99 protein-coding genes, 1 tRNA gene and 1 pseudogene (1 of these 101 cut by a window edge) are annotated in these 113,980 nt (G+C 64.5%); 54 read left to right on the top strand and 47 right to left on the bottom strand.

All coding sequences use genetic code 11. From position 1 onward, the window contains the following. Positions 1-233: 233 nt before the first annotated feature. Genes ispG through IVA81_RS07410 form a run of 3 tightly spaced genes read right to left on the bottom strand, consistent with a single transcriptional unit; the run spans position 234 to position 3,014 of the window. Positions 234-1,517 carry a flavodoxin-dependent (E)-4-hydroxy-3-methylbut-2-enyl-diphosphate synthase gene (gene ispG, locus IVA81_RS07400; RefSeq protein ID WP_247314243.1) on the bottom strand — a complete coding sequence of 428 codons (1,284 nt, stop codon included), beginning with the start codon at positions 1,515-1,517 and terminating at the stop codon, positions 234-236. Between the two features lie 12 nt (positions 1,518-1,529). Further along, positions 1,530-2,483: a DMT family transporter gene (locus IVA81_RS07405; RefSeq protein WP_247314245.1), complete on the bottom strand. Its 954-nt coding sequence runs from the start codon at positions 2,481-2,483 to the stop codon at positions 1,530-1,532. Positions 2,484-2,519: 36 nt separating this feature from the next. Beyond that, positions 2,520-3,014: a transcriptional repressor gene (locus tag IVA81_RS07410; protein ID WP_247314246.1), complete on the bottom strand. Its 495-nt coding sequence runs from the start codon at positions 3,012-3,014 to the stop codon at positions 2,520-2,522. Positions 3,015-3,171: 157 nt separating this feature from the next. Here IVA81_RS07410 and IVA81_RS07415 point away from each other — a divergent pair, with 157 nt between their 5' ends. From IVA81_RS07415 to IVA81_RS07425, 3 genes are read left to right on the top strand one after another with little or no spacing between them, the layout of a single operon-like run. Beyond that, positions 3,172-3,654, top strand: a complete 483-nt coding sequence (locus IVA81_RS07415; protein ID WP_247314248.1) for a MarR family transcriptional regulator — start codon at positions 3,172-3,174, stop codon at positions 3,652-3,654. Further along, on the top strand, positions 3,647-4,810 hold the full coding sequence (locus IVA81_RS07420) for an HlyD family secretion protein (RefSeq protein ID WP_247314250.1): 1,164 nt from the start codon (positions 3,647-3,649) through the stop codon (positions 4,808-4,810). Before IVA81_RS07415 ends, IVA81_RS07420 begins: the two co-directional genes overlap by 8 nt. Positions 4,811-4,826: 16 nt before the next feature. Next, positions 4,827-6,383 carry an MDR family MFS transporter gene (locus IVA81_RS07425; RefSeq protein WP_247314252.1) on the top strand — a complete coding sequence of 519 codons (1,557 nt, stop codon included), beginning with the start codon at positions 4,827-4,829 and terminating at the stop codon, positions 6,381-6,383. Positions 6,384-6,518: 135 nt separating this feature from the next. Here the strand turns inward: IVA81_RS07425 and IVA81_RS07430 are convergent, their stop codons facing one another. The 6 genes from IVA81_RS07430 to pcaF form a co-directional block, all read right to left on the bottom strand. After that, positions 6,519-7,580 (bottom strand): ecdysteroid 22-kinase family protein, encoded by a 1,062-nt coding sequence (locus tag IVA81_RS07430; protein ID WP_247314255.1) that lies wholly within the window; start codon positions 7,578-7,580, stop codon positions 6,519-6,521. A gap of 76 nt (positions 7,581-7,656) precedes the next feature. Continuing rightward, positions 7,657-9,345 carry a methyl-accepting chemotaxis protein gene (locus IVA81_RS07435; protein ID WP_247314257.1) on the bottom strand — a complete coding sequence of 563 codons (1,689 nt, stop codon included), beginning with the start codon at positions 9,343-9,345 and terminating at the stop codon, positions 7,657-7,659. Positions 9,346-9,588: 243 nt separating this feature from the next. Then, on the bottom strand, positions 9,589-10,179 hold the full coding sequence (pcaG, locus tag IVA81_RS07440; protein WP_247314259.1) for a protocatechuate 3,4-dioxygenase subunit alpha: 591 nt from the start codon (positions 10,177-10,179) through the stop codon (positions 9,589-9,591). Beyond that, a complete protein-coding gene (gene pcaH, locus IVA81_RS07445; protein WP_247314260.1) occupies positions 10,180-10,881 on the bottom strand; it encodes a protocatechuate 3,4-dioxygenase subunit beta in 702 nt (233 codons plus the stop codon). It abuts the gene before it with no gap. A gap of 94 nt (positions 10,882-10,975) precedes the next feature. Further along, on the bottom strand, positions 10,976-11,869 hold the full coding sequence (locus IVA81_RS07450) for a dioxygenase (RefSeq protein ID WP_247314262.1): 894 nt from the start codon (positions 11,867-11,869) through the stop codon (positions 10,976-10,978). A 203-nt stretch (positions 11,870-12,072) separates the two neighbouring features. Next, entirely contained in the window at positions 12,073-13,281 is a 1,209-nt protein-coding gene (gene pcaF / locus IVA81_RS07455; protein ID WP_247314263.1) for a 3-oxoadipyl-CoA thiolase, read from the bottom strand. A 216-nt stretch (positions 13,282-13,497) separates the two neighbouring features. Between pcaF and mutS the strand changes: the two genes are divergently transcribed. Next, on the top strand, positions 13,498-16,233 hold the full coding sequence (mutS, locus tag IVA81_RS07460) for a DNA mismatch repair protein MutS (protein ID WP_247314265.1): 2,736 nt from the start codon (positions 13,498-13,500) through the stop codon (positions 16,231-16,233). A 112-nt stretch (positions 16,234-16,345) separates the two neighbouring features. Here mutS and IVA81_RS07465 read toward each other — a convergent pair whose 3' ends face one another. From IVA81_RS07465 to IVA81_RS07485, 5 genes are all read right to left on the bottom strand, one after another. Further along, a complete protein-coding gene (locus IVA81_RS07465) occupies positions 16,346-17,149 on the bottom strand; it encodes a hypothetical protein (RefSeq protein ID WP_247314268.1) in 804 nt (267 codons plus the stop codon). 182 nt (positions 17,150-17,331) lie between these two features. Next, the gene (locus IVA81_RS07470; protein ID WP_247314270.1) at positions 17,332-17,841 is read right to left on the bottom strand and encodes an OsmC family protein; all 510 of its coding nucleotides are present in this window, start codon (positions 17,839-17,841) and stop codon (positions 17,332-17,334) included. A 55-nt stretch (positions 17,842-17,896) separates the two neighbouring features. Next, complete coding sequence (locus IVA81_RS07475; RefSeq protein WP_247314272.1) at positions 17,897-18,682, bottom strand: ABC transporter ATP-binding protein; 786 nt, start codon at positions 18,680-18,682, stop codon at positions 17,897-17,899. Between the two features lie 5 nt (positions 18,683-18,687). Continuing rightward, a complete protein-coding gene (locus tag IVA81_RS07480) occupies positions 18,688-19,533 on the bottom strand; it encodes an ABC transporter permease (protein WP_247314274.1) in 846 nt (281 codons plus the stop codon). Positions 19,534-19,747: 214 nt separating this feature from the next. After that, the gene (locus IVA81_RS07485) at positions 19,748-20,719 is read right to left on the bottom strand and encodes an aliphatic sulfonate ABC transporter substrate-binding protein (RefSeq protein WP_247314276.1); all 972 of its coding nucleotides are present in this window, start codon (positions 20,717-20,719) and stop codon (positions 19,748-19,750) included. Positions 20,720-20,906: 187 nt separating this feature from the next. Between IVA81_RS07485 and IVA81_RS07490 the strand changes: the two genes are divergently transcribed. Continuing rightward, positions 20,907-23,699, top strand: a complete 2,793-nt coding sequence (locus IVA81_RS07490; protein WP_247314278.1) for a [protein-PII] uridylyltransferase — start codon at positions 20,907-20,909, stop codon at positions 23,697-23,699. A 91-nt stretch (positions 23,700-23,790) separates the two neighbouring features. Here IVA81_RS07490 and IVA81_RS07495 read toward each other — a convergent pair whose 3' ends face one another. Then, the gene (locus IVA81_RS07495) at positions 23,791-24,693 is read right to left on the bottom strand and encodes a LysR family transcriptional regulator (protein ID WP_247314280.1); all 903 of its coding nucleotides are present in this window, start codon (positions 24,691-24,693) and stop codon (positions 23,791-23,793) included. Between the two features lie 183 nt (positions 24,694-24,876). Between IVA81_RS07495 and IVA81_RS07500 the strand changes: the two genes are divergently transcribed. Beyond that, positions 24,877-25,245: a nuclear transport factor 2 family protein gene (locus tag IVA81_RS07500; RefSeq protein ID WP_247314281.1), complete on the top strand. Its 369-nt coding sequence runs from the start codon at positions 24,877-24,879 to the stop codon at positions 25,243-25,245. Positions 25,246-25,342: 97 nt separating this feature from the next. On the opposite strand, the gene IVA81_RS07505 is transcribed toward IVA81_RS07500, so the two are convergent. After that, a complete protein-coding gene (locus IVA81_RS07505; protein WP_247314284.1) occupies positions 25,343-25,885 on the bottom strand; it encodes a methylated-DNA--[protein]-cysteine S-methyltransferase in 543 nt (180 codons plus the stop codon). Between the two features lie 99 nt (positions 25,886-25,984). On the opposite strand from IVA81_RS07505, the gene IVA81_RS07510 reads away from it, so the two are divergent. The 3 genes from IVA81_RS07510 (at position 25,985) to IVA81_RS07520 (ending at position 29,189) form a co-directional block, all read left to right on the top strand. Next, the gene (locus IVA81_RS07510; RefSeq protein WP_247314604.1) at positions 25,985-26,341 is read left to right on the top strand and encodes a DUF1304 domain-containing protein; all 357 of its coding nucleotides are present in this window, start codon (positions 25,985-25,987) and stop codon (positions 26,339-26,341) included. A gap of 145 nt (positions 26,342-26,486) precedes the next feature. Beyond that, a complete protein-coding gene (locus tag IVA81_RS07515; protein WP_247314285.1) occupies positions 26,487-27,713 on the top strand; it encodes an ABC transporter substrate-binding protein in 1,227 nt (408 codons plus the stop codon). A gap of 249 nt (positions 27,714-27,962) precedes the next feature. Further along, positions 27,963-29,189, top strand: a complete 1,227-nt coding sequence (locus IVA81_RS07520; protein WP_247314287.1) for an ABC transporter substrate-binding protein — start codon at positions 27,963-27,965, stop codon at positions 29,187-29,189. A gap of 212 nt (positions 29,190-29,401) precedes the next feature. Here the strand turns inward: IVA81_RS07520 and IVA81_RS07525 are convergent, their stop codons facing one another. Continuing rightward, the gene (locus IVA81_RS07525) at positions 29,402-29,827 is read right to left on the bottom strand and encodes a DUF1330 domain-containing protein (protein WP_247314289.1); all 426 of its coding nucleotides are present in this window, start codon (positions 29,825-29,827) and stop codon (positions 29,402-29,404) included. 169 nt (positions 29,828-29,996) lie between these two features. Between IVA81_RS07525 and IVA81_RS07530 the strand changes: the two genes are divergently transcribed. Beyond that, positions 29,997-32,213, top strand: coding sequence for a penicillin-binding protein 1A (locus IVA81_RS07530; protein ID WP_247314291.1), 2,217 nt, complete (start codon positions 29,997-29,999; stop codon positions 32,211-32,213). Positions 32,214-32,538: 325 nt separating this feature from the next. Here the strand turns inward: IVA81_RS07530 and IVA81_RS07535 are convergent, their stop codons facing one another. The 4 genes from IVA81_RS07535 to IVA81_RS07550 all read right to left on the bottom strand — a co-directional run bounded on the left by IVA81_RS07535 (position 32,539) and on the right by IVA81_RS07550 (position 36,781). Then, positions 32,539-33,378: a SprT family zinc-dependent metalloprotease gene (locus IVA81_RS07535; RefSeq protein ID WP_247314292.1), complete on the bottom strand. Its 840-nt coding sequence runs from the start codon at positions 33,376-33,378 to the stop codon at positions 32,539-32,541. Positions 33,379-33,596: 218 nt separating this feature from the next. After that, positions 33,597-34,925: a polyhydroxyalkanoate depolymerase gene (phaZ, locus tag IVA81_RS07540; protein WP_247314294.1), complete on the bottom strand. Its 1,329-nt coding sequence runs from the start codon at positions 34,923-34,925 to the stop codon at positions 33,597-33,599. A gap of 121 nt (positions 34,926-35,046) precedes the next feature. Next, positions 35,047-35,865 (bottom strand): ABC transporter permease, encoded by an 819-nt coding sequence (locus IVA81_RS07545; protein ID WP_247314295.1) that lies wholly within the window; start codon positions 35,863-35,865, stop codon positions 35,047-35,049. 112 nt (positions 35,866-35,977) lie between these two features. Continuing rightward, complete coding sequence (locus IVA81_RS07550) at positions 35,978-36,781, bottom strand: ABC transporter ATP-binding protein (protein WP_247314297.1); 804 nt, start codon at positions 36,779-36,781, stop codon at positions 35,978-35,980. Between the two features lie 106 nt (positions 36,782-36,887). On the opposite strand from IVA81_RS07550, the gene IVA81_RS07555 reads away from it, so the two are divergent. Then, on the top strand, positions 36,888-38,210 hold the full coding sequence (locus tag IVA81_RS07555) for an ActS/PrrB/RegB family redox-sensitive histidine kinase (protein ID WP_247314607.1): 1,323 nt from the start codon (positions 36,888-36,890) through the stop codon (positions 38,208-38,210). Between the two features lie 102 nt (positions 38,211-38,312). Beyond that, on the top strand, positions 38,313-38,867 hold the full coding sequence (locus IVA81_RS07560) for an ActR/PrrA/RegA family redox response regulator transcription factor (protein ID WP_276578182.1): 555 nt from the start codon (positions 38,313-38,315) through the stop codon (positions 38,865-38,867). 92 nt (positions 38,868-38,959) lie between these two features. Here IVA81_RS07560 and IVA81_RS07565 read toward each other — a convergent pair whose 3' ends face one another. After that, complete coding sequence (locus IVA81_RS07565; RefSeq protein ID WP_247314301.1) at positions 38,960-39,484, bottom strand: MmcB family DNA repair protein; 525 nt, start codon at positions 39,482-39,484, stop codon at positions 38,960-38,962. 182 nt (positions 39,485-39,666) lie between these two features. Here IVA81_RS07565 and IVA81_RS07570 point away from each other — a divergent pair, with 182 nt between their 5' ends. Next, positions 39,667-41,367 carry an alpha-amylase family protein gene (locus IVA81_RS07570; protein ID WP_247314303.1) on the top strand — a complete coding sequence of 567 codons (1,701 nt, stop codon included), beginning with the start codon at positions 39,667-39,669 and terminating at the stop codon, positions 41,365-41,367. 75 nt (positions 41,368-41,442) lie between these two features. On the opposite strand, the gene IVA81_RS07575 is transcribed toward IVA81_RS07570, so the two are convergent. Then, on the bottom strand, positions 41,443-43,041 hold the full coding sequence (locus tag IVA81_RS07575) for an alpha-amylase family glycosyl hydrolase (RefSeq protein WP_247314305.1): 1,599 nt from the start codon (positions 43,039-43,041) through the stop codon (positions 41,443-41,445). A gap of 170 nt (positions 43,042-43,211) precedes the next feature. Between IVA81_RS07575 and IVA81_RS07580 the strand changes: the two genes are divergently transcribed. Next, positions 43,212-43,880 carry an MBL fold metallo-hydrolase gene (locus IVA81_RS07580; protein WP_247314307.1) on the top strand — a complete coding sequence of 223 codons (669 nt, stop codon included), beginning with the start codon at positions 43,212-43,214 and terminating at the stop codon, positions 43,878-43,880. Between the two features lie 3 nt (positions 43,881-43,883). Here IVA81_RS07580 and IVA81_RS07585 read toward each other — a convergent pair whose 3' ends face one another. After that, on the bottom strand, positions 43,884-44,252 hold the full coding sequence (locus IVA81_RS07585; protein WP_247314309.1) for a helix-turn-helix domain-containing protein: 369 nt from the start codon (positions 44,250-44,252) through the stop codon (positions 43,884-43,886). Positions 44,253-44,391: 139 nt separating this feature from the next. Here IVA81_RS07585 and IVA81_RS07590 point away from each other — a divergent pair, with 139 nt between their 5' ends. Beyond that, entirely contained in the window at positions 44,392-44,697 is a 306-nt protein-coding gene (locus IVA81_RS07590) for a hypothetical protein (protein WP_247314311.1), read from the top strand. Between the two features lie 181 nt (positions 44,698-44,878). Here IVA81_RS07590 and IVA81_RS07595 read toward each other — a convergent pair whose 3' ends face one another. Then, positions 44,879-46,072 carry a PHB depolymerase family esterase gene (locus IVA81_RS07595; protein WP_247314313.1) on the bottom strand — a complete coding sequence of 398 codons (1,194 nt, stop codon included), beginning with the start codon at positions 46,070-46,072 and terminating at the stop codon, positions 44,879-44,881. A gap of 143 nt (positions 46,073-46,215) precedes the next feature. After that, a complete protein-coding gene (locus IVA81_RS07600) occupies positions 46,216-47,628 on the bottom strand; it encodes an MFS transporter (RefSeq protein WP_247314315.1) in 1,413 nt (470 codons plus the stop codon). A gap of 212 nt (positions 47,629-47,840) precedes the next feature. Between IVA81_RS07600 and IVA81_RS07605 the strand changes: the two genes are divergently transcribed. After that, positions 47,841-49,076: an LLM class flavin-dependent oxidoreductase gene (locus IVA81_RS07605; RefSeq protein WP_247314317.1), complete on the top strand. Its 1,236-nt coding sequence runs from the start codon at positions 47,841-47,843 to the stop codon at positions 49,074-49,076. A gap of 134 nt (positions 49,077-49,210) precedes the next feature. Next, positions 49,211-50,590, top strand: a complete 1,380-nt coding sequence (locus IVA81_RS07610; protein WP_247314319.1) for a cytochrome P450 — start codon at positions 49,211-49,213, stop codon at positions 50,588-50,590. A gap of 265 nt (positions 50,591-50,855) precedes the next feature. Here IVA81_RS07610 and IVA81_RS07615 read toward each other — a convergent pair whose 3' ends face one another. Beyond that, positions 50,856-51,695, bottom strand: a complete 840-nt coding sequence (locus IVA81_RS07615; RefSeq protein ID WP_247314321.1) for a glucose 1-dehydrogenase — start codon at positions 51,693-51,695, stop codon at positions 50,856-50,858. Between the two features lie 179 nt (positions 51,696-51,874). On the opposite strand from IVA81_RS07615, the gene IVA81_RS07620 reads away from it, so the two are divergent. The 13 genes from IVA81_RS07620 (at position 51,875) to IVA81_RS07680 (ending at position 69,719) form a co-directional block, all read left to right on the top strand. Further along, positions 51,875-52,840 carry a sensor histidine kinase gene (locus IVA81_RS07620; RefSeq protein WP_246920552.1) on the top strand — a complete coding sequence of 322 codons (966 nt, stop codon included), beginning with the start codon at positions 51,875-51,877 and terminating at the stop codon, positions 52,838-52,840. A gap of 220 nt (positions 52,841-53,060) precedes the next feature. Beyond that, a complete protein-coding gene (locus tag IVA81_RS07625; protein WP_247314323.1) occupies positions 53,061-54,797 on the top strand; it encodes an EAL domain-containing protein in 1,737 nt (578 codons plus the stop codon). Between the two features lie 262 nt (positions 54,798-55,059). Then, on the top strand, positions 55,060-56,496 hold the full coding sequence (locus IVA81_RS07630) for a sigma 54-interacting transcriptional regulator (protein ID WP_247314325.1): 1,437 nt from the start codon (positions 55,060-55,062) through the stop codon (positions 56,494-56,496). A gap of 197 nt (positions 56,497-56,693) precedes the next feature. Continuing rightward, positions 56,694-58,004, top strand: coding sequence for an MFS transporter (locus IVA81_RS07635; protein ID WP_247314327.1), 1,311 nt, complete (start codon positions 56,694-56,696; stop codon positions 58,002-58,004). Between the two features lie 109 nt (positions 58,005-58,113). Further along, positions 58,114-60,135 (top strand): acyl CoA:acetate/3-ketoacid CoA transferase, encoded by a 2,022-nt coding sequence (locus IVA81_RS07640; protein ID WP_346659375.1) that lies wholly within the window; start codon positions 58,114-58,116, stop codon positions 60,133-60,135. 112 nt (positions 60,136-60,247) lie between these two features. Next, entirely contained in the window at positions 60,248-61,432 is a 1,185-nt protein-coding gene (locus IVA81_RS07645; protein ID WP_247314329.1) for a substrate-binding domain-containing protein, read from the top strand. Between the two features lie 193 nt (positions 61,433-61,625). Then, positions 61,626-62,399, top strand: a complete 774-nt coding sequence (locus IVA81_RS07650) for an ABC transporter ATP-binding protein (protein ID WP_247314332.1) — start codon at positions 61,626-61,628, stop codon at positions 62,397-62,399. Further along, a complete protein-coding gene (locus IVA81_RS07655) occupies positions 62,396-63,118 on the top strand; it encodes an ABC transporter ATP-binding protein (protein WP_247314334.1) in 723 nt (240 codons plus the stop codon). Before IVA81_RS07650 ends, IVA81_RS07655 begins: the two co-directional genes overlap by 4 nt. After that, positions 63,115-64,125, top strand: a complete 1,011-nt coding sequence (locus tag IVA81_RS07660; protein ID WP_247314335.1) for a branched-chain amino acid ABC transporter permease — start codon at positions 63,115-63,117, stop codon at positions 64,123-64,125. The genes IVA81_RS07655 and IVA81_RS07660 overlap by 4 nt, the downstream gene beginning before the upstream one ends. After that, complete coding sequence (locus tag IVA81_RS07665) at positions 64,122-65,207, top strand: branched-chain amino acid ABC transporter permease (RefSeq protein WP_247314337.1); 1,086 nt, start codon at positions 64,122-64,124, stop codon at positions 65,205-65,207. Before IVA81_RS07660 ends, IVA81_RS07665 begins: the two co-directional genes overlap by 4 nt. Before the next feature lie 174 nt (positions 65,208-65,381). Beyond that, positions 65,382-68,492, top strand: a complete 3,111-nt coding sequence (locus IVA81_RS07670; protein WP_247314339.1) for an EAL domain-containing protein — start codon at positions 65,382-65,384, stop codon at positions 68,490-68,492. Positions 68,493-68,503: 11 nt separating this feature from the next. Then, positions 68,504-69,592 (top strand): diguanylate cyclase, encoded by a 1,089-nt coding sequence (locus IVA81_RS07675; protein WP_247314341.1) that lies wholly within the window; start codon positions 68,504-68,506, stop codon positions 69,590-69,592. Between the two features lie 50 nt (positions 69,593-69,642). Beyond that, positions 69,643-69,719: transfer RNA gene (locus tag IVA81_RS07680), tRNA-Arg, on the top strand. 27 nt (positions 69,720-69,746) lie between these two features. On the opposite strand, the gene IVA81_RS07685 is transcribed toward IVA81_RS07680, so the two are convergent. After that, positions 69,747-69,956 carry a hypothetical protein gene (locus tag IVA81_RS07685; RefSeq protein WP_247314343.1) on the bottom strand — a complete coding sequence of 70 codons (210 nt, stop codon included), beginning with the start codon at positions 69,954-69,956 and terminating at the stop codon, positions 69,747-69,749. Positions 69,957-70,131: 175 nt separating this feature from the next. On the opposite strand from IVA81_RS07685, the gene dinB reads away from it, so the two are divergent. Continuing rightward, a complete protein-coding gene (dinB, locus tag IVA81_RS07690) occupies positions 70,132-71,232 on the top strand; it encodes a DNA polymerase IV (protein WP_247314345.1) in 1,101 nt (366 codons plus the stop codon). A gap of 83 nt (positions 71,233-71,315) precedes the next feature. On the opposite strand, the gene IVA81_RS07695 is transcribed toward dinB, so the two are convergent. The 3 genes from IVA81_RS07695 to IVA81_RS07705 form a co-directional block, all read right to left on the bottom strand. Further along, positions 71,316-71,609, bottom strand: a complete 294-nt coding sequence (locus IVA81_RS07695) for a hypothetical protein (protein ID WP_247314348.1) — start codon at positions 71,607-71,609, stop codon at positions 71,316-71,318. A gap of 198 nt (positions 71,610-71,807) precedes the next feature. Continuing rightward, the gene (locus tag IVA81_RS07700; protein ID WP_247314351.1) at positions 71,808-72,101 is read right to left on the bottom strand and encodes a DUF1330 domain-containing protein; all 294 of its coding nucleotides are present in this window, start codon (positions 72,099-72,101) and stop codon (positions 71,808-71,810) included. Positions 72,102-72,128: 27 nt separating this feature from the next. Next, entirely contained in the window at positions 72,129-72,815 is a 687-nt protein-coding gene (locus IVA81_RS07705; RefSeq protein WP_247314353.1) for a DNA-3-methyladenine glycosylase I, read from the bottom strand. Positions 72,816-72,971: 156 nt separating this feature from the next. On the opposite strand from IVA81_RS07705, the gene IVA81_RS07710 reads away from it, so the two are divergent. Further along, on the top strand, positions 72,972-73,799 hold the full coding sequence (locus IVA81_RS07710; protein ID WP_247314355.1) for a metallophosphoesterase: 828 nt from the start codon (positions 72,972-72,974) through the stop codon (positions 73,797-73,799). Here the strand turns inward: IVA81_RS07710 and IVA81_RS07715 are convergent. The 5 genes from IVA81_RS07715 to IVA81_RS07735 all read right to left on the bottom strand — a co-directional run bounded on the left by IVA81_RS07715 (position 73,738) and on the right by IVA81_RS07735 (position 76,716). Continuing rightward, positions 73,738-74,223, bottom strand: coding sequence for a cyclic nucleotide-binding domain-containing protein (locus tag IVA81_RS07715; protein ID WP_247314357.1), 486 nt, complete (start codon positions 74,221-74,223; stop codon positions 73,738-73,740). The two genes, IVA81_RS07710 and IVA81_RS07715, sit on opposite strands and share 62 nt — an antisense overlap. An 85-nt stretch (positions 74,224-74,308) precedes the next feature. Beyond that, positions 74,309-74,845, bottom strand: a complete 537-nt coding sequence (locus IVA81_RS07720; protein ID WP_247314358.1) for a GNAT family N-acetyltransferase — start codon at positions 74,843-74,845, stop codon at positions 74,309-74,311. A 121-nt stretch (positions 74,846-74,966) separates the two neighbouring features. Then, complete coding sequence (locus IVA81_RS07725; protein WP_247314360.1) at positions 74,967-75,707, bottom strand: di-trans,poly-cis-decaprenylcistransferase; 741 nt, start codon at positions 75,705-75,707, stop codon at positions 74,967-74,969. Positions 75,708-75,737: 30 nt separating this feature from the next. Beyond that, positions 75,738-76,112 (bottom strand): transcriptional regulator, encoded by a 375-nt coding sequence (locus IVA81_RS07730; RefSeq protein ID WP_247314362.1) that lies wholly within the window; start codon positions 76,110-76,112, stop codon positions 75,738-75,740. Next, on the bottom strand, positions 76,099-76,716 hold the full coding sequence (locus tag IVA81_RS07735; RefSeq protein ID WP_247314610.1) for a hypothetical protein: 618 nt from the start codon (positions 76,714-76,716) through the stop codon (positions 76,099-76,101). The genes IVA81_RS07730 and IVA81_RS07735 overlap by 14 nt, the downstream gene beginning before the upstream one ends. A gap of 199 nt (positions 76,717-76,915) precedes the next feature. On the opposite strand from IVA81_RS07735, the gene IVA81_RS07740 reads away from it, so the two are divergent. Next, positions 76,916-78,160 (top strand): trypsin-like peptidase domain-containing protein, encoded by a 1,245-nt coding sequence (locus tag IVA81_RS07740; RefSeq protein ID WP_247314364.1) that lies wholly within the window; start codon positions 76,916-76,918, stop codon positions 78,158-78,160. Positions 78,161-78,173: 13 nt separating this feature from the next. On the opposite strand, the gene IVA81_RS07745 is transcribed toward IVA81_RS07740, so the two are convergent. Next, positions 78,174-78,449 (bottom strand): DUF3551 domain-containing protein, encoded by a 276-nt coding sequence (locus IVA81_RS07745; RefSeq protein ID WP_247314366.1) that lies wholly within the window; start codon positions 78,447-78,449, stop codon positions 78,174-78,176. A 144-nt stretch (positions 78,450-78,593) separates the two neighbouring features. Then, positions 78,594-79,568, bottom strand: coding sequence for a tripartite tricarboxylate transporter substrate binding protein (locus tag IVA81_RS07750; RefSeq protein ID WP_247314368.1), 975 nt, complete (start codon positions 79,566-79,568; stop codon positions 78,594-78,596). Between the two features lie 125 nt (positions 79,569-79,693). Here IVA81_RS07750 and IVA81_RS07755 point away from each other — a divergent pair, with 125 nt between their 5' ends. Beyond that, positions 79,694-80,104 (top strand): VOC family protein, encoded by a 411-nt coding sequence (locus IVA81_RS07755; RefSeq protein ID WP_247314370.1) that lies wholly within the window; start codon positions 79,694-79,696, stop codon positions 80,102-80,104. Positions 80,105-80,355: 251 nt separating this feature from the next. After that, the gene (locus IVA81_RS07760) at positions 80,356-81,936 is read left to right on the top strand and encodes an AMP-binding protein (protein ID WP_247314372.1); all 1,581 of its coding nucleotides are present in this window, start codon (positions 80,356-80,358) and stop codon (positions 81,934-81,936) included. Positions 81,937-82,055: 119 nt separating this feature from the next. On the opposite strand, the gene IVA81_RS07765 is transcribed toward IVA81_RS07760, so the two are convergent. From IVA81_RS07765 to IVA81_RS07775, 3 genes are all read right to left on the bottom strand, one after another. Next, entirely contained in the window at positions 82,056-83,150 is a 1,095-nt protein-coding gene (locus IVA81_RS07765) for an HD domain-containing phosphohydrolase (protein WP_247314374.1), read from the bottom strand. Positions 83,151-83,541: 391 nt separating this feature from the next. Then, positions 83,542-85,824, bottom strand: coding sequence for a molybdopterin cofactor-binding domain-containing protein (locus tag IVA81_RS07770; RefSeq protein ID WP_247314375.1), 2,283 nt, complete (start codon positions 85,822-85,824; stop codon positions 83,542-83,544). Continuing rightward, the gene (locus IVA81_RS07775) at positions 85,821-86,312 is read right to left on the bottom strand and encodes a (2Fe-2S)-binding protein (RefSeq protein ID WP_247314378.1); all 492 of its coding nucleotides are present in this window, start codon (positions 86,310-86,312) and stop codon (positions 85,821-85,823) included. The genes IVA81_RS07770 and IVA81_RS07775 overlap by 4 nt, the downstream gene beginning before the upstream one ends. Positions 86,313-86,674: 362 nt before the next feature. On the opposite strand from IVA81_RS07775, the gene IVA81_RS07780 reads away from it, so the two are divergent. The 4 genes from IVA81_RS07780 to IVA81_RS07795 all read left to right on the top strand — a co-directional run bounded on the left by IVA81_RS07780 (position 86,675) and on the right by IVA81_RS07795 (position 89,258). Further along, positions 86,675-87,439: an alpha/beta fold hydrolase gene (locus tag IVA81_RS07780; RefSeq protein WP_247314379.1), complete on the top strand. Its 765-nt coding sequence runs from the start codon at positions 86,675-86,677 to the stop codon at positions 87,437-87,439. Positions 87,440-87,462: 23 nt separating this feature from the next. Next, a complete protein-coding gene (locus IVA81_RS07785) occupies positions 87,463-87,804 on the top strand; it encodes a hypothetical protein (protein ID WP_247314381.1) in 342 nt (113 codons plus the stop codon). Positions 87,805-88,007: 203 nt separating this feature from the next. Beyond that, entirely contained in the window at positions 88,008-88,682 is a 675-nt protein-coding gene (locus IVA81_RS07790) for a dienelactone hydrolase family protein (protein WP_247314383.1), read from the top strand. A gap of 93 nt (positions 88,683-88,775) precedes the next feature. After that, entirely contained in the window at positions 88,776-89,258 is a 483-nt protein-coding gene (locus tag IVA81_RS07795; protein ID WP_247314385.1) for a hypothetical protein, read from the top strand. 1 nt (position 89,259) lies between these two features. Here IVA81_RS07795 and IVA81_RS07800 read toward each other — a convergent pair whose 3' ends face one another. From IVA81_RS07800 to IVA81_RS07810, 3 genes are all read right to left on the bottom strand, one after another. Further along, positions 89,260-90,006 carry a polysaccharide biosynthesis/export family protein gene (locus tag IVA81_RS07800; protein WP_247314387.1) on the bottom strand — a complete coding sequence of 249 codons (747 nt, stop codon included), beginning with the start codon at positions 90,004-90,006 and terminating at the stop codon, positions 89,260-89,262. Between the two features lie 225 nt (positions 90,007-90,231). After that, positions 90,232-90,888 (bottom strand): peptide-methionine (S)-S-oxide reductase MsrA, encoded by a 657-nt coding sequence (msrA, locus tag IVA81_RS07805; protein ID WP_247314389.1) that lies wholly within the window; start codon positions 90,886-90,888, stop codon positions 90,232-90,234. 197 nt (positions 90,889-91,085) lie between these two features. Continuing rightward, positions 91,086-91,403, bottom strand: coding sequence for a hypothetical protein (locus tag IVA81_RS07810; protein ID WP_028133689.1), 318 nt, complete (start codon positions 91,401-91,403; stop codon positions 91,086-91,088). A 380-nt stretch (positions 91,404-91,783) separates the two neighbouring features. On the opposite strand from IVA81_RS07810, the gene rpsT reads away from it, so the two are divergent. The 13 genes and pseudogenes from rpsT (at position 91,784) to IVA81_RS07875 (ending at position 107,931) form a co-directional block, all read left to right on the top strand. Next, on the top strand, positions 91,784-92,050 hold the full coding sequence (rpsT, locus tag IVA81_RS07815) for a 30S ribosomal protein S20 (protein WP_212083530.1): 267 nt from the start codon (positions 91,784-91,786) through the stop codon (positions 92,048-92,050). Positions 92,051-93,342: 1,292 nt separating this feature from the next. Further along, complete coding sequence (gene dnaA / locus IVA81_RS07820; RefSeq protein WP_247314391.1) at positions 93,343-94,749, top strand: chromosomal replication initiator protein DnaA; 1,407 nt, start codon at positions 93,343-93,345, stop codon at positions 94,747-94,749. A 121-nt stretch (positions 94,750-94,870) separates the two neighbouring features. After that, positions 94,871-95,026, top strand: a complete 156-nt coding sequence (locus IVA81_RS07825; protein WP_247314393.1) for a hypothetical protein — start codon at positions 94,871-94,873, stop codon at positions 95,024-95,026. 4 nt (positions 95,027-95,030) lie between these two features. Further along, on the top strand, positions 95,031-96,149 hold the full coding sequence (dnaN, locus tag IVA81_RS07830; protein WP_247314395.1) for a DNA polymerase III subunit beta: 1,119 nt from the start codon (positions 95,031-95,033) through the stop codon (positions 96,147-96,149). A gap of 117 nt (positions 96,150-96,266) precedes the next feature. After that, the gene (locus IVA81_RS07835) at positions 96,267-96,632 is read left to right on the top strand and encodes a DUF559 domain-containing protein (RefSeq protein WP_247314397.1); all 366 of its coding nucleotides are present in this window, start codon (positions 96,267-96,269) and stop codon (positions 96,630-96,632) included. An 89-nt stretch (positions 96,633-96,721) separates the two neighbouring features. Then, entirely contained in the window at positions 96,722-97,858 is a 1,137-nt protein-coding gene (gene recF, locus IVA81_RS07840; RefSeq protein ID WP_247314399.1) for a DNA replication/repair protein RecF, read from the top strand. 108 nt (positions 97,859-97,966) lie between these two features. Beyond that, positions 97,967-98,695: pseudogene (locus IVA81_RS07845) on the top strand (hypothetical protein); the annotation flags it as partial. A gap of 55 nt (positions 98,696-98,750) precedes the next feature. Further along, positions 98,751-100,916: a hypothetical protein gene (locus IVA81_RS07850; protein ID WP_247314401.1), complete on the top strand. Its 2,166-nt coding sequence runs from the start codon at positions 98,751-98,753 to the stop codon at positions 100,914-100,916. 388 nt (positions 100,917-101,304) lie between these two features. Then, entirely contained in the window at positions 101,305-103,740 is a 2,436-nt protein-coding gene (gene gyrB, locus IVA81_RS07855) for a DNA topoisomerase (ATP-hydrolyzing) subunit B (RefSeq protein ID WP_247314403.1), read from the top strand. Between the two features lie 202 nt (positions 103,741-103,942). Then, positions 103,943-104,410, top strand: a complete 468-nt coding sequence (locus IVA81_RS07860; RefSeq protein ID WP_247314405.1) for a hypothetical protein — start codon at positions 103,943-103,945, stop codon at positions 104,408-104,410. 123 nt (positions 104,411-104,533) lie between these two features. Continuing rightward, a complete protein-coding gene (murA, locus tag IVA81_RS07865) occupies positions 104,534-105,829 on the top strand; it encodes a UDP-N-acetylglucosamine 1-carboxyvinyltransferase (protein WP_247314407.1) in 1,296 nt (431 codons plus the stop codon). Positions 105,830-106,051: 222 nt separating this feature from the next. Next, positions 106,052-107,446 (top strand): MATE family efflux transporter, encoded by a 1,395-nt coding sequence (locus IVA81_RS07870; RefSeq protein WP_247314409.1) that lies wholly within the window; start codon positions 106,052-106,054, stop codon positions 107,444-107,446. Then, the gene (locus tag IVA81_RS07875; RefSeq protein ID WP_247314411.1) at positions 107,443-107,931 is read left to right on the top strand and encodes a DUF2867 domain-containing protein; all 489 of its coding nucleotides are present in this window, start codon (positions 107,443-107,445) and stop codon (positions 107,929-107,931) included. The genes IVA81_RS07870 and IVA81_RS07875 overlap by 4 nt, the downstream gene beginning before the upstream one ends. A 1-nt stretch (position 107,932) precedes the next feature. Here the strand turns inward: IVA81_RS07875 and IVA81_RS07880 are convergent, their stop codons facing one another. After that, entirely contained in the window at positions 107,933-109,048 is a 1,116-nt protein-coding gene (locus tag IVA81_RS07880; protein WP_247314413.1) for an FUSC family protein, read from the bottom strand. A 117-nt stretch (positions 109,049-109,165) separates the two neighbouring features. Between IVA81_RS07880 and IVA81_RS07885 the strand changes: the two genes are divergently transcribed. Beyond that, positions 109,166-110,533, top strand: a complete 1,368-nt coding sequence (locus tag IVA81_RS07885; RefSeq protein WP_247314415.1) for an MmgE/PrpD family protein — start codon at positions 109,166-109,168, stop codon at positions 110,531-110,533. Positions 110,534-110,725: 192 nt separating this feature from the next. On the opposite strand, the gene IVA81_RS07890 is transcribed toward IVA81_RS07885, so the two are convergent. Beyond that, a complete protein-coding gene (locus tag IVA81_RS07890) occupies positions 110,726-112,150 on the bottom strand; it encodes a serine hydrolase (RefSeq protein WP_247314417.1) in 1,425 nt (474 codons plus the stop codon). Between the two features lie 210 nt (positions 112,151-112,360). Next, the gene (locus IVA81_RS07895; RefSeq protein ID WP_247314419.1) at positions 112,361-113,422 is read right to left on the bottom strand and encodes a helix-turn-helix domain-containing protein; all 1,062 of its coding nucleotides are present in this window, start codon (positions 113,420-113,422) and stop codon (positions 112,361-112,363) included. A 327-nt stretch (positions 113,423-113,749) separates the two neighbouring features. On the opposite strand from IVA81_RS07895, the gene IVA81_RS07900 reads away from it, so the two are divergent. Then, on the top strand, positions 113,750-113,980 hold the 5' portion of the coding sequence (locus tag IVA81_RS07900; protein WP_247314421.1) for a pirin family protein. 687 nt of this gene lie beyond the right edge of the window; only the first 231 of its 918 coding nucleotides appear in the window; it begins with the start codon at positions 113,750-113,752; the stop codon falls past the right edge of the window.

Below are 113,980 nucleotides of genomic sequence, written 5' to 3' on the forward strand. Positions count from 1 at the left end.
GACGGCCACCGCGCCGATCCCGTACAGAAGCAAGTGCCCAGCGAGTGGATGACGCAAAAAGGGATTGACTAACCAAGGCCCGTTACAGAAGCCCGGATGGAGCGAAGCGCAATCCGGGGCCAATCGTTCCGCAGCGGCAAGGCGCCGGATTTCGCTTCGATCCATCCGGGCCACAAAAATAAGGCGGGTTACGCTGCGCGAACCCGCCTTACGATTCCGTTCTTGGAAGACGCCTACTCCGCTGCCGTCACTGGCACCTTGGCGCCCTGACCGTAGCGCTGGTCGATGTAGTCGATCACCAGCGCCTTGAAGTCGGCGGAGATCGTGGGTCCGCGCAGCGTGCGGAACTTCTTGCCGTCGACGAAAACAGGCGCGGCCGGCGCTTCACCGGTGCCGGGCAGCGAGATGCCGATATTGGCGTGCTTGGATTCGCCCGGGCCGTTGACGATGCAGCCCATCACCGCGACGTTGAGCTCCTCGACCCCGGGATATTTCGTCTTCCAGGCCGGCATCTCGTCGCGGATGAAATCCTGGATCGAGCGGGCCAGCTCCTGGAACGTGGTCGACGTGGTGCGGCCGCAGCCGGGGCACGCGGCGACCAGCGGCACGAAGGTGCGGAAGCCCATGGTCTGGAGCAGCTCCTGGCCGACCTGCACCTCGCGGGTGCGGTCGCCGCCGGGCTCCGGCGTCAGCGAGATGCGGATGGTGTCGCCGATGCCCTGCTGAAGCAGGATGCCGAGTGCGGCCGAGGACGCCACGATGCCCTTCGAGCCCATGCCGGCCTCGGTCAGGCCGAGATGGATCGCATAATCGGAACGGCTGGCGAGATCCTGATAGACCGCGATGAGATCCTGCACCGCCGAGACCTTCGCGGAGAGGATGATGCGGTCCTTGGGCATGCCGAGCTCTTCGGCGCGTGCGGCCGAAAGCAGCGCGGACTGCACCATGGCCTCGCGCGTCACCGCGCGCACGTCGCGCGGATTGGCGGACGCGGCATTCTCGTCCATCAGCTTGGTCAGCAGCTCCTGGTCGAGCGAGCCCCAATTGGCGCCGATGCGGACCGGCTTGTTGTTCTTGTTCGCGATCTCGATGATGTCGGCGAACTGGGTGTCGCGCTTGTCCTTGAAGCCGACATTGCCGGGATTGATGCGGTACTTGGCGAGCGCCTCGGCGCAGGCCGGATAGGCCGCGAGCAGCTTGTGGCCGATATAGTGGAAGTCGCCGATCAGCGGCGTGGTGATACCGCGCTTGGCGAGACCGTCGCGAATGTGCGGAACGGCGGCAGCGGCCTCCTCGCGGTCCACAGTGATGCGGACCATTTCGGAGCCGGCGCGCGCGAGCGCTGCGACCTGGGCGATGGTACCGTCGATGTCGGCGGTATCGGTGTTGGTCATCGACTGCACGACGATCGGCGCACCGCCGCCCACAGTGACGTCACCGACCTTGACCTGGGTGGTGTGATGGCGCGGCGCGGGCCCCGCGATGTCGGAATCGATGGTGGTTTCGGGCTTGTTCATGGGGTCCAAATATCAGGTTTTGGTGACGTTCAGCAATGCATCGCGCGGCGCCGCAGCCGTTGAGCTGGGACGGTTAACCAGAAAAAGCCCAGCAATTACAAGGACAGCCGCGGCTCCGAACGCCAGGCTCAAGGTGTCGTGCATGATGAAATAGCTACCCACCACGCCAAACAAAGGGGTGATGAAGGTAAAAGCCGACAATTTGCTGGCCGAATAGGCCTTCACCAGCGCGAACCAAAGCGTGAACGTGGTTCCAACCACCCAGATCGCCTGGAAGGCCATCAGGCCGAGCGATAGTGGCGCCGGCGTATGCGTGATGGTCTCGCCGAACAGCCAGGCCGCTAGCCCCAGGATCGGGATCGAAATGGCGACCTGATAGCCCAGCGCCTTCTCGGGCGCGGCGAACCGCAGCCTCGTGCCCTTGGCAACCAGCGTCGTCGCCGCCCACAGCGCGGCGCCACCGACGATCATGAGGTCGCCGAGCAGAACATGCGAATCGACGTTGGGCTGCGGCACGCCGATCGCGAGGGCGACGCCGGCAAAGCTGATGGCGAGGCCCAGCCATTGCGAGGCGCCGAGCCGCTCGCCAAGCACCTGGTAGGAGCCGAGCGCAACGAAGAACGGTGCGGTGTAGAGGAACACCACCGCGCGAGAGGCGGAGGTGAGGCGCAGCCCCTGAAAGATCAGCACGAATTCGACGCCGAACATCAGCCCCGCGATCAGGCCCGGCTTCCACGTGCCGTCATTCTCGAAGAATTTGACGCCGCGAAGTGTGCCGATGATGAACAACACCGGCAGCGCGCCCATCGAGCGGATCGTGGCCTGGAGCATCGGCGGGATGTCCGGCAGCACCAGCTTCACCGCGATCTGGTTGAACCCCCAGGTCAGGCACAGCATGAGCATCAGGGCGATGGCGCCGGCACTGAGGGGACGCGCGACGGATTGGTTGGCTTGTGGTGAGGACATGTCTTCCCGAAAAACCGGCTTTGCGCCGTTGTTGCTTTATGCAGCTTTCTGACAATGGGTGCAGACGCCCGTGACCTCCACCACGGACAATTTAGGAGCAAAGCCTGAGCTGCGTGCCGCGGCATTGAGATTCCCGGCGAAGGATGCCGATGGAATCTCGCCGACCAGGCCGCAGCGCTCGCAGATCAGGAACGCCACCGCCGAGGTCGCGTCGTGGTCGTGGGCGGCGCAGGCGAGGTAGGCGTTGCGGCTTTCGATGCGATGCACGAGGCCGTTGGCCATCAGGAAATCGAGCGCGCGATAGACCGTGATCGGCGCCGGCCGCGACATGGATTTGGCAAGCTCGTCGATCACCTCATAGGCGCCGAGCGGGCGGTGGCTGGAGAGCAGCGCTCCCAGCACCTGGCGGCGGATAGGCGTAAATTTCTGCGCGCGCTGCTCGCAGACCTCCTCGGCGTGCGCCAGCGCATCCGCGGTGCAGCGGCCGTGATCGTGATCGGGCGCGGGAAATGCCGATTTAGCAGGGGTCATGCGGCCGAGTTTCTAGCATTTCGGCGGGGGAACCTAAAGCACGACCAGCAATGCGGCGGTCAGCCATGCCATTGCAGCGGGACAGCGTCGCGTTAACCCGCCATGAAATAATCATAAGCTTGCTTATTATATGCCAAGCTTATTGGAGACCAAGCTCATGAGCCGCGGGTCTGTCGACCAGAATTTCCTGTTTACGCTGGGCGAGCTCTACCGCCTCTTGCGCGTCTATGCCGACAAGGAGGCATCGCGATTCGGCATCACCCGCGCCCAATGGGCGGTGCTGGCCAAGGTCGAGCGCAGCGAGGGCATGAAGCAGTCGGAGCTCGCCGAACTGCTCGAGATGCAGCCGATCACGCTGACCCGCATGATCGACAAACTCTGCGACAACGACTGGATCGAGCGCCGCAGCGATGCCTCGGACCGCCGCGTCAAGCGCCTGTATCTCAGGAAAGCCGGCCGGCAATTGCTGGGCCGGATGAGCGGGCTGAAGTCCGAGCTTACGGCCAACGCGCTCGACGGCATCACGCCGGCGGACGCCCATCGTCTCGTTACCCAACTCGAAACCATCAAGGAAAACGTGCGCACCGCGATCCAGACCAGCGGCGCGGAACAAGCACGTAAGGAGCAGCGCTATGGCTGACCAAGTTCTCAAGTTCCAGCCCGAGCAGAAGACCGACAGCGGCAAGCCCACCAAGAAAGCGGGCACCGATCCGCGCCGCCGCCTGATGGCGGGCCTGCGCCGCTACCGCCGCTTCCTGCTCCTGGTCGTGCTGCCTGTGATCGCCGTCATCAGCGGCGTCACCTTCTATCTCAATGGCGGACGCTATGTCGGCACCGACGATGCCTATGTCGGCGCGCAGAAGGTGCTGGTGACGCCCGACATCTCCGGCAAAATCCAGAAAGTCATCGTGAAGGAAGGCCAGTCCGTCAAGCGGGGCGACGAGCTGTTCGAGATCGACCCCGTTCCGTTTCGCCACGCGGTGGACGAAGCCAAGGCGCAGCTCGCGCAGGCCCGCACGACCTATGACAACCTTGTCGCCAACATCAAGATTTATGGCGACATGCTCAACCTCGCTCAGCAAGGCATCGATTTGAAGCAGCGCGACGTCGAGCGCAAGCAGGCGCTGGTGAAGAACAATTACGGCTCGCAGCTCGATCTCGACAACGCCTCGAATGCACTGGTGACTGCCGGCGCGCAGGCGCAATACATCAAGCAGCAGCTTTCCAACGCCAAGACGCAATTGCTCGGCGACCCCGCGTTGCCGCTGGAGCAATTCCCGTCCTACGCACAGGCGAAAGCAAAACTTGACGATGCCCAGCGCAACCTCGACCACACCGTGCTGCGCGCGCCGATGGATGGCGTGGCGACGCAGGTCGAGCAGATCCAGCTCGGCCGCTATGTCGCCGCCGGCACGCCGGTGTTTTCGATCATCGACGTCGCCCACCCCTGGGTCGACGCCAACCCGAAGGAGAGCGACCTCACCTATGTGACCGAAGGACAGCCCGTCACGCTCGAGGTCGACGCGTTCCCGAACCACGTCTTCAAGGGCAAGATCGGCTCGCTTTCGCCCGGCACCGGCGCGCAATTTGCGATCCTGCCGCCGCAGAACGCCACCGGCAATTTCGTCAAGGTCGTGCAGCGCGTACCGATCCGCATCTATTTCGACGAGACCGACAAATATGTGCGGAAGCTGAAGGCTGGCATGAGCGTCTATGCCACCATCGACACCGGCCATCAGCGCTCGCTGGCCGGCCTGCTCGGCCTGTCGGCGACAGCGAACCAAGACAAAGACTGAGTCAAGGACTGATCCGATGTCCGGTCCCAATGCCAGCTTGATGGTCCCCGGCCTGCGCCGGAACATGGTGACGATCTGCGCCATGACCGCGACCATCATGCAGGCGCTGGACACCACCATTGCCAACGTCGCTTTGCCCTACATGCAAGGCACGCTGTCGGCCTCGCAGGACCAGATCAACTGGGTGCTGACCTCCTACATCGTCGCCGCCGCGATCATGACGGCGCCGGTGGGCTGGATCGCCAACCGCTTCGGCCGCAAGCGCATCTTCATCATCTGCTCGGCCGGATTCACCATGGCCTCGGTGCTGTGCGGCCTTGCGCAGGACATCAACCAGATGGTGCTGTTCCGCCTGCTGCAAGGCGTGTTCGGCGCGGCCCTGGTGCCGCTGTCGCAATCGGTCATGCTCGACTATTACACGCTCCAGGAGCGCGCCAAGGCGATGTCGATCTGGGGCATGGGCGTGATGATGGGTCCGATCATGGGACCCTCGCTGGGCGCCTGGCTGACCGAGACCTATTCCTGGCACTGGGTGTTCTTCGTCAATCTCCCGTTCGGCTTCATCACCGTGCTCGGGCTGATCGTCTTCATGGATGAGACCGACAAGAACCGCAGCCTCAGATTCGACTGGTTCGGCTTCGCGGCGCTGGCGGTTGCGATCGGCTCGCTTCAGCTCGCGCTCGACCGCGGCGAGCAATTGGGCTGGCTGGAATCCAACGAGATCCTGGCGGAGTTCATCGTCTCGGCGGCCGCGTTCTACTTCTTCCTCGCGCACTCCTTCACGACCTCGACGCCGTTCATCCGCTTCGGCCTGTTCCGCGATCGCAACTTCGTCACCGGCTGCATCTTCATGGTCGTGATGGGGCTCGTTCTGTTCTCGACCATGGCGCTGGCCTCGCCCTACATGCAGAACGTGATCGGCTATCCCATCATCACCGCCGGCTTGCTGCTGGCAAGCCGCGGCTTCGGCACCTTCTTCGCCATGATGCTGGTCGGTCGCATGATGCGCTATTTCGAGGCGCGCACGCTGATCATCGCCGGCCTGACGTTGACCGCGGGCTCGCTGTTCCAGATGACCGGCTGGACCGACCTGACCCAGGTGCCGGAGATCGTCACCGTCAGCATCATCCAGGGCTTCGGCTTCGGCCTCGTCTTCGTGCCGCTCTCGACAGTGGCGTTCCTGACGCTGTCGAACGATCTGCGCACCGACGGCACCGCGATGCTGACCCTGATGCGCAACGTCGCGAGCTCGGTCGGCATTTCCGTCGTCATCGCGCAGTTGACGCAGGGGACGCGGCGGACCTACGCGATCCTGTCCGAGCACATCAACCCGTTCAACCATGCACTCCAGATGCCCGACGTCAGCGGCATGATCAACCTGTCTACCGACACCGGCCGCGCCATGGCCGACAGGATGGTCAGCGTGCAGGCGCAGATCATCGCGTTCGCGCACGACTACCAGCTGATGATGGTCTTCATCCTCTGCACCATCCCGCTCGCCTTGCTGATCGGCTCGACCAAAGCCACGCTGCGCAAGCAAGCGGCGGGGCCGGAGCATGCGGTGATGGAGTAGTAGATCTCTCGTGCCCCGGACGCAGCGCAGCACGCAGTGATGTGCTGCTGAGCCGGGGCCCAACCCGCGGCACGATGGGTCCCGGTTCTGCGGCGCACCGCTACGCGCTGCACCGCGCCCGGGACAAGAGCAGCGCTACAACAACTCCTCACACCCCAAATCATCCACCGCCGCAAACACCCGCTCCAGATTATTCCACCAGATCACCGGCGGGATGTTGATGCTCCACTGCCAAACCGGCTTGGTGATGTGCCACAGCACCGACCGGCGATAGTCCTGGTCGAGTGCGCCCCGCGTATAACCGGCGACACCGTGCGCGATCAGCATCTCGTAGTAACGGTTCAGCAGTGGGCGTTCGAGCGCCTGCCGGCGCTCTGGGTACCATTGCGTCGCCATCATATAGGCAAGGTCGTGGGTCGGAATGTTGATGCGCCACTGATCGAAATCGAAGATGCGTACGGCGTCCGCGACGCCCGCGCGTGGCAGCAGGAAATTCCAGGTATGCGCATCGCCATGCGCAATGGTCACGTGGCGATGCGAATGGTAGCGTTGCAACAGCTGCTCCGCCTTCTCGATGAAGCGCTGGTAGAGGATGCGACGCTCATCGCTGAGACGGTCGCCGAGCAGATCGGCGAAGCGGTCGTAATGGCCAGCGAATTTCTCCACCAGACCCGCGGTGTCATCGACGCTCATCCAGGTACCGACGGTTTCACCCAAACCCGGATGGTCCCACCAGGATGCATGCCAGCGGGCGAGCGCGGTTACGATCGCCATCGCCTGATCACGCGAGGGCGGCAATGGCCAGGCGGCTGCGACGTCATGGCTGTCAGTGAGGTCCTCGAGCAGGAGATGCCAAGTCTGGCTCTCTTCGTCGAAATGGCCATCGTAGCAACGCGGCACGATCTGCGACGGCATATTCGGCGCAAGGCGGGTGTAGAAGGCCACTTCTAACCGACCGGAATTGGCCAGCGTCTTCGCGTAGGCCGAACGCGGCATCTTGAGGATAACGGAGTGCGGGGCGCCGGCGGATTCGCCGACATAGCGCAGGCCGAGACGGATGATATGCGACACGACGGTGTCGCGCTGGTGCAGCACCTTCACCTCGCGCACCGCGCCGGCGTCCAGCACGCCGCCCCGGCGCAACGCGGCCGTCAGTCGGGCGGGCTCAACGACCGCCGGCAATTGTGGAGATGTCATGAACCACGATGCCCCTGTCCCGCGCCATACTGCACGATCACACTCCCGGGCACCAGCGGCCGAAATGCCGCCGGGCTCAGGCTGCCGCGGTCGAGTCGCGCACGGTCCGCACGACGACCGACCGGAGCTGTTCGAGATTGGTCGACATGCCGGCGATCGCCTGTCTGACCTCCGCGGCGCGCTCGTTCACGGAGGCGGCGTCGCGGCTGACATTGCCGATCTTGGCCGAGACCTCCTTCGCCGCGGACGCCGATTCGGAAATCGACCGCGTGATCTCCCGCGTCGCGGCGTCCTGCTCTTCCATCGCGGCGGCAACGGAGGTCGCGACGCCGTCGATCTCGACGATGTGCCCTCCCATCGTCTCGACGGCATCGACCGCAGCCTGCGTCGAGGCCTGGATCTCGGCGATCAGCCGCGTGATCTCCTCGGTGGATTTGGCGGTCTGGTCCGACAGGGATTTCACCTCGGCGGCGACGACGGCGAAGCCGCGACCGGCCTCGCCGGCGCGCGCTGCCTCGATCGTGGCGTTGAGCGCCAGCAGGTTGGTCTGGCCGGCGATGCCGCCAATGAGGTCGGAGACCTCGGCGATCTTCTTCACCGATCCGGCCAGCGCCTGAATAGTCGAACGCGCCTGCTCGCGGCCGGCGACTGCAGATTTGGTGACCGTGCTGGTCCGCGCGACCTGGCTCGCGATCTCACGGATCGAGGCGCTCAGCTCTTCGGCCGCGGCCGAGACGGTCTGCGAGCTGCCAAGGGCCTGAGTGGAGGCCGCGGCGACCGCCTGCGACTGCGCGGAGAGCGAACTTGCGATCTCGGACAGGCTGGACGCCGCCCGCTCCACGCCATGGCTCGCCGCGGCCGCGGTGTCGACCGAGCGGCCGGTCTCGCGCTCGACTGTCTCGGCCATCTGGAGCAGGGCGCCGCGCTTGGCGAGCGTTGCCTCCTGCTCCTGCCGCAACTGCTCCTCGCGCAGTCGGGAATTCTCGACCGCCGCCTGCTTGAACACCACAAGCGCGCCCGCCATCGAGCCGACCTCGTCCTGACGGTGCGCGAAAGGAATATCGGCGGCGAGATCGCCGGTCGCGAGCTTCTGCATCGTGTCCGTCATGCGCACGATCGGGCGCACCACGCCGAGGGCAACGCCGAGCAGACCCGCGGCAATGAAGGCCAGGACGGCGGCGGAGACGCCGAGGAGGATGAAGAGCATCGAGCTGTCGCGATCCGCGGCCAGCTTTTCCATGGCGACATTCTGCTTGTTGGCGTTCTCGACGATGCTGTCGATCACGGCGCGATGCGCGGTGTAGGCGTCCTTGAGCTGCACATAGGCGCGTTCGGAAGCGGCTGCGTCCTTGGCCTTGAGGGCCGGCAGGAGCTGGTCCGACGCTTTCCAGAACTTCTGCACCTCGGCATCGGATTTCGACACCAGCGCCGTCTTCAGGTCGGCCGAGAGGCTGGAGGTGACCCAGAATGCCTTGCGCTCATCGTAATCCTTGCGCAGCTGGACCAGGCGTTCGCCGTGGGCGGCCAGCTGGTCCGGCTCGCGCATGGCCAGCGTCGCCTCGAGATAGGCCTCGATGACATATTCCGGTGGGGGCAGAATATCCGCGATGAGATCGTTGCCGAGCTTGATGTCGGAGTACAGCGGACCGCCCACCTTGAGCTCGCGTAGCGCATAGAGGCTGGTGGACACGACCGCAGTAAAGCCGATGGCGAGAACGATCCCGAACGCAATGATCGCGGAGGACAACGACAAACGAATTTTCATGAAAATAATCCAGAGCGCGCGCCAAAACCGCGTGAAGCCTAGATCAATGTGGTAAATACGGGATTGCCTCGCGGACAAGTTGCAAAAAGAATAGCTCCGCGAAACTACGGGAATTGGATGTCAATCAGTCGGTTTTAGGTCAGGGGGACTGACGCACAGCGAGCCGAGTGACGAAAGCCACGCGGGCGCGATTGCGCGGGATGAGAACTGGCGCCGGCGAGCTGGCTCACCGGCGCGCTTGTCTCACACGTCAAAGAACACCGTCTCGTTGTCGCCCTGCAGCCGCAGGTCGAGCCGGTATACCGACTTACCCACCTCGCGCACGGCGGTCAGCGTGGCACGCCGCTCAGTGGGCACCAGCGCCAGCACGGGATCGGCGGCGTTGCCGGCCTCATCGCTGAAATAGATGCGGGTGTAGAGATGCCGCAGCATGCCGCGGCCGAACACCGCAAGGAGGATGTGCGGCGCCTGCGGCTTGCCGTCGGGATCCGGCACCGCGCCCGGCTTGATGGTCTCGAACGCGTAATTGCCGTCCTTGTCGGTGCCGCAACGGGCAAAGCCGCGAAAGCTCGCATTCGGCAAAGCACGCTTGTCCTGCGGGTCGGCAAAGCGGCCTTGTGCGTCGGCCTGCCAGATCTCCAGCATGCAATCCGGAACGACAACGCCGTCGCCGTCGAACACGCGGCCTTCGATCCGGATGCGGTCGCCCGTGACATCGGGCGTGAGCGTCGAGCTGGTGAACGCGTCGTTCCAGGCGTAATCGCCATTCGGCGTCAGGCCGTATTTGAAGAACGGACCGACGGTCTGTGATGGGGTGATCCCGTTGTCCTGCACTTAATGGTTCTCCATGGGGGTGGCATTCTTGCCGCGCAGCACGACGTCAAAGCGGTAGCACAACGCCCATTCGGGTTGGGTATTCTCTAAGTCGAACGACGAGACCATCCGCGCCCGCGCCTTCTCATCCGGCACCGAGTTGAAGATCGGATCGAACGCGAACAGCGGGTCGTTCGGGAAGTACATCTGCGTCACGAGGCGCGTGACGAAGGAATGGCCGAACACCGACAGATGGATGTGCGCGGGACGCCAGGCGTTGTGGTGATTGCCCCAAGGATAGGCGCCGGGCTTGATGCTGACAAAGCGGTAGTAGCCGGCGGCATCGCTCACCGTGCGGCCTGCCCCCGTAAAATTCGGATCGAGCGGTGCCGGATGCTGGTCGCGGACGTGAACGTAGCGGCCGCAGGAATTGGCCTGCCAGATCTCCACCAATGAATTCGGGACGCCGCGACCGTCCTCGTCGCGCACATGGCCGTGCACGATGATGCGCTCGCCGAGCGGCTCGCCACTGTGCTGGCGGGTGAGATCGCTGTCGCCCTCGCGCACGGTCTCGTGGCCGTAGACCGGGCCGGTCAGCTCCGACAATGTGTGACGCATCGGGATCAAGGGCTTGTTCGGCGCGCGCTTGATCGAACTCTTGTACTCGGGCGACAGCGGCAGCGGATGCGCCTTGTTGCTGTCAGTGGGATAGATGAACGTCATTGGCGAACTCCTCCCCGGCCATTGTGGTCCGGCCGGTCAACGCTTCCGCCAATCATTATAGGATATAACTAATCTGGGGAAGCGGGTTTGAGCTCTATTTGATCGGCGGACGCGGCAGCACGGCTTCCCCGTCTTCGAGCCGATAGACATGGTCGAGCGAATACCAGGGCGCCGCGACATCGCGCTCGGTCGGATGCGGCGCGTCATGGCGCAGGAACTTGCCGATCAGCGCCTTCGTCACGCCGAACTGCACGTCGCTATCGATATGCGGATCGGCGGGGTCGTAGACTTGCGAGATCAGCACTTTGAATCCGGGCTTGAAGACCAGGGCGTGCAGGTGCGCGGGACGATAGGGATGCCGGCTCTGCGCCTCCAGAAGACGGCCGACCACACCATCGGTCGGAATGGGATAGCCGACCATCATCACGGAGCGGAACGAGAAGTCTCCGTCCTGGTCGGTCGTAAACTTGCCGCGCAGGTTCATGTCGGCCTGGTCGGGGTCCTGGTTTTCATAGAGACCAACCGGGGAGGCGTGCCAGACGTCGACCTCGGCGCCGGCAACGGGACCGCCGTCCTTGTCCACGACGCGGCCGTTGACGAACAGCGGCGCGCCCGGCGTTTCGGAGCGGACGATCGATCCGCCGTTCTCCACCCGCGGCGAGTTCAACCGCCAGAACGGCCCGAGCAGCGACTGATCGGTTTCCGTATTGCCCTGGTCGCCATTGTTGAGCAGGCATACCAGCGGGGAGACGCCGAGCGACCCCGCCATCAGCACGACTTCATTATGCGTGTCAGTCGAGAGCTTGCCGAGTTCGGCGATGACAGCCGTGGCGTCGCGGAATTCCTTCTCTGTCAGGCGAACGTCGCGGACGAAATCGTGCAAATGCTTGACCAGCGAGACCATGATCTGGCGAAGCCGCGGATCGGACGTCCGCTCCATCACCGCCAGGGCCGCGGCCGTGACGTCCTGCTCACGCTCGATGATCATGCTGACATTCTCCCTCTCATATCGGGGCGCGAGAGAAACGAGCGAACTCGGACTCTTCACCTCGCCCCGCTTGCGGGGAGAGGTCGGATTGCGAAGCAATCCGGGTGAGGGGGTACAGGTCCCACGACCATCTCATTTGCGGAGAGAGGCCCCTCACCCCACCCCTATCCCCGTAAGAACGGGGAGAGGGAGAGGAGAGACCGTCAGTTCAGCTTCTCGATCGCAACAGCGACGCCTTGGCCGACGCCGACGCACATTGTCGCGAGTGCGAGCTTGCCGCCGCGCTTCTCCATGCCGTGAACGGCGGTGAGCGCGAGACGCGCGCCGCTCATGCCGAGGGGATGGCCAAGTGCGATCGCGCCGCCATGCGGATTGACGAAATCGGCATCGTCAGCAACACCGAGCTGACGCATGCAGGCGATGCCCTGCGAGGCGAAGGCCTCGTTGAGCTCGATCAGGTCGAAATCGCTGATCTTCCTGCCGAGCCGTTCCATCAGCTTGCGGGTCGCGGGCACGGGACCAATGCCCATGATGCGCGGCGGCACGCCGGCCGAGGCAAGGCCGAGGATGCGCGCGCGGGGCGTCAGACCATGCTTCTTCACCGCAGCTTCCGAAGCCAGGATCATCGCGGCGGCGCCGTCATTGACGCCGGAGGCATTGCCGGCGGTCACCGTGCCGGGATTGCGCACGATCGGCTTCAGCTTGGCGAGACCTTCCAGCGTGGTCTCGGGACGCGGATGCTCGTCCTTGTCGACGGTGATCGGGCCGGCCTTGCCACCGGGAATGGTGATCGGGATGATTTCCTCCGCAAAATAGCCGGCGGCGATCGCTGCGCCCGCGCGCTGCTGCGAGCGGATGGCGAAGGCGTCCTGGTCGGCGCGTGAGACCTGGAATTCCTCGGCGACGTTCTCGCCGGTCTCGGGCATGGCATCGACGCCATACTGCGCCTTCAGCAGCGGATTGATGAAGCGCCAGCCGATCGTGGTGTCGAAGATCTCAGCCGAGCGCGAGAAGGCCTCCTGCGCCTTGCCCATCACGAAGGGCGCGCGCGTCATGGATTCGACGCCGCCGGCGATGGCGAGCTCGATCTCGCCGGAGCGGATCGCGCGACCTGCGGCTCCGACCGCATCGAGGCCGGAGGCACAGAGGCGATTCAAAGTCTGGCCCGGAACCGAATCCGGGAGACCCGCGAGCAGGAGCGCCATGCGCGCGACATTGCGGTTGTCCTCGCCGGCCTGGTTGGCGCAGCCGAAGAAGACTTCGTCCACCTGCGCCCAGTCGAGGCTCGGGTGCTTGGCCATCAGCGCCTTGATCGGGGCAGCGGCGAGATCGTCGGCGCGCACCTTGGCGAGCGAGCCGCCGAAGCGGCCGATCGGGGTCCGCACGGCATCGCAGATAAAGACGTCACGCATCGTTGTTCTCCCTGAATGCCGCGGTTCGGCCAGAATTCTTCAATGACGGCGGAGTTTTAGGAGGGCGCCCGCGGCAGGTCAATTGACTGATACGCGCATGTTCCGAGGGGTCCGCACGCCGGCCACGCATGCCGCAATGCGGACAACGTGGAAAACCCGCCCCTGCCGGCCAAAGCGGTAGGAGCAGGTGCCGAAATTTTGTAGGTTGCGCCGCCCATGACCATGCAACAGCCGATACTCGCTCCGCCTCCCGACGAAGTGCCCGCCGCGCCGGCGGAAGCCATCGCGCGCGTGACGCCGATGATGGAACAGTACCTGGAGATCAAGGCAGCGCATCAGGGTCTCCTGCTGTTCTACCGGATGGGCGATTTCTACGAATTGTTCTTCGAGGACGCCGAGATCGCCTCCAAGACGCTCGGCATCGTGCTGACCAAGCGCGGCAAGCATCAGGGCGCCGACATCCCGATGTGCGGCGTGCCGGTCGAGCGCTCCGAGGACTATCTGCATCGCCTGATATCCGCCGGCCACCGCGTCGCGGTCTGCGAGCAGACCGAGGATCCCGCCGCCGCCAAGGCGCGCGGCAACAAGAGCGTGGTCCGCCGGGGCGTGGTGCGGCTGGTCACGCCGGGCACGCTGACCGAGGACACGCTGCTCGATGCGCGCGCCAACAATTATCTGCTGGCGATCGCACGCGCCCGCGCCTCCGGTGGCGGCGATCGCTTCGGCCTTGCCTGGATCGACATCTCGACCGCCGAATTCACGGTCACCGAATGCTCTAGCGGGGAGCTCGCCGCGACGCTGGCGCGCATCAACCCGAACGAGGCGATCGTCACCGACGCACTCTACAACGACAGCGAACTCGGACAGACCTTGCGCGAGCTGCCAGCCGTGACGCCGCTGACTCGCGACGTCTTCGACGGCGCCACCGCCGAGAAACGGCTGTGCGACTACTTTGCCGTCGCGACCATGGACGGGCTCTCCCAGCTTACGCGCTTGGAGGCCACTGCCGCGGCCGCGGCCGTCACCTATGTCGACCGCACCCAGGTCGGCAAGCATCCGCCGCTGTCACCGCCCGCGCGCGAGGCCTCCGGCGCGACCATGGCGATCGATCCGGCGACGCGCGCCAACCTCGAACTGACGCGGACGCTCGCAGGCGAACGACGCGGCTCGCTGCTCGACGCCATCGACTGCACCGTGACCTCGGCGGGCTCGCGCTTGCTGGCGCAGCGGCTGGCGGCGCCGCTGACGGATGCTTCAGCAATCGCACGGCGGCTCGATGCGGTCAGCACCTTCGTAGCCGATTCAGCCGCGCGCGAGGACATCCGCAGCATACTGCGCGGCGCGCCCGACATGTCGCGGGCGCTGGCGCGTCTGTCAGTCGGCCGCGGCGGCCCGCGCGATCTCGCGGGGCTGCGCGACGGCATCATCGCCGCCGACCAGGTGCTGGCGCGGCTTGGCGAACTCGACCAGCCGCCGCTAGAGATCGCCGCGATCATGGCGGCGCTGCAACGTCCGTCGCGCGAGCTTGCGGCGGAATTCGCCAGCGCGCTCGACGAGCAGCTGCCGCTGATCAAGCGCGACGGCGGCTTCGTTCGCCAGGGTTACGAACCCGCGCTCGACGAAACGCGCAACCTGCGCGACGCTTCGCGCCTGGTGGTGGCCTCGATGCAAGCCCGCTACGCCGATAGCACTGGCGTCAAGGGCCTGAAGATCCGGCACAACAACGTGCTCGGCTATTTCGTCGAAGTCACCGCGCAGCACGGCGACAAGCTGATGTCGGCACCGCTGAACGCGACCTTCATCCATCGCCAGACGCTGGCGGGCCAGGTTCGCTTCACCACCTCGGAGCTCGGCGAGATCGAGGCCAAGATCGCCAATGCCGGCGATCGCGCCCTCGGGCTCGAGCTCGAAATCTTCGAACGGCTCAGCGCCAAAGCCATGGCGATCAGCGACGATCTGCGCGCCGCCGCGCACGGCTTTGCGCTGCTCGACGTCGCGACGTCGCTGGCAAAGCTCGCGGTCGACGACAATTATGTGCGGCCGGACGTGGACGAGTCGCTCGGCTTCGCGATCGAGGCCGGCCGCCATCCCGTGGTGGAGCAGGCCCTGAAGCGCAACGGCGAGCCGTTCATCGCCAATGCGTGCGATCTATCACCCGCGCCTGCGCAAAAATCCGGCCAGCTCTGGCTGCTCACCGGCCCCAACATGGCCGGTAAATCGACCTTCCTGCGTCAGAACGCGCTGATTGCGCTGCTGGCCCAGATCGGCAGCTTCGTGCCGGCGACGCGTGCGCGGATCGGCATCATCGACCGCCTGTTCTCGCGCGTCGGCGCCGCCGACGATCTCGCGCGCGGCCGCTCCACCTTCATGGTGGAGATGGTCGAGACCGCGGCGATCCTGAACCAGGCCGGCGAGCGCTCGCTCGTGATCCTCGACGAGATCGGCCGCGGCACCGCAACGTTCGACGGCCTCTCGATCGCCTGGGCCGCGATCGAGCATCTGCACGAAAGCAATCGCTGTCGCACCCTGTTCGCCACGCATTATCACGAGCTGACCGCGCTCTCGGCAAAGCTGCCGCGGATGTTCAATGCCACCGTGCGGGTGAAGGAATGGCAGGGCAATGTCGTATTCCTGCACGAGGTGCTGCCGGGCTCGGCCGACCGCTCCTACGGCATCCAGGTGGCAAAACTCGCCGGCCTGCCGCCCGCGGTGATCACGCGCGCGAAATCAGTGCTGTCCAAGCTGGAGGCGCAGGACCGCGGCCAGACCGCGCGAGCGCTGGTGGACGATCTGCCGCTGTTCGCCGTGCCCTCGCGCGCCGCGGCTGAAGCCGCGCCGCCGAGCGAAGCCGAGCTGTTGATGGACGCTGTGAAGGCGCTGCACCCCGACGAGATGTCCCCGCGCGAGGCGCTGGATGCGCTCTATGCGTTGAAGGCCAAGCTGCCGAAATAGTGATGGTGCCGTAGGGTGGGCAAAGCGCAGCGTGCCCACCATGCAACGGCGAATTCGCAGAAGGATGGTGGGCACGGCGCGCGAAGTGCGCGCCTTTGCCCACCCTACGAAGCTACGAAGCCGCCGCCAGCCGCTTCCTTCGCCCGTTCCACCACAGCGTCAGATTCCACACGATGCAGGTGGCTAGCCCCATGCTGAGGCCGATCGCGGAGCCAAAATTGGCGGCGCCGACGTGCAGCACCGCAATCGCCGTGCCGAATCCGAGCAGACCCCAGGCGGAGTTGGCAAGCACTGCGGCGGTCGGCGGGCCGCCGATACGCGGATGCAGGATCACCATGATGCTGGAGAACACCACGGGATACAGCGCGATGATGCCGCTGATGCGGGGACCGACCCAGCCCGAGGTCGAGACCACGATCGCGACGAGGGTCGCGACCAATGCAGCCCGCATCGGCACGTCATACCAGCGGCGCGTCACCAGCGGCATCTTCACATGGCGATAGCCGGCCAGGAGCGGGATGCAGATGCCGAAGGCGATCAGATTCGCGGCCAGTCCGGCGGTGAGCGACCAGTCGAACTGACGGATGATCGAAGCAAGCACGATCCAGATCGCGACCGCGCTTCCACAACTCACCAGAAGATTGTGTCGCTGCGCCAGCACCACGTAAACGAGGCACATGAAGATCGTCGCCGCGTTGATCGGAAGACTTGCCAGCGAGCCTTGCGCGATGAAGGCGGCGTCGTGATCGAGTGCGAGGAAGACGTAGGAGGGACCGGCTGATATCGGCAAGGTCGCGACCAGCGCGCCGATCACCGGGCCCGACCGCTCGGTGATAATCGACGCCGTCACGACGAAGGTCGCCGCGATCGCCATGCGCAGGAGCAGAAAGAGGATGAAGTGGAGGTCGGGGGACATTCTATCTGTCATTCCGGGGCGCGCGAAGCGCGAGCCCGGAATCCATAACCACAGGCATTAGTGGTTTAAGAGCTGGAGCGACGACCGTCCGAATCATGACGGCCTGTGGCTATGGGTCCCGGGCTCGCGCCAAGCGGCGCGCCCCGGGACGACACCGATTGTGGAGTGGGGGCTTTCGCTCCTCACATCCGCTGCATCGATACCGACACCTTCGGGCCGTTCTTGATGGTCTGATAGACTACACAATAGCGCTCGGTCAGCTTGAGCAGGAGATCGAGCTTGTCCTGCGTCGCATCGGTGTCGACCTCGAAGCGCAGACGGATCTCGGCGAAGCCGACCGGGGTCTCCTTATCGACACCGAGCGTGCCGCGAAAATCGAGATCGCCCTCGGCATAGACGTTGCCGGTCTTCAAGGGCACCTCGATCGCGGTCGCAACCGATTTCAACGTGACACCGGCACAGGCCACCAAGGCTTCGAGGAGCATGTCGCCGGAGCAGAGCTCGAGGCCGGAGCCGCCGGTCGCAGGATGCAGGCCCGCCATTGCAATGGCGCGGCCGGTCTCGACCTTGCAGGCGATGCCTTCGCCATCGGTGGAGCCCTTGGCCTTCAGCGTGATCAGCGCGGTCTTGGGGTCGGTCTTGTAGCGCTCCTTAATCGGAGCCTGCATCTGGCGCAGCTCTGCAGCGTCCATGTTCGTTCTCTCCCGGAAAAATCGCCCTTCGATGTACCGGCTTGGCGAGAAATTGTCACCACCACATAGCCTGACCGGGACCCTGGGTTGCGTCACGGTCGGGCACGCTGCGGTCGAGCGAACGGTCGAGTGACGCCAGGACACTTCGCTTGAAATTCTCGAACAGCGGCGAGTTGCGGTCGCGCGGCCGTCCCAGATTGATCTCGATCTGATCGAACAGCCGCCCCGGTCGCGGTCGCATCACCAGGACGCGGTCGGCCAGCACCACGGCCTCGTCGACGTCATGCGTGACGAGGATGAGCGTCGGCCGCGTGTCGGCCCAGAGGTCGAGCAGATGATCCTGAAGATCCCTGCGGGTGAAGGCGTCGAGCGCGGAGAACGGCTCGTCGAGCAAGAGCACCTCCGGCTGCGGCACCAGTGCGCGGGCGATCGCGACGCGCTGCGCCTGCCCGCCGGAGAGCTCGCGCGGCCAGGCCTGCGCCTTCTCGGCCAGCCCGACCCGCTCGAGCGCACGCGCCACCTTCTCGCGCCGCTCCGCCGCGGGCAGATCGGCAAGGCCAAAGCCGATATTGTCGGCGACGCTGAGCCAGGGCAAAAGCCTGGGCTCCTGGAAGATGATGCCGATCTTGGCATGGGGCGAACTGATCGCCTCATTGTCGAGCGTCACGGTGCCTGAGCTGGCGCGATCGAGACCGGCCACGGCGCGAAGCAACGTTGATTTGCCGCAGCCGGAGCCGCCGATAATGGCGACGATCTCGCCTTGCCTGATCTCGGCGGAGAAGCGCGCCAGCGCCTGCACGCCGTTCGGATAGGTCTTGCTGACCCGGTCGAGCGCCAGCATCGCCTTTAGGCTCCCTTTGCGCGGACGAAGACATCCTGCCATCGCAGGAAGGGCGCGGCGGCGACCTCGATGAGCCAATCGGTGAGCTTGCCGAGGATGGCGAAGATCACGATCGCTGCCAGGATCTGCGCGGGCTTGCCGAGCTGCTGGCCGTCGAGCAAGAGATAACCGAGGCCTTCGGAGGCGCCGATCAGCTCGGCCGCCACGACGAACATCCAGCCGAGGCCGAGCCCGACGCGCAAGGACACGACATAGGCCGGCAACACGGCGGGCAACAGGATGCGGCGGATCATCGCCGGGCCGGACAGGCGGAAGGTGCGACCGACCTCCACGATCTTGCGGTCGACCGAAAGGATCGCGCCCATCACGCCGAGATAGACCGGGAAGAACACGCCGACCGCGATCAGCGCGACCTTCGAGGTCTCGAAGATGCCGAGCCAGAGGATGAACAGCGGCACCCAGGCAAGCGAGGGGATCGCGCGCAGCGCTTGCACGGTCGGATCGAGCAGCCGGCGGGCGAGCGACCAATAGCCGGAGATGGCTCCCAGCAGCGTGCCTGCGACCACGCCGAACGCGAAGCCGAGCGCGACGCGCCACAGCGTCGCGGTAATGTGGCGGACCAGCTCGCCTGAACGGGCGAGCTCGGCGATGGTGGCAAAGATGCGCGAGGGCGGCGGCACCAGCCGGCCGTTGGACCAGCCGAGCCAGACCACGAGTTCCCAACCGAGCGCGAGCGTCAGCGGCAGCAATATCCCAAGCAGCGGCCGCGCATAGCGCGACAGCCGCGAAGGCGCGGCGACGTTTTCGGCCGGTTCGGAGGCTTGTTGCAGAACTGGCGCGTCGGAGATCATGGTCCTAGCAAGCGCGTCTGACGAGGGAATGCAACACTCCTATTGCCGCCTCGCCGCCGCTCTCTTCCTTCTCCCCTTGTGGGAGAAGGTGGCGCGAAGCGCCGGATGAGGGGTTTTCTCCACTCGCAACACTGATCGTGAGGATAGATACCCCTCACCCGGCTTCGCGTTCCGCGAAGCCACCCTCCCCCACAAGGGGGGAGGGTTTAGAACCTCAATTCGTCGGCAGCGGGACTTGGTCGTCGATCAGGGCGTCCAGCGTCGCCTTGACGTCGACCTTGGCATCGACGACGCCGGCCTGTTGCAGCGCGAGGCCGGCGGCGAGGATCGACTCGCGCTGGGCCGCGCCGATGCGGCTGTGGGTGAGCTCGGTGCGCTCCTTGAGCTGCTTGTCGACCACCGGCTCCGGCAGCTTTGTGACTGCGATGAAGGTCTTTTTCAGCTCGTCGTAATTCGCCAGTGAATATTTGCGCGCTTCCTCGTACACCGCGAGCACGCGGCGGGCCGCATCCGGATGGTCCTTCAAGAACTGCTCGCGCACATTGAGGATGCCCCAGGTGTTGGCGTCGGCCTTGCGGTAGAACAGCTTTGCGCCCTCCTCGACCTCGGCCTGCGCCATCATCGGATCGAGGCCGGCCCAGGCATCGACGTCACCGCGGATCAGCGCGGTCTTGCCGTCGGCGTGCTGGAGCAGCACCGGCGTGATGTCCTTCTCGGTCAGGCCGGCGCCGAGCAGCGCGCGCACCAGGAAGATGTGCGGGTCGGTGCCGCGCGTCACCGCGACGCGCTTGCCCTTGAGATCGGCCACGCTCGCAATCTTGGAGTCCTTGCCGGACACCAGCGCGGTCCACTCGGGACGCGAATAGACATAGATCGACTTGATCGGGTTGCCGTTGATCTTCGCCACCAGCGCCGCCGAGCCCGCGGTCGAGCCGAAATCGATCGAGCCCGCATTGAGGAATTCGAGCGCCTTGTTGGACCCGGCCGACTGCACCCAGGTGACGGTGATACCGTCCTTGGCGAACTCCTTCTCGAGCAGCCCCTTCTGCTTCAGGACCATCGACACCGGATTGTAGGTCGCCCAGTCGATGCGGATTTCCTTGAGCGGATCCGCCGCCTTTGCCGATTGGGTCGTGGCGAGCGCAACCGCCCCCGCCAGCAGAATACGTCGTGTCATCCTGGTCATGCCCGGCCTCCTCCAAAATTTCATTGTTTTTCAATGAGTTACATCTGGAAATCAACGAGAAAATCCACCCTCGAAGGCCTTCCCGCCGAGAACAGATTTACCCAAAGCCGCAGCTTTCCAGCATGGAACGACTATTGCCAGAGAATGGCGGGTGACAGCGCCTGTCACCTCTTATATCCGGTGAGACATGGACAGCGTCGCGACTGAGCACAAGGCCGAGATGGACGATCGTTTCGACACGGCGCGGATCACCGCCGCGGTCGATGCGCTTGCCGAAAAGCATCAGGGACGCGAAGACGCGTTCCGCACCGCCATGGCGCAATTGCTCAAGGCCGAGCTGATCGCGGCACGCGCCGCGGCACAGGAAATCCTTTTGAAGGACCGCCACGGCCGTCGCTGCGCCGAGCGGCTGTGTCACGTCCAGGACGAGATCATCCGCATTCTGTATTCTGCGGCGACCCGTCATCTTTACCGCTCGCCGATCCCGAGTGGCGCCGAGCGCATGGCCGTGGTCGCGACCGGCGGCTATGGCCGCGGTCTGATGGCGCCCGAATCCGACATCGATCTCCTGTTCATCCTGCCCTACAAGCAGACCGCCTGGGGCGAGCAGGTCGCCGAAGCCATCCTCTATTGCCTCTGGGACATGGGGCTGAAGGTCGGTCACGCCACGCGCTCGGTTGACGAATCGATCCGGCAGGCGCGCGGCGACATGACCATCCGCACCGCGATCCTGGAGACGCGTTTCCTCACCGGCGACAAGCCGCTCTATGACGAGCTGGTCGCGCGCTTCGACAAGGAGGTGGTGCAGGGCACCGCGTCGGAATTCGTCACCGCAAAGCTCGCCGAGCGCGAGGAGCGGCATCGCCGCGGCGGCCAGTCGCGCTACCTGGTCGAGCCCAACGTCAAGGACGGCAAGGGGGCCTTGCGCGACCTGCACACGCTGTTCTGGATCGCCAAATATGTCTATCGCGTGCGCGACACCAGCGAGCTGGTCGAGCGCGGCGTGTTCGACGCGCAGGAATATCGCAGCTTCCGCCGCTGCGCCGATTTCCTCTGGTCGGTGCGCTGCAATCTGCACTTCTACTCCGGCCGCGCCGAAGAGCGCCTCTCCTTCGACCTCCAGCGCGAGATCGCGGTGCGGCTCGGCTACACCTCGCACCCCGGCATGCAGGACGTCGAGCGCTTCATGAAGCACTACTTCCTGGTCGCCAAGGAAGTCGGCAACCTCACCGCCATCCTCTGCGCCAAGCTTGAGGACCAGCAGGCCAAGCCCGCGCCGGTGCTGAGCCGGATGATGGCGCGGCTGCGGCCGACCGCGGTGAAGCGGCGCGTCCCCGACAGCGACGACTTCATCGTCGACAACAACCGCATCAACGTCGCAGCGCCCGACGTGTTCAAGCACGATCCGGTCAATCTGATCCGCATCTTCCGCCTCGCGCAGAAGAACAACCTCGCCTTCCACCCGGATGCGATGCGCGACGTGACGCGGTCGCTTGGCCTGATCAACGCGCAGCTTCGCGAAAATCCCGAGGCCAACCGGTTGTTCATGGAGATCCTGACCTCCGACAACGCGGAGATCGTGCTGCGGCGGATGAACGAGACCGGCGTGCTCGGCCAATTCATCCGCGCCTTCGGCAAGATCGTCTCGATGATGCAGTTCAACATGTATCATCACTACACGGTCGACGAGCATCTGATCCGCTGCATCGGTTTCCTCCAGGACATCGAGCGCGGCGGCGTCGAGGAATTCGCGCTCGCCAGCGACCTCATGCGCAAGTCCCGGCCCGAACACCGCGCGGTGATCTATATCGCCACGCTGCTGCACGACGTCGCCAAGGGCCGGCCGGAGGATCACTCGATCGCCGGCGCCAAGGTGGCGCGCCGGCTGTGCCCGCGGCTCGGCTTCAGCCCGGCCGACACCGAGCTCATCGCCTGGCTGATCGAGGAGCACCTGACGATGTCCACGGTCGCGCAGTCGCGCGACCTCTCGGATCGCAAGACCATCGAGAATTTCGCCGCCGTGGTGCAGTCGGTCGAGCAGATGAAGCTGCTGACCATCCTGACCACCGCCGACATCCGCGGCGTCGGGCCCGGCGTGTGGAACGGCTGGAAGGCGCAGCTGCTGCGCTCGCTCTACTACGAGACCGAGCCGGTGCTGACCGGCGGCTTCTCGGAGGTCGATCGCGGCAAGCGCCTCGCCGCTGCCTATGCCGAATTCCGCATGGCCTTCGCCGAATGGCCGGAGGACGAGCTCGATGCCTATATCGGCCGGCACTATCCGGCCTATTGGCTCAAGGTCGAGCTGCCGCGCAAGATCCGCCATGCCCGCTTCGTCCGCTCCAGCGAGCAGGCCGGCCACAAGCTCGCGATCAATGTCGGCTTCGACGAGGTGCGCGGCGTCACCGAGCTCACGATCTTCGCCGCCGACCATCCCTGGCTATTGTCGATCATCGCCGGCGCGTGCGCCTCGGCCGGCGCAAACATCGTCGACGCCCAGATTTACACCACGACCGACGGCCGCGCTCTCGACACGATCTCGATCTCCCGGGAATACGACCGCGACGAGGACGAGGGCCGGCGCGCCACGCGCATCGGCGAGATGATCGAGGACGTGCTCGAAGGCAAGCTGCGCCTGCCCGAAGTGGTGGCGCGGCGCACCGTGCGCAGCAAGGCGCGGCCCTTCGTGATCGAGCCGGAAGTGACCATCAACAACCAATGGTCCGACCGCTACACGGTGATCGAGGTCTCCGGCCTCGATCGCCCCGGCCTGCTCTATGAGCTGACCACCGCAATCTCGAAGCTCAACCTCAACATCGCCTCGGCCCATGTCGCGACCTTCGGCGAGCGCGCCCGCGACGTGTTCTACGTCACCGACCTCCTGGGGGCACAGATCAGCGCGCCGACCCGGCAGGCTGCGATCAAGAGCGCGCTGACCCATGTGATGGCCGGAGACAAGGCGATTGCCGCACCGGCGGCGTGATTTCCTGTCGTCATTCCGGGCTCGCCGCTGCGCGGCGTCCCGGAATGACAAGAGGAGAGGTCGGCACGCCACGCCTTCACCTCCTTACCAATCAACGCGCCGACTTCTGTTCGGAGAGTCGTAGTGCGTTCACGAGTGCAGACAGCGCAGCTGGTTGATGCTGGCGGCTGGGATAATACATGAAGAAGCCGGGAATCGGCGGCGTCCAGTCCTCCAGCACCCTGACAAGGCGGCGTTGCGCAACATATCCGGCGACCTGCTCTTCATAGGCGATTCCGATACCGACTCCAGCGAGCGCCGCCTGAATCACCAGGTGAGTATCGTCAATGATGAGCGGGCCGTTCACGTTGATCGTGACCGACTTTCGTCCCTGCTCAAACTCCCACCGATATGGACCACCCGCAAGACGCAGGGTGATGCACCGATGATCGCCAAGGTCCTTTGGCTTTTCGGGGATGCGTCGTGAAGCGAAATAGCGTGGCGACCCTACGACCGCCAATCGCAGTTCGGGCGTGACACGAACCGCGATCATGTCCTTTTGAATGTACTCGCCAAGCTGAATACCGGCATCGAACTCGCCTGCAACAAGGTCCACGGGTCCAGTGACGGTGACAACGTCCAGAACGATGTCCGGGTAGGCCTCGGCGAAAGCCCTGAGGCGCGGTAACAATACCATCACGGCAGCTGATCGTGACATGACAATTCGAAGGCGACCTTCGGGTCGACGCCGAACGCTTCGAGCTTTGTCGATAGCATGACGAATTTGCTCAAGCGCCGGGGACAAGTCTTCCAAAAGAGCTGCCCCCGCAGCGGTTGGCGCAACGCTCTTGGTTGTTCGAGCGAGCAGCTTCAGCTCGAGCCGCTGCTCAAGCCTCCGGATTGTGTGGCTCAAGGCAGACTGGGATACACCCAGCTTTATCGCAGCGCGTGTGAAGCTTCGTTCATTGGCCACGACTGCAAACGCAGCGAGTTCGTTCATTTCGTTCGTCATCATTTATGAATATCGCTCACGAGCCCATGCCATGCAAGACGTCTAGCCTCATAAGCCAGTTTGCCGTAGTCCTGCGCGGGCAAGAAGAGATCTGCAGTACCTTTATGAACGCGGCGGCAGGTTGGCGCTCGGCATAGCCGGCCCAGCTGCATGAATGAGTTCCGTGTAACAGCTTTGAGGATGACAATGGATACGGACGTTCCCGCCTTGCGCTCCCTTGCGCAGACCTATTTCGATGCTGCCTATGAAATGGATGCTGAGAAATTTGCATCCATACTTCATCCCTTGAGTTCCGTGACGAAGGTCGCCGAGGACGGCAATGTCGGCGTGACGCCGATTGCAACCTGGCTAGCAGCGGTGCGCAACATGAAAGCTCCGAAGCAACAGGGCTTCGAGCGGGATGATCAGATCCTGTCAATCGATGTTGAAGGAGAACTCGCGCTCTTGAAGGTGAAATTGAAAATTCCGCCGCGTTGCTTCACGGACCTTTTGTCATGCCTGAAGGTGAACGGGACCTGGAAGATCGTGCAGAAAGTGATGACGTCGAAAATCTGACGGATTCGGTTACAGCAGGGGCAGCAGCCGAATGGTCGCTCGACGACCCATCGCCGGGGCAGGTCCTTGAAGCCGGCTCCTTATCGCTCACACCTCGTCAAACGGGCGCTCGAACCTCCACCCCCTCGTGCCGCAGCAGCCAGCGCTTGCGCTCGAGGCCGCCGCCGTATTTCACCAGCGAACCATCTGCGCCGATCAGCCGATGGCATGGCAGCACCACGCTGATCGGGTTGGAGCCGTTGGCATGGCCGACGGCGCGAATGGCTTTTGGCGTGTCGATCCTTGCGGCGAGCGCGCCATAGCTCATGGTGGTGCCCGCAGGGATTTGCGCGAGCGCAGTCCAGACCTTCTGCTGGAACGGCGTGCCGGCGATGCGCCATGCGATGCTCGAGAGCTGACCGAGATCGCCTTCGAAATAGCCCGACAGCGCCGTCCGCATGGTCGCGGGCGCAGGCTGGTCGCTCAGATCGACCGCGCCGTAGTGCAGGCGCAGGAGCTCACGCATGCGGTGCTCATAGTCTGCCCAGTCGAGCGCGCGCAGCGCACCCTCGGCATCGGTGACGAGCAAGGCGATTCCGATCGGCGTCGTCAGGCGATCGAGGCCGAAGCGAACAGAGAGTTTGGTTGGTCGGCTGACCATTGCGGCACCATTGCATCGAAACACGCTTATCGCACTTGCCATGCCGGCCATGCTAGCGTCCACCCGAAAGCTGACGCTTTGGGGGAGCTGACCTTGATCCTGATCGCCAATGTCCTGGTGGCGCTGGTCGCCGCGCTGCACGTCTTTTTCCTGATCCTGGAGATGTTCCTCTGGGATAAGCCGCAGGGCTTGAAGGTGTTTCGCAACACGCCGGAGAAGGCCGAGATCACCAAAGTGCTGGCTGCCAATCAGGGGCTCTATAACGGCTTCCTCGCCGCCGGCCTGATCTGGGGTCTCGTCCACGGCAACCCGGCCTTCGCGTTCCAGATCAAGGCGTTCTTCCTGCTTTGCGTGATCGTGGCCGGCGCCTATGGCGCCGCGACCGTCAGCCGCCGCATCCTGATGGTGCAGGCGCTGCCGGCGGCGGTCGCGCTGGCTGCCTTGTTCCTCGCCTAGCTTTTGGCCTGAGACGCTACGGCGCAGCGCTGCGATCCTTGCGCGGTGGCGAACCTTCCTCCACAATCTTCGGCAGCGATGGCGACCGTTGCAATCAACGGAAAAAGACCGTCGGCCGAAAATTCCGTCAGGAGGAACAACCCACATGAGCAATCGCAGAGCCTTCATAGCTGCCACGGCGGCGCTCGCCTTCGCGTTCTCCGCCACCCACGCCCTCGCCCAGAAGAAATACGACACCGGGGCGAGCGACACCGAGATCAAGATCGGCCAGACCGTGCCGTTCTCCGGCGCCTACTCCGTCTATGCCAATATCGGCAAGACCCAGGCCGCCTATTTCAAAATGATCAACGATCAGGGCGGCATCAACGGCCGCAAGATCAATCTGATCCAATATGACGACGCCTATTCGCCGCCGAAGACGGTGGAGCAGGTGCGCAAGCTCGTCGAAGGCGACGAGGTGCTGTTCACGTTCCAGATCATCGGCACGGCCGCCAACGCCGCCGTGCAGAAATATCTCAACGGCAAGAAGATCCCGCAGCTGCTGGCGTCCACCGGCGCAGCGCGCTTCAACGATCCGCAAAACTATCCATGGACCATCGCCTATAATCCCAACTACGTGTCCGAGGGACGGATCTACGCCAAGTACATTCTCAAGGAGCATCCGAATGCCAAAATCGGCGTGCTCTACCAGAATGACGACATGGGCCGCGACTATCTTGCCGGCCTCAAGAGCGGCCTCGGCGACAAGGCCGCCAGCATGATCGTCGGCGAGGTGTCCTATGAGGTCACCGACCCGACCGTCGACTCGCAAGTGGTCAAGCTGAAATCGCTGGGCGCCGATCTCTTCTACGATGCCTCGACGCCGAAGTTCGCGGCGCAAGCCATCAAGAAGGTGGCCGAACTCGGCTGGAACCCGGTGCACATCCTCGACATCAATGCGAGCCCGATCTCGGCGACGCTGAAGCCGGCCGGCCTCGACATCTCCAAGGGCATCATCTCGACCCAATACGGCAAGGAGCCGAGCGATCCGCAGTGGAAGGACGATCCGGGCGTGAAAGCGTTCTTCGCCTTCATGGACAAGTATTTCCCCGAAGGCGACAAGCTCAACACGGTCAACACCTATGCTTATTCGGTCGCCGAGCTGCTGACGCAGGTGCTGAAGCAGTGCGGCGACGACCTGTCGCGTGAGAACGTGATGAAGCAGGTCGCCAACATCAAGGACTTCACCCCGAGCTTTGCGCTGCCCGGCATCAAGATCAACACCGGGCCGAACGACTATCGCGTCAACAAGCAGATGCAGATGATGCGGTTCAACGGTGAACGCTGGGAGCTGTTCGGACCGATCATCGAGGACAACGGACCGTCGGGCTAGCGCGACCTGGCAGAGGCGCGTAACGGATGCTCCGCACCCGAGGTGCGGAGCATCATGCTTTGCACGTTGCCGGCGTCGTCAACCATGTCTGAAAGTCCGCAGCGTCGGTTCGACTAAAGTCACTTCCGTGACCAGCATGTAATCTTGCGTTGCAGCAAGGCCTCCGCCACACTCCCGCCCAGCGATGACATCCGCTTGCCGCCACGGCGACGGAAAGATCATCGAGATAACAAACCGAGGAAATTGCGAATGAGGAACGGATTTTTGCATCTGGTCACAGGCACGGCCCTCGCTTTGGCGCTGTCGGTCTCGGCGGCCAGTGCCCAGAAGAAATATGATCCCGGCGCGTCGGACACCGAAATCAAGATCGGCCAGACCAACCCGTTCAGTGGCCCCGCCTCCGCTTATGCCACGATCGGCAAGACCCAGGCCGCCTACTTCAAGATGATCAACGATCAGGGCGGCATCAACGGCCGCAAGGTCAACCTGATCCAGTACGACGATGCCTATTCGCCGCCGAAGGCGGTGGAGCAGGTGCGCAAGCTCGTCGAGAGCGACGAGGTGCTGCTTACCTTCCAGCTTCTCGGCACCCCGTCGAATGCTGCCGTGCAGAAATATCTCAACGCCAAGAAGGTTCCGCAACTGTTCGCGGCCACCGGCGCCTCGAAGTTCACGGACCCAAAGAACTTCCCATGGACGATGGGCTTCAATCCCAACTACTTCGTCGAAGGCCGCATCTACGGCCAGTACATCATCAAGAACCATCCGAACGCCAAAATCGGCGTCCTCTACCAGAACGACGATCTTGGCAAAGACTATCTGAACGGCATTAAGGCCGGGCTTGGAGACAAGGCCTCCAGCATGATCGTTGCGGAAGCTTCATACGAGGTCTCCGATCCCACCATCGATTCGCAGATACTCAAGATCAAGTCGGCGGGCGCCGATCTGTTCTTCAGCGCCACGACGCCGAAACAGGCCGCGCAGGCGATCAAGAAGATCGCCGAGCTCGACTGGCATCCCGTGCACATTCTCGACATCAACGCCACTTCGGTCGGCGCCGTGATGAAGCCCGCGGGACTTGAAGCGTCCAAGGGCGTGATCAGCGTCAACTATGGCAAGGATCCGCTCGATCCGACCTGGAAGGATGATCCGGGCATGAAGAAATATTTCGAGTTCATGGCCAAGTACTATCCGGACGGCGACAAGGACTCGAGCTTCAACAGCTACGGCTACTCGACCTCGCAGTTGATGGCCTATGTGCTCCAGAAATGCGGCGACGATCTAACCCGCGAGAACGTCATGAAGGTCGCCACCAGCCTGAAGGACGTGGAGCTCGACCTGTCGCTGCCCGGCATCAAGGCCAACACCTCGCCAACCGACTATCGCGTCAACAAGCAGCTTCAGATGATGAAGTTCAACGGCGAGCGCTGGGAGCTGTTCGGCCCGATCCTGGAAGACGCAGGCCCGGCAGGTTAGTGGTTGCCTGGTTCTGAAATGCGATCGGCGGCCTTCGGGCCGCCGATTTTGTGTTCGCGACTCAAATCCCTCACCGTCACCCTAAGGTGGCCGCCTCTTCGGCGGCCCTCGAAGGGCGACGGCCCGGCTGGTCGCAGCGGGGAAGCATCGGGGCGCGATGCCTTGCATCGCGCCGCTCGCACCTCAGGATGACGGGGAGAGAGCAACGCGCCCTACGCCGGTATCTCTCCAAAATTCTTCCCCACCGGCAGCACCGCGTGCCGGATCAGCCGTGAATCCTCCACCGCGGCCTGGCGGTGCTTCACCGCCTCGCGATAGGCGGGATCGCGGATCATCTCGACGAAGGCTGAGACGCTCGGATATTCGGCGATGAAGCAATGGTCCCAGCGCTCGTCCTGCGGGCCGATCAGCATCAGCTCGAACCTGCCCTGCCAGACGATGCGGCCGCCAAGGCGTTCGAACACCGGCCCGCTCTCGCGGCCATAGGCTGCGTAGGCTTCCGCGCCGCTCGCCTTGCGTCCGTCCGGATAGGCCGCTTCTTTGCGCAGGCGCACCAGATTGAGCATGTGGATCGGGCCGGGGCGGTCGTTGTCCCGAAATTGTGCGAAGATCTCCTTGGTCGGATCGATATGGCCCATGCGTGTTTCCCTGTAGTGTTGTGCCCGCAATCCTAACGCCGTCGCCTCATCAGCGGAACTGCGGCGGGCGAATGCCCCATCTCCTAATCACGCGTTAACGTCAGGGTAACCGGGCCTTAAACTGCGACCGCTAGCGTGCGGCGGGGCGGGCGGACCGGGCGTTTTGCGTATGGGGTTGGGAAAGAAAAAGGGTGGGCGGAAGGAGCCGCTGTTCGGCTTGCCCGCGGCGCTCGCCGATCTGCGCCTGACCGCGGCGGATCGCATTCCCGGCGGCGACGACAAGCCGAAGAAATCGACGAAATCATCAATCAAGCGCAAGAGCGAGGATGCCGGCGACGAGCCGCCGCGCGAGCGAAAGGCACCGGCCGGCCGCAGCGGCGCCAAGCGCCGGTCGAAGTCACGCGGCGGCTTCGGCCTCGGTCGCCTGGTCTATTGTGGCGCGGTGCTGAGCCTGTGGGGCGTGATCGCCGTGATCGGCGTCGTGATCTATGTCGGCGCCCATCTGCCACCGATCCAGTCCCTGGAGATTCCCAAGCGCCCGCCGACGATCCAGATCGTCGGCATAGACGGCAGCATGCTGGCACAGCGCGGCGAGATGGCCGGCGCCAATGTCGCGCTGCAGGACCTGCCGCCATACCTGCCGAAGGCGTTCATCGCCATCGAGGACCGCCGCTTCTATTCGCACTTCGGCATCGATCCCATCGGCATCCTGCGTGCTCTCGTCACCAACGTGCTCCATCGCGGAGTCTCGCAGGGCGGCTCGACGCTGACGCAGCAGCTCGCGAAAAACCTGTTCCTGACCCAGGAGCGCACCATGCAGCGCAAGCTGCAGGAGGCGGAGCTCGCGATCTGGCTGGAGCGCAAGCATTCCAAGAACGAAATCTTGGAGCTCTATCTCAACCGCGTCTATTTCGGCTCGGGCGCCTATGGCGTCGAGGCGGCGGCGCAGAAATATTTCGGCAAGTCGGCCAAGAACGTCACGGTCGCCGAAGCGGCCATGCTCGCCGGCCTCGTCAAGTCGCCCTCGCGCCTCGCACCGAACCGCAATCCTGAAGGCGCGGAAGCGCGCGCGCAAATCGTGCTCGCGGCGATGGCGGATGCGAAGTTCATCACCGACGCTCAGGCGAAGGCCTCGATCGGCCACCCTTCCTACAATGTGAAGCCGGCCGGCGCCGGCACGGTCAATTACGTCGCCGACTGGATCGGCGAGGTGCTGGACGATCTGGTCGGCCAGATCGACGAGAGCATCAAGGTCGAGACCACGATCGATCCGAAGCTCCAGGGCGTTGCGGAGGCCGCCATCATCGACGAGCTCGCAGCCAAGAGCGTCAAGTTCAATGTCAGCCAGGGCGCGCTGGTGGCGATGACGCCTGATGGCGCCGTGCGCGCCATGGTGGGCGGGCGGAACTATTCCGACAGCCAGTACAACCGCGCGGTCACCGCCAAGCGCCAGCCCGGCTCCTCGTTCAAGCCGTTCGTGTACCTCACCGCGCTCGAGCAGGGGCTGACGCCTGATACCATGCGCCAGGACGCGCCGATCGAGGTCAAGGGCTGGAGACCCGAGAACTACACCCACGAATATTTCGGCGCGGTGACGCTGACGCAGGCGCTGGCGATGTCGCTCAACACCGTCGCCATCCGCCTCGGCCTCGAGGTCGGGCCGAAGAACGTTGTCCGTACCGCGCACCGGCTCGGCATCTCGTCGAAACTCGAGCCGAACGCCTCGATCGCGCTCGGCACGTCGGAAGTCTCGGTGGTCGAGCTGGTCGGCGCCTATGCGCCCTTCGCCAATGGCGGCTTCGGGGTGGCGCCGCATGTCGTGACGCGGATCAGGACGCTCAGCGGCAAGCTGCTCTACATGCGCCAGCCGGAGGAGCGCAACCAGGTCATCGACCCCCGCTATGTCGGCATGATGAACACGATGATGCGGGAAACGCTGATCTCAGGCACCGCCAAGAAGGCGGAGATCCCGGGCTGGCCGGCGGCCGGCAAGACCGGCACCAGTCAGGATTATCGCGACGCCTGGTTCATCGGCTACACCGCCAACCTCGTCACCGGTGTCTGGCTCGGCAATGACGACAACTCGCCGACCAAGAAGGCCACCGGCGGCGGCCTGCCGGTGGAAGTCTGGTCGCGCTTCATGAAGACCGCGCATGAGGGCGTGCCGGTGGCGGCGTTGCCGAGCGCACCAAGTGGCTGGGGTCTGTCGAACCTCGCGCAGGCGGCATCGCAGGTGTCACCGCCGACAGCGGCGGCGCCTGGACCGGCACCGGCGAACAATGGCGGCTATCGTCCACCGCCACCCACACGCGCCAATGTGCGTCCCGAAGCGGCGGCGGGGCTCGATGGCTGGCTGATGGACCGGCTGTTCGGCGGGAATCGATAGGTGCGAGCTGAGGGCCCACACCAAAACTGCGAAAACAACCCCATGCACAGTAGCCGAGGATAACGAAATCAACGGCTTGCGGGGGTGGCACAGACGCTTGAAGCGCGCTGCGCTGTCATTCCCCGCGACCCGGCTACGCCAAGGCTTCGCCGAGGTTTCAGTCTTGGGCGCGCCGAAGCTTTAGCGCAGGCGGCAGGCGGGGAATCCAGTACGCCGCAGCCATCGATTCAATCACTACGGCCTCTGGAATACTGGATCGCCCGCTCCAGTGCGCAAGAGCGCACAAGGCGGGCGATGACGCCTTCAAGACGTTAGCAGCGAGGGCCTAATCCTCGGCCCCGTACCGGTGCAGATCATTCCCATACGTGTCGAGCCACTTCTTGGCGCGCTCCATCGACGGGCAGACTTTTCCGCAGACGCGCCAGAACCGCGCCGAGTGGTTCATCTCGACGAGATGGGCGACTTCGTGCGCGGCGAGGTAGTCGAGCACGAAGGGCGGCGCGAGGATCAGGCGCCAGGAGAACGACAGCGAGCCGGCTGTGGTGCAGGAGCCCCAGCGGCTGGACTGATCGCGGATCGAGAGGCGCTTGACCCTGACGCCGAGCTCGGCTGCGTAAGCCTCCGCCGAGCCCTGGAGATCGCGACGCGCCTCGCGCTTGAGGAAGTCACCGACGCGGCGATCGACATGTTCGAGCCCGCCGGCAACGCAGAGAATGCGTTCACCGCTGTCGCGCACCTCGGTCCACACCGTGCCGCGCGTGCTGGCGCGATGAACGATGCGATGCGGCGTGCCGCGGAGCGGTATCACCGTGCCCGGCTGGAACGGCGCGGCCTTCGGCAAGCGACCGAGACGCGCGGCGATCCACGCTCCGTGACGCTGCGCGAAGTCTTTTGCTTCGGCGAGCGTGCCGCGCGGCGGCATCGTGAGGATGGCTTCGCGGTCGCTCGGATGAATCCTGAGCGTGTAGCGGCGCGCGCGTCTGTGCCGGCGCAATCGGATGGCAAAAAATTGCGATCCGTGGGTGATGACGAGGGTCTTCGGTTCGTGGGGCCGCCGATAGAGGAGTGCGCGAGTGGCCATGTCTGTCAGTCCGGGGGGCAGGAGGGCGCCCGGATTCTGCCATAACCGCCGCCAGGGAAAGCGCTCGGCGCAAAAACAAATCATTTGCCCAATATACAGCGGTCTGGCGTCCGGGAGACCCTACAGACTGGGGTTGGAACCGGCTTTTTTCGCCCTCGCTGGATGCATGCGGCACCCCCAAGGGGTGAGGACAGACTCACTCCTATAAAACTACCTAAATACCGCGAATCTGGAGGGAACTTGCCCCCGCCGAAGGCTCCGACAGGGGGCTGAGATTTCGACGGGAAAGCCGAAATCCGGGATTATTCGGCCGCGAGAGCCTGCAATGAGCTCGGATTCGCAGCCGAGACCATGAAGTCGTGAATCCGCGGCACGATCTCCGACTTGAAGCGCGAACCGTTGAACACGCCGTAATGTCCGACGCCCTTCTGGACGTAATGAACGCGGCGATGATCGGGAATCGCGCTGCACAACGTGTGCGTTGCTTCGGTCTGACCGAGACCGGAGATGTCGTCGTTCTCGCCTTCGACCGTCATCAACGCCACGCGCGTGACCTTGGAGGGATCGACGCGGGTTCCGCGATGGGTCATCTCGCCCTTCGGCAGCGAGTGCTTCACGAACACGGTGTCGACGGTCTGCAAATAATACTCGGCGGAGAGATCCATCACCGCGAGATATTCGTCGTAGAAGTCGCGATGCTTGTCGACGAGGTCGCCGTCGCCCTTCACCAGATGGGCGAAGAGCTGCTTGTGGGCGTCCATGTGCCGGTCGAGGTTCATGCTGATGAACCCGTTGAGCTGCAGGAAACCCGGATAGACGTCGCGCATCATGCCCGGATGCGGGAACGGCACCTTGGTGATGACGTGGTTGCGGAACCAGTCGATGCCGCGCTCCTGGGCGAGATTGTTCACCGCGGTCGGATTGCGGCGGGTGTCGATCGGGCCGCCCATCAGCGTCATCGAGGTCGGCACGAAGGGATCACGCCGCGCTTCCATGACCGAGACGGCGGCGACGACGGGCACTGAGGGCTGGCACACCGCCATGACATGGGTGTTGCCGCCGAGGACGTGCAGCATCTCGATGACGTAGTCGATGTAATCGTCGAGATCGAAGCGGCCGTCGCTGAGCGGCACCATGCGGGCGTCGGCCCAGTCGGTGATGTAGACCTCATGCGCGGGCAGGAACGCCTCGACCGTGCCGCGGAGCAGCGTCGCATAATGGCCGGACATCGGGGCGACGATCAGCACGCGCGGCTGAGGGCTGCGCAGGGGACGAGCGAACTTGCGATCGAAGTAGAGCAGCCGGCAGAACGGCTTTTCCCAGACCGAGCGGATCTCGATCGGGACGCGAAGGCCGTTGACCTCGGTGTCGTTGAGACCCCATTCCGGCTTGCCGTAGCGGCGCGTGGTGCGCTCGAACAACTCGCAGGCCGCCGCGACCGACTTGCCGACCTCAGTGCGCGCCCAGGGATTGAGCGGATTCTGAAACAGGAGCTTGGTTGCATCGGTGACGGCGCGTGCTGGATTGAGAGAGGCCTGTGCCATCTCGTACATCCAGTACATCGGCGTCGTCAGGACCGGACTGCCTTCTGCAGCCAGGGGCGGCGCGCCGCCAAACTCACCAATCGGCATAATCATATCCCTCTTCGCATCGCAACATACTGCCGAATGCGTAATATTGCGTCAATGCATGCTTACGTACATCTACGTGCCCTGAACGGCTAAACGAGCCTGAATCCACGGGAAAGTGAGGTTATTCACCGCTCGAAAGCAGCGAGCCATGCTTCCTGGCGCTGCGCAAAAGGGCAAGGAATGCCCCAAATGATACCACCAGCAGCACTGCATTGATGGCCAGCGCGCTTAACATCAGATCGGTCCTAACGGTTTGCTCGATCAAAAGCGCCCGCATGCCCTCGAACACGTAAGTCGGCGGCAGCGCCCAGGCGACATGTTGCAGCCAGAGCGGCAGCACATTGACGGGATAGTAGACGCAGGCGAGCGGCAGGATCGCGAACATCAAGGTCCACACGATGCTCTCGGCGCCGAGGCCGTTTCGCAGCACAAGCCCTGACACGAAGATGCCGACCGACCAGCTCGTGAAGATCAGATTGCAGAAGAACGCGATCAGCGGCAGGCCGAGCGCATAGACGTTGAAGTGAAACAGGAACAGGGCGAGCAGCGTCATCGGGATCACGCCGATCGCGAGCCGGATCAGGCTCATGACCATCAGCGACAACAGAAACTCGATCGGCCTCAAGGGGCTCATCATGAGGTTGCCGATGTTGCGCGCCCACATCTCCTCCAGGAACGAGATGGAGAAGCCGAGCTGGCCGCGGAACAGGATGTCCCAGAGGATGACGGCGCCGATCAGCGTGCCGCCGGCGCGCGCGAAGAAATTGGCGTTCTCGGCGATGTAGAGCTGGAGGAAGCCCCAGGTGATGACCTGCAGCGCCGGCCAGTACAAGAGCTCGAGCAGCCGCGGCCAGGACGACATCAACAGATACCAATAGCGCAGGATCATCGCGCCAATGCGATGGACGGAGATGCCGCCGTGGAGGGAGAGCTCGGTCATGGCTCTCTCCCGTAGCCCGGATGGAGCGCAGCGCAATCCGGGAATCGCGCCACAAGCGGCAGGGGTCCCGGATTACGCTTCGCCTCATCCGGGCTACGAAGACAGATCCCCCTCATCTTGCCGCCTCCTTCGCGCCGTTCACACGGCCGCGCGCGACGTCCAGAAACACCTCCTCAAGCGTGGTGCGGTTGTAGCGCGCCATGATGGCTTCGGGCGTGTCGTCGTCCTCGATGCGGCCGCGCTTCATGATGATGACGCGGTCGCAGAGCCGCTCGACCTCGAGCATGTTGTGCGAAGCCAACAGGATGGTGGCGTTGTTCTCCTTGCGATAGCGCTCCAGATGCGCCCGCACCCAGTCGGCGGTGTCAGGATCGAGCGAGGCGGTCGGCTCGTCCAGGAGCAGCAGCTCGGGCCGGTTGATCAGCGCTTTCGCAAGCGCGACGCGGGTCTTCTGCCCGGCGGACAGCTTGCCGTTGGCACGGTCGATGAACTCGTCGAGATCGAGATCGTCGGCGAGCTCCGCGATGCGACCGGCGAGGTGCTTCACCGCATAGAGCTTGCCGAACACGGTCAGGTTTTGCCGCACCGTCAGCCGCATCGGCATGTCGACATAGGGGCTCTCGAAGTTCATCCGCCCCAGCACGGCCGCGCTCTCCTCGGGCATCCGATGACCGAGCACCTGCACGCGGCCGGAGGTCGGCAGCACCAGGCCCATGATCATCGCGATGGTCGTCGTCTTGCCGGCGCCGTTGCCGCCCAGAAGCCCGGTGATGCTGCCGCGCGGCAGCGAAAAGGAGATATCGTCGACGGCGCGGGTCTGCTTGTAGACCTTGACGAGATGATCGACCGTGATCGCCACGGACGGGCTGCGCTCCGCGACAGTCGGCCGACTTGAAGCCTTGTCATTCTCGGTCATGCTGACCGTTCTTCTGCTATTGCGGCAGGGAGCGCAAGGCTTGTAATCCGGTGGTTCCGCGAGCCCAGCGTTTGTGAGCTTAGAAGGCACCGCCACATTGGCCGATATGACCGAACTTGCCGCCTCCAACTTCCGCCACGCGCAGCGGCATATCCGCCTGGACACGATCCTGCGGCTGCGCTGGCTCGCGGTGCTGGGCCAGCTCGCCGCGATCTTCATCGTGGCGCAGGGGCTGGAGTTCAACGTCGAGATCGTCCCCTGCGTCAGCATCATCGCCCTGTCGGCGGCGCTCAATCTGGGACTCCAGACCGCAGCCAATCCGATGCACCGGCTGGAGCCGATGCAGGCGGCCGGACTGCTCGCGCTGAACATCGTGGAACTGGCTGGTCTGTTGTATTTCACAGGGGGCTTGCAGAACCCGTTCTCGTTCCTGTTCCTCGCGCCGGTGCTGATCTCGGCCACGGCGCTGCCGGCGCGCTTCACGTTCGGCCTCGGCCTGCTCGCCGTGGCCTGTGCCTCGATCCTGTTCTTCTTCCACCTGCCGCTGCCCTGGGATTCCGACGATCCACTGGTGCTGCCGCCGATCTATCTGGTCGGCGTCTGGCTCTCGATCACGCTCGCGATCGGCGTCACCAGCCTCTACTCTTTCCAGGTCACCGAAGAGGCGCGCAAGCTCGCGGACGCACTGGCCGCGACCGAACTGGTGCTGACGCGCGAGCAGCACCTCACTCAGCTCGACGGGCTCGCAGCTGCAGCCGCGCACGAGCTCGGCACGCCGCTCGCCACGATCTTCTTGATCTCACGCGAGCTGGAAAAGACGGTGAACGACGCCAGTTTTGCCGCCGATCTGAAGACCCTGCGCGAGCAGACCCAGCGCTGCCGTGACATCCTGAGCAAGATCACCCAGCTCTCCTCCACCGGAGCGCCGTTCGACCGCATGAAGCTGTCGGAGCTGATCGAGGAGGTGGTGGCCCCGCACCGCGATTTCGGCGTCGACATCAAGGTGCGGATCGCGGTCGCCGCCGTGACCGAGCCGGTCGGCTCGCGCAATCCGGCGATCCTCTACGGCGTCGGCAACATCGTCGAGAACGCGGTCGATTTCGCTCGCACCACCGTCGAAGTGAACGCATGGTGGAACAAGGACGATATCGAACTCGTGATCTCCGACGACGGCCCCGGCATTCCGCCGGATATCCTCAACCGGATCGGCGAGCCCTATCTGTCGCGGCGGCGCAGCCAGGATGATGGCAGCGGTGAACGGCGCGGCCTCGGATTGGGCGTATTCATCGCGCGCACCTTGTTGGAACGCACCGGCGCCAAGGTCTCGTTTACCAACCGGACCTTTCCGGAACACGGTGCCGTGGTCCAGATCACGTGGCCCAGGCAGCGATTTGAGGCTATCGAGACCCTCGAAGAAGCAATAGGATAGACCGCGGCCTTGCGTCGCACAACGGGCCGATCGACTATTGGCGGCCTTGGCACCGCCCGATCGCAACGCCATATGTCAATGCGCTGGAAAGAGGACAACACCTTGAACGCCATCGCCGAACTGAACGAACAGACTGACCGCTCGCTGCTCATCGTCGAGGACGACAAGCCGTTCCTGGAGCGGTTGTCGCGCGCGATGGAAACGCGCGGCTTTGCGGTGACGTCATGCGATACCGTCTCGGACGGTCTCGCGCAGATCGGCAAGGCGGCGCCCGCATACGCCGTGGTGGATCTGCGGCTCGGTGACGGCAACGGCCTCGACGTGGTCTCCGCGCTGAAGAAGAAGCGCCCGGATGCGCGCGCGATCGTGCTGACCGGCTATGGCAACATCGCCACCGCCGTCACCGCGGTGAAGATGGGCGCGATCGATTATCTCTCCAAGCCCGCGGATGCCGACGACGTCGTCGCCGCGCTGCTATCGACGAGCGCGGAGAAATCCGAGCTGCCGACCAACCCGATGTCGGCCGACCGCGTGCGCTGGGAGCACATCCAGCGCATCTACGAGATGTGCAACCGCAACGTCTCGGAGACTGCGCGGCGGCTGAACATGCACCGGCGCACGTTGCAGCGCATTTTGGCGAAGCGCGCGCCAAGGTAACGGTCGCGTAGGGTGGGCAAAGGCGCACAGCGCCGTGCCCACGATCTGTCTGCGTTGGATAGAGGTGGTGGGCACGCTTCGCTTTGCCCACCCTACGGCACTGCAGCGCGTCCGGGACACGAGACCGTCCTACTCCCAGAAATCCGCATGGCCTGCGGGTCGACCAGGCGGTTGATCCTCAGAGCCGCCGCCATCGCGAACCGCACCGTCATCTGCTTGCGTGTGGCGGCCGCGAGCTTGTGCTCCGGCGCTTCGCAATGCAGGTGCGCGCCATAGGCGTCCGCGACGATCAGGCCGGTGTCCTGCGGAAAGATCTCGCACGGCAGGTCCTGCGTGAAGGCGAAGAACAGCCGGTCGCAATGCGCGCGGTATTCGTGCCATTTCTGGTCGGCGCGCAGATCCTCCACCGACGACTTGATCTCGACGATCCAGATCTCGCCGCGCTCATTCAGCGCCACGAGATCGGCGCGCCGGCCCGAGGGCAGCGGTAATTCGCTGATGCAGGAGAAGCCGAGCGAACGTAAGAGCCGCGCCGTGCCGCGCGCGACCGCGAGCGCAGTTTCCGACTGGCGACGATCGGGCGGCGGCACGAGGGTGATGCGGGCGGTGTTGTCCATGCCCGGAGATTAGCCGATTCCGTGTTGGGCGGACACTCTTCGATGAAGCCGAGCTGCGGCTCCATATTCCGCTGTCGTCCCCGCGAAAGCGAGTGTGGGGTGAACGTGCGGAACCTCCCCTTCCCCACGCACTTATCACGCAGCCGCCGCACCTCGGCGGAACCACCCGAGGCTATCGGCGGATGATCGACGATCTCTGGTACAAGAACGGCGTGATCTACTGCCTGTCCGTCGGCTCCTATATGGACGCCAACGGCGACGGCATCGGCGATTTCAAGGGCCTGCTCCGCCGGCTCGACTATTTGCACGGCCTCGGCATCACCACGATCTGGCTGATGCCGTTCCAGACCTCGCCGGGCCGCGACGACGGCTACGACATCGCCGATTATTACAGCGTCGATACCCGTTACGGCACGCTCGGCGATTTCGTCGAATTCACCCATGGCTGCAAGCAGCGCGGCATCCGGATCATCATCGACCTCGTCGTCAATCATACCTCGGACCAGCATCACTGGTTCAAGGAGGCCCGGCGCGACAAGGCCTCGCCCTATCGCGACTGGTATGTGTGGTCCGACAAGAAGCCGGCCAATGCCAACAGGGGCATGGTGTTTCCCGGCGTGCAGAAATCGACCTGGACGCGGGACAAGGAAGCGGGCGCGTACTACTTCCATCGCTTCTACGATTTCCAGCCCGACCTCAACACGTCGAACCCGTACGTGCAGGCGGAAATTCTCAAGATCATGGGCTTCTGGATCCAGCTCGGCGTCTCCGGCTTCCGGATGGATGCCGTGCCCTTCGTGATCGCGACCAAGGGCGCGAAGGTGAAGAATCCGGTCGAGCAGTACGACATGCTGCGCGCGTTCCGCGAGTTCCTGCAATGGCGGCAGGGCGACGCCATCATCCTCGCCGAGGCCAACGTGCTGCCCAAGACGGACATGGAATATTTTGGCCGCGACGCCGACCGCATGCACATGATGTTCAACTTCCAGGTCAACCAGCATTTGTTCTATGCCCTGGCCTCCGCCGATTCGCGTCCGCTGGCGAAGGCGTTGAAGGCGACCAAGCCGCGGCCGGCGACGGCGCAATGGGGCCTGTTCCTGCGCAATCACGACGAGCTCGATCTCGGCCGCCTGACCAAGGCGCAGCGCGATGCCGTGTTCAAATCGTTCGGCCCCGACAAGGATATGCAGCTCTACGACCGCGGCATTCGCCGCCGCCTCGCGCCGATGCTGGGCGGCGACCGCAGGCGGCTCGAGCTCGCCTACAGCCTGATGTGCACTTTGCCGGGAACGCCGGTCATCCGCTACGGCGACGAGATCGCGATGGGCGACGACCTCTCGCTGCCCGAGCGCAATTGCGCGCGCACGCCGATGCAATGGTCGACCGAGCCGCATGGCGGCTTCACCAAGAGCGACAAGCCCGCCTGCCCCGTCATCGACAAGGGACCGTACGGCTATCCGCACGTCAACGTCGCAAAACAGCGGCGCGATCCCAACTCCATGCTGAACTGGACCGAGCGCATCGTTCGCATGCGCAAGGAGGTGCCGGAGGTCGGCTGGGGCGATTTCGCCATCATTGCGACGCACGATCCCGCCGTGTTCATCATGCGCTACGACTGGCGCAACAATTCCGTGCTGTTCGTGCACAATCTCGATGAAAAGCCGCGCGAGATCGCGTTCTCGACGGGGCTATCAGGCGAGGCCGGCGCGCACCTGATCAATCTGCTCGCGGAGGACCACAGCCACGCCGACAAGCGCGGCCAGCACCGCATCGTGCTGGAGCCGTACGGGTATCGCTGGTACCGCGTCGGCGGGCTGGATTATTTGCTGAAGCGGAGTGATATCGACGAGGATACGGTGCGCGGGAATAAGCATCCGGGGTGATACCGAGATGCCGTCGTTTGCTCCGCTGCTTCAACGATCGTCATTGCGAGCGCAGCGAAGCAATCCAGACGACAGCTAGGGTGGAGTAACGATCACCCCCTCATTACCGCGCAGATCCAGCACGCCTTCGATCCGCTCGCCCCGGCGGTCCAGGAACGTCGACAACAAAACCTCGCTGCCGAACCGGATCGCGCTCGTCGTCACCGCGATCGGCTCGGGGCCGAGATTGAGCGCCACGATCACCGCCCTGCCCTCGGCCTCCCGGCGATAGATCAGAAGATCGCCTTGCGCCGCGATCGGATGATAATTGCCCGCGACCAGCGGCGGACAGCTCTGCCGCAAGCCGATCAGGCGCTTGTAGAGGTTGAGGATCGAGCGCGCATCGGCTTCGAGATTGACGACATTGTCGCGCACATAGTGCTCCGGCAGCGGCAGCCACGGCCGCACCGCGGAGAATCCGCCGAATTGCGAGGAATCCCACTGCATCGGCGTGCGGCAGCCGTCGCGGCCGACGCCGATGCCGGGCACGTTCTTCTCGAAGGGATCTTGGACATCCTCCGGCGCGATGGCCACCTGGTGCATGCCGATCTCATCTCCGTAATAAAGAGTTGGCGTGCCGCGCAGCGTCAGCAGCAGCATGGCGGCGACCCGGGCCTGCTCCGGCCCTACGCGGCTCGCAACACGCGGGCGATCGTGGTTGCCGAGCACCCAGTTCGGCCACGCGCCGCGCGGCAGCCCCTTCTCGTAATCCTCGATGATTGTCTCGATCGAGCGCGCGCTCCAGAACGTCGAGAGCAGCGCGAAATTGAACGGCATCTGCGCGCCGGTGAGGTCGTTGCCGTAGTAAGCCATGAGGCGATGCAGCGGCAGATAGATCTCGCCGATCAGGACGCGGGCGCCATACCCATCGGTGACGCGCCGCATCTCGGCAATGACGTCATGCACCTCGGGCTGGTCGGTGGAATATTGCGTCATGATCCTTTCGTTCGGCGGCCGACCCTCGACATAATGCGGATTTGGCGGGTTGTCGCGGAATTCGGCGTCCTTGATCAGATGCCAGATCACATCGACGCGAAAGCCGTCGACGCCCCTCTCAAGCCAGAACCGCATCACGTCGTAGATCGCGGCACGGACGTCGGGATTGCGCCAGTTCAGGTCCGGCTGCTGGGCCAGGAAGGCGTGATAATAATATTGACCTGTGGTCTCGTCGAACTGCCACGCACTGCCGCCGAACTCGGACAGCCAGTTGTTCGGCACGCCGCCGTCAGGTGCCGGATCGCGCCAGATGTACCAGTCGCGCTTGGGATTGTCGCGCGAGACGCGACTCTCGACAAACCAGGGATGCTGATCGGAGGTGTGGTTCGGCACGAGGTCGAGGATCAGCTTCAGGCCGTTGTCGTGGGCAGCACTGAGCAGCGCATCGAAGTCTTCCATCGTGCCGAACATCGGCTCGATGCCGGTATAGTCGGAGATGTCGTAGCCGAAATCGGCCATCGGCGAGGGGAAGATCGGCGATAGCCAGATCGCATCGACGCCGAGCGATTTCACATAAGGCAGCCGCTGCAAGATGCCGGCGAGATCGCCGACGCCGTCACCGTTGGAGTCCTGAAACGAGCGCGGGTAGATCTGATAGAAGATGCCGTCGCGCCACCAATTTCCGCTGCCGTGAGCCATGCCGAAAGACCACCCAAATCTGCATCTTGCGCGGGAGAACGCGATAGCGACGCCCTGGTTCAAACTGGCAAGCCAATTGGGACGGCCGTGTGACGGCGGGTGCGGCTGTTCCAGGGGGTTGGCCCGAATCTTTTGCTTGGCGGCATGGCAAAAATCGGCATTGTGGCGCCATGACCGAGCAAAACGACACCCAATCCAAGGCGGGCGCGATCATCGTTCCCGTGACGCTGTTCGAGCAGAACTGCACCATCATCTGGAACGAGCCCACCAAGAAGGCCGTGGTGATCGATCCCGGCGGGGACGTGCCGAAGATTCTGGACGCGATCAAGCAGACCGGAGTCACCGTGGAGAAGATTTGGCTGACCCACGGCCATATCGACCATGTCGGCGGCGCAGCGGACTTGCGCGATGCGCTGAAGGTGCCGATCGAGGGCCCGCATGAAGCGGACAAATTCTTGCTCGACAATGTCGTCGAGAGCGGCGCGCGCTTCGGCATGACCGGTGTGCGCAATTTCGCGCCGGACCGCTGGCTCGACGAGGGCGACACCGTGTCGATCGGTGACCTCTCATTCGAGATCTTCCACTGCCCCGGCCACTCCCCTGGCAGCGTGGTGTTCTTCAACAAGGAATTGCGTTTTGCCCATGTCGGCGACGTCTTGTTCGCCGGCTCGGTCGGGCGCACCGATTTGCCCGGCGGGAGCCATGCGACGCTGATCAACTCGATCAAGTCCAAGCTCTTGCCGCTCGGCGACGATGTCGGCTTCATCTGCGGCCACGGCGCCGGCTCGAGCATCGGCCAGGAGCGGATGACCAATCCGTTCATCACCGGCGAGATGTAGGTGCTATTCGGCGGCCTCGGTAAGTGCCGCCGCCTCACCGAGGTGACGCTCGCCCCACTCCCGGATCGCCGCGACGACGGGCACGAAACTCTTGCCCTTCCGCGTCAGGCGATACTCGACTTTCGGCGGCACCTCGCCAAAGTCCTTGCGGTCGATCAGGCCGCTCATCGTCAACGCCTTCAGCTCGCGGCTGAGCACGCGCGGAGTGATCTCCGCGCTGCCGCTCGTGCCGCGGAGCAGTCCGCTGCGGATCTCGCCATAGCGGCGCGGACCGTCCTTCAAGTCCCAGACGATGCGCAGCTTGTACTTGCCGCTGATCATCTTCTGAAAGGCCGCGACCGGACAGGTGCGCGCCGGCATTGCCTTTGCCATGTCGTCTCCTCCATGCGCATCCAGCTGATACGAGGATAGGAGCGACGTCGAAAAAGTCCATACTATCAATTTTGTCCATACTTGCAGGATCGTCCGCAAGCCGCAGATGATGACGCACATGTCGAACAGGGAGCGTCACATGAAACACTTCATGATCAGATACGACTTCAAGAACGGGACGACGGAAGCCTGGCACCAGGAGATCGGCCGCTTCGTCAGGGCGATCGACGGCGATCCCGGGCTCAAGGGGCGGATCGGCTATCGCGTGCTGAAGGCCCGCGACGGCGGCAGCTATTTCCACCTCGCCAGCGTCAGCGACGATGCCGCTCAAAAGACGCTGCAATCGCGCGAGTTCTTCAGGGCTTATCAGGAGATGACGCGAAAGGTCGCCGGCGGCGAGGTGACGGTGACGCCGATCGAATGGATCGATGCGACTGTCGGCTAGAGATTGGATTTGGCTGCCGCGGGCTCCTTCACCTCTCCCGCTTGCGGGAGAGGTCGGTGCGAAGCGCCGGGTGAGGGCTTTTTCCTCTGGGGGAGTCTTCGTTGTTGAGAAACCCTCTCCCCAACCCTCCCCCGCAAGCGGGGGAGGGAGCGCACCGCCGCCGTGGTAGATGCTGCCGGGCTTACTTCATCAGTCCCGCCGCGGTCAGCGCGCGCGTGATGATCTGGCCGAGATCGAAGCCGCGGGCCTCCTCGCGCTTCGGCTCTGCCGGCTGCTGGGCGACCGCCGCGCGGATCGAGCGGGCGAGATGCGGCGCGGGCGAAAGCGCCGGCTTTGTTGCAGGCTTGGTTGCGGCCTTGGTTACGGTCTTGGCTTCCGCCTTCGCAGCGTCTGCGATCCAGTCGGTGAGGCCGAAGAACTTTGCGATGTGATAGGACGAGGAGATCCCGGCCTCGATCAGGAAGGCGCCTTCGACGCCATAGCGCTGATCATTGTCGGCGAGCCCGAGCGGCGTGCCGTGCGCCATGTCGGTGATGGCGTAGGACTCGACCAGCGTCTCGCCGTCCTTGTTCCACCAGGCCTGGCGCGGATAGCCGTCGACATTGGTCTCCGCCATCGGCGCTTCCGGCAGATCGTGCAGATCGAGCCACTGCTTGACGATCTCGTTGGCGTTGCCGGGATTGACGGTGCGGTCGGCGCTGCCGTGCCACACCGAGATTTTCGGCCAGGGACCGCGATAGTCAGAGGCATTGCGCACGAGATCGCCGAGTTCGCGCGCCGGGCGCACCGGGGAATGGAACATGCCGTCCAGCGCTTCGCGCAGGTTCGAGGCGATGCCATAGGGCAGTCCGGCAATGACCGCGCCGGCCGCGAAGACTTCCGGGTAAGTCGCGAGCAGCACAGAGGTCATGCCACCGCCGGCGGACAGACCGGTGATGAAGACGCGCTTGTGATCGATGCGATGCGCCTCGACCATGTGCGCGATCATCTCGCGGACCGAATGCGCCTCGCCGCTGCCCCGCGCCGTATCTTCCGGATTGAACCAGTTGAAGCAGGTGTTGCCGTTGTTGATGCGCTGCTGCTCCGGCATCAAGAGCGCGAAGCCATAGTGCTTCGCGAGCGTCGACCAGCCCGCGCCGAGATCGTAGCCAGCTGCCGTCTGCCCGCAGCCATGCAGCACGACGACCAGCGCGCGCGGCTTCTGCAGCTGCGTCGGCACGAACGCGAACATGCGCAAGGCGCCGGGATTGTCGCCGAAGCCCGTGACCTCTTCCAATGGACTGGACGCATCAGCGCTACGGCCGAGCTCGGCAAAGCGCAGACCGTCCAGCCTGGGCAGACGTCTCAACAAATCGACATTTTTGGCTAACGACACGGCAAATTCCTGGTGGGGCGACGTTCAACGTCCAGCCAAACCAGATAGTTGCTGCATTGCAAAATAAAAAGACCGTGCGCTGTCAATCCTACGAAATCGTAGGGATTTCCCTGGGAATCCGATAGGCATTAACCACAAATGCCTCAACTTCGTGCAGAGGCGCGGCGCATCCACGCCAGGAATGCGGCGCAGACCATGATTAATGTCACAAACAGTGCAAGCGAAACGAGAAATCCTGCGCGCGCTGATTGCAAGGCTTCGACGGCGAAGAACACCGCGCCGATTGCGGCCACTCCGGCCGCATTTCCGATCTGCGCAATGGTGCCGTACATCCCGGAGGCCGAACCTGCGGCGGCAGGCTTCACGCTTGACAGCACGGCGCCGGAGAGTGGCGCCATCACCAATCCCTGACCGTAACCGAAGATGATCATGGTGAGCGCGAGCAGGAGCGGCGACGGCGCATCGACAGAAGACGCGACGAGCGCCAGCACAGCAAGACCCGTGATCTGTAGCGCGCAGCCTTCGATCAAGACCTTGGTGCCGCGATGGCGCGCCCGCGCGCCGCTGTGACGTGACGCCACGACGAAAGCGAGTGCAAGCGGAATGAAGGCCATGCCGGCCGAGAGCGGAGGGATTTCGAGCCCACGCTGCATGAAAAGCGTCATGACGAGGTAGAAGGAGAGATTGGCGAAGAAGAAAAAGAAGGCGGCGCCAAGCCCGCGCAGGAAAGCGGCGTCCGCCAGCAGCGTCAGGTCGATCAGCGGCATTCCGCCGGCGCGCGCGACGGTATGCTCCAGCTTCAGGAACGCGGCCAGGATGACGCCGCCGGCTGCCATCACGGCCCACAGCCAGGGTGCCCAGCCGACATCGTGACCGAACAGCAGCGGGCCGATCAGGCAGAGCAACCCCGCGAACAGAACCATGCTGCCTTTGATGTCGAGTCTTGTACCTGATCGCCGCGGCACCGACGGCATGATGCGCCAGGCGGCCGTCGCAATGACGAGGCCGCAAGGCACGTTGATGAAGAACACCGAACGCCAGCTGGTGCCGGCAAGATCAATCGTGATCAGCAGACCGCCGAGCAGAAAGCCCGCGGCGCCCGCCAGCCCGAGCACGATGCCGTAGATGGCGAACGCGCGGCTGCGCGATTCGTCGGTGAACAACAGATGCAGCGTCGCCAGCACCTGGGGCACCATCAGCGCGGCGGTCGCGCCCTGCGCCAGCCGAGCGATGATCAGCTCCACGCCCGATTGCGCGAGGCCGCACCACAGCGACGTCAGGGTGAAGCCGAGCACACCGGCCAGGAACACGTTTCTGGTGCCGTGGATGTCACCGAGCCGGCCGCCGGTGACGACCAGTGTGGCGTAAGCAATCAGATAGATCGCGATCACGGACTCGATCTGCGCCGGCGTCGCCTGCAGCTCGACCGCGATGGTAGGGATGGCGACGTTGACCACGAAGGCATCGACGCCGAACATGAACTGCGCGGCGACGACGATCGCCAGCACCCACCAGCGGCGGGAGGAATCGATTTGTCGTGTGACGATCTGATGCATCGGTGCATGGCTCTGGATTGTCGTTGCCCGATGATTTCAGACCGGGCGCGGTGTCGCGATTACCTCGCAGGTAGGCCGCAGGCGGGGAGAGGGAGAAAGTGCGCGCATGCCTGCATTCCGCAGCGCGGGACACCGCGCGATTGCGTTCGTGCCATCCGGCACGTAGCCTCACCGTCTCAACGAACAGAAAATCAAAAGCCGGAGAGAACGCCATGGCGCGCCTGAAGTTCGGAGCCTTTCTTGCCCCGCATCACCCGATCGGGGAGCATCCGATGCTCCAGTTCCGGCGCGATCTCGACCTGGTCGAGCAGCTCGACGCGCTCGGTTATGACGAGTTCTGGTGCGGCGAGCATCATTCCTCCGGCTGGGAGATGATTGCCTCGCCCGAGATGTTCCTGGCCGCCGCCGGCGAGCGCACCAAGCGGATCAAGCTCGGCACCGGCGTCGTGTCGCTGCCCTATCATCATCCCTACAACGTCGCCCAGCGCATGGTGCAACTCGACCACATGACCGGCGGACGCGCCATCTTCGGCTCCGGCCCCGGCGCGCTCGCCTCCGACGCGCACACGCTCGGCATCGACCCGATGACGCAGCGCGACCGTCAGGACGAGGCGATCGGCGTCATCCGCCGGCTCTTCAACGGCGAGCGCGTCACCGCCAAGAGTGATTGGTTCACCATGAACGACGCCGCGCTGCAGATCCTGCCGCTGCAGGAGGAGATGCCGTTCGTCGTCGCCTCGCAGATCTCGCCCTCCGGCATGACGCTCGCCGGCAAATACGGCATCGGCATCATCTCGCTGGGCTCGATGACGACGCAGGGGCTGATGTCACTGCAGCAGCAATGGCAGTTCGCCGAGGATGCCGCCAGGAAGCACGGCACCACGGTGAGCCGCGCCGACTGGCGCGTGCTGCTGACCTTTCACATCGCCGAGACCCGCGAGCAGGCGCGCCGGGAAGCCGGCGCCGGGCTGATGCGCTGGCACAACGAGTACAATGTCGGGACGTTGCAGCGGCCGGGCCTCACCGCGTTCTCCTCGCCTGATGAAGCCGTGGACAAGACTGCTTTCGTCGAGGGCGCGGCATCCACCATCGGCACGCCCGACGATCTCGTCAAAACCATCAAGAACGTGATGCAGGTCTCCGGCGGCGTCGGCGCCATCATCGGTTTCGTGCACGACTGGGCCAATCCGGAAAATACGCGCCGGAGCTGGGACATGGTGGCGCGCTACGTCGTGCCCGAGATCAACGGCTACATCGATTCCTTACGGAAGTCGCAGAAGTTCGTGATCGAGAACCGCGCGATCTTCGAGCGCGCAGGCCAGGCGGTGATGGCCAAGATCATGGAGAACGAGAAGGCCGCCGAGGCGCTGAAGGTGACCGGCGCCGGCCGCGTCGCCATTCCCGCCGTCAACGCCCCAGATCTGCAGAAGGAAGCGGCGAAGCGGTAGGCGAGCGCCTGTGGCAACGTTTACAGGCGAAACAGAGGCAGCCTGTGCTATGCTGATCTCGTCGGCATAGCGCGGGCCGCAATAATGCCGCTGTCGCGCGATCTCTGTTCGGCCTGCCAACCGGAGCAATCCTCATGTCGATGCAGAACGTGGCCGCAACGGCGCCCGACTTCACCGCGCCCAAACGCAACGCCCTGACGCACATTCCCGGCGACGAGGGCTGGCCGATCATCGGCAAGACGTTCCAGGTGCTGGCCGATCCCAAGGGCCATATCGAGGCGAACGGCGTCAAATACGGGCCGGTCTACCGCACCCATGTTTTCGGCGAGACCAATGTCGTGCTGCTCGGACCCGAGGCCAACGAGCTCGTGATGTTCGACCAGCAAAAGCTGTTCTCGTCGACCCACGGCTGGAACAAGGTGCTCGGCCTGTTGTTTCCGCGTGGGTTGATGCTGCTCGATTTCGACGAGCACCGGCTGCACCGCAAGGCTCTGTCGGTCGCGTTCAAGTCCGGGCCGATGAAGTCCTATCTCAGCGATCTCGACCGCGGCATCTCCGCGCGGGTCGCGCAGTGGAGGGCCAAGCCCGGCGAGATGCAGCTCTACCCGGCGATGAAGCAGCTCACGCTCGATCTCGCTGCAGCCTCGTTCCTCGGCGCTGATATCGGGCCGGAGGTCGACGAGATCAACCGCGCCTTCGTCGACATGGTCGCGGCTGCCGTCGCCCCGATCCGCCGCCCCCTGCCCGGCACCCAGATGGCGGCCGGCGTACGGGGGCGCAAGCGTATCGTGGCCTATTTCCGCGAGCAGATCCCGCTGCGACGCGGCAATCACGGCGGCGATGATCTGTTCTCGCAGCTCTGCCGCGCCACCCATGAGGATGGCGCGCTGCTGTCCGAGCAGGACATCATCGACCACATGAGCTTCCTGATGATGGCGGCGCACGACACGCTGACCTCGTCGCTAACCTCCTTCATCGGCGAGCTCGCCGCCAATCCGGACTGGCAGGACAAGCTGCGCGCGGAAGTTCTCGCGCTTGGGCTCGCGGCGGATGCGCCGAGCAGCTTCGACGATCTCGAAAAGATGCCGCTGTCCGAGATGGCATTCAAGGAAGCGCTGCGGATCAAGCCACCGGTGCCCTCGATGCCGCGCCGCGCCATGCGCGATTTCACCTTCAAGGGCTTTATGATTCCCGCCGGCACGGCGGTCGGCGTCAATCCGCTCTATACGCATCACATGAAGGACATCTGGCCGGAGCCGGATCGCTTCGATCCGCTGCGCTTCACCGAAGAGGCCCAGCGCAATCGCCACCGCTTCGCATGGGTCCCGTTCGGCGGCGGCGCGCATATGTGCCTCGGCCTGCACTTCGCCTACATGCAGGCGAAATGCTTCGCGCGGCACTTCCTGCAGAACATCGAGGTGTCGCTCGAGCCCGGCTACAAGCCGGACTGGCAGATGTGGCCGATCCCGAAGCCGCGGGACGGGCTGAAGGTCAGGGTGAAGGCGGTTGAATGACCGTGTCCCGGACGCGCGAAGCGCGAGCCGGGACCCAGAATCTCGCGCCACTTTTATTTGGAGAGATGGGCCCCGGCTCTGCGGAGCGGCACTTCGCGCCGCACCGCGTCCGGGGCACGGGACCTCACTCAGATCGTAGGTCTCGTAGGGTGGGCAAAGGCGCGAAGCGCCGTGCCCACCAATCACAATGGATCATGCGGATGGAGGTGGGCACGGCGCGCAAAGAGCGGCCTTTGCCCACCCTACGGCACCGTTCCCTGAGCAACTACGCCCCCTGATCGAACGCCTTGCGCAAGGCCACATAGCCCTGCTGCTGCTGGCTCCAGTTGCGGCCGCCGGTCATGGCGCCGTCGACGACGAGGTCGTGGCCGTTGATGAAGCTGGATTCGTCGCTGGCCAGGAACACCGCGGCATGGGCGATGTCGTCGGGAAGGCCGGCACGCGGGATCGGCTGCGCGGACTTGTAGACCTCGCGCATCACCGCCGGCGTCTTCTCCGCGGCGTCGGTCGAGAGCCCGAGCGCCTTGCCGAAAATGCCGGTCGCGATCGCGCCGGGCGAGATCGCGTTGACGCGCACATTGGACTCGCCGAGCTCCATCGCCACGCATTTGGTGAGATGAATCACCGCCGCCTTGGCCGCGCTATAGACCATCGAGGACGAGAACCCGGCGAGACGTCCGGCGATGCTGCCATTGTTGATGATGCTGCCGCTTCCCTGCTTCTTCATGTAGGGCGCGGCGTGCTTCATGCCGAGCATGACGCTGCGCACCAGCGTTGCCATCGCCGCATCGAAGCGCTCGACCTCGAGGCCCTCGATGCCGCCGGTCTGCGCCGGTCCGCCAGCATTGTTGAACAGGCAGTCGATCCGGCCGAACCTGTCCACGGCCAGCGCGATCAGGGCCTGCATCTGGGCTTCGACCGTCACGTCGGTCTGGCGGAAGATGCAGTCGGCCCCGAGCTGCTTCGCCAGCGCCTCGCCCTCCGGTAGGCGGCGCCCCGCGATCACAATTTTGGCACCTTCGGCAACGAAGACTTCCGCAGTGCGCAATCCGATCCCGCTCGTCGCTCCCGTGATCACCGCAACCTTGCCGTCCAGCCTGCCCATGGAATGTTCCTGTTTTCGAACGATTTGATGCCAAATGGCGAACATCGGCCGCTGCCATCGCCGCGGCGGACACTATCCCTGCCTGCCTCCGCCAAGGCAAGCTATGCTTGTGCGGGCGGGATGCGTAACATCCTCATGGACCGATCGATTTTCGAACGCATATCGCAACTGGGCTGCGCATGGGGAAGCTGATCGACGAATTCCGTAGGGGCTGGCAGGGTGCGGCGCCGCCATCGCTCGGTCTGAGCATTGCGTTTGCGGTGGCCTGCCTGCTGGTTGCGACGCTGGCGCGCTGGGCTCTCGCGCATGTGCGGCCCGACGTCTACTTCACCCCCTACTTTCCGGCCGTGTTCTTTGCGGCCGCGTTCGGAGGCTTCCGGATCGGAATCGTGACTGCGCTCTTCGGCGGCGTGCTCGGCGTCGTCGTGAATTTCAGCGATGCCTTGGCCGATCACGCACGGTTTGCCCTGCTGGCACTTTATTGGGCGGTCTGTGCGCTCACCATCTGGGGCGTCGAGCACTATCGCACCATGCTGGCGGAGCAGCGCCGGATCTCCAGGCGGCTGATCGAGGAAGAAGATTATCGCAAGCTGCTGGTCGACGAGCTCCAGCACCGGCTGAAGAACAAGCTGTCGACGGTGCATGCCGTGCTGCACCAGGTGCTGCATGACCAGCCGCTGGTCTGGGCCCGGGTCGATCCGCGGCTGCGCTCGCTGGCCGCGACCGACGATTTGATCTCGCGGATCGACAAGGCCGGCTGCGACATCCGCGATCTCCTGATCTCGGAGCTCGGCCCTTACGGCCATGTCCGCTTCACGCTCAACGGCGAGCGACTGTTCCTGCCGCCGAAGCTCGCCGTCACGCTGTCATTGATGTTTCACGAGCTTGCTACCAATGCAGGCAAATATGGTGCGTTCTCCTCGCCCCGTGGTCTGTTGCAGGTGTCGTGGACCGTCAGCGACGACCGCCTGACCATCACCTGGGACGAAACCGAGGGGCCGAGCGTCGACAAGGTGTCCGAGCCGGGCTTCGGCACCAAGCTGTTGAAATCGGCACTGTCGGCCTTCGATGGCAAATCCGAGATCTCTTACTTGAAGACCGGGCTGCATTGCATCATGCAGTGCCGAATCCCGCGAAGCGAATAGCATCGTTCGCCACGTGAAAGCGCACCCGCGGCCCTCGCCCGCGGTTTCGCATGCGCCGTTGACCCTCTGTTAATGACGATCGTCAGCGCGCGTCGCAACGTCGCAAGTTTTCTCCAAAACACCCCCGTATTTCTTCGGACCCCTTAACCAAACTTAAGAGGGAACCACGCAAGATCGCGTCCATTGCAAAGGCGCCGAAACAACAAGATTCATGACTTCTATGAACGACAACAAATACTCCGGCGCGAATGAAGCCGAGCTCGGTTTTCTCAAGGAAATCGTTAGAATGCTGCCGGCCGGCCTGACTGTGCAGGACGCGCATGGCGAGCTTCTGCTGGTTAACGATGCCGCGGCCGCGCAGCTCGGCATGGACGGCAGCCGACCCTCACCCGATCTGGCGCCGCGCCGCGAAGCCTGCCGCAAGGCTCTGAGCGCTGGCCAGCCTGTCGTCACCGAAGAGGCGCTTCACGGCGGCGCCGCGCGCCAGGTCCTGCTCACGACCCATCGTCCCGTTCGCCTTGCCGGACGCGAGCTCCTGATCTCGGCGTCTTCCGACATCACCGAGCAGAAGAATTTCGAGGACCAGCTGTTCCGCTCGGCCTATTTCGACGAGTTGACCGGACTGCCCTCGCGGCGCGTGATCGAACATCGCGCCAATAATCTGCTTGCGGCCGATGGCGGCGGCGAGCGCTTCGCGCTGGCCTTCCTCGACGTCGACAATTTCAAGCACATCAACGACTATTATGGCCATGCCGTCGGCGATGCGCTGCTGGTCGAGCTGTCGAAGCGGCTCGGTCGCGACTTGCGTGATTCCGACATGCTGTCGCGCATTTCCGGCGACGAATTCCTGCTGCTGCTGTCGCCGATCCAGAGCCAAGAGGAGGTCGCCGAATTCATGCAGTCGACGCTGGAGCGGCTGACCGCGCCGTTCTTCATCGACCATTCGGAAGTCTTCGCCTCCACCTCGGTCGGCATCAGCCTCTATCCCGACCACGGCAGCAGTTTCGAGACGCTGCGCCAGAACGCCGACATCGCGATGTACCGCATCAAGAACAACGGCAAGGGACTGGCCGCCTTCTTCGACGCCAGCATGGAGCGCGAGGCGCAGGCGCGGATGAAGGTCGAGCAGTCGCTACGGCTCGCCATCCTGGAAAAGCGTTTCTGCTGCGCCTTTCAGTCCAAGGTCGACATCCGCACACAGGCCGTGAAAGGCATCGAGGCGCTGGTACGGCTGCGCGACGACGAAGGCGTGATCCAGGCGCCCGGCTCGTTCATCAATCTCGCCGGCGAGCTCGGCCTGATCGATGAGCTGACTCACCTCGTGCTCGCCGAGATCGTCAAGTCGATCGACCTGATCAACGAGACGTTCGGCGCGGAAGCGACCATCAGCATCAACATCGCCGCCAAGCAGGCCGGCAATCCCGAATTCATGCGCAGCTTTGCGCAGGCGCTGGACGACACCGGCTTTCCCAACCGCTTCATGATCGAGCTGACGGAAGATGCCTTCGTCGCCAAGAATCATTTCCAGGACGAGATCCTGCCGACGTTCCGCAAGCTGGGTGTCGGCATCTCGATCGACGATTTCGGCACCGGCTATTCCTCGCTCTCGGCGCTGGCCGACATCACCGCCGACGAGATCAAGATCGACCGCTCCTTCATCACCGACATTCATAAGCGCCCGCGCAGCCAGGGCATCCTGCGCGCGATCGAATCCTTGAGCGAAGCGCTCGGCATGACCGTGATTGCCGAAGGTCTCGAATCCTATGAGGAACTCGCCTATCTCCAGGCCGCAACCAAGATCCGCTACGCGCAGGGCTATTACTTCTCCCGGCCGATCTTTTTGGAGGAGCTGAAGCTCGCCACACCCGCCTCCAGCGAGGCCCGGGCCAGCGTCGCGAGCCGCCCGATGCAGCAGAACCGGCAAGGCTATTCGCGGGCGAGCGGGTATCGGCGGTAGGGGGCACTCTGAAAACCGCGCTGCGCTTGTCCAAGACAATTCCGTCATCCTGAGGTGCGAGACACACGATGCGAAGCATCGTGGGTCGAGCCTCGAAGGATGAACGGCCGAGATGCAGCCGGGCCGTCGCCCTTCGAGGGCCGCTGAAGAAGCGGCCACCTCAGGGTGACGGGGATAGATCGCGAGTGGCTCAGCCCCAATTCCCCCTTTGAAAATACGACCCTTTTGGTAATAAGCAGGCGGACTTCCCTTGGGGTACGTCATGCCCGCCTCCTCGATCAGCGATCCTGCCTATCTCCGCGCACGCGCGATGGAGACGCTGTTCGAGCGGCTGGAGAAGCTCTGCGAGGGCGCGATCGCGATCGACCGCGGCGGACGGGTCGTCTACGTCAACGAAAAATATCTCGCCGCGCTCGGCCTCAAGCGCATCAGCGAGGCAATCGGCCGGCCAATCGAGGAGGTCATCCCTAACAGCCTGATGCGCAAGGTGGCCGAGACCGGCGAGCCGATCCTGCTCGACATCATGGAGCTCGGCGGCGAGCAGCTCGTCGTCACCCGCATGCCGATCGAGGACGAGAGCGGGACGGTGATCGGCGCGATCGGCTTCGTGCTCTATGACCACCTCGAAAGCCTCAAACCCCTGCTCGCCCGCGTCGCCCAGCTCGAGAGCGATCTGCGGCTGGCACGGCGGCAATTGTCCAACGCCCGCGCGGCGCGCTTCACTTTCGCCGATTACGTCGGCACCACGCCGGCAATTGCCCAGGCCAAGGCGCTGGCAAGCCGCGCCGCGCGGCAGAGCGTCACGGTGCTCCTCACCGGCGAGACCGGAACGGGCAAGGAGATGCTGGCGCAGGCGATTCACAATGCGTCCACCCGCGCAGAGAAGCCGTTCGTCAGCGTCAACGTCGCTGCTATCCCCGACACGCTGATCGAGTCGGAGTTTTTCGGCACCGCGCCGGGCGCCTATACCGGCGCCGACCGACGGGGACGCGAGGGCAAATTCCGCATCGCCGACGGCGGCACGCTCTTCCTCGACGAGATCGGCGAGATGCCACTGCAATTGCAGGCCAAGCTGCTGCGCGTGCTGCAGGAGCGCGAGATCGAGCCGCTCGGCTCGGACAAGATCTCCAAGGTCGACGTTCGCGTGGTCGCGGCGACCAATGTGGATTTGCGCAAGCGCGTCAGCGACGGCGCGTTCCGACCCGATCTCTATTATCGGCTGAACGTGCTGTCGATCGACCTGCCGCCGCTTCGGCAGTGCCTCGAGGATCTTCCTGACATCTGCGCCCGGCTGCTCGAGGACATCAGCGCCTCCGGCGATTACGTCAAGGCGAAGATCACGCCGAGCGCGCTTTCCGCGCTCGCGCGCTATGACTGGCCGGGCAACGTTCGCGAGCTCCGCAACATCCTGGAGCGGGCGCTGATTCTCAGCGATTCCGGCCGGCTGACCGGCGAGGATGTCGCGCGCATCCTTCCCGTCGGCACCGAGATCAAGCCGGCCGCACCTGAGCGCGCGGCCGGAATAGTCGTGCCCTATGCCGAGGCCGAGGCCGAATTCGAGAAGCACACGCTCGAACAGGCACTCGCCGCCAGCAACGGCCAAATCTCCGAGGCCGCCAGGATGCTGCGGATCTCGCGCGCGACCTTCTACAAGAAGCTCGCCAAGTTCGGCCTCGCCTCGGGACCGGCCTCTGTCTGAGTTTCGAGACACCGGACTGTCCGGAGTCTCGGATTCCTGACACGGCGTCTTTCCGCTCTTTCCCGGCGCCGACTTCAGAAATTGCCGTGTTTTCAGCCATTTTGCGCAAACCCTCCGCATCTGGCGCGGACCTTGCTCTTCGCTTTGCACAATGACGCATGCTGCACATGCGCATTCGCAAACAGGGAGGACGCCAGATGAGTGAAGCGATCACGGTTCATCAGCTTCAGGCCAAGCAGCCGTCGCACGTCACGGTCGCCACCGCGAGCCTGATCGGCACGGCCATCGAGTGGTACGACTTCTTCCTCTACGGCACGGCCGCGGCGCTGATCTTCAACAAGCTGTTCTTTCCGACGTTCGACCCCATGATGGGAACGCTGTTGGCGTTCGCGACCTACGCGCTCGGCTTCATCGCGCGCCCGCTCGGCGGCGTCGTGTTCGGTCATTACGGCGACAAGATCGGCCGCAAGACCATGCTGTATCTGACGCTGCTGATCATGGGCGTGGCGACAGCGGCGATCGGATTCCTGCCGACCTACGAGACTGCCGGCATCTGGGCCGCCGTCCTGCTCGTCACCTGCCGCCTGATCCAGGGCTTTGGCCTCGGCGGCGAATGGGGCGGCGCGGTGTTGATGGCAGTCGAGCACGCACCCGCGGACAAGAAGGGATTCTACGGCAGCTGGCCGCAGCTCGGGGCACCGCTCGGCCTTGTGCTCGGCACGCTGGTATTCTCGGTGGTGTCGGCGATGCTGACCGATGCGCAGCTCCTTGCGTGGGGCTGGCGCATCCCGTTCCTGTTCTCGATCGCGCTGGTGCTGGTCGGCCTGTGGATCCGCTTCACCATCGCGGAATCCCCGGAGTTCCAGAAGGTCAAGGACACCAAGCAGGAAGTGAAGATGCCGATCCTCGAGGCCATCAGGATGTATCCCAAGAACATCCTGCTCGCGATGGGCGCGCGCTTCGCCGAAAACGGCTTCTTCTACATCTACGCGACCTTCGTGCTCGCTTATGCCACGCAATCGCTCGGCATGAACAAGCAGGACATGCTCAACGGCGTGCTGATCGGCGCCGCGATCGAGACCTTCACCATTCCGGCCTTCGGCGCGCTCTCCGACCGCGTCGGGCGGCGGCCGGTCTACATCTTCGGCGCGGTGTTCTCGGCGTTGATGTCGTTCCCGCTGTTCATGCTGCTGGCGACCAAGAACCCGCAATATGCCTGGATCGCGATCGTGCTCGGCCTCGCCATCGGCCACGCCGCGATGTACGGTCCTCAGGCGAGCTTCCTGTCGGAGCTGTTCGGCACCAAGGTGCGCTATAGCGGCGTCTCGCTCGGCTACAACCTCGCCTCGATCTTCGCCGGCGCGCTGTCGCCGCTGATCGCGACGGGATTGATGACGGCCTACGCGCCGGCGACCTGGCCGATCTCGCTCTACATGATCGCGCTGGCGCTCATCACCATCGTGTCGGTCTATTTCGCCACGGAAACACGCAAGATAGTTCAGGGCTGAATGTCCTGATCATATTGTCCAGCGCGGGGAGCAGCTGTTCCGGGGCTGCTTCTCGCGATAGGATCAATGCACAACAACGGCATAGGTCGAAGGGATCGGGAGGCACGCCGTGAGCCATCATCCAGCTCTGCCCTATTTGCGCAATTCCGAGAAAGGCAAGGTCGTCACCGCGGCCGAAGCCGTCATGCTGATCCGTGACGGCGACACGGTGGCGACCGGCGGCTTCGTCGGCATCGGCTTTGCCGAGGAGATCGCGATCGCGCTGGAGGAGCTTTATCTCTCCAATGAGGGCGATGCGCCCTATACGCAGGGCAAGCCGCGCAACCTGACGCTGGTCTATGCGGCGGGTCAGGGCGACGGCAAGCAGCGCGGCCTCAATCATTTCGCGCATGAAGGCCTGGTCCGGCGCGTGATCGGGGGACATTGGGGGCTTGCGCCGAAATTGCAGCAGCTCGCGATCGCGAACCAGATCGAGGCCTATAATCTGCCGCAGGGCGTCATCACGCATCTGTTCCGCGACATCGCCGCGCACCGGCCCGGCCATGTCACCCGCGTCGGCATCGGCACCTTCGTCGACCCCCGTCAGGGCGGCGGCAAGCTGAACGCACGCACCACCGAGGACATGGTGGAGCTGATCAAGATCGGCGGCGAAGACTGCCTGCTCTACAAGACGTTTCCGATTCAAGTCGGGATCATCCGCGCCACCACAGGCGATCCCGACGGCAACCTCACCATGGAGAAGGAGGCGCTGACGCTGGAGGCGCTCGCCATCGCCATGGCGGCGCATAATTCCGGCGGCATCGTCATCGCCCAGGTCGAACGCGTGGCCGAGGCCGGCAGCCTCAATCCGCGCCAGGTCAAGATTCCCGGCATCCTCGTCGACTGCGTCGTCGTGGCCAAGCCCGAGAACCACTGGCAGACCTTCGGCACGCAATACAATCCGGCTTTCTCGAGTGAGATCCGCGTCCGTGCCGCCTCGCTGCCGGTGATGCCGGTCAGCGAGCGCAAGATCATCGCCCGGCGCGCCGCCCTCGAGCTGAAGGCTAACAGCGTGGTCAATCTCGGCATCGGCATGCCCGAGGGGATTGCGTCCGTGGCCAATGAGGAGCGGATCATCGACCTGATCACGCTGACGGCGGAGCCCGGCGTGATCGGCGGCATCCCCGCGAGCGGCATCGATTTCGGCGCGGCGATCAACACGCAGGCGGTGATCGACCAGCCCTATCAGTTCGACTTCTACGACGGCGGCGGTCTCGATGCGGCCTTTCTCGGGCTCGCCCAGGTCGATCGTGCCGGCAACCTCAATGTCAGCAAGTTCGGGCCGAAACTCGCAGGTGCCGGCGGCTTCATCAACATCAGCCAGAACGCCAAGGAGGTCATCTTCGTCGGCACCTTCGGCGCGGGCAAGCAGCGCATCGCGGTGAACGAGAGGAAGCTCGTCATCCTCGACGAAGCCAAGTCACGCAAGTTCGTAGGTAGCGTCGAGCACGTCACCTTCAGCGGCCCGTTCGCGGCCGCGCGCAAGCAGCGCACGCTTTACGTCACCGAGCGCTGCGTGTTCGAGCTGCGCTCCGACGGGCTCGAGCTCACCGAAGTCGCGCCCGGCATCGACATCGAGCGCGACATTCTGCGCCTGATGGATTTCAAGCCGCTGATCCCGCGCGATCCCGCCTTGATGGACGCGCGCATCTTCGGCGAAGGACTGATGGATCTGCGCGAGCGCCTGCTCACCATTCCGCTCGACCAGCGCTTCACGCTGGACGAGCAGCAGAACCTGTTTTTCGTCAATCTCGAGCGCTATCCGCTGCGCAGCAAGGCCGAGATCGACACCATCGCTGATATCGTCGAGGCCAGGCTCGCTCCGCTCGGCCGCCGGGTCTACGCCATCGTCAATTATGACAATTTTTCCATCCTGCCGGAACTGATGGACGATTATTCGGCCATGGTGCGCAGTCTCGTCGATCGCTTCTATTCCGGCGTGTCGCGCTACACCACGTCGGGCTTCCTGCGCATCAAGCTCGGCGAAGCCCTGGAGAAGCGCGGCGTCGCGCCGCATATTTTCGAAAGCGCTGATGAGGCGCAGTCGGATCGGCGTCAGGCCGAAGGAGCCGGCAACGCGCGGCTAGCTTAAAAATGATGCATGTTCGAAAGGCCGAGACGCTCGGCCGGAAGGTTCGATTGCAATGTTCGTAACGTTGTGCAAATCGCTGTTACCGAGAAACTTTAAATCAGGAGGGACCATCGTGCGTCGATCACTCATCTTAACAACAACCATCCTCGCGCTCGCCGCGGGTACCTCCGCACGGGCCGACGATCTCAAGGTCGCGCTGATCTACGGCAAGACCGGCCCGCTCGAGGCCTATGCCAAGCAGACCGAAACCGGCCTGAAGATGGGCTTCGAATACGCCACCAAGGGCACGATGACGCTCGACGGTCGCAAGATCGTCATCATCACCAAGGACGACCAGGGCAAGCCGGACCTTTCGAAGGCCGCGCTCGCCGAAGCCTATCAGGACGACAAGGCCGACATCGCGATCGGCACGACCTCGTCGGCCGCCGCGCTCGCCATTCTCCCGGTCGCCGAGGAGAACAAGAAGATCCTGATCGTCGAGCCCGCCGTCGCGGATCAGATTACCGGCGAGAAGTGGAATCGCTACATCTTCCGCACCGGGCGCAACTCCTCGCAGGACGCGATCTCCAACGCCGTCGCGATCGGCAAGCAGGGCGTCACCGTGGCGACGCTGGCGCAGGATTACGCCTTCGGCCGCGACGGCGTCGCCGCCTTCAAGGAGGCGCTCGTCAAGACCGGCGCGACGCTCGCTGCCGAAGAATATGCCCCGACCTCGACCACCGACTTCACCGCGGTCGGCCAGCGCCTGTTCGACGCGCTGAAGGACAAGCCCGGCCGCAAGGTGATCTGGGTGATCTGGGCCGGCGCCGGCAACCCGCTGGCCAAGCTTCAGGACATGGACCCGAAGCGCTACGGCATCGAGCTCTCCACCGGCGGCAACATCCTGCCGGCGCTCGCCGCCTATAAGGGCCTGCCCGGCATGGAAGGCGCGACCTATTATTTCTACGAGATCCCGAAGAACCCGGTGAACGACTGGCTGGTCGCAGAGCACCAGAAGCGCTTCAACGCGCCGCCGGACTTCTTCACCGCGGGCGGTTTTGCCGCCGCGATGTCCGTCGTCGCCGCCGTCACCAAGGCGAAGTCGACCGACACCGAGAAGCTGATAACGGCGATGGAAGGCCTGGAGTTCGACACGCCAAAGGGCAAGATGGTGTTCCGCAAGGAAGACCATCAGGCGCTGCAGAGCATGTATCACTTCAAGGTCAAGGTCGATCCGAACGTCGCCTGGGCCGTGCTCGAGCCGGTGCGCGAGCTGAAGATCGAAGACATGGACGTTCCCGTCCGCAACAAGCGCTGAGTTGCTTACCTCTCCCGCTCTTGTCCGCCGAAGCCTTGGCGAAGGCGGATGCGGGAGAGGCCGGGAGAGGGCTCTCACCTCTTGGGGAGTCTTCGTCGCGGAGACACCCTCTCCCCAACCCTCCCCCGCAAGCGGGGGAGGGGGCGCACCGTGATCGCGGACATAGCTCCATCTCACACTCACCCGACACACAATGACGCTGACCCTCGAAACTCGCGACCTCACCATCCGCTTCGGCGGCCATGTCGCGGTCAACAACGTCACCTGCACGTTCCGTCCGGGCGAGCTCACCGCGATCGTCGGGCCGAACGGCGCCGGCAAGACCACCTATTTCAATTTGATCTCGGGTCAGCTGCGCGCCTCGAACGGCAGTATCCTGTTCGGCGGCACCGACATCACCCAGCACTCCGCGCCGCTGCGCACCCGCGCGGGCCTCGGGCGCGCCTTCCAGCTCACCAATCTCTTTCCGAACCTCACCGTGGAAGAGAACGTCCGCCTCGCGGTGCAGGCCGCCAACGGCACCCATTACGACATGCTGCGGCCCTGGACGATACGCCGCGACCTGATCGCACGCGCGGACGCCATCCTCGATCAGGTCGCGCTCGGCAGCCGCCGCGGCGTCGCCGCGACCGCGCTGTCGCATGGCGATCAGCGCAAGCTCGAAGTCGCGCTGATGATCGCGCTGGAGCCGAAGGTTTTCATGTTCGACGAGCCGACTGCCGGCATGAGCATCGATGAGGTGCCTGTTGTCCTCAACCTGATCGCGCAGCTCAAGCAGGACAGGAGCAAGATCATCCTTCTGGTCGAGCACAAGATGGACGTGGTGCGCTCGCTCGCCGACCGCATCATCGTCCTGCATAACGGCCAGCTTGTTGCGGACGGGCCGCCTGCCGAGGTGATTGCCTCGCCGATCGTGCAGGAAGCCTATCTCGGCGTCGCCCCCAAGAACGCAGAGAGCGTCGCATGACCGACCTGCTCAAGCTCTCCGGCGTGCACACCCATATCGGCCGCTATCACATCCTTCAGGGCATCGACCTCGCGGTCCCGCAGGGGCAGGTCACGATGCTGCTCGGCCGCAACGGCGCCGGCAAGACCACGACGCTACGCACCATCATGGGGCTGTGGCGGGCTTCCAGCGGGGAGATCAGCCTCTCCGGCGATCGCATCGAAAGCCGTACCACGCCCGACATCGCCAGGCTCGGCGTCGGCTACGTGCCGGAGAGCATGGCGGTGTTCTCCGACCTCACGGTGAAGGAGAACCTGGTCCTCGCCGCGCGCGACGGCCCGCTCGACGACACCCAGCTCGACTGGATTTTCGGCTTCTTCCCGGCGCTGCGGCGGTTCTGGCTGTCGCGTGCGGGAAGTCTCTCGGGCGGACAAAAACAGATGCTGTCGATCGCCCGCGCCATCATCGAGCCGCGCAAACTCTTGCTGATCGACGAGCCGACCAAGGGCCTCGCGCCCGCCATCGTGATGGCGCTGATCGAGTGCCTGAGGGAGATCAAGCGCAAGGGCGCCACCATCCTCCTGGTCGAGCAGAACTTCTTTGCCGCCCGCGAGCTCGGCGACAACGTGCTGGTGATGGACAACGGCACCATCGTTCATCGCGGCGAGATGGCGGCGCTCGCCGCCGACGTGCCGCTGCAGGAGCGGCTGCTCGGCCTGAGCCTGGAGGCACATCAGTGACTGAACTTGCCGCAAATGATCCCCTGCCGAAGCCGAAGCGCGACATCGCGCCGATCCTGCTGCCGATCGCGCTCGCGCTCCTCATGATCCCGCTGATTGGATCGACCAGCTCCTGGCTGACGCTGACCGCCGCCAGCCTCGCCATGGGCATGATGATCTTCATCATGGCCTCGGGCCTGACGCTGGTGTTCGGCCTGATGGACGTGCTCAATTTCGGCCACGGCGCCTTCATCGCCGTCGGCGCTTATGTAGCCACGCTGGTGCTGGCGCCGTTCGCGGCCTCCATTCAGGCGGATTCGCTGTGGATGAATCTCGCGGTGCTCGCCCCGGCCGCGCTGCTCTCGATGGCGGTGTCGGGCGCGCTCGGCCTCGTCGTCGAGCGCGTGCTGATCCTGCCGGTCTACGGCCAGCATCTGAAGCAGATCCTGATGACCACCGGCGGCCTGATCGTCGCCGAGCAGACGCTCTATGCGCTGTGGGGGCCGCAGATCATCCCAATGCCGCTGCCGACCTCGCTGCGCGGCTCCTTCATCCTCGGCGACGTCGCGATCGCGAAATACCGCGTGCTGGCGATGCTGATCGGCCTGGCCATCTTCATCGCGATCCAGCTCGTGCTCAATCGCAGCAAGCTTGGCCTCTTGATCCGCGCCGGCGTCGAGAACCGCGAGATGGTCGAGGCGCTCGGCTATCGCATCCGCCGGCTGTTCCTCGGCGTGTTCATGACGGGCTCGGCGCTGGCCGGCCTCGGCGGCGTGATGTGGGCGCTTTATCGCGAGCAGGTGCACGCCTCCATGAGCGACGACCTCACCGTCTTGATTTTCATCGTCGTCATCATCGGCGGGCTCGGGTCGATCGGCGGCTGTTTCATCGGTGCGATCCTCGTGGCCATGGTCGCCAATTACGGCGGCTTCCTGGTGCCGAAACTCGCCCTCGTCTCCAACATCCTGCTGATGGTCGCCATTCTGATGTGGCGCCCACGCGGCCTCTATGCGGTGACCAGCCGATGATGATCCTCTCCGGCGACCCGCCGCGCAGCCGCGTCCTGACGCTCGTTCTCGTCCTCATCATCCTGGCGCTGGCGGCAACGCCGTTCCTGTTCCCGGGCGCCAAGGCGCTGAACGTCGCGGCCAAGATCTGCGTCTTCGCGGCGCTGGTCGCCTCCTACGATCTCCTGCTCGGCTATACCGGCTCGGTGTCGTTCGCCCACACCATGTTCTACGGCATCGGCAGCTACGCGATCGCGATCGCGCTGTACGGGATGGGTCCCAATTGGGCCGCGGTCGCAACCGGCATCGTCGTCGGACTGCCGCTCGCAGCCCTGCTCGCGCTCGCCATCGGGCTCTTTTCGCTGCGCGTCGCCGCGATCTTCTTCGCCATGATCACGCTCGCGGTCGCCTCTGCCTTCCAGGTACTGGCCTCGCAGCTCTCCTGGCTGACCGGCGGTGAGGACGGGCGCAGCTTCCAGCTGCCCGAGCTGCTCCGCCCCGGCACCGTGCTGATCTCAAAAAGCCTGTTCGGCTTCGAGGTCAACGGCCGCATCCTGACCTTCTATCTGGTGTTCGCCGTCTCGGCCCTGATGATCCTCGCTTTGCTGCGCGTCGTGAACTCGCCATTCGGGCGCGTGCTGCAAGCCATCCGCGAGAACCGTTTTCGCGCCGAGGCGCTCGGCTTTCGCACGGTGTTCCACCTGACCTACGCCAATTGCCTCGCCGCGCTGGTCGCCGCCGGCGCCGGCATCTTGAACGCGCTGTGGCTGCGCTATGCCGGTCCCGATACCTCGCTCAGCTTCTCGATCATGCTGGACATCCTGCTGATGGTCGTGATCGGGGGCATGGGCACGATCTACGGCGCGATCATCGGCGCCAGCATCTTCATCCTCGCTCAGAACTATTTGCAGTCGCTGATGGGCGTCGCCTCCACGGCGGCGTCGGAAGCCGGCCTGCCGCTGCTGCCGGGGCTGTTGCATCCCGACCGCTGGCTGCTGTGGCTCGGGCTGCTGTTCATTGCCAGCGTCTATTTCTTTCCGACCGGCGTGGTCGGACGGCTGCGCAATCCCGCCGGCGACAAGAACGGCGGCAGCTCGCATTAAGCCGCGGTTAACGATGCAGCGCAGCGATTGCTGCGCGCGCCACACAACCGCGACGCGATTCCCGCTCCGCGGCATGCGGACCCGGCTGCGCAACTGGATTAATGCTTAGGTAACTGGCTTTCCTAAGGTTTAGGCCATTTGTGCGGTGTATTCGTGTTCCTCCAGGGAGGGGGAATGCGCCAGGTCTTTTCCACGGTGGCAGCCGGAATGTCTCTAGCCGCAAGGAACGGCTGGGAGGTCTTGGCGCGGCGTGGTCCTGTGCTGTGGTTGACCCTGTGCGGCGTGTTGCTGGTCGCGGGCATCTTCGCCGTGACTGCCGTGGCCGTCGGCGAGTTTCGCGAGCGCACCCTGGTCAATCGCGAGCGCGAGCTGGAAAACACGGTGCAGCTGATCGCGCGGCACTTTGATCAACAATTCGAGGACTCTGACGTCGTCGCCGCCGATGTGATCGGGCAGATGAACCTGCCGGAGATCACCTCGCCCGCGATGTTCCGCGAACGCATGTCCAGACCTGCGACGAACCAGATGCTGCGCAGCAAGATCAGCTCGGTGTCCTATCTCGGCGACATCGCGATCTACGATGCCGACGGCGAGCTGATCAACTGGTCGCGGGCCCAGCCGCTGCCCAAGATCAACGTTTCATCCCGGGCCTACTTTCAGACATTCAAGACGAATCCGCAGTCCGAAGCGGTGCTGCTCGAATCCGTCCGCAGCTTCATCATCAACAAATGGACCACGGTCGTCGCACGCCGGTTGAACGGCGCGGACGGCACCTTCCTCGGCGCGATGGTCCGCCGGATAGATCCGGACAGCTACCAGCACTATTTCGCATCTGTCGCGCTCGCCGAGGGGACGGCGATCTCGCTGTTCGATCGCGAGGGCAAGATGCTGGCGCGCTATCCGCACCTCGAAGAAATGATCGGGCGGAGCTTCAAGGATGCGCCGCTGATGCAGAAGGTGCTGAGCAAGGGCGGTCAGCACACGCTTCGCGTCAGGAGCCCGGTCGATGGCGAGGAGCGGCTGGGCTCCGCCGCGTCACTGACGCATTTCCCGCTGGTCATCGTCGCCACCAACACCACGGCAGCCGCGCTTGCAGATTGGCGGCAGCAGACCGGCTTCATGGTCACGACCGCCGCACTTTCGGCTGCCGTCATCGCCCTGATCCTCTATCTGATCATCCGCCAGATCAACCGGCAGAACCGAGAGGCGCAGGAGCGGCTGGAAGCGGAGCGGCTGCGGCTCGACACCGCCCTCAACAACATGACCCAGGGGCTGATCCTGTATGACGCCGCCGGATACATCGTCACCTGCAACCGTCGCTATGCGGAGATGTTCGGTCTCTCCCACGACGTCATCAAGCCCGGCTGCCACATTCGTGAGGCGATGTACCATCGCAAGGAGCGTGGCGCGTTCGACGGCAATGTCGAGGAATTCTGCGCCGACGTCATGAGGATCGTTGCCGAAGGCACGGTCTCCACGAGAATTCATCAACTGGCCAACGGCCGCGCGTTCCAGGTCATCAATACCCCGCTCGCGCAGGGCGGATGGGTCGCCACGATCGAAGACATCACGGAGCGCCGCAACCTGGAGCAGGAGCGGGACCGCAATCACACCTTCCTGCGCGAGATCATCGACCATATCCCCTCGCGGATCACCGTGAAGGACGCCCAAACGCGGCGCTACCTCCTGGCCAACCAGGTCGCCGAGGAGCAACTCGACGAGGCCCATGAGACGATCGTCGGCAGGACGGTGTTCGACCTTTATCCGGCAGAGGACGCCGAGATCATCACCCGGGACGACGACAGACTGCTGCAATCGCCGGACGGGCTGTTCCTGGACGAGCACATCTGGAACACCCCGGCCATCGGGCGGCGCTACATCACCTCCCGGAGAATCGGCATCCGCGACAAATCCGGCGAGCCACGCTACATCATCAACGTCGTCGAGGACGTCACCGAGAGGCGGCGCGCCGACGAGAAGATCGCGCACATGGCGCATTACGATGCGCTGACCGACCTGCCGAACCGCACGCTGTTCCGCGAGCAGATCGAACGAGAGCTGGCGAAGGCCGCCGGCGGCGGACAGTTCGCGCTGCTCTACATCGACGTCGATGAATTCAAGGGCATCAACGATTCGCTTGGCCACCACGTCGGCGACGAGCTGTTGAAGGCGATTGCCGGCCGTCTCCGCGGCTGCCTCAAGCAGGGCGACTTGATCGCGCGGCTGGGCGGCGACGAGTTCGCCGTGATCCAGACCGCAATCCAGTCTCCTGCCGACGTGCTGTCGTTCGTGACCCGCATCTATCAGGCCATCCGGCAGCCCTATCATTGTCTCGGCCATCAGCTCTCCACCGACGCAAGCATCGGCATCGCGCTGGCGCCGCAGGACGGGACCGATCTCGACCAGCTCGTCAAGAACGCCGATCTCGCGATGTACGGCGCCAAGGCCCAAGGGCGTCGCAGCCACCGCTTCTTCGAGCCGGAGATGGATGCGAGCGCCAAGGCGCGCCTGAGCATGGAGCAGGACCTGCGGCAGGCGCTGGTGAACGGCGGTTTCGAGATTCACTATCAGCCGCTGGTCGACCTGCGCACCAACGAGGTCTCGGGCTGCGAGGCGCTGCTGCGCTGGCGGCATCCCGAGCGCGGCATGGTGTCGCCGGCGGAGTTCATTCCGGTCGCCGAGGATACCGGCCTGATCAACGAGCTCGGCGATTGGGTGCTGCGCATGGCCTGCAACGAAGCCGCGACCTGGCCGGCGCATGTGCGCGTCGCGGTCAACGTGTCGCCGGTGCAGCTCAAATGCGACACGCTGGCGCTGCGGATCGCGGGCGCACTCGCCGCCTCCGGGCTGGACCCGCGCCGGCTCGAGCTCGAGATCACCGAGGCCGTGCTGATCCGCGACGACGAGGCTGCGCTCTCGATCCTGCATCAGCTCCGCTCGATCGGCGTGCGCATCGCACTCGACGATTTCGGCACCGGCTACTCCTCGCTCAGCTATCTCAAGCGCTTCCCGTTCGACAAGATCAAGATCGACCGCTGCTTCGTCGCCGACATCGCCGAGGAGAGCGGCGCACCCGTGATCGTGCAGGCGGTGGTGAACATCGCGGCCGCCAGCAGCATGACCACGGTCGCCGAAGGGGTCGAGACCGAGGCGCAGCGCGAGCTGTTGCGCGCGCTCGGCTGCACGCAGATGCAGGGCTATCTGTTCAGCCCGCCGAAGCCGGCCAGCGAGGTGCGGAAATTGTTCGGCTCCGGCAGTGCTGTCCCGGTGGCGGCGGTGGCCTGATGGCGAAGCCAATGAGGTCGTCAAGCAAGTCGCCGGGAAAGACGTCAGGCAAACCGCCGGCTAAGACCGTCGACGTCGCGGATTCCTATGCCGTGCGGCTGATGCAGCACCTGGTGGTGCCGACCTTCGTGATCGACCCGAAGCGCCGCGTCGTGATCTGGAACAGGGCCTGCGAGCGGTTGACCGGTCTCGCCGCCTCGGAGGTGATCGGCACCAGCAAGCACTGGCAGGCCTTCTACAAAACCAAGCGCCCTTGCCTTGCCGACCTCGTCGCGCTCGACCGGCCGGAGCAACTGCCGGAGTTCTATTCGGAATATGCGGCGCGCGGTCATAACGGGCTCGGCTTTTCCGCGGAGAACTGGTGTGTGATGCCGAAGCTCGGCAGCCAGCTCTATCTCGCCATCGACGCCGGTCCCATCCATGACGAGGCCGGCCATCTGATCGCCGTGGTGGAGACGCTGCGCGACCTCACCGACCAGAAGCGCGCCGAGATGGCGCTGAAGGAGCTCGCCACCAAGGACGGCCTGACCGGCCTGTCGAACCGCCGCTCGTTCGACCAGATGCTGATGAGCGAATGGGCCCGCGCCCACCACACCCAGAAGCCGCTGGCGCTGCTGTTCGCCGACGTCGATCATTTCAAGCTGTTCAACGACCAGCACGGCCACCAGACTGGCGACGAGTGCCTGCGCGCGGTCGCCTCCGTCGTCAGCCGGCATGCCGTGCGTCCGCTCGATCTCGCCAGCCGCTACGGCGGCGAGGAGTTCGCGCTGATCCTGCCGGACATGGATTGCGATAGCGCCTGCGTCATCGCCGACGAGATCCGCTGCGCCGTGATGGCCTTAGCGATCGCCCACGGCGCCACGGGCGCCGGCGACCATGTCACCCTCAGCGTCGGCGTCGCCAGCCACATTCCCGGTGAGGCCGATGGCGGTCCCGACCGGCTGCTGGGCGCAGCCGACGAGGCGCTCTACGTGGCCAAACGCCTCGGCCGCAACCGGGTCATCTGCGCCGAAAGGGTGCTGGCCGAGTTCGCCGCCCTCGGCCGGGAGGCCGCAGCGGTTCCGGCGTCTTTTCAGCGTAAATCAGCTCGCGCGCGATAGGCGAGAAGCGGTTGCCCACCCCTCGCCAATCGGCTAAATGAACTCCCAATGCACCCGTAGCTCAGCTGGATAGAGCGTTGCCCTCCGAAGGCAAAGGTCACACGTTCGAATCGTGTCGGGTGCGCCAGCCTTGTCGCCGTTTTCATACCGGCGCCTATGTCAGCATTGCGACAATCGACTGGATCTGATCGGAGGCGGACGTCACCAGGGCGTCATACGACGTGTGGCCGTGCGCGGCGGCTTTCAGGATGCATTCGGCGACGGCTGCTTTCAGGCCGAACACCGACTGATCGGCCGGCACGCTCGCCATGACGGTCTCAAGCGCTTGACGCATGGTGTGAATGAGCTCGGAGCTGTATTGCATGGGCTGTCCTCCGCAGGCTCATATTAGGTCGCCTGACCATGCTTGCCACTCACAAGCCCGGGAGGCGGGGTAGCTCCTTGGTGAACCGATTCGTTCTGGAGCCTCCGATGCGCGTGATCGGAAGCGCGTTGCTCGCAATCTCGCGCTTCGCTTCGCCGGATTGTATCATCTCTCCATGAGCGATTACGACATGGTCGCCGGCGAGGCTTCGCCGGTGCGCAAGATCATCCATATCGACATGGATGCCTTCTATGCGTCGGTAGAACAACGCGACAATCCGGAGCTGCGCGGAAAGCCGGTTGCGGTTGGGGGCTCCGCGGAGCGCGGCGTCGTCGCGGCCGCCAGCTATGAGGCCCGCAAATTCGGCGTTCGCTCCGCCATGCCGTCGGTGACGGCGAAGCGGCAATGTCCCGAGCTGATCTTCGTCAGGCCGCGCTTCGAGGTCTACAAGGCGATCTCCAGGCAGATCCGCGAGATCTTTGCCGAGCACACGTCCATGATCGAGCCGTTGTCGCTCGACGAAGCGTATCTTGACGTCACCGAAAATCTGCAAGGCATCCCGCTGGCGCGGGACATCGCGCTGCGGATCCGCGAGAAGATCAAGGCCGAGACAGGCCTCAACGCGTCGGCGGGCATCTCCTACAACAAGTTTCTGGCCAAGCTCGCCTCCGATCATCGCAAGCCCAACGGTCAGTTCGTGATTTCGCCGGAAATGGGGCCCGCTTTCGTCGAGACGCTGCCCGTCGGCAAGTTCCACGGGATAGGCCCGGCGACGAGCGCGAAGATGAATGCGCTCGGCATGTTCACCGGCCTCGACATCCGCAATCAGTCGCTGGAGTTCATGAATGCGAATTTCGGCAAGTCGGGCGCCTATTATTATTGGATCTCGCGCGGCGTCGACGAGCGGCCGGTCCGGGCCGACCGAATTCGCAAGTCGATCGGCGCGGAGAACACGTTCTCAACCGATCTCACCGAGTATGGTGCGCTGTCCGCCGAGCTCAGACCTCTCGTCGACAAGGTCTGGCGCCATTGCGAGGCAACCGGCAATCGGGGCCGGACCGTCACCTTGAAGATCAAATTTGCCGACTTCGAGATCATCACGCGCAGCAGATCCGTCGCAGCGGCGGTTACGGGACGGAATGAGCTGGAGCGGCTGGCCTGCGGCCTGCTCGAAGCCGAGATGCCGCTGCCAAAGCGCGTCAGGCTCCTCGGCGTCTCATTGTCTGCCCTCCAGGCCGGCGACGAGCCGGAGCCGCAGCTGACATTGGGCATTTGAGCGGGCCGCAACATTTGTCCGCGACCGACGGTGGCGGGACTTTTCAGACCCGCCACCGATGAAAGTCGACTCGCTCGGGCCGCTCAATGCCTGACGTGCTCGAACACCACGATCACGCCGGTCGGCTCGGGCTCGTGCGCCATCAGGCGCGTCAGGTCGGAATCGCCCCAATCGGCGAGGCTGACGACTTCGCCGCTCTCGCGGTCGGCACCGAGCGACGGCGTGGGCTCGAGGACCTTGAGGCCCATTTCGTCGACGAAGAAGGTGTGCTCGCCGAACATGCTGTTAAGCTGCGGCATGGCGGGATGTTCGTCGGGCAGCACCTGAGCGCCGAGTTGGTTGACGGTCTGCTTCACCTGTTCGGTTGTGAGCTTCATGAGCTGCTCCGTTTCTGTCACCGGTTTCATTGGCCCGGGCGGGAGCGCGCGTTCCCTGCGCCTTTGTCCGCCTGGCTCAACTCCGAACCGGCGCTGCGCACAAATGTTCCTGCGAAATCTAATTTGTGATCGCGTGTTGCATCGGCCGTGCGCGCGGCACGAGATCGCCACAAGATGCACACGATCTGGCCGCGGGATCTATTCAACCGCTTCAACGATCCGGATGTCGCGGTCCGCGCCGTCTCCAAGCAAGTCATGCGCGGCCTGGTAGGCCGGGCTCGCATACGCCGCCTTGGCGCGCTCGACACTGTCGAACTCGATCAGAACGACGCGCTCCATCTGGCCGAGCTCGAAGACCGCAGCGGGCATCCCGCGCGCGATCACGCGGCCACCTGCCGCTTCGATGGCTTGACGCGACACCTTGGCGTAGGCCGCCATGGCATCGGGATTCTTGATCGCACGATAGGTGGCAACCCAATAGGCTTTGGCCATTATTGCTCTCCTGCTTTCGGGGACATGCTAGTCGCTGCGGTTCTCGCCGACCGACAGCGCGCAGATGCGTGACAGAAAGGTGTACGGCAGGCCGCTCTCCTCGGCCCAGGCGTTGAACTGCGCCTGCACCTTGGCGAGGTCGCCCTTCGACTTGACCTCTTCTGCAATGTCGAGGCCTGCATCGCGTAAGGACGCGACGACGTCCTTCGACGTGACAAAGCCATCCCAACCGACGAAGCGCAGCAGCATCTGGCCGGTATTGCCGCCGAGACGACTGCCGCGCTTGGTCAGGAGATCGAGCAGGCCGATCTGGTCGGACGAAGGCCATTTCGCCAGAAACTTGCCGAAGCTGCCATGCTCCCTCGCGATCTCCTGCACGAAGCCGGCATTGTCGCGCACCGACATGATCTTGGCACCGTTGCGCACGATACGCGCGTCGCGCAAAAGGCCTTCCCAATAGTCTTCCGGCTGGAAGCTGAGCTTGGCCGGCTGGAAATGCAGGAAGGCATCTTCAAAGCCATCCCATTTCGAATCGATCACGCTCCAGGCAAAGCCGGCGCAGAACACACGCTTCGTCATCTCGGCAAGGATGCGGTCGTCGCCGAGCTTGGCCAGGCGCTTCAGATCGGGCTTTGCCGGCATCAGTTTTTCCAGCGCCTTGGGGCCGCCCTTGCGTTTCTCGGCGCGGGCGCGAATGGACTTGAAGGGGGTCATGCGGACATCTGCGTTAAGGGTCCGCCACGACATCAGAATTCAACGAAACGGTCCAGTCCTGCGATGATGGCGTTGGGAAGCGACCATGCTGGTCCGCTTCTTGCTTCATGAGGTCCGGAATTCCCTGACATTTTCGCTCTCTCGCGGACGTTTCCAATGCGCTGCCTGGTCGTGGCCGACCTGCACTATTCGCTGCCGCAGCTCGACTGGCTGGTCAGCGCGGCACCGCAATTCGACCTCGTGATCTTCGCGGGCGACGCCCTCGACATCGGCTCGATGGTGGATTTTCGGGCCCAGATCGTGGTGGTGAAGAAGTACCTCGCGCTGCTTGCCGCGAAGACCCGCGTCATCCTCTGCTCCGGCAATCACGACCTCGACGAGCGCAATGCAGACGGCGAGAAGATCGCACGATGGATCTCGGAAGTGCGCGAGTTGGGCATCGCCTGCGACGGCGACAGCCTTACCATCGGCGACACGATGTTCACGGTGTGCCCGTGGTGGGACGGGCCGCTGGTCAAACAACGTATCGTCGCCCAGCTCGCCGACGCCGCCGTCCGCCGGCCGCGACGCTGGATCTGGGCACATCACGCGCCGCCGGCGGATTCACCGACGAGCTGGGGCGGCAAACGGTTCTTCGGCGACGTCGAGCTGGTGCAATGGATCATGCAGCACCAGCCGTCGATGGTGATCTCCGGCCATGTGCACCAGTCGCCGTTCATCACCGCCGGCTCGTGGTTCGACCGGCTGGGCGAGAGCTGGATCTTCAACACCGGCCTGCAGCCGGGCCGGCCGCCGACCTACATCGTGCTGGACCTCGACGCGGACAAGGCGTTCTGGCTTGCGGCCGGCGAGGCCCAGTGGATCGACCTGAATGCGCCGCTGAAACGGCCCGCAGCGTCGATCGAGGCGCCGCCCGACTGGCTCACATCCTTGGATCAGATTGCCGATCCGAGCCTGGCGAAACCTCAAGCGGCGGCAGGTTGATCATGCTCTGGAGCACCTCGCCGACCATGGCCAGATGTGTGCCGTGGCCGGCATATTGCCGTTTGAGATCGGCGAGATAGGTGTTGGCGACATTGAGCCGTTGCGCCAGCATTTTTGCGATCAGCAGGGCTACGCCCGGCTCCTTCTCGAGGAACGAGGCGGCATCCTCGAACTCGTAGACGACCGCGTCGGAGCAGGCCCGCACCGTTGCGGTGTGCGGCTGGCCCAGCAGCACGGACATCTCGCCGAGCACTGCGCCGGGCTCGGTGACGGTGGCGACCACGGTCTCGCCCTTGAGCACCTCGAGCTTGCCTTGCATCAGCACGTAGAGATGGCCGGTGGTGCCACCCTCGGCGACGACGATCGTGCCGGCGGCAACCTGCCGCTCCGTTCCGCCAGTGCAATAGTCCAGGACCGCGCGCATCGCAGAAAGCTCCCATCGCTGCGGACACCCCTCGCCGGAGACTAGAGCATGATCCGTGCCAGGCGGCAAATCAACGCGCGCCTCGCTAACGCGACAGGCGTTTCGCGAGGTGGACCGAATGCCAGTCTCCGAGCCCGGTATCGTTGAACCCCACCTTCTTCGCAAGGCCGCGCATTTCAGCGTTCGTGCGCGCCGTCTCGCCCGCGATCATCTCGTGGCCGAGATCGATCGCACGCGTTTCCATTGCCGTCATCATCTGAAGGCCAAGTCCCATGCGCTGGAAGGCATCGGCGACCGAGATGGCAAATTCGCCATGCCGTGCCGCCGCGTCGTAGGCGTATCGCGCTTCGCCGATGATCATGCTCCGCCCCTCCTCCCTGAGCTCGGCGAGCAAGGTGAAATTATCGAGACCGCCGCTCTTCGCGATGCATTCAGCCGCGACCACGCCGGGGTCCGCGCGCGCACCACTGAAGCGCTTGTTGCGGGATGTCGTGGATAGGCCGGTGAAATAGACCGACAGGTTCTCGACATCCGATGCGCCGGCGGTTCTGATGCAGACCGTGCCATTCGCTTCGGTCAGCTCGACCGGCTCGACAACGGCTCCCGGAAACAGCTGTGACATGCGTGATGCTTTCGGCAGGTGCTGGGACTTGCACACCTAGCCGAAGCCGCGCACCGGGCGCTTGGACATTGCCGCCAATCATGCGGCTGAAAACGAACAGCTCGTTTTCACGGGCCGCGCGTCACACACGGGAGAGCGACGGCACCTCCTCGGGCATGATCGCCTGAAGGCCGCCGAAGCGACGCTCGCGGCCATGGAAAGAGGCCAGGGCAGCAGCAAGATCGCTCGCGTCGAACTCGGGCCACATCCGCTCGGTGAAGTGCAGCTCGGCATAGGCGCCTTCCCAGAGCAGGAAGTCCGACAGCCGCTTCTCACCCGAGGTGCGAATGATGAGGTCGACGTCGCGCAGGCCGGCTTCGCCGGTGACGAGCTGCGAGAAGGCTTCGCGGGTGATGCTGGTCAACGCGGCCGCCTTCGCCGCGGCATTGAGAATGGCATCGCGTGCGGAATAATCGACCGCGATACGCAGGTGCAGCGTTCCGCCCCGGGCGGTGGTTTCCTCGGCGCGCGTAATCGCGGTGGCGATGCCTTCGGGCAGGCGATCGCGACGGCCGATCACGGTGAGACGCACACCGTTCTTGACCAGGCTCTGCACCTCATTGGCGAGATAGAAACGCAGCAAGGTCATCAATGCAGCGACCTCGGCCTTCGGCCTTCGCCAATTGTCGGTGGAGAAGGCGTAGAGCGTCAGCGTACCAATGCCCTGCTTGGGCGCGGCCTCGACGATTCGGCGGATCGCCTCGACGCCCGCCTCGTGGCCGCGCACGCGCGACAGGCCGCGCCGCGTCGCCCATCGTCCGTTGCCGTCCATGATGATGCCGACATGAAGCTTCTCGTTGCGGGACGTAAGATCACTTTGCATTGCAAAGTCTCCGGTCAAAAAGAGGGAGGATCAAGTCGAGGCGATACCGAGACGTCCGAGCGGCGGCGCCTCGCGGCCGGCGGCCTTCGCAGCATCGCGCACCAGGCGCTCGAGCACGGCGAGATAGTCGAGGAAACGGCGGCGCCCGGACTTGGTGAGGCGGCATGTGGTGTGCGGGCGGTTGCCCTCGTAACCCTTCGTCACCTCGACGAGGCCGGCCTCCTGGAGCACGGCAAGGTGCCGGCTGAGATTGCCGTCCGTGAGGTCGCATAACTGCTTGAGGTCGGCGAATGCCAGCCCCTTGGGATGCGCCATCAGCGAAGTCAGAAGCCCGAGCCTCGCCTTCTCGTGGATCACGCGGTCCAATCCTGCGTAAGAGAAGGGTGCGCTGTCAGTCTTCGACATCGTGGTCTCCGGATGCGACATGCAGAATGCCCGCCATCATCGACTGCCCGATCACGAAGGGCAGGCCCATGGTCCATGGCGACAGTGTGTGGGTCTGGCTTGCGAGCACCACCACCGCGAAGCCGGACACGAAATACCAGGCGCCGGCGAACGCGACGGTGCGCGGCAACGAGCGGACGGAGGCAAAAATGCCGAGCGAAACCAGGATCTGCCACAGGCCCGGGAGCAACCACAGCGTCTCGCCTGCGAACTTCCACATCAATACGGCGAGCAGCACACCGGCAACGCCTGCGGGCAGGAACTGCTCGACCGCCTGGTGGATCATGGCGTCGGCCAGACCCGAATGATGACGGCGCGATCGCGCGCGCATCTCGATCCCGATCATCAGGCCGGAGAGCGCGGCGGCGATGAACCAGCCCAAGAAGAAGCCGAGCGGCTCACTGGTGGGATCGCCGAGCAGCCAGAATTGCAGGATCGCGGTGAGCAGCGCGACGGCGCCGGTCGCGGCCATCGTCGCCGGGCCGTAGCCGCGGAACGCCGTGCCGGCCGCAATCTGGCTGCGGATCGTCACGATGTCGGCCAGTGCCTTGTCGAGATCGCGAATTGGCAACGCCGGAACCTCGCTCCCCATGCTTGCCCGGACCGTCTGTCCTCGTCACTTTGTATCGCAAAGTATATCGGAATGCAAAGTAATGACAAGTCCGAAAGTCGCCGCGAAGGGATTGCGCCGGAACGGACAACTGGCGGTTGCGCGGCGCATGGTCCCCCAGATATGATGGAACCAAAAGGGTCCGGGGGCTGGTATGTGGCTTAAGTCATTAATCGTTGCGACCTTATTGCAGATGGGTATCGCCGCAGCCGCGCATGCGGCGGGACCGTTCGGCAGCGTCAATGTCGGCAACTGGATCGGCGGCGCCTTCAGTAATGACGAGACGGGCGCCTTCTCCCATTGCGCGGCAACGGCGCCTTACGCCAACGGGGTGAGTCTCGTCGTGGGGCAGAATGCGGCGGGCTCGTGGCTTCTAAGCTTCGCCAGCCCTGGCTTTCGTTTCAACAAGGGCGATACCGCGCCCGTTGACTTCATCTTCGATGGACAAGAGCAGGCCAGGTTATTTGCGACCTCCAACGCCCCCAACATGGTGACGACCATCCTGCCGCTCAATGTCGCTCGCACCTTCCAGAAGGCAAGCTTGATGGTGGTGACGACCAACGGCAGTAAGCCACTCCAATTCGTGTTGACGTCGACGGCGCCCCTGGTCGCGGCGCTGGCGAACTGCGTCACTCGGGTGAAGGCAGACGGGCTCAGCAAGGCCGGGGATTTCACAAAGGGTACCGCGAAGCCAGCGGCCACAGCGGACAAGCAGGCGTCCCCGCCGGCCAGCAAGTCCGCCAAGTCCAAGAGCGGCACCGGCTTCGTGGTCAGCGCCAACGGGCACATCGTCACGAACCACCATGTGATCGACGGTTGCAGCGACCTCAAAGGCAATCTCACGGGCGAGGCCGCAATGACGTTGCGCGTCGTATCGAGCGATGCCATGAACGATCTAGCCCTCTTGCAGGCGCCGTCAACAACGACGTTCAAAGAGTTTGCGCGGATCCGCGACCGCTCAATCCGCTCCGGCGATTCCGTCGTGGCGATCGGCTTTCCCTACCGCGGGCTTCTGAGCTCGGACTTCACCGTGACCACCGGTATCGTGAGCTCGCTCAGTGGGATGCGCAACGATTCGCGTTTCCTTCAGATCAGCGCACCCGTGCAGCCCGGCAACAGCGGAGGCCCGCTGTTCGACACCACCGGGCAGATCGTCGGCGTGGTTACGGGAAAGCTCGACAATCTGCGGATCGCGGTCGCAACCGGCAACATCCCCGAAAACATCAACTTCGCCATCAAGACCGGCGCGCTACGCGACTTCCTCGACAATTCCGTGGTGCCCTACCAGACCGCAGAGCCCAAGGGTGAACTGAAGACCACCGACATCGCCGCCAACGCCCGCGCCTATACGATGCTGATCTCGTGCACCGGGACGGAACAGGCGGACGCGAAACGGTAAAATCGGTCAGCTCTTAATACGGCGCGACGGGCCGCGCGCGCCGCTGCGGCCGGGGTTGCGGCTGCACCTGGCCGTAGGCGAAGCGAGGGTTGCGGTCGCAGTACAGCAGCCGGCCGGATACGCTGGCCTGGCATTGTTCATAGGTGTTGTAGGAGCATTCGCCGGGATAATCATAGTCGCCGCCCTGGGCGCACCATGGATAGTCGCGTGCGGCTGCGGGCGTGACGGTGGCGAAGCCGCCCAGGACCGCAACGCCGAGCGTCACCAGCACCAATTGCGTCTTGCGCATGATCCAACTCCTCTCCAGCTGGCCCGAGATACGGCGCCTCTCTCATCAGGTTTCGCGGCGCCGTTTTATTCCAGATCAACGAAACAAAGAACGAAAAAAGCCCTGCCGGACGGCAGGGCTCCTATCCTCACGATCACAAGATCGCTACTCGACCTTCAGGCCGGCGAACTCGACGACCTTTCTCCACTTCTCGGTCTCGGCCTTGATCTCCTCGCCGAACGCCTCGGGCGTCTGCGCGCGCGGCTCGCCGCCGAGCTCGACCAGACGCTTGGCCATGTCGGGCTCCTTGATCACCGCGTTGACCTCGGCGTTGAGCTTGGCGATGATTTCCTTCGGCGTGTTCTTGGGCGCGCCCATGCCGAACAGTGCACTGGCCTCATAGCCCTTGACGGTGTCGGCGATCGGCTGGACATCGGGCAGCTGCGGCGAGCGTTCCGTGGTGGTGACGCCGATGGCGCGAAGCGAGCCGGAGCGGATGTGCTGGATGATCGAAGGCATGTTGTCGAAGATCACCTGCACCTGGCCGCCGAGCATGTCGGTGATCGCGGGCGCCGCGCCACGATAGGGCACGTGCTGCATCTTGCAGCCGGTCATGGCCATGAACATCTCGCCGGACAGATGCACCGAGGTGCCGTTGCCGGACGAGGCCATGTTCACCTTGCCGGGATTTGCCTTCACGTACTCGATGAACTCGGCGACGTTCTTCGCCGGCACGTCCTTATTGACGGTCATCACATTCGGCACGCGCTGGAACGAGGCGACCGGCGCCATATCCTGCACGAAGTTGAACTTGAGGTTCTTGTAGAGCGAGGCGTTGATGTAGTTGGCCGGGTTGACCAGTTGCAGCGTGTAGCCGTCCGGCTCGGCGTTGATGACCGATTCGGTGGCGATGTTGTTCCCGGCGCCCGGCTTGTTCTCGATCACGAATTGCTGGCCGAGCTTTTCCGACAGCCGCTGGCCGATCAGCCGCGCCAGAATGTCGGTGGCCCCGCCCGGCGGATAGCCGACCACCCATTTCACCGGGCGGGCCGGATAATCGGCGGCAAGGGCCTTCGACAGCGGGGTGGCTGCAAGCGGACTGGCGGCGAGCAGGCCCAGCGCGGTACGGCGAGTGATCATCTCAAGGGTTCTCCCAACGTGTTGTTCTTGAAGCCAGATATCTTGAAGCCGGCGTCGGTGGGGTTGTAACAAAGCTTGCTGCAGGCGGAAAGTGCGCGGGGCGCATCGCGACGAAAGGATAAGGCATGCCGGTCAAGGTCGAAGCCCTCGATCATCTCGTGATCAACGTCGCCGACGTCGCGGCCACTGCGGAGTGGTACCGCAGGATTCTCGGCATGGAAGTCAAGGTGTTCGATCCCGGCGGCGGCAAAGCGCCGCGGACGTCACTCGTCTTTGGTAACCAGAAGATCAACGTTCGGCCGCGCGATGCTGACAAGGTGGAGTGGTTCACCGCGGACCACCAGACCGCCGGCAGCGAGGACCTCTGCTTCCTCACCTCTGCTGCGCCCGACGAGGTGGTGGCGCATTTGCAGGCACACGGCGTCGCGATCGAGGAAGGCCCGGTTCCCAAGCAGGGCGCCCGCGGCACGCTGCGCTCGGTCTATTGCCGGGATCCGGATGGCAGCCTGATCGAGATTTCGTCGTACGCGGATTAGGTCAGCCTGGCGCGACACACTCCATCGTCATGCCCGGGTTTGTCCCGGGCATCCACGTTCTTCGCGCGGCAAGACGTGGATGGCCGGGTCAAGCCCGGCCATGACGGAGGAGAGAACGTGCGCACCTCACATGGCACGGCACGCCTCGCCCGCCTGCACCCCGGATTTGCTCCCCGCGCCATCCAGTGGCAGGAAGACGCAATAATCCAGAGACAGCCGCCATCAAGATGCAGGCTGCACGGGAGGACACCATGCCTGTTCAACAGACCGCAGCCGGAATCGTCGGCCCATTCGATGGGCTTGACGTGCCCTGGCTCTTGAGGATGCGGGCCGAGGTGCGCAGCTCACATCCGTTCCTGATCTGGGCGCCGTTCGATGCGCCGGCACGGCGCTGGAGTTATGGCGAATTTCACGAGCGGGTCGGCGCGCTCGCGGCGGGGCTGGCGGGACGCGGCATCAAGCCCGGGGAATATGTGCTCACTCATCTGGACAATTGCATCGAGGCGATGCTGGCCTGGTTTGCCTGCGTCGAGCTCGGCGCCATCGCGGTCACCACCAACACGCGCTCGGCGCCGGCCGAGATCGCGTATTTCGCGGATCATTGCGGCGCAGTCGCCGCGATCACACAGCCGGCCTATGCGGAGATCGTCGCGCAGAACTGCCGCAACATCCGCTGGATGACGGTGACCTCGCATGATGCGGGCACGGCGCCCGCGCAGGCGGTCTCGCGCGGCGAGAGCTTTGAATCCCTGTTCGCCGACAGCGCCGACCGTCCCCACCGCCCCACCGATCCGCTCGCGCCGTGCAGCGTGCAATACACCTCCGGCACGACGTCGCGTCCGAAGGCGGTGCTGTGGACCCATGCCAACGCGCTGTGGGGCGCCAAGATCAACGCCGCGCACGAGGACCTGCATGCCGGCGACGTGCACCAGGCCTATCTGCCGCTGTTCCACACCAACGCTCTCGCCTATTCCATGCTGGCGACGCTGTGGGTCGGTGGCTCCTGCGTGATCCAGCCGCGCTTCTCCGCGTCCCGGTTCTGGGGCGTCGCGCGCGAGCACGGCGCGACCTGGACCTCGACGATACCGTTCTGCATGAAGGCGCTGCTCGAGCAGGAGATCCCGAAAGACCACAAATTCCGCCTGTGGGGCACCGCGATCAACGAGCCGCCGGCCTTTGCCGCGTTCGGCGTCAAGATGATCGGCTGGTGGGGCATGACCGAGACCATCACCCACGGCATCGTCGGCGAGGTCGATCAGCCCAACATCCCGATGTCGATCGGCCGCGCGGCGCCGGAGTATCAGATCCGCATCACCGACGATGACGGACGGCCGACCGAAGTCGGCGACACCGGCAACCTCGCGATCAAGGGCATCCCCGGCCTGTCGCTGTTCGCCGAGTACCTGCACAACGAGAAGGCCACGCGCGAGAGTTTTGATGAGAAAGGCTTCTTCCTCACCGGCGATCGCGTCGAGCGTCTCGCGAACGGCTACATCAAGTTCGGCGACCGTGCCAAGGACATGCTGAAGGTCGGCGGCGAGAACGTCGCGGCCTCCGAGATCGAGCAGGTGATCGCACTCGTATCAGGCGTGCGAGAGGCCGCCGTGGTGGCGAAGTCGCATCCGATGCTGGACGAGGTGCCTGTCGTCTTCATCGTCCCGCAGGGCGGCGTCGCAGGCGCTGCGCCCGATCTCCATGATCGCGTGATGGCCGCCTGCCGCAAAAGCCTTGCCGACTTCAAGGTGCCTCGCGAGATCAGGTTCGTCGACGACATGCCGCGCTCGACGCTCGAGAAGGTCGCGAAGGCGGAGTTGAGGAAGATGGTGGGGTGAGCGAGGTGCCGTAGGGTGGGCAAAGCGAAGCGTGCCCACCTTCTGAGTGTGATCGGAGAATGCTCGTGGGCACGGCGCTGCGCGCCTTTGCCCACCCTACCGCAGCGGAGAGTGCTGCCTCAGAACGACCCCAGCGCCACCGGGCGGAACGCCTGCAGCAGCTGCTGATCCAGCTTGCCGCCCATGCCTTCCATCATCCCGAACGCACGCGAGTGCGTGAAGGGCATGCGGTAGGCGCGTTTCTCGACCAGCGCGGCGTAGATGTCGACGATCGTCGTCACCCGCACGATATCGCTGATCTGGTTCGACGACAGGCCGTTCGGATAGCCGCTGCCGTCGAGGAATTCGTGGTGATGCAAGACGACGTCGAGCATCTCGGGCGGGAAGCCGCCTTGGGCTGCGAGCGCGTCATAGCCGCGGCGCGGATGCTGACGGACCTCGGCCATCTCGTCGTCGGTGAGCTTGCCGGGCTTGTCGAGCAGCGCGGAGGGAACGAAGGCCTTGCCGACGTCGTGCAGCAGCGCGGCGCGGGTCAGGCGGCGCTGGTCGTCCTCGCGCATGCCGAGATGCTGCGCGAAGGCGACGGCGAAGCCGGTGACGAACAGGCAGTGACGATAGCTGCCGACATGGTGGCAGCCGACCGTGGTGAGCCATTCGCGCAGCGAGGAGTGCTTGATCGCCTTCAGGATCTTGGTTTCCGCGGCGATGACATCGTCGAAGGTCAGGGCCACGCCGAGCGGAAGCTTCTCGAACATCTTCTTCAGCACCGCATGCGCCGCATCGACCCCGCGGTTGAGCGTCTTGCCGCGGTCGGTCGCGTCATAGGCGGCGGTATCGGGGAAAGCGGCGCGGATGCGCTGCAAAATAGCGTCGGCCTGGAGCGGCCGCGAGATCGTGTCGGTGGCGCCCAGCGCCCAGGCCTGCATGGTGCCGTGATGCAGGGCGTCCGCGAGCACGAACAGCCGCGGCATCGACCGATAGGCATCGCCGCGCAGCTTGTTGCGCACCCGCTGCACGCTCTCGGGCGAGCGCAGGTTGATGTCGACCACGAGGCCGGAGAGATCACGCGCCGGCTGGGCGGGAATCGCCTCTGTCGACACCGTCGCGACCTCGCCGACCGCTTTCAAAATGCTGGCGAGCTCCGTGCTCTCGTCGCTTCGGTCGGAGGCGAGCAGAAGCCGGCGTTTGGCGGCGGTTTTGGCTAGCGCGTTCATGACTTCCCCAAAGCATGGGACTGAATTTGGCGACAGCCTAAGCCGGATCAGGTTCTCTGGCCCTTAAGAGGCGTGCTCAATGGAACCTTGGGGGATCGCGTGCAATTTTAGGGATTTTTGGGTTCCGGGGCGGGAACTTCAAAACCGCGAAAACAACCCCATGCACAGTAGACGGGGTCTTGATAACAAAGGGGAATTTGGAGCCTCAACGTCTCCGTCATGGCCGGGCTTGTCCCGGCCATCCACGCCTTGGTTCGGCGCACGAAGAACGTGGATGCCCGGGACAAGCCCGGGCATGACGGCGAATGTGGAGACACAGAACTCCAAAACAAATCCGCCGGAGGGTTGGCCCTCCGGCGGATCATCTCGTTCACTGATAGCAGTCCAGCCCTTACGCCTTCATGCTTGCCTTCACCGCCTCCGCCGTGATCGGCAGTGCTCGCACACGGGCGCCGCTCGCCTTGAAGATGGCGTTGCCGATGGCGGGGGCGACCACCGTCACGGCGGGCTCGCCGACGCCGGTGGCCTTTTCGCCATTGGCGATCACGGCAATCGCGACCTCGGGCATCTGGCTCATGCGCAGGGGCGTATAGCTATCGAAATTGGTCTGCTCGATGCCACCGTCCTTCAGCGTCGCCTTCTCGTACATCGCCAGCGACAGCCCCCACAGCGCCGCGCCCTCGACCTGGGCACGGATGTTGTCGGGATGTACCTGGGTGCCGACGTCGGTTGCCACCGTGAGCTTCTTCACGGTCACCTCGCCCGATGGCGCCACCGCGACATGGGCGACGCACGCCGTCCAGCTCGCGGTCGCACGCTCCTGCGACGACACGCAGGCAACGCCCATGCCCTCGCCTTTTGGCAATGGCTTGGTGCCGTAGCCCGACAGTCCCATCGCGGCCAGCAGCGTGTTGCGCAGCCGCTGCGCGCCGCCGTCGTTCTTGCCGGCACCGTCGAGCAGCGAGATGCGGAACTGGGCGGGATCCTTGCCCGTGGCAGCCGCGATCTCGTCGATCATGCTTTCGACCGCCCAGAAGGTCCAGCCCGGTGCCACCGAGCGGAGCTGGCCGGACGGCGTGGCATTGTGCGCGAGCTCATTCTTGATCGCGCGCACATAGTGGTTGGGCACGGTGTAGAAGAAGTCGGCTCCGTTCACCGTGAAGCTATCGAGCGGGCCCTTCTTGTCGACCGAGGGCGTCAGGAAATCGGGGATTCCCCAGCGCGCAGTCGGCCAGGCCGAGACCACGTCGTGGCTAAGCGCGACCAGCTTGCCGTCGCCGTCTACGCCGGCCTTGACCTTTTGATAGGTGAGCGGACGCGAGAAATCCATCGTCATGTCGTTCTCGCGCGTGTAGATCACCTTCACCGGCTTGCCGATCGCCTTCGCCGCCTGCACCGCGGGAATCATCATGTCGGCATCGAGCCTGCGGCCAAAGCCGCCGCCGAGCCACATTTGATGCATCACCACGAACTTCGGATCGATCCCGGCTGCGCCTGCTGCAATCGCGCCGGAGCGCGTTGCGAACTGATTGCCGGAATAGACGTGCAGGATGTCGCCCTTGAACTCCGCAGTGGCGTTCATCGGCTCCAGCGGCGCATGGATGTTGATGCTGGTGGTGTACTCGGCCTCGACCACCTTCGCCGCCGTGCCGAATGCAGCGTTGGGATCGCCGTCCTTGACGAAAAACTGGCCGGAATCCTCGAGTTTCTGAAGCCGCATGGCCTCGTCGAGCAGCGACTGGCTCGACAGCTTCGCGTTCGGACCGCCGTCATAGGCGATCTTGAGCGCCTGCGCCGCCTTCTTGGCGTTGGCATAGGTGCTGGCGACCGCAACGACCCAGCCGGAGGTCGTGCCTGTCTTGTCGTCGAGGGCGACGGCCTTGATGAAGCCCGGCACCTTCTTCGCCGCGCTGTCGTCGACCGATTTCACCGTGGCTCCGAAGCGCACCGGCGGCGTCACCACCGCGCCATAGGCCATGCCCGGCAGCATCACGTCGATGCCGTATTTGGCCGTGCCGTTGGTCTTGGAGGGGATGTCGAGCTGCGGCACCGAGACACCGATCATGGTGTACTGATCCGGCGTCTTCAGCTTGATCGCCTTCAGCTCATCCGGTGTGAAGGTTTTCGTCGCCTTGCCGCTCTTGACCACGTCGGCAAACGACATCTGCTTCTTCGACTTCGGATGCACGATCATGGAATCGCGCACCGTAAGCTCGGACGCCGGCACGCCCATTGCGGCGGCCGCGCCTTCCGTCAATGCCATGCGGCCGGCGGCACCCGCGCGGCTCATGGCATCGAAGTTCATCATCGTCGACCAGCTTCCGCCGGTGATCTGCGCGCCCAGAACTGGATCGTTGAACTTCGGATCGTTGGAGGCGAGATTAACCCGCATGTCGCTCCATTTCGCGCCGAGTTCCTCGGCTACGATCTGCGCCATGGTGGAGGCGATGTGCTGGCCCATGTCGGCCTTGCCGCAGGTCACGGTGACCAGGCCATCGGGCGCGATCGCGTACCAGACGCTCGGCTCGAAGTTCGAGGGTGCAGCGAGCGCTTCGCCGATGCCGGGGACGCCGGCGTAGCCCAGCACGAGGCCGGTCGCGGCGCTGCCGACAAGGAAGGAGCGGCGGCTGAGATCCGTCGTCTCAGGCGTGACGTTTTTCACGTGCTCGTTCATGTGGGCCTCCGCTCGCTGGAGGTGGCCGATGCGGTGCGCATCTCGGATGCGGCGCGCATGATCGCTTTCTGGATCCGTGAATAGGTCATGCAGCGGCAGAGATTGCCGTCCATATGCGCGACCACTTCCTCTTTGGACGGATTAGGATTTTTCGACAGCAGCGAGGCTGCCTGCATGATCTGCCCGGATTGGCAATAGCCGCATTGCGGCACCTGCTCGGCGACCCACGCCTTCTGCAAGGGATGATCGCCCTTGGCGGAGAGGCCTTCGATGGTGGTGATCTTCTTGCCGGCGACGTCGCCGACCATGGTCTGGCACGAGCGCACGGCTTCGCCGTTGACGTGCACGGTGCACGCACCGCACAGCCCGGCACCGCAGCCGAACTTGGTGCCGGTCATCTGCAATTGCTCGCGGATCGCCCAGAGGAGCGGCGAGTCGTTCGCCGCATCCACGGACATACTCCGCCCGTTGATGGTGAGAGTTGGCATAGGCGTCTTCCCCTGCCGGTGCATGAAGCCGCTTACGGCGGCAACTTGAATGGCGGACGCCCACCGGGCCGGCGCCAGCCTTGGCCACAAGCATGATCGCGTTCGCGTGCCGTGGCAAATGCAATTTGGAATGAGTCGAAACAGACCACCTCTGCACTCGCTCGTTGTGCGCCGCGCCAATGGCGCCGACGTAGCCACTGAACGCAACAGCCAGCGCATCGCACATGCGTGCCATCGCGTTGAGGCAGTTTCTTCCAGGTAACTTGGCAGGCTAAAGTGATGAAAGAAGTGGCACCGCGATGTCCCACAAGGGGAAAGGGTGCACCGAGGTCGTCGCAAGAATAAGATGAAGGGCGGAAACAATGCCGAAGATCAATCGGGACGGCGTCGAGATCTACTACGAAGTCCACGGCAAAGGGCCGCCATTGCTGCTCACCCACGGTTACTCATCGACGTCGGCGATGTGGCATGGGCAGATCGATGCGCTCGCGAAGGCGCACAAGCTGATCCTGTGGGACATGCGCGGCCACGGCCAATCCGATTATCCCGATGATGCGAACGCCTACAGTGAAGCTCTGACTGTCGGCGACATGGCGGCGATCCTCGATGCGGTCGGCGCGACGCGCGCCATCATCGGCGGACTATCGCTCGGCGGCTACATGTCGCTCGCGTTCTACCGGGCCCATCCAGAGCGTGCCCGCGCGCTGCTGATCATCGACACCGGCCCGGGCTTCAAAAAGGATGACGCGCGCGAGGCCTGGAATGCACGTGCACTGGCCACCGCCGACAGGCTCGACCGCGAAGGCCTCGACGTCTTGAAATCGGCAACGCGTGAACGCGCCACCGCCAGTCATCGCAGCGCCAAGGGACTGGCGCTCGCCGCGCGCGGCATGCTGACCCAGCGCGACGCCCGCGTGATCGAGCTGCTGTCCGACATCAAGGTGCCCTCCCTGATCGTGGTCGGCGCCGACGACACGCCGTTCCTCGCCGCGTCCGATTACATGGCCGCAAAAATCCCCGGCGCACAAAAGGTCGTGATCCCCGCGGCCGGTCACGCCGTCAACATCGATCAGCCCAAGGCTTTTGTTGACGCCGTGCTGCCTTTCCTGAAGAACTTGCCGGCATAGGCCGGGCAATGGGGATGCGGACCATGATGCGAGCGATATTCGCGGCGGGCGCAATGGCGTCGCTGCTGTCGGCGGCGGCACAGGCCGAACCATTCGACGCGGTGCGCTCGCGGCAGCCCTTCGTCGCAACCTTGTCGAACAACATTCCGCTCGCGTTCGGCATGGATGCCGAACAGACCGCCCGTGCCCTCGGGCAGCCGCTGCAATATGTGCGGGGGCGTCCCGGCAACGAAATCTATCTCGCGCTGCGCAACATCGGCGGCAGCGGCTTGATCCCGTATCGCCACCGCCTGTTCCTGCAATTCCGTCACGGACGGCTGGCAGGATGGAAGGAGGATTACGGCGAGAACTGGATGTGGGAGTGAAGGCGGCGCTTCGTGGTGCAAAGTCATCACATCTGCGCCGTCGTGCGTTGATGTTGCCCCATCGTCATGGCCGGGCTTGTCCCGGCCATCCACGATCTTTCGTCCAGCACGAAGGACGTGGATGCCCGGGACAAGCCCGGGCATGACGAGATTGTGGAACGAGCGAACTCCCTATCGACAACCAACCAAGAAGGACAACCCGCGTGGGACAAGACATCAAACTGACGGCGTCCGACAATTTCCAGTTTGGCGCCTATCGCGCCGATCCCTCGGGCGCGCCGAAGGGCGCGGTGGTGGTGATCCAGGAGATCTTTGGCGTCAATCACCACATCCGCTCGGTCTGCGACCGCCTCGCCGGGGAAGGCTATGTCGCGATCGCGCCGTCGATCTTCGACCGCACCGCGCCCAAATTCCAGTCGGGCTATTCGCCCGACGAGATTGCGGAGGCGCGAAAATTCGTCGCTAGTCCGGACTGGGCTGCGATGCTGCGCGACACTCAGGCGGCGATCGATGCGGTCCAAAGCGTCGGCCCAGTCGGCATCATCGGCTTTTGCTTAGGGGGCAGCATCGCCTTCGTCGCAGCGACGCGATTGACCGGCCTGAAAGCCGCGATCGGCTATTACGGCGGCGCGGTGGTGCGTTTTGCCGACGAGACGCCGAAAGTGCCGACGCAACTGCATTTCGGCGAGAAGGATGCCGGCATCCCCCTGACCGACGTCGAGACCATCAAGTCGAAGCGGCCGGATGTGGAGACCTTCGTCTATCCGGGCGCCCAGCACGGCTTCCATTGCGACGAGCGAGCGAGTTACGACAAGGCCAGCGCCGACATCGCCTGGCCGCGCAGCATGGAGTTTTTCGCGAAACATTTGACGAAGTAGCGCCCGCCTCTCTCAAAGCAGGAATCGGGTGGTTGCATATGGTACCCGGCGATAGAGCTGGCGGATCAAGCCAACTCACGCCGGAAGATCGCCATGCAACAAGCCATCACGCACCTCGTCATCCGCAATCCGTTCGGAACCATGGATGTCCCCGCACCCGATGATTCCGAAGTGATGGACTATGCCGCGACGGCCACGCTGGCCGGCGATGCTGCAGACGGCAACGCGGCGGCGTGGGCAGCGATCGCAGCACCATCAGATCCGGTCGAGGGAATCTGGGCGAGCCGCTGGAATGGCGGCGCCGATCCGACCATCGCCGGCGATACGCCGGACAAGTGGAAGCAGGGACGCGCGGAGATCCGCATCGCGGGGAGCCGGATCTATCTGCGCTTCGACTGGGACAACGGCCGCCGCCACGGGCTGATCGACGCCGCGCGCGACGGCGCGGGTCGCCTGGCCGGGAAGTACATCAATCTGACCACGCCGGCGATCACGCGGCCATGGGTCGGGCGCGTGGTCGATGCTGTCAGGATCGACGGGTGCTTTCCAGAGGGCCGGCTGGATTTCAGACGCTGAGCTAGAACCAGCGCTCGCCGACGAACACGGTGTCGCCGGGGTTCAAGGGGGTGCCGAGCGGCACCACGGCACGCATGGAGCCGCCATTCTCGGTGTGCGTGACGGTGACCACGTCACGCTTGGCGCGCGGCGAGAATCCGCCGGCGATGGCGACCGCGCTTTCGACCGTCATGTTCGGAACGTAAGGATATTGGCCGGGCGCCGTGACTTCGCCGAGAATGAAGAACGGGCGATAGGCCTCGATCTCGACGGCGACCGAGGGCTCGCGGATGTAGCCGTTGCGCAGGCGCGCGGCGATCTCGCCGGCAAGACCAGCCGTGGTGCGGCCGCGCGCCGGCACCGCGCCGATCAGCGGCATGGTGATGGAGCCGCCGGCATCGATGGCGTAACTGTTGGTGAGGCCTTCCTGGCCGTAGACGACGACGCGGAGCTTGTCGCCGGCATCGAGATGGTAGGAGGCGTCATAGCGCACCGGCGCCGCCATCGGCGCGGCGTAGCCGACCGGCATGGGTGCAGGCGAAGAGGCAAAGGAATTGCGCAACGCGCCGATGGCGCCGCCGCCATCGGCGACGACAACCGGCTGCGGCGCGCTGTAGGGCTGGCCATAGGCCATGGAGTCGAGATCGGCGCGCGGCTGCACCATCGCGACCGGGCCGGCAGTCTGCATGCAGCCGCCAAGGGCAAGCGCGGCGGACGCTGCCAAGACCACTGCCGAGATCGACGATCGAAACGCGCGTGCAACTGGCACCGGACCTACCCTCGAAACGAGATGGCTCCAGTGATGCACCGGTTATGGTTAATAAAGCGTTGAACGGGGGGCGGTGCTGCCACGGCATCGTATGAGCCGCGCGACTCCCGCAGACGTTCCCACACCGTCATGCCCGGGCTTGTCCCGGGCATCCACGTTCTTGGGTGCCGCGCGGAGATCGTGGATGGCCGGGACAAGCCCGGCCATGACGAACCTCTGGTAGGACTACGCGCTCACACCGACGCCGATCGGGCAGGACACGCCGGTGCCGCCGAGGCCGCAATAGCCGGCGGGATTCTTCGCCAGATATTGCTGATGGTAGTCCTCGGCGAAATAGAATTCGCCTGATGGCGCGATCTCGGTGGTGATGGCACCGAGGCCTCTTCCTGCGAGCGCCTTCTGATAGAGCGCCTTCGACTCGTCCGCCGCTTTCTTCTGCGCGTCGGAATAGGTGTAGATCGCGCTTCGGTACTGCGTACCGACATCGTTGCCCTGGCGCATCCCCTGCGTCGGGTTGTGGCTTTCCCAGAACGTCTTCAACAGCGTTGCATAGGAGATCTTGCTCGGATCGAACACGACCAGCACCACTTCGGTGTGGCCGGTGCGCCCCGAACAGGTTTCTTCATAGGTCTGGTTCGGCGTGTGGCCGCCGGCATAGCCGACAGCAGTCGTGGCGATGCCATCGCCGAGCTCCCAGAACTTGCGCTCGGCGCCCCAGAAACAGCCGAGCCCGAACACGGCCTGCTCAAGGCCGGCGGGATAAGGAGGCTGCAGCTTACTACCGTTGACGAAATGGGTGGTCGCGGTCGGAATAGCTTGCGCACGGCCGGGCAGCGCCTCAGTTGCGCTCGGCAATGCGGTGGTCTTGCGCATGAACAGCATGATTGGATCTCCGGAGGCGAGCTGTCCGTCGCCTGAGCCAGATGCTCACGCGGCGTGCTCGCGATCAGGTGGGAATATAGGGCTCTACGTGAGCGTAGGCCGCGTTGTTACGCCGCGCGCCTCCCAGCGCTCAATCCCGGCGGGAATTGAAGGTCAATCCCCGGGAATTGAAGTTCAATCCCGGCGGGAATTGAAGTTCAATCCCGGGAATAGCCGATCAGCGGTTTCCGCGGGCGGAACAGGATCATCAGCAGGATGCCCAGAATGCCGAGGACGGCAAAGACCGGCTGATCCAGCAGCAGGCGGATCACCGAGGTCCAGAGCCAGGGGGCCTTGGCCTCGACCCAGGTGCGGAAGGCCGATTGGCTGGCCTGATTGATGTCGTTCCAGAACTGGCCGAACCGGGTGAACCGCAGGGTCTGGTCGGCCACCCAGCGGGCGCCGTCATAGACCATGAAGATGAACCCGCCTGCGAGCAGCAACAGCCCAATCAGTCGGAAAAAGCCGCGGATCATGCCTCACCTTATATGGTCGTCCGATCGGAGGACCCGATAAAACGCCGCCTGCCAATAGCCGGGAGACGGCAGAAATTCAACCTCTTCAGGGCGTTACCGTGCTCCCTGGAGCTCTTTGGGGGCGGCTTTTCCAGCCCGGAAAGCGTTGACGGTGCCGAAGACCCTCTCTATAAGGGCGCCAACTGGCGGCGGGCGCAATCCTGCCGCCGCTGTTCTTTGAGCAGTTGCAGGCTCCTCGAGCTTAGAGGCTCTTTGAGGCCTCATGTTCCGGGGACAGCCTAGCAACCGAACACCCTAAATCCGAGCGTCGATTACGCGGTCAAGCAAGCCGGCGCTACCCGACCAAGACGCGACCGGTACCCGCAAAGGATATTGAGACCATGGCCAATACCACTTCCGCCAAGAAAGCGACGCGCAAGATCGCCCGCCGCACCGCCGTCAACAAGTCGCGCCGCACCCAGATGCGCGGTGCTGTGCGGACCGTCGAAGAAGCCATCGCGACCGGCGACCGTGCCGCTGCCGCAAAGGCGCTGGCGAATGCCGAGCCCGCCCTGATGCGTGCCGCCCAGCGCAACATCATTCACAAGAACAATGCCAGCCGCAAAGTCTCGCGGCTCACCGCGCAGATCGCCAAGCTCGCCAAGTAAGCGCGCCAAGTAAGCGCGTTAGGTAAGTTCGCCAAGTAACGGCGGACCATCGGTCGACTGATCGATCGAACATCGCACGCGTCAAACAGCCCGGCATCGCGCCGGGCTTTTTTGTTGCCTGTCATATTACGCACGCAGTCACGCCGCAGCCAATCTTCGATTGGAAGGTTTGCTCCGCCTGCGCTATGTTTCGTTCCGTAGTTTTACCTGCCGATGTTTTGCAACAGCGGAAACTTTCATTGCGTTGCAAAAAACTCCTGCGCCGCGCGCTCGAATTGAATCCGCGGGCGACGAAAGTTCTACACACCGTAGATTCACAGGCGCGCACACCGGGTGGGAGTTACCCTGTGAAACGAGACTCAAAAAACGATGTCTCGCTAATCACTTATCGACATAGTGATCGCAAGCGTTTGGAAAAATCACCCGCGCGTCGGGGTGCGTGACGAATTTGTTAAAAAATTTCGGCGGTGGCTGAGAATTGTCACATGAGGTGTGGCGTTCTCGATTCTGTGCACGAATCCAAAAACTTGCTTCGAAGCCTGTGAACAACTCGCGCGGGGCGTTAACCGAGGTCAAGTTTTTTGGTGCCTCAAGTGTGAATCAATTTCGTTGCGAGTCTTTCTGCATAGTGTATTCCTTAAGTCGTCAGCGGCGCCCACGATCTTCAGACCAGCGCGGTTTAGGAAACGGGGCGAGCGTGCAAATCGGCGGCGGTGTGCACGTAGGCGACGCTTCAACAAGCGATGTCGGTTCACAACCCATAGCAATATGGGAATGGTAGCTATTTGTCTGAATGTCTCCAAGCGGGATCTTCCCGCCTCGTGCCACGCGCATTTGAGAGACGTCGCAAAGCTACCCCGGCAGGCAAGGCGGCGAAGTCGAGCGGACGACCAGTACACGGGCAGGCATCCGCGACAGGAGTACGGCGCGGCTGTCGTCAAGACACGCAGGACCTTGCCGTGAGCGATCACGGCAGGATGGGGAGGTATCATGTCTTACGGACTCAACGCGGTATTGCAGCACGTTTCGCATTCCAACGATGCCGTCCCAGATCCGTCAGATATCCAGCCTCCCGCGTGTGACGGAGCGCCGAGTACGCGCTGACCTCGCGACCCCTCCATCTCTGACATCGCTGATCTGACGCGGCGTTCCCGCCGGACGGTCGAGCTATGCCTGACGATGGACTCGCTTTGAGGTCGCGCCATTCCAAGGGCCCTGCTCAAGGGGTCCTGCAGGAACACCTGCATGGCGCTCACAACGCAACTATATCTCTCAAGAGAAGTTTTCTGACGATGACAATGGAACAGGATCGCTGGTCACGCGTGAAGGGTCGGCTGCGCTCGAGCGTTGGCGAGGACGTTTACACGAGCTGGTTTGCACGCATGGATCTGGAAGGCGTGCAGGACGAGAGCGTGCGACTCTCAGTGCCGACCCGCTTCCTGAAGAGCTGGATCCAGGCCCATTATGCCGAGCGCGTGCTGTCGTGCTGGCAGGCCGAGATGCCGGAAGTGCATCGCATCGACCTCACGGTGCGTTCGGCCGTGCGCCCGGTGGTGCCGAAGGAAGCCCCGGCGCCCGTCGAGATGCGACGCACGCCCACGCCGGAGCTGCGTTCGACCGCGACCGCGCCGGTCTCGGCCAATCACGACGCGCTCGGCGGCTCGCCGCTCGATCCGCGCCTGACCTTTGCGAGCTTCGTCGTCGGCCGCTCCAACACGCTGGCGCATGCGGCTGCGCGCCAGGTCGCGGAAGGTCGCCGCGGCGATCCCGTGATGTTCAACCCGCTCTACATCCATGCCGGCGTCGGACTCGGCAAGACGCATCTGCTCCAGGCGGTGACCTGGGCCGGCAATTCCGGCAACGAGCGCAAGGTGCTGTATCTCACGGCGGAAAAATTCATGTACGGCTTCGTCGCCGCGCTGAAGACGCAGACGGCGCTGGCCTTCAAGGAAGCGCTGCGCGGCATCGACGTGCTGGTGATCGACGATCTCCAGTTCCTGCAGGGCAAGTCGACCCAGGCCGAGTTCTGTCACACGCTGAACGCGCTGATCGACGCCGGCCGTCAGGTCGTGATCGCGGCCGACCGTCCGCCGTCCGACCTCGAAAGCCTCGATGACCGCGTGCGCTCGCGGCTCGCCGGCGGCCTCGTGGTCGAGATGGGCTCGCTCGGCGAGGAGCTGCGCCACGGCATTCTCAAGTCGCGCGTCGCCGCGGCCCGGGCCCATCATGCGACGTTCGAGGTGCCCGAGGAGGTGCTGCATTATCTGGCGCGCACCATCACCCACAATGGCCGCGACCTCGAAGGCGCGATCAACCGTCTGCTCGCGCACTCGAAGCTCAACAACCGGCCGGTGACGCTGGAAATGGCCGAGCACGAGGTGCGCGACCTGGTCCGGCCGCAGGAGCCGAAGCGGATCAAGATCGAGGACATCCAGCGCGTGGTGGCGCGGCAGTATAATGTCAGCCGCTCCGACCTCCTCTCCTCGCGCCGCACCGCCAACGTGGTCCGCCCGCGCCAGGTGGCGATGTACCTCGCCAAGACGCTGACCCTGCGCTCGCTCCCGGAGATCGGCCGCCGCTTCGGCGGGCGCGACCACACCACGGTGCTGCACGCCGTGCGCAAGATCGAGGCCCTGGTCTCCAAGGACAACGCGCTGTCGGAGGAAGTGGAGTCGCTGAAGCGCCAGCTTCAGGAATAAACGCCTAAGGCGCTCTGCCATTCTGCCGCCGCCCCGGCCATGCCTGGGCGGCGGTCTTCGTTTGCCTGGGCGGCGACCCTGGTTTTGGGCGGTAAATCGTGGGGAACTGCTCGGCAATCCCTTGAAACCGATGACTTTCCGCGCCACCTTGCGCGACCCTGACGGCTTTGGTCATATCGGCTGGATGATCCGGCTTTCCGGGGTCTTCGGTGCCGTGGTGCGCGTCCCGCCGCCCGGCCTTCTCAACGTTGTGTTTCCTTGGGGATCGGGCGAGTAGTGCAATGAAGGTTACGGTCGAACGCGCGCAACTCCTGAAGTCGCTGGGCCACGTCCACCGCGTAGTCGAGCGCCGCAACACGATTCCGATCCTCGGCAACGTGCTGGTCCGCGCCGAGAACGCCAAATTGTCGCTGAAGGCGACCGACCTCGACCTCGAGGTGACGGAGACGCTGCCGGCGGAAACCGCGACCGCGGGCTCCACCACCGTGCCGGCGCACATGTTCTACGACATCGTGCGCAAGCTGCCGGATGGCTCGCAGATCGTGCTGGAGGCCGACGGCGACCGTGCGGTGCTGGCGATCCGCGCCGGCCGCTCCCGCTTCACGCTGCAGACCCTGCCCGAGAATGATTTCCCGGATCTGGCCGCCGGCGACATGTCGCATTCCTTCTCGCTCGCTGCCAAGGACGTCAAGCGGCTGATCGACCGCACCCAGTTCGCGATCTCCACCGAGGAGACGCGCTACTACCTCAACGGCATCTATCTGCACGCCGCCGGCACGCCCGCGGCCGCTACCCTGCGCGGCGTCGCCACCGACGGTCACCGCCTCGCCCAGCTCGATCTGGTACAGCCCAAGGGCGCCGAGGGCATGCCCGGCGTGATCGTGCCGCGCAAGACCGTCGGCGAGGTGCAGCGTCTGATCGAGGACACCGACGCCGAGATGACGATCGAGCTGTCGCAGGCCAAAATCCGCTTTACGATCGGTAACGTCGTGCTGACCTCGAAACTGATCGACGGCACCTTCCCCGACTACGGCCGCGTCATCCCGCAAGGCAACGACAAGGAGCTCGTCGTCGACAAGAAGGATTTCGAGAACGCGGTCGACCGCGTCTCGACGATTTCGAGCGAGCGTGGCCGCGCGGTCAAGCTGTCGCTGGCGCCGGGCAAGCTGGTGCTGTCGGTGACCAATCCGGATTCCGGCAGCGCGACCGAAGAGCTCGAGGTCGAATACGCCTCCGACGCCCTCGATATCGGCTTCAACTCCCGCTATTTGCTCGACATCGCCGCCCAGATCGAAGGCGACGTGGCAACCCTCAGGCTCGCCGACCCCGGCTCGCCGACCCTGGTGCAAGACCGCGACGACAAGAGCGCGCTCTACGTGCTGATGCCGATGCGGGTGTGAGGGTGAGGCAGCGGCTTCTCCTATCAACGAAAGCGCGATGCATGTTGCTGCGCCCTCTCCCCTTGTGGGAGAGGGCAGCTCCGCTGGCGGATACAAACTCAGTCGGGTGAGGGGTTGGTGCCGCAGGATCCGTCCCATCGGCCGGTCCCCAAACCTCTCCGCCAATTCGCGAAGAATATGCGGCACGAACCGACGGATGCGGAAGGCGCAATGTGGCGCTTGCTGAGGGACCGTCGCCTCTCCACATTCAAGTTTCGTCGACAGGTTCCGTTCAAGAACTACATTCTCGATTTTGTCTGCTTCGAGAAGCGCCTTGTGATCGAGATCGACGGCAGCCAGCACGCAGATTCACAACGCGATGTCGCTCGTGACGCAGCCCTCTCCGCTGAAGGCTTTGCCATTGCGCGTTATTGGAACAATGAGGTGCTACAACAGCCCACTTCTGTGTTGGAAGACGTCCTTGCAAAGCTTGCCGGGCGGTAAGATACCCCTCACCCATCGCCTCACTTCGTGCGGCGCCACCCTCCCCCACAAGGGGGAGGGGAAGCCAAGCCCGGCAATGACAGAGTGACATGACCCCCTCCCGCATTCATCGCCTGACGCTGACGCATTTCCGCAATTATCGGGCGGCGGGGCTCGAGACGGCGGCTGACATGGTGGCGCTGGTTGGGCCCAATGGGGCGGGCAAGACCAATTGCATCGAGGCGATCTCGTTTCTGTCGCCGGGACGTGGCTTGCGGCGGGCAACGCTGGAAGACGTCGCCGACAACCAGGGCGACGGCTCCTGGGCGGTGTCGGCGCAGGTCGAGGGCGCGCTGGGACTGGCGACGCTCGGCACCGGCATCGATGCGCCGCGGCCCGACAGCGCGGTGAGCCGGCGCTGCCGCATCGACCGCGAGCCGGTGGGATCGGCCGCATCCTTCGGCGATCACATCCGCATGGTCTGGCTGACGCCGGCGATGGATGGGCTGTTCATGGGCGCGGCGTCCGAGCGGCGGCGCTTCTTCGACCGCCTGGTGCTCGCCATCGACAGCGATCATTCCAGCCGCATCTCCGCGCTTGAACGCTCTCTGCGCTCGCGCAACCGCCTGCTCGAAACCCGCAATTACGACGACCATTGGTGTGACGCGATCGAGCGCGAGACCGCCGAGCTTGCGGTCGCGGTCGCGGCAACGCGCGGCCAGACCGCAGCGAGGCTCACCGGCATGCTCAATGCGCGCGCGCAGGCCTCCGCCTTTCCCTCAGCGCAAATCGCGCTCGACGGCTGGATGGAGAACGCGCTGCTCCAGGAGACTGCGACGTCGGTCGAGGACCGCTACCGGCAGATCCTGCGCGACAACCGTCCGCGCGACGCCATCGCCGGCCGCACCACCGACGGACCGCATCTGACCGATCTCCAGGTGATCTATGCGCCCAAGAGCATGCCGGCGCGCGACGCCTCCACCGGCGAGCAGAAGGCGCTGCTGATCGGCCTCGTGCTGGCGCATGCGACGCTGGTGGCGGAAATGACCGGCATCGTGCCGCTGCTGCTGCTCGACGAGGTCGTCGCCCATCTCGATCCTAGCAGGCGCGCCGCGCTGTTCGACGAGCTGAAGAAGCTCGGCGCGCAGGTGTGGCTGACCGGCGCGGACCCTGCCGCGTTCGCCGAGATCGGCGCCGGAGGCGAAGTCTTCGACGTCGAGAGCGGACAGGTCTCGGCCCGAAGGTAGGCCGACGGGTTGAACCCGCTCGGTTTCATCAGCGACTAGCTGCTTGAGGCCGCTGGCAGCGGCCATCGCGCCGAACTCGGACACGCGCGATATCCTTGGAGCATGAGCATGACGACGGTGAGGCATGGGGCGCGAGCCCCGGCACGATGGCGGGTGTTTGCGTACGGCTTCGTCCTACTTGCGATGTGCCTGCTCGCGGCCAGCGCCGGCGCCTCGCTGCCGCATCTGTTTCCGACGACGCTCACGCTGGATTCCGATGCCAAGCTGCCCGCACCGACCCGTTACAGCTATAGAGGAATTCACACCACGCTGATGCGGGGCGTCGAAGCGCCGCTCCGCGTCAGGCTGGAAGCCACCGTACCCGCAGGGCTCGGCGACGTCCTCGCCTTCTACCGCACCGAGCTTCGAAAGCTCGGCTGGCAGGAACAGCATGACGCTGTGGTCAGCGCCGACCACGTCCAGCTCGCCTTCGTCTCGCCGCTGGGACCGGCCGCGTTGAAGCTCGACCGCAAGGATTCCGGCACATCGGTCCATCTCGTGCAGAAGAACGCGGAGACGGCGACCAAAGCGAACGTCCTGCCCGAGCCCGGCCAGGCGAAGCTGGTGTTCAGCAACATCGGCGAAAAGGAAGCCGTGCTTGAGATCAACGAGCAAACCATCCCGCGCCGGGCCGGCGCGAACGCGGTCGCGCTTGACCTCGTGCCCGGCAAATATCCCTACAGGCTGGGCGTGCCGGGCTATCCGGCCACGACGAACATCCTCAGTGTCGCAGCCGGCGATACCTGGGAGCTCACGGTCGGGCGCGATGGCGACGCCTGGCCACCGCTGCAGCTGTACTGCCTGCCAATGCGCGAGGGCAGGACGACCCGCGCGACATCCAGGAGTTTTGACGATGCCGATGATCCGGCGCGGGGCGCAAGTCCCGGCAAGATGGCTGCTGCTTGCCTGCGGCATTATCGCGATGGCGAGCACCTCGCGTCCGGCGGGCGCCGCAGACGAAGGCATCGTCGACGTCCACGCGCTGCCGCGGCTCGAGGGCGCGGTGGAGGACACCTCGCGTCCCGATCCCTACCGCGTCGAATATCGCATGCCGACGCCCCAAGCCGCGACATCGCCGGCGGTGCGCAAACTGCTGAGCGCCGAGGGCTGGGTGCCCTATGTTCTGCCGCTGGAAGAGAAGAGCGCCGCGCTGAAATTCAAGAAGGGGCGGCAGGGACTTTCGGTTCACTTCACGCAGGCGCTCGGCCGGCCGGACCAGTCCGTGTTCTATTACACGACCGACCGGATCTATTCGAACGTGCCGTTCCCCGACGGCGCGAGCGACCTCGTATTCGACGGCACAAGACCCTATCTCGGCTGCATCGCGCCCAGCGCGCTCGATGCGACCTCGGAGTTCTTTGCGAAGGACATGGCGGCGATGGGATGGCGCAAGCTCACGCCCGAGACGGCGGCGCGCTGGCCGAATGCTGATCTCAGCGAGATCGTCCCGAACGGCGTGCGCGTCTTCTACGATCATCCCGACGGCGACACGACGCAGTTCTACAAGCAGAAACCGGTGATGCTGACCCTGACGCGCCGCGACGACGGCCGCACCAATGTCGAGATCAGGGTGGCGCCGTTCGCACTGCCCCAAGAACTCGAGGCCGACGACGACATGGCCGGCCTGCCGCGGCCCAAGCCGACCAAATCTGCGCGAGGCCTTGGCAGCGCCAGCTCCAACAAGCGCGAGATCAGCGCCGCCGCGATGGCCGAGCTGCCCGCCGTGCTCGCCTTCTATCATCGCGAGCTCGCCGCGCGCGGCTGGCAGGAGGATGGTAGCGCGCCGCTCGCCCCCGGCGACGAGGTCGCGCTCAAGATCTCGAACGCCGAGGAGACCGGCGTGCTGCGGCTCGGCCGCAAATATGATTTCACCATGGTCAGCCTGACCGCGCAGGTGAAGGAATCAGCGCTGGCCGCCCGCGCCAAGGCGAAGAAGGAGGCCGACGAGAGGTTCCTCGGCGATGCCTTGGGTGCGGCTCAGAAGCTCATCGCTGCCGATGAGGCCAGGCGCAAAACGCAGGCCGTCTCCCTGTCGGACACGCCACTCAATGAGCTCGCCGACAGCAAGACGCCGGTGCCGCTGCCCGAGAATGCCGAAGGCGTGACGTTCGAAGGCGGCGGCGGCCGGCTGGAATTCACCTCGGCGTCGAGCGTGAAGGCGCTCAGCAGCTTCTATCGCACGGCGCTGAAGAGCTCGGGGTGGAAGGAGCAGCCCTCCGTCATCAACCAGCCCAACATGGCGGTGATGGCGTTCTCCAAGGGCGGCAAGTCGATCTCGATGACCGTGATGCAGATGGGTCCGAAGGTGAATGTCCGGGCCGACGGATCGGGCCTGGTGACGGAAGCGGCCAAGCCTGCGGCCACTGCAGAAGTGGAAGTACAGGCCAAATCCTCCGAGCCGCTCAAGCCAGATCCTGACTCCCAACTGCCCGTGCCGACGCAGCGTTCGTCGAAATCGCTTGCCACCACGAAGATCCCCGGCGGCGAGGCGCCGCTCCGCCGCGAGCTGACAGCCAGCATCGCGGCGCCGCTCCAGGATGTCCTCGCCTTCTACCGTGCGGAGCTGTCCAAGCTCGGCTGGCAGGAAAAGACCGACGGCGCGACCGTGTCCGCAGACCACGCGCAGATCGACTTCACCTCGCCGCAGGGACCCGCCGTGCTCAAGCTCGACCGGGCCAAGGGGGAGACCACGGTCAATCTGGCGCAGAAGAATTCCGATGCTGCGGCCAAGGCCGACATCATGCCGAAGGCGGGACAAGCGAGGCTTATGCTCGGAAATATGGGACCGAACGAGGCCTCGCTGACGATCAACAAGCAGACGGTGAAGATCGCGGCCGGCGCCGGCGGCCCGCGATCACCGAAGGGCCCGATGCTCGATCTGCCGCCGGGCAAGTACCAGTACGCGCTGCGCCTGCCCGGGCAGCCCGCCCGCACCGAGGCCCTCACCGTTGCCGCCGGCGAGGCCTGGGGCCTGTTGGTGGGGCCGAGCGGGGACGTGCTGCCGCTTCAGATGTACTAGCGCTACGCTCCCAGCTTTTCCGCATCGTCGTGGCCGGGCTTGTCCCGGCCATCCACGTCTTCCCCACGGCGCCAAAGGACGTGGATGCCCGGGACAAGCCCGGGCATGACGGCATCTGATTAGGCCGCACCAAGATAGCCCGGAACCACCCTTCCCGATCCCGCAAAAACACGCCTTTTGAGCCCCGAACCGAGCCCCCGAATCGGGCTTTTCGCAAGCCTCGGAATCGGCTTTCAAAAGCCTTGAAAACTCGCCTAAAAACCCTATCTGCTCAAAGGGTTGCCGGAAGATACTTTGCGCTAGGCGCAAACCCTCTTTCATGGCACAAATAGCCTGCAGATCAGCGCCTTTTGCGCCGCTGATTCGGGCGACATTTCGAAGGCCTCTCATGACAGAACCTGCTCGGCAGCCCGCTGCCGAAAACGAGCCCTCCACCGCGAGCGAATACGGCGCGGAATCGATCCGCGTGCTCAAGGGTCTCGATGCCGTCCGCAAGCGCCCGGGCATGTATATCGGCGATACCGACGACGGCTCCGGCCTGCACCACATGGTGTATGAGGTCGTCGACAACGCGATCGACGAAGCGCTCGCGGGCCACGCCACGCGCGTCGATGTCGTGCTCAACGCCGACAATTCCGTCACCGTGCGCGACGACGGCCGCGGCATCCCCGTCGACATCCACAAGGGCGAAGGCATCTCGGCAGCCGAGGTCATCATGACCCAGCTCCATGCCGGTGGAAAGTTCGACCAGAATTCCTACAAGGTCTCCGGCGGCCTGCACGGCGTCGGCGTCTCCGTCGTCAACGCGCTGTCGAGCAAGCTCGTGCTGCGCATCTGGCGCGACAACAAGGAGCATACCATCGAGTTCGCCCATGGCGATGCCGTTGCACCGCTCAAGGTCGTCGGCGATGCGCCGGGCAAGCGCGGCACCGAGGTGACGTTCCACGCTTCCCCCGAGACCTTCAAGAACATCGAATACGACTTCGCAACGCTCGAGCACCGGCTGCGCGAGCTCGCCTTCCTCAATTCCGGCGTCAACATCGCCCTCTCCGACATGCGTCACGCGGTCGAGAAGCGCGAGGAGATGCACTATTCCGGCGGCGTCGAGGAATTCGTCAAATATCTCGACCGCAACAAGAAGGCGATCGTGCCGGCGCCGATCATGGTGCGCGCGGAAGCCAACGGCATCGGCGTCGAAGCCGCGCTGTGGTGGAACGACAGCTACCACGAGAACGTGCTGTGCTTCACCAACAACATCCCGCAGCGTGACGGCGGCACCCATCTGGCCGGTTTCCGTGGCGCGCTGACGCGCCAGGTCAACGGCTATGCCGAGGCCAACGCGAAAAAGGAAAAGATCGCGCTGACCGGCGACGACTGCCGCGAAGGTCTCACCGCCGTGCTGTCGGTGAAGGTGCCGGATCCGAAATTCTCGTCGCAGACCAAGGACAAGCTGGTGTCCTCGGAAGTGCGCCCCGTGGTCGAGAACGTCCTCAACGAGGCGCTCCAGGCCTGGTTCGAGGAGCATCCGAGCGAAGCCAAGATGATCGTCGGCAAGGTGATCCAGGCCGCAGCCGCCCGCGAAGCCGCGCGCAAAGCCCGCGAGCTGACGCGCAAGAGCCCGCTCTCGGTCTCCTCGCTGCCGGGCAAGCTCGCCGACTGCCAGGAGAAGGATCCGGCCAAGTCCGAGCTCTTCATCGTCGAGGGCGACTCGGCAGGCGGCAGCGCCAAGCAGGGCCGCAACCGCGAATTCCAGGCCGTCTTGCCGCTCCGCGGCAAGATCTTGAACGTCGAACGCGTGCGTCCCGACAAGATGCTGGGAAGCGAGCAGATCGGCACGCTGATCACCGCGCTCGGCACCGGCATCAGCGACGAGTTCTCGATCGAGAAGCTACGCTATCACAAGATCATCGTGATGACGGACGCCGACGTCGACGGCGCCCACATCCGCACCCTGCTGCTCACTTTCTTCTACCGCCAGATGCGCGACATCATCGACGGCGGCTATCTCTATATCGCCCAGCCGCCGCTCTATAAGGTCTCACGCGGCAAGTCCGAGCAGTATCTGAAGGACGAGCGGGCGCTGGAAGACTATCTGATCGACGCCGGCCTCGACGACTGCGTCTTCATTCCCGGCACCGGCGGCGACCGCACCGGCCGCGACCTGCGCTCGCTGGTGGACGACGCGCGCGTGGTTCGCAGCATTTTGCGCAATCTGCACAGCCGCTACAACCGCAAGGTCATCGAGCAGGCCGCCATCACCGGCGTGTTGAACAAATCGATCTACGGCAATCCCGAGAACGCCGCTGCCGCCGCACAATACATCGCGAGCCGGCTGGACAACCAGGCCGAGGAAGTCGAACGCGGCTGGATCGGACAATTCGTGGAAGGCCAGGGCTTCCAGTTCGAGCGCACCGTGCGCGGCGTCAAGGAAACCGCTGTTATCGACGACGCCTTCCTCGGATCGGCCGAAGCCCGGAAGCTCGACGAGTACACGACGAAACTCCAGGACATCTATGCCCGCTCCGGCAAGCTGCGGCGGAAGGATACCGAGCACATGGTCCATGGCCCGGTCGACCTGTTCGAGGCGGTGACCGAAGCCGGCCGCAAGGGCATCTCGCTGCAGCGCTACAAAGGTCTCGGCGAGATGAACCCGGAGCAGCTCTGGGAGACGACGCTGGATACCGACGTGCGCTCGCTGCTGCAGGTGAAGGTCAAGGAGGTCGACGAGGCCGACGATATCTTCACCAAGCTGATGGGCGACGTGGTCGAGCCGCGCCGCGACTTCATCCAGGAACACTCGTTGAGCGCGACGATCGATATCTAGCGCTTCCTGCTTCAACAGCGTCATGGCGGGGCTTGACCCGGCCATCCACGCCTTGCTCCGCGGAACGAAGACCGTGGATGCCCGGGACAAGCCCGGGCATGACGGCTAGGCCAATCCCGGAATCCCTGAACCTCGCCTCCCGCCGTCGCGACGAAACGGCATGATCCCGCAAGGCCGATTTCCGGCCGGGAAACCTCACGCCATGACCGCCTCCGCAACGACCAGTTCCGCCGTGCCATCCCGCCGCCTCGGCATCATCGGCAGCATTGTCGGTGTGCTGGCGCTGATGGCGGCGGTGCTGCCGCGTTGGGTCGTGCCGATCGTGTTTCCCCCGCCGCCGGCGGATAAGGTGATCGTCGACACCGGGCATCGCATCAAGGACCGCGTCATCGCGAAGGTGAAGGGCGTGGAGTATCAGGCCCCGAAGGTCGAGAAATCCACGGGGCGAAGCTGGAGCGAAACCGCGTCGGTCACCGCGATCTCGCTCGGCCTGCTCGCCATCCTGCTCTCGGTCCTCTCGCTGATCTTCAGGGAAGAACGGCTCCTCGCCGCCGTCGCCGCCGCGCTCGGCACCGGCGCCATCGCGATCGAAATCTCCTTCGTCATGATCGGTGCGCTGATCCTGATCGCGATCCTCTATGTGGTGGGGAACATCATCGGGTTATTCTAAGAGCTGCCGCCTGCCACAAGCTCCAGATCGATGGGCGGGCACGGCCAGCACAATTGCTCCCGCGCTCAATTCTCTGTAGTTTCCGCTCCGAAACAGCCCACCCAACAGGACAGCGAGAACCAAGTGGCGCCCATCCAATACATCGTCGAGGGCGGTCACCGGCTCTCGGGCTCGATCGAGCCATCCGGCAACAAGAATTCGGCGCTGCCGATCATCGCAGCCGCGCTGCTCACCGAGCATCCGGTGACGCTGGAGAACGTGCCGCGGATCCGCGACACCGAGACGCTGGTCGAGCTGATCCGCTCGGTCGGCGCGTCGGCGGAATGGACCGCGCGCAATACGCTGCACATCCACGCCAAGAGCATCCGAGCCGCCGACCTCGATCCCGAGTTGTGCGTGCGCATCCGCGCCTCGATCCTGCTCGCGGGCCCCCTGCTCGCGCGCTGCGGCGAAGTGATGCTGCCGCCGCCCGGCGGCGACGTCATCGGCCGCCGCAGGCTGGATACGCATGTGCTGGCTTTGGAACAGCTCGGCGCGAAAGTCACCGCGACCGACCGGCTCGAATTCCGCGCGCCCAAGCTTGCCGGCGCCGACGTGTTCCTGGACGAGCCGAGCGTCACCGCGACCGAGAATGCGCTGGTGGCGGCGGTCGCCGCCGACGGCGTCACCCATTTGCGCAACGCGGCCTCCGAGCCGCATGTGCAGGATCTCGCCAACTTCCTGGTCGCGCTCGGCGCGAAGATCGAGGGCATCGGCACCAACACCATGATCGTGCATGGGCCGGCAACGCTGGGCGCTGCGACCTATCGGATCCAGCCCGACCACATCGAGGTCGGCTCGCTGATCGGGCTCGCCGCCGTGACGCGCTCGCCGCTGCGCATCACGCGCGCCGGCGTCGAGCACCTGCGCTCGGTCCGCATGGGGTTCGAGCGGCTCGGCATCGTCTGCCGCGTCGAGGGCGACGACCTGATCGTGCCGTCGAACCAGACGCTGAAGATCCAGGACGATTTCGGCGGCCACGTGCCGAAGCTGGAAGATCAGCCCTGGCCGGCCTTCCCGGCCGACCTGATGTCGATCGCGATCGTCACCGCCACGCAATGCGAGGGCGTGATCCTGATGTTCGAGAAGATGTTCGAATCGCGGATGTTCTTCGTCGACAAGCTGATCGCGATGGGCGCGCGCATCGTGCTGTGCGACCCGCATCGCGCGATCATCGCAGGACCCAGCCGCCTGCACGGCGCGACCATGACCTCGCCCGACATCCGCGCCGGCATGGCCATGCTGCTGGCGGCCGTGTGCGCCCAAGGCACCTCCACCATCAACAACGCCGACCAGATCGAGCGCGGCTACGAGCGCATCGAGGAGCGGCTCAACGCACTGGGCGCGAAGATCAAGCGCGTGCCGGAGCGGAAGGGCTGAGGCACTTTCTTCTCTTGAGGGAGAAAGTAGCGCGAAGCGCACAGTATCGTAGGGTGGGCAAAGCGAAGCGTGCCCACCACGTCTCTCGAAATCCTTGATGATGGTGGGCAGGGCGCAAGTGCGCCTTTGCCCACCCTACGGTACCGAGCTAGCGGATAGATCCCCTCGCCGTCCTACTCTCGAGGCCATGTTTTCGTCGCTCGGCTGTGCTATTCACCCGCCATGCTCGACACCGTGCAACATCATTCGCAGCCGCAAGCCGGCATGCCGCCAAACCATCTCGCGCAAGAATTCGTCGAGACGCTGCGGCTGGCCGTGCCGTTGATGCTGACGCAGCTCGGGCAGATCGCGATGATCACGACCGATCTCGCGTTGATCGGTCGGCTCGGTGAGGATGCGGTGGCCGCGGCGGCGCTGGCGCATACGGTCTATTTCGTCAGCTTCACCTTCGGGCTCGGGCTGATGGCCGCGGTGTCGCCGCTGGCCGCGCAGGCCTTCGGCGCCGGCGATGTCAGGCTGATCCGCCGCTCCTTGCGCGTCGGGCTGTGGGTCGCGCTGCTGATCTCGCTGCCGATGATGGCCTCGCCGCTCTATGGCGAACAGATCCTGCTCGCGCTCGGACAGGCGCCGCAACCAGCCGGTCTCGCCCAACGCTATCTGAACGGCCTCGCCTGGGGCATCGCACCGGCACTCGGCTTCATCGCGGTGCGCAGCATGATGAGCGCGGTGAACCGGCCGCAGCCGCCGCTGTGGATCACGCTGGCGGCGATCCCGGTCAATGCCGCGCTGGTCTATGCCCTGATCCACGGCCTGTTCGGCCTGCCGGAGCTCGGCCTGTTCGGCGCGGGACTTGCGACCACGATGGTCAACCTCGGCACGTTCGTCGCGGTGCTCGCCATCGCGGGGCTGCGCAAGCCGTTTTCGGACTACCGCCCGCTCGCCCGCCTCTGGCGGATCGACTGGCCTCTGATGCGCCAGCTGATCGCGATCGGCGCGCCGATCTCGTTTTCGCTGCTGCTTGAGTATGGCCTGTTCTCCTCGGCGGCGCTGCTGATGGGATTGATCTCGACCGCCGCGATTGCCGCGCATCAGATCGCGCTGCAGATCACCGCCGTGCTGTTCATGGTGCCGCTCGGCATCGGCATGGCGGCAACGGTGCGGGTCGGCCACGCCTTCGGCCGCGGCGATCCGGCGGCGGTAAGGCGCGCCGGGTTGGCCGCAGCCGTGCTCGGCGTCGGATTGGTCTCCGCCCTGACGATCGCCATCATCCTCGGCCGCTACCAGCTGGGCCGGCTGTTCTTCGGCAGCGGCGCCGAGAGCGCGGCCACCGTCGAGCTGACTGCGACGCTGCTGCTGGTCGGCGCCACCTTCTTCATCGCCGACGGCCTCCAGACCATCATGGGCGGCGCGCTGCGCGGCATCAACGACACCAGGATGACGCTGCTGTTCGCTGCGATCGGCTATTGGGGCATCGCCTTTCCGATCGCCTGGGTGCTGGCCTTCAACGCCGGCCTCGGCGCGGTCGGCGTCTGGGTCGGGTTTTCGGTCGGGACGTTCGTCTATGCCGGGCTGCTGATCTTGCGCTTCCGGATGCTGACGCGCAGATTGGCGGGATGAACGAGACCGTCCGCGAAGTCGCACCCGAGGTCGATGCCAGCACGCTGCTATCAGGCGCGCAGTTCGCCGACGCGTTTCGCGTCGAGATCGGCGCAGCACAAGTGAATGCCCGCGAGGCCTGCACCCGGATGGTGCTGCACGGGCCGCGCTGGATCGATACGCTGCTGAGCCTGCGCAACATTCTGGTGACGCCGTTCGGGCTGAAGACATCGGGTGAAGGCGCGCCGGCGCCGGGCGGATTGATCGGCCTGTTTCCGGTGTTGAGCGAAACGCCCGAGCGGCTGGTCGCCGGCTTCGACGATTCTCATCTGGATTTCCGCATCGTCGTCGACGTGGCGGGCGCTGCGGCGAGCCGTCGGGTGACCTCGACCACGCTGGTGCGGACGCATAATCTCCTCGGCCGGACCTATCTCACCCTCATCACGCCCTTCCACAAGCTGGTGGTCCGCAGCATGATGGGACGGATCATAGGGCCCGCGCGCTAGCTCATTCAGCGGCCCGCGCCGGTTTGCCCGCCGCAGCCTCCGACCATTCGCCGACGACGCGATCGAGATCGCAGAGATTCTGGTGCATCTGCTCCAGCGAGAAGCCGAGCGCGAAGAAACGCTCGGCGGTGTCGCCGGCATGACCGCGGATCAGGCCGTCCTGACGCACGGCGGCGACCGCTTCGGCATAGTGCTGAAGCGCGACATGGACGGGATGGATCGGCGGCGCGCCGGCGCCTTCGCGCAAGGCGCTAGCTGCCGAACGCAGGAAGCGCGCGATCGCGGTCGACACTTCCGTCAAGGGAGACGCGAGCCGCGTCTGCACCTCGATCGGCAGCGGCACCACAGTGGCGCGGCCGATCATCACGACATCATGGCGCAACCGCAGCACGGTTCGCAGCAGCGGACCGGTGTCCGGGCCGCTCGAGAGCCGCGCGGCGCGCTCGCGCTCGGCCTCGGTGCCGATCGCATTGAGACCAACCATCGCGGTGCCGATGCCGTCCTGAATCCGGTGCAGCGCGTCATTGTCGCGGCCGCGGGTGAGGCCCGCGAGCAGCTCGGTGAAGGCATCAGCGATCAGCTCGAGCAGCGTGGCTGCGCTGGCGCGGATCTGCCGCACCGCGCGCGAGGGCAGCACTAGGAACGAAACCAGCAGCCCGGTGATGGCACCGACCGCGACCTCGCTGACGCGGTCGATCGCCGAGGTCATGGGATCGGAATGATGCATGGTCGGAACCAGCAGCACGATCACGGCGGTCACGGTGGCCGCGCTCAGGCTCGGATTGATCGCGGCGATGAAGGCGAGCGGGGCGACTGACAGCACCAGCAATCCAAGCAGCCCGGCTTCGCTGGAATAAGGGATCAGGATCGCGATGGCACCGCCATAGATCGCGCCGCCGATGGTGCCTAGCATGTAGTCGCGCGTCGCCTTCAGCGAGCGGCCGACGCTCATCTGGGTCACGATCAGCGAGGTCAGGACCGCCCAGAGCGGCAACAGCAGATGCAGCGCGGTGGCGATCGCATAGGCCGCGGTCGCGGCGACCGTGACCCGGATCGCGAGCCCCAGTTGCGTCCGCCGCGACCTGATCCGGTCGAACAGCTGCCTTACGCGCGTCATACGGAAAATCCCGATCCTCTTACGCCAGGCAAAAGCATGGCTGATGCCCGCGGCCGCAAGGCCGCTTGAAAGGCCAAATCAGCCCGCCTAACTTGCGCGCCAAAACGAGGAAACACGATGGCTCACGAAACCGCAACGCTCGCCGCCTATGTCTTTAACCTGAAATACCAGGATATTCCGGCAGAGGTGCTGGATCGCGCAAAAGTGCTGACGCTGGACTTCCTCGGCAGTGCCATCCGGGCGCGGCGCGAGGCGGAATCGACCCCGTCGATGCTGAAAATGCTGGAAGCGCTGGCACTCGACACCAAGGGCGAATCCACCGTGTTCGGCGACAGCAAGACCTGGACGCCGGCAGTCGCCGCGCTGCTCAATGGCGCGCTCGGCCATTCCCTCGATTTCGACGATACCCACGCCGATTCCTCGCTGCATCCGAGTGCGCCGGTGGTTTCCGCCGCCTTCGCCGTCGGCGAGATGGTCGGCGCCTCCGGACGCGACGTCTTGACCGCGATCGTGGCGGGCTATGAGGTCTGCTGCCGTCTCGGCAATGCGCTCGATCCGACCTCGCATTATGCGCGCGGCTTCCACCCGACCGCGACCGCCGGCACCTATGGTGCGGCTGCAGCGGCCGGAAAGCTGTTCGGCCTCTCCGAGCAACAACTCATCGCCGCCTTCGGCGTCTCCGGCAGCCAGGCCGCAGGCTCGCTGCAATTTCTGGTCAACGGCGCCTGGAACAAGCGTTACCAGGTCGGCGCCGCCGCGATGAACGGGGTGATCGCCGCGACGCTGGCGCGCAACGATTTCGTCGGCGCTGCGGAATCGGTCGAGGGCAAGCACGGCCTGCTCGCCGGCTACACCGACAATGCGCATCCGGACAAGGCGGTCGCCGAGCTCGGCAAGACCTACGAGACCATGAAGATCGGCGTAAAGCCGTATCCGAGCTGCCGCTACACCCACGCCGCCATCGATGCGCTGATCGCGATGCGGCGCGAGCACAATCTGACGCCCGACCAGGTCAAGCGCGTCGAGATCGGGCTGCACCGCAACGGCATCACGCTGACCGGCGATGCCGCCACCAAACGGCATCCGACCTCGATCGTCGGCGGACAGTTCTCGATGTTCTTCACCGGCGCGCTCGCGCTCGACCAGGGTTCATTCGGCTGGGACGATTACAGCCGCCTTGGCGACGCCGCGATCGACGCGCTCGCCGACAAGTTCGACGTGGTGCAGGACGATCGGCTCGAGATCGGCCGCACGCATCCGTTTGGGGCGCGCGTGAGTATCACGACTGACGACGGTGTGCATGAGCGGCTCTATGCCGATCCCTCGGGTGAGCCGAGCTCCTTCCCCGACGCGCAGGCGATGCAGCAGAAGTTTCTGACCTTGGCGCGCCCGGTGCTGAACGCGCGGGCGGAGAAATTTGCCGATGCGATCATGACGCTGGAGCGGTTCGATCGCGTGGCGCAGGCGACGGAGCTGGGGAGGTAATCAAGTCTCTCCGCGCAGACGGTGCACCCTCGCCCCTTGTGGGAGAGGGTGGATGCGCGAAGCGCAGCCGGGTGAGGGGTATGTCTCCGCAAACGCTTCAGCAGATGAGTTTGCGGAGACATACCCCTCATCCGGCGCTTCGCGCCACCTTCTCCCACAAGGGGAGAAGGAAGAAGGCGCGGCACTTCGCTCTCAATTCGCCCCCGCCATTTTTCCCTTCTCGCGCGTCGCGGCCACCACGTCGCGCACCAGATCGAACACGCCGTCCGCTTGCGGCGGTCCGTTCGGCGAGCGTCCCATCCGCACGATCACCAGCTTCTCGGACGGAATCACGATGGTGTATTGCCCGATCGTGCCTTTGGCGAAGAACGCGTCGCGTGGCCAGCCGTGCCCTACGCGAAATTTTGCACCAAAGCTGTCGCCCTGGTTGGTCCAGAAGCCGGCGCCTATGCCGACCCACGCGTTCGGTGTCGGCGAGGCCGTGTAGTTCACCCAACCCTCGGGCAGGATGCGTTTGCCGCCGGCGACGCCGTCATTGAGATAGAGCTGGCAGAAGCGCGCCCAGTCGCGCGCCGATGCCACCATTTCACTCGAGCCCTCGATCGTGCCGGCACCGTCGAGCTGGAGCGTGACATGGCGCATGCCGAGCGGGGCGAACAATTCGCGGCGCGCGAAGGCAAGCGCATCTGCGGAATTTCCGCCGGCAGCATCGCGGATCAGATGCGAGAGGATGAGCGTGTTGCCGTCGTGATAGTTCCACGCCGCACCCGGCCCAGTCTCGAGCCGGATGCTCTCGGCATAGGCAGCCTTGTCCGATTCAACGAACTTCATCCGGTTGACCGGCTCGAAGGCGGAGCCGAGCGAAGCCTCAAGCGAACTGCCAAGTGCAAGGCCGGCGGTGTGGCGCAGAAGCTGATCGATCGTGATGGCGTGGCGCGGATCGTCAGGATGTTTCCAGGCAGCGACCGGCGCGGGCCCGTCGAGCTTCAGCTTGCCCTGGCGCACCAGCACGCCTGTTAGCGCCGAAATCATCGATTTCGTCATGGAGAAGCCGAGCAGCGGCGTCTCCGGTCCGACGCCGTCGGCATAGCGCTCGGCGATGACGCGGCCAGACTTCATGACAACGACAGCACGGGTGCGCCGATAAGGCGGCTGAGCCGGCTCGGCGAAGGCGCGGTCGAGTGCGGCAGCAAGCTCCTCGCTCTGCGGCGCCACGATCGCAGGGCCCGCGATCTGCGGCAGCAGCGCCGGCTGCCCGTCCTCCACAGGCACCTTTACATCGGCGAGCGGCGCGCCATTGTCGAGCGTACAGCCGAGCCCCTCGCGATAAATGGCGTGGCTGCGGCCGATCCCGAACAACGTCACCGTGACGTCCTTGCGGACCCGGTCGACCCGGTAGTCCATCGCCCAGGTGATCAGCCCGGTGCCGGGCATGGCATCGGTGGTTTCCGTGAAAGTGCGCCGGGGATCGAGGCCGGAGACAAAGGTCTCCGAGCACAGGATGTCGGCGACGAAGCCGGTCGCTATCTTGGGCACGTCGCGGGCGCGCGCCGCGCCGAGCGCGAGGCCGGCACAGATGGTGACGGTGAGAACGGTGATCTTGCGACGGTGGGGCACGTGCTTTCTCCGGCTGAGGGACGTGCCGGGGAGGAAGCGTAATGCCGACGGTCAATGCTCGCCGGATTTGAAAAATCGGCTGGTTAAAGTCGGAGGGGACTTGGTCGATTCTGGAATTACACTGCAACTCCAAATCCTTAGCGGGCAGTGCGTCACCGCGGCGGCGGTGCGCTCCCTCACCCCGTTCTCACGAGGAGAGGTTAAGGGGGCTCACGCCGCGTTCACCTTCAGCCGTCGGTACTCCGTCGGCGTCACGCCCGTGACCGCCTTGAAGGCGCGGTTGAACGGCCCCAGAGACTGGAAGCCAGCGTCCATGGCGATGGTGATGACGGGCACCTCGGCCTGGGCGGGATCGGCGAGCGCGGCCTTGGCCTCCTCGATCCGGTGATTGTTCAGGAACACATTGAAGTTGCGGTAGCCGAGGCGCTGGTTGATCAGCCGGCGCAGGCGGTATTCGGGAATCTTCAGCCGGCCCGCCAGCGCGCCGATGGTGATGTTCTCCTGTCGATAGATCCGCTCTTCCGCCATCAGTCGCATCAGGGCGTCGATGAGCTTTCGATCGGCGGCGTCCTCGGTGGCTTGCGGAGAGAAAACGACCGCCGGTGCGGCCTTCGCTTCGAGCGGAAACAGATCGCTGGCATCGACGCGCATCATGGCGTAGGCGATGGCCGCGACGATGCAGGCGAGCACGCCGGCATTGATCGCATCGGCGGCCTCGCCGACGCGGGACCCCGCGACGGAGATCTGAAGCAGCGCATTCACCCCGCCGTAGAGCGCGCCGGCACCGACGATGAAGACGCGAACGCGACGGCGGCGCTCGACCAGGTCGGCAGGCCACGAGGCGATCGTCTGCCCGATCGCAAGCGCGATGAAACCGAGGACGATCAGGTTGACCATCGTCACCGAGAAGCGCACGTGGCCGCTTGGCGCAATCCAGACACAGCCTGCGAAGCTGAACGCCGTCACAAGCGCCCAGACCCATCCGTGCCACCAGCGGAGGTGAAACTCGTCGTCGAACAGCGCACGCGTGAACAGCCAGAACACCACGATGTTGCCGGTCGACAGCGCGATCAACGGCGCGTGCGACGCCGGGACCCGCGACGTGACATCCACCGAGTAGCTCACCGCATGCGCGGCCAGGCCCAGTGCGAGCGCCGCACCAAGCCGCCCCGCCAGAACGTTGCGGAAATCGGCGACCAATGATGCCGCCAGCACCAGCAGCAGCGCGACGCTGGCGGCGCGAAAGGCAAGCTCGGTTGTGGCAAGGGTCATCGGATGATGCAATTGGCCGCAGTTAGAAGCAGCCGAACATCGTTTGTTGTGCCGGCTTTTTCAAGGACCATCCTCATTCACTGTCATCGCCCGGCTTTCCAGATCGTAGGGTGGGCAAAGCGAAGCGTGCCCACCGATCTTCTCGACCGGAGAAGGATGGTGGGCACGGCGCTGACCCGCCTTTGCCCACCCTACAGCCTGGCATCGCCGAGCATGCCTGCGGAGTGCTGCGCTGTCGCACCCGTGACGTCTGCCCCGGGCTTTGTCGCGACGGCGCTGCGAAATCCTGCTACGATCGCGCCCAAGAAAGTCAAAAAGGAGTCCCCCATGAGCTGGCAACCCTCGAACGATCCCGTGCTCGGCGATCCCATGTCCTGCGACGCGCTCGATCTCGTCATCGTGCCGCGCACGCGTGATCTCGGCGACGGATTCGCGGTGCGGCGCGCGTTGCCGCATGGCAAGCGGCAGATGGTCGGGCCGTTCATCTTCTTCGACCATTTCGGACCGGTGCAGTTCGTCTCCGGCAAGGGCATGGACGTGCGGCCGCATCCGCATATC

The sequence above is a fragment of the Bradyrhizobium sp. 141 genome (genome assembly GCF_023074055.1).
Lineage (GTDB): Bacteria > Pseudomonadota > Alphaproteobacteria > Rhizobiales > Xanthobacteraceae > Bradyrhizobium.

What these genes read in the sequence shown, in the direction of transcription:
- IVA81_RS07695 (WP_247314348.1), bottom strand. Translation starts at nt 71,609, where the DNA reads ATGAAGCTCACAACCGAACAGGTGAAGCAGACCGTCAACCAACTCGGC.
- msrA (WP_247314389.1), bottom strand. Translation starts at nt 90,888, where the DNA reads ATGCTGTTCATGCGCAAGACCACCGCATTGCCGAGCGCAACTGAGGCG.
- IVA81_RS07750 (WP_247314368.1), bottom strand. Translation starts at nt 79,568, where the DNA reads ATGATCACTCGCCGTACCGCGCTGGGCCTGCTCGCCGCCAGTCCGCTT.
- IVA81_RS07700 (WP_247314351.1), bottom strand. Translation starts at nt 72,101, where the DNA reads ATGGCCAAAGCCTATTGGGTTGCCACCTATCGTGCGATCAAGAATCCC.
- IVA81_RS07775 (WP_247314378.1), bottom strand. Translation starts at nt 86,312, where the DNA reads ATGCCAACTCTCACCATCAACGGGCGGAGTATGTCCGTGGATGCGGCG.
- IVA81_RS07795 (WP_247314385.1), top strand. Translation starts at nt 88,776, where the DNA reads ATGCAACAAGCCATCACGCACCTCGTCATCCGCAATCCGTTCGGAACC.
- pcaF (WP_247314263.1), bottom strand. Translation starts at nt 13,281, where the DNA reads ATGCGTGACGTCTTTATCTGCGATGCCGTGCGGACCCCGATCGGCCGC.
- IVA81_RS07500 (WP_247314281.1), top strand. Translation starts at nt 24,877, where the DNA reads ATGGATACGGACGTTCCCGCCTTGCGCTCCCTTGCGCAGACCTATTTC.
- IVA81_RS07470 (WP_247314270.1), bottom strand. Translation starts at nt 17,841, where the DNA reads ATGGACGCTGCAGAGCTGCGCCAGATGCAGGCTCCGATTAAGGAGCGC.
- IVA81_RS07425 (WP_247314252.1), top strand. Translation starts at nt 4,827, where the DNA reads ATGTCCGGTCCCAATGCCAGCTTGATGGTCCCCGGCCTGCGCCGGAAC.
- IVA81_RS07625 (WP_247314323.1), top strand. Translation starts at nt 53,061, where the DNA reads ATGAACGACAACAAATACTCCGGCGCGAATGAAGCCGAGCTCGGTTTT.
- gyrB (WP_247314403.1), top strand. Translation starts at nt 101,305, where the DNA reads ATGACAGAACCTGCTCGGCAGCCCGCTGCCGAAAACGAGCCCTCCACC.
- IVA81_RS07575 (WP_247314305.1), bottom strand. Translation starts at nt 43,041, where the DNA reads ATGGCTCACGGCAGCGGAAATTGGTGGCGCGACGGCATCTTCTATCAG.
- IVA81_RS07720 (WP_247314358.1), bottom strand. Translation starts at nt 74,845, where the DNA reads ATGTCACAGCTGTTTCCGGGAGCCGTTGTCGAGCCGGTCGAGCTGACC.
- IVA81_RS07535 (WP_247314292.1), bottom strand. Translation starts at nt 33,378, where the DNA reads ATGATTTGTTTTTGCGCCGAGCGCTTTCCCTGGCGGCGGTTATGGCAG.
- IVA81_RS07630 (WP_247314325.1), top strand. Translation starts at nt 55,060, where the DNA reads ATGCCCGCCTCCTCGATCAGCGATCCTGCCTATCTCCGCGCACGCGCG.
- IVA81_RS07545 (WP_247314295.1), bottom strand. Translation starts at nt 35,865, where the DNA reads ATGACCGAGCTCTCCCTCCACGGCGGCATCTCCGTCCATCGCATTGGC.
- phaZ (WP_247314294.1), bottom strand. Translation starts at nt 34,925, where the DNA reads ATGCCGATTGGTGAGTTTGGCGGCGCGCCGCCCCTGGCTGCAGAAGGC.
- IVA81_RS07665 (WP_247314337.1), top strand. Translation starts at nt 64,122, where the DNA reads ATGATGATCCTCTCCGGCGACCCGCCGCGCAGCCGCGTCCTGACGCTC.
- IVA81_RS07675 (WP_247314341.1), top strand. Translation starts at nt 68,504, where the DNA reads ATGAGGTCGTCAAGCAAGTCGCCGGGAAAGACGTCAGGCAAACCGCCG.
- IVA81_RS07580 (WP_247314307.1), top strand. Translation starts at nt 43,212, where the DNA reads ATGACCGAGCAAAACGACACCCAATCCAAGGCGGGCGCGATCATCGTT.
- IVA81_RS07765 (WP_247314374.1), bottom strand. Translation starts at nt 83,150, where the DNA reads ATGAACGCGCTAGCCAAAACCGCCGCCAAACGCCGGCTTCTGCTCGCC.
- IVA81_RS07525 (WP_247314289.1), bottom strand. Translation starts at nt 29,827, where the DNA reads ATGGGCCATATCGATCCGACCAAGGAGATCTTCGCACAATTTCGGGAC.
- IVA81_RS07725 (WP_247314360.1), bottom strand. Translation starts at nt 75,707, where the DNA reads ATGCAAAGTGATCTTACGTCCCGCAACGAGAAGCTTCATGTCGGCATC.
- pcaH (WP_247314260.1), bottom strand. Translation starts at nt 10,881, where the DNA reads ATGACGTTCATCTATCCCACTGACAGCAACAAGGCGCATCCGCTGCCG.
- IVA81_RS07605 (WP_247314317.1), top strand. Translation starts at nt 47,841, where the DNA reads ATGGCGCGCCTGAAGTTCGGAGCCTTTCTTGCCCCGCATCACCCGATC.
- IVA81_RS07550 (WP_247314297.1), bottom strand. Translation starts at nt 36,781, where the DNA reads ATGACCGAGAATGACAAGGCTTCAAGTCGGCCGACTGTCGCGGAGCGC.
- IVA81_RS07745 (WP_247314366.1), bottom strand. Translation starts at nt 78,449, where the DNA reads ATGCGCAAGACGCAATTGGTGCTGGTGACGCTCGGCGTTGCGGTCCTG.
- IVA81_RS07430 (WP_247314255.1), bottom strand. Translation starts at nt 7,580, where the DNA reads ATGACATCTCCACAATTGCCGGCGGTCGTTGAGCCCGCCCGACTGACG.
- IVA81_RS07490 (WP_247314278.1), top strand. Translation starts at nt 20,907, where the DNA reads ATGGACAGCGTCGCGACTGAGCACAAGGCCGAGATGGACGATCGTTTC.
- IVA81_RS07895 (WP_247314419.1), bottom strand. Translation starts at nt 113,422, where the DNA reads ATGACCCTTGCCACAACCGAGCTTGCCTTTCGCGCCGCCAGCGTCGCG.
- IVA81_RS07565 (WP_247314301.1), bottom strand. Translation starts at nt 39,484, where the DNA reads ATGGACAACACCGCCCGCATCACCCTCGTGCCGCCGCCCGATCGTCGC.
- IVA81_RS07515 (WP_247314285.1), top strand. Translation starts at nt 26,487, where the DNA reads ATGAGCAATCGCAGAGCCTTCATAGCTGCCACGGCGGCGCTCGCCTTC.
- IVA81_RS07635 (WP_247314327.1), top strand. Translation starts at nt 56,694, where the DNA reads ATGAGTGAAGCGATCACGGTTCATCAGCTTCAGGCCAAGCAGCCGTCG.
- IVA81_RS07710 (WP_247314355.1), top strand. Translation starts at nt 72,972, where the DNA reads ATGCGCTGCCTGGTCGTGGCCGACCTGCACTATTCGCTGCCGCAGCTC.
- dnaA (WP_247314391.1), top strand. Translation starts at nt 93,343, where the DNA reads ATGACAATGGAACAGGATCGCTGGTCACGCGTGAAGGGTCGGCTGCGC.
- IVA81_RS07615 (WP_247314321.1), bottom strand. Translation starts at nt 51,695, where the DNA reads ATGGGCAGGCTGGACGGCAAGGTTGCGGTGATCACGGGAGCGACGAGC.
- IVA81_RS07435 (WP_247314257.1), bottom strand. Translation starts at nt 9,345, where the DNA reads ATGAAAATTCGTTTGTCGTTGTCCTCCGCGATCATTGCGTTCGGGATC.
- IVA81_RS07770 (WP_247314375.1), bottom strand. Translation starts at nt 85,824, where the DNA reads ATGAACGAGCACGTGAAAAACGTCACGCCTGAGACGACGGATCTCAGC.
- IVA81_RS07465 (WP_247314268.1), bottom strand. Translation starts at nt 17,149, where the DNA reads ATGTCCCCCGACCTCCACTTCATCCTCTTTCTGCTCCTGCGCATGGCG.
- IVA81_RS07875 (WP_247314411.1), top strand. Translation starts at nt 107,443, where the DNA reads ATGAACGAGACCGTCCGCGAAGTCGCACCCGAGGTCGATGCCAGCACG.
- IVA81_RS07785 (WP_247314381.1), top strand. Translation starts at nt 87,463, where the DNA reads ATGATGCGAGCGATATTCGCGGCGGGCGCAATGGCGTCGCTGCTGTCG.
- IVA81_RS07705 (WP_247314353.1), bottom strand. Translation starts at nt 72,815, where the DNA reads ATGACCCCCTTCAAGTCCATTCGCGCCCGCGCCGAGAAACGCAAGGGC.
- IVA81_RS07570 (WP_247314303.1), top strand. Translation starts at nt 39,667, where the DNA reads ATGATCGACGATCTCTGGTACAAGAACGGCGTGATCTACTGCCTGTCC.
- IVA81_RS07610 (WP_247314319.1), top strand. Translation starts at nt 49,211, where the DNA reads ATGTCGATGCAGAACGTGGCCGCAACGGCGCCCGACTTCACCGCGCCC.
- IVA81_RS07685 (WP_247314343.1), bottom strand. Translation starts at nt 69,956, where the DNA reads ATGCAATACAGCTCCGAGCTCATTCACACCATGCGTCAAGCGCTTGAG.
- IVA81_RS07870 (WP_247314409.1), top strand. Translation starts at nt 106,052, where the DNA reads ATGCTCGACACCGTGCAACATCATTCGCAGCCGCAAGCCGGCATGCCG.
- ispG (WP_247314243.1), bottom strand. Translation starts at nt 1,517, where the DNA reads ATGAACAAGCCCGAAACCACCATCGATTCCGACATCGCGGGGCCCGCG.
- IVA81_RS07520 (WP_247314287.1), top strand. Translation starts at nt 27,963, where the DNA reads ATGAGGAACGGATTTTTGCATCTGGTCACAGGCACGGCCCTCGCTTTG.
- IVA81_RS07495 (WP_247314280.1), bottom strand. Translation starts at nt 24,693, where the DNA reads ATGATGACGAACGAAATGAACGAACTCGCTGCGTTTGCAGTCGTGGCC.
- IVA81_RS07450 (WP_247314262.1), bottom strand. Translation starts at nt 11,869, where the DNA reads ATGATCATCGAGCGTGAGCAGGACGTCACGGCCGCGGCCCTGGCGGTG.
- mutS (WP_247314265.1), top strand. Translation starts at nt 13,498, where the DNA reads ATGACCATGCAACAGCCGATACTCGCTCCGCCTCCCGACGAAGTGCCC.
- dnaN (WP_247314395.1), top strand. Translation starts at nt 95,031, where the DNA reads ATGAAGGTTACGGTCGAACGCGCGCAACTCCTGAAGTCGCTGGGCCAC.
- IVA81_RS07590 (WP_247314311.1), top strand. Translation starts at nt 44,392, where the DNA reads ATGAAACACTTCATGATCAGATACGACTTCAAGAACGGGACGACGGAA.
- IVA81_RS07485 (WP_247314276.1), bottom strand. Translation starts at nt 20,719, where the DNA reads ATGACCAGGATGACACGACGTATTCTGCTGGCGGGGGCGGTTGCGCTC.
- IVA81_RS07880 (WP_247314413.1), bottom strand. Translation starts at nt 109,048, where the DNA reads ATGACGCGCGTAAGGCAGCTGTTCGACCGGATCAGGTCGCGGCGGACG.
- IVA81_RS07600 (WP_247314315.1), bottom strand. Translation starts at nt 47,628, where the DNA reads ATGCATCAGATCGTCACACGACAAATCGATTCCTCCCGCCGCTGGTGG.
- IVA81_RS07730 (WP_247314362.1), bottom strand. Translation starts at nt 76,112, where the DNA reads ATGTCGAAGACTGACAGCGCACCCTTCTCTTACGCAGGATTGGACCGC.
- IVA81_RS07670 (WP_247314339.1), top strand. Translation starts at nt 65,382, where the DNA reads ATGCGCCAGGTCTTTTCCACGGTGGCAGCCGGAATGTCTCTAGCCGCA.
- IVA81_RS07475 (WP_247314272.1), bottom strand. Translation starts at nt 18,682, where the DNA reads ATGCTGGCGCTCGACCGGGTCAGCAAGACCTATCCGAACGGCGTGCAG.
- IVA81_RS07655 (WP_247314334.1), top strand. Translation starts at nt 62,396, where the DNA reads ATGACCGACCTGCTCAAGCTCTCCGGCGTGCACACCCATATCGGCCGC.
- IVA81_RS07415 (WP_247314248.1), top strand. Translation starts at nt 3,172, where the DNA reads ATGAGCCGCGGGTCTGTCGACCAGAATTTCCTGTTTACGCTGGGCGAG.
- IVA81_RS07850 (WP_247314401.1), top strand. Translation starts at nt 98,751, where the DNA reads ATGCCGATGATCCGGCGCGGGGCGCAAGTCCCGGCAAGATGGCTGCTG.
- rpsT (WP_212083530.1), top strand. Translation starts at nt 91,784, where the DNA reads ATGGCCAATACCACTTCCGCCAAGAAAGCGACGCGCAAGATCGCCCGC.
- IVA81_RS07885 (WP_247314415.1), top strand. Translation starts at nt 109,166, where the DNA reads ATGGCTCACGAAACCGCAACGCTCGCCGCCTATGTCTTTAACCTGAAA.
- IVA81_RS07715 (WP_247314357.1), bottom strand. Translation starts at nt 74,223, where the DNA reads ATGCGCGCGGTCCTGGACTATTGCACTGGCGGAACGGAGCGGCAGGTT.
- IVA81_RS07405 (WP_247314245.1), bottom strand. Translation starts at nt 2,483, where the DNA reads ATGTCCTCACCACAAGCCAACCAATCCGTCGCGCGTCCCCTCAGTGCC.
- IVA81_RS07740 (WP_247314364.1), top strand. Translation starts at nt 76,916, where the DNA reads ATGTGGCTTAAGTCATTAATCGTTGCGACCTTATTGCAGATGGGTATC.
- IVA81_RS07860 (WP_247314405.1), top strand. Translation starts at nt 103,943, where the DNA reads ATGACCGCCTCCGCAACGACCAGTTCCGCCGTGCCATCCCGCCGCCTC.
- IVA81_RS07410 (WP_247314246.1), bottom strand. Translation starts at nt 3,014, where the DNA reads ATGACCCCTGCTAAATCGGCATTTCCCGCGCCCGATCACGATCACGGC.
- IVA81_RS07650 (WP_247314332.1), top strand. Translation starts at nt 61,626, where the DNA reads ATGACGCTGACCCTCGAAACTCGCGACCTCACCATCCGCTTCGGCGGC.
- IVA81_RS07760 (WP_247314372.1), top strand. Translation starts at nt 80,356, where the DNA reads ATGCCTGTTCAACAGACCGCAGCCGGAATCGTCGGCCCATTCGATGGG.
- dinB (WP_247314345.1), top strand. Translation starts at nt 70,132, where the DNA reads ATGAGCGATTACGACATGGTCGCCGGCGAGGCTTCGCCGGTGCGCAAG.
- IVA81_RS07780 (WP_247314379.1), top strand. Translation starts at nt 86,675, where the DNA reads ATGCCGAAGATCAATCGGGACGGCGTCGAGATCTACTACGAAGTCCAC.
- IVA81_RS07420 (WP_247314250.1), top strand. Translation starts at nt 3,647, where the DNA reads ATGGCTGACCAAGTTCTCAAGTTCCAGCCCGAGCAGAAGACCGACAGC.
- recF (WP_247314399.1), top strand. Translation starts at nt 96,722, where the DNA reads ATGACCCCCTCCCGCATTCATCGCCTGACGCTGACGCATTTCCGCAAT.
- IVA81_RS07810 (WP_028133689.1), bottom strand. Translation starts at nt 91,403, where the DNA reads ATGATCCGCGGCTTTTTCCGACTGATTGGGCTGTTGCTGCTCGCAGGC.
- IVA81_RS07530 (WP_247314291.1), top strand. Translation starts at nt 29,997, where the DNA reads ATGGGGTTGGGAAAGAAAAAGGGTGGGCGGAAGGAGCCGCTGTTCGGC.
- IVA81_RS07505 (WP_247314284.1), bottom strand. Translation starts at nt 25,885, where the DNA reads ATGGTCAGCCGACCAACCAAACTCTCTGTTCGCTTCGGCCTCGATCGC.
- IVA81_RS07480 (WP_247314274.1), bottom strand. Translation starts at nt 19,533, where the DNA reads ATGATCTCCGACGCGCCAGTTCTGCAACAAGCCTCCGAACCGGCCGAA.
- IVA81_RS07555 (WP_247314607.1), top strand. Translation starts at nt 36,888, where the DNA reads ATGACCGAACTTGCCGCCTCCAACTTCCGCCACGCGCAGCGGCATATC.
- IVA81_RS07755 (WP_247314370.1), top strand. Translation starts at nt 79,694, where the DNA reads ATGCCGGTCAAGGTCGAAGCCCTCGATCATCTCGTGATCAACGTCGCC.
- IVA81_RS07620 (WP_246920552.1), top strand. Translation starts at nt 51,875, where the DNA reads ATGGGGAAGCTGATCGACGAATTCCGTAGGGGCTGGCAGGGTGCGGCG.
- IVA81_RS07585 (WP_247314309.1), bottom strand. Translation starts at nt 44,252, where the DNA reads ATGGCAAAGGCAATGCCGGCGCGCACCTGTCCGGTCGCGGCCTTTCAG.